This window comes from Coralloluteibacterium stylophorae (genome assembly GCF_018122625.2).
GTDB lineage: Bacteria > Pseudomonadota > Gammaproteobacteria > Xanthomonadales > Xanthomonadaceae > Coralloluteibacterium > Coralloluteibacterium stylophorae.
Genome location: NZ_JAGQFT020000004.1, coordinates 1 through 111,082, shown reverse-complemented (window position 1 = coordinate 111,082; position 111,082 = coordinate 1). Strand labels below are relative to the sequence as shown.

General features: G+C 71.6%; 104 protein-coding genes and 1 pseudogene (1 of these 105 cut by a window edge). 50 read left to right on the top strand and 55 right to left on the bottom strand.

Features of this window, described 5'->3' with window-relative positions:
- Positions 1-537 carry the 5' portion of a glycoside hydrolase family 75 protein gene (locus tag KB893_RS07250; protein ID WP_211925049.1) on the bottom strand. Its footprint begins 357 nt before the window's first position, so the window shows 537 of its 894 coding nt (coding positions 1-537); the start codon lies at positions 535-537; its stop codon lies beyond the left edge, outside the window.
- Between the two features lie 154 nt (positions 538-691).
- Here KB893_RS07250 and KB893_RS07245 point away from each other — a divergent pair, with 154 nt between their 5' ends.
- Together KB893_RS07245 and KB893_RS07240 are read left to right on the top strand one after the other, a co-directional pair.
- Positions 692-901 carry a hypervirulence associated TUDOR domain-containing protein gene (locus KB893_RS07245; protein ID WP_211925048.1) on the top strand — a complete coding sequence of 70 codons (210 nt, stop codon included), beginning with the start codon at positions 692-694 and terminating at the stop codon, positions 899-901.
- A 74-nt stretch (positions 902-975) separates the two neighbouring features.
- Positions 976-1,938, top strand: coding sequence for an SDR family NAD(P)-dependent oxidoreductase (locus KB893_RS07240; protein ID WP_211925047.1), 963 nt, complete (start codon positions 976-978; stop codon positions 1,936-1,938).
- 9 nt (positions 1,939-1,947) lie between these two features.
- On the opposite strand, the gene KB893_RS07235 is transcribed toward KB893_RS07240, so the two are convergent.
- Positions 1,948-2,685, bottom strand: a complete 738-nt coding sequence (locus KB893_RS07235) for a MauE/DoxX family redox-associated membrane protein (RefSeq protein WP_211925046.1) — start codon at positions 2,683-2,685, stop codon at positions 1,948-1,950.
- 104 nt (positions 2,686-2,789) lie between these two features.
- Complete coding sequence (locus KB893_RS07230) at positions 2,790-3,251, bottom strand: hypothetical protein (RefSeq protein WP_211925045.1); 462 nt, start codon at positions 3,249-3,251, stop codon at positions 2,790-2,792.
- Positions 3,252-3,544: 293 nt separating this feature from the next.
- Between KB893_RS07230 and putP the strand changes: the two genes are divergently transcribed.
- The 5 genes from putP (at position 3,545) to KB893_RS07205 (ending at position 8,271) form a co-directional block, all read left to right on the top strand.
- On the top strand, positions 3,545-5,038 hold the full coding sequence (putP, locus tag KB893_RS07225) for a sodium/proline symporter PutP (RefSeq protein ID WP_211925044.1): 1,494 nt from the start codon (positions 3,545-3,547) through the stop codon (positions 5,036-5,038).
- Between the two features lie 131 nt (positions 5,039-5,169).
- Complete coding sequence (locus KB893_RS07220; RefSeq protein WP_211925043.1) at positions 5,170-6,447, top strand: histidine kinase; 1,278 nt, start codon at positions 5,170-5,172, stop codon at positions 6,445-6,447.
- Positions 6,440-7,216: a LytR/AlgR family response regulator transcription factor gene (locus KB893_RS07215; protein WP_213173589.1), complete on the top strand. Its 777-nt coding sequence runs from the start codon at positions 6,440-6,442 to the stop codon at positions 7,214-7,216. Before KB893_RS07220 ends, KB893_RS07215 begins: the two co-directional genes overlap by 8 nt.
- Positions 7,217-7,224: 8 nt before the next feature.
- Positions 7,225-7,593: a hypothetical protein gene (locus tag KB893_RS07210; protein WP_211925041.1), complete on the top strand. Its 369-nt coding sequence runs from the start codon at positions 7,225-7,227 to the stop codon at positions 7,591-7,593.
- Positions 7,594-7,803: 210 nt separating this feature from the next.
- Positions 7,804-8,271, top strand: a complete 468-nt coding sequence (locus tag KB893_RS07205; protein ID WP_211925040.1) for an Hsp20 family protein — start codon at positions 7,804-7,806, stop codon at positions 8,269-8,271.
- A gap of 57 nt (positions 8,272-8,328) precedes the next feature.
- Here KB893_RS07205 and KB893_RS07200 read toward each other — a convergent pair whose 3' ends face one another.
- The 3 genes from KB893_RS07200 to KB893_RS07190 all read right to left on the bottom strand — a co-directional run bounded on the left by KB893_RS07200 (position 8,329) and on the right by KB893_RS07190 (position 9,930).
- Positions 8,329-9,426, bottom strand: a complete 1,098-nt coding sequence (locus KB893_RS07200; RefSeq protein ID WP_211925039.1) for a sulfite exporter TauE/SafE family protein — start codon at positions 9,424-9,426, stop codon at positions 8,329-8,331.
- A 112-nt stretch (positions 9,427-9,538) separates the two neighbouring features.
- Positions 9,539-9,739 (bottom strand): hypothetical protein, encoded by a 201-nt coding sequence (locus KB893_RS07195; protein ID WP_211925038.1) that lies wholly within the window; start codon positions 9,737-9,739, stop codon positions 9,539-9,541.
- Positions 9,736-9,930 carry a hypothetical protein gene (locus KB893_RS07190; RefSeq protein ID WP_211925037.1) on the bottom strand — a complete coding sequence of 65 codons (195 nt, stop codon included), beginning with the start codon at positions 9,928-9,930 and terminating at the stop codon, positions 9,736-9,738. The genes KB893_RS07195 and KB893_RS07190 overlap by 4 nt, the downstream gene beginning before the upstream one ends.
- Positions 9,931-10,062: 132 nt before the next feature.
- On the opposite strand from KB893_RS07190, the gene KB893_RS07185 reads away from it, so the two are divergent.
- Entirely contained in the window at positions 10,063-10,320 is a 258-nt protein-coding gene (locus KB893_RS07185; protein ID WP_211925036.1) for a hypothetical protein, read from the top strand.
- Positions 10,321-10,326: 6 nt separating this feature from the next.
- On the opposite strand, the gene KB893_RS07180 is transcribed toward KB893_RS07185, so the two are convergent.
- A complete protein-coding gene (locus tag KB893_RS07180) occupies positions 10,327-11,499 on the bottom strand; it encodes an MFS transporter (RefSeq protein ID WP_211925056.1) in 1,173 nt (390 codons plus the stop codon).
- Between the two features lie 158 nt (positions 11,500-11,657).
- On the opposite strand from KB893_RS07180, the gene KB893_RS07175 reads away from it, so the two are divergent.
- Both KB893_RS07175 and KB893_RS07170 read left to right on the top strand, forming a co-directional pair.
- Entirely contained in the window at positions 11,658-12,605 is a 948-nt protein-coding gene (locus tag KB893_RS07175) for a LysR family transcriptional regulator (RefSeq protein ID WP_211925035.1), read from the top strand.
- Positions 12,606-12,712: 107 nt separating this feature from the next.
- Positions 12,713-13,807 (top strand): sialidase family protein, encoded by a 1,095-nt coding sequence (locus KB893_RS07170; protein WP_211925034.1) that lies wholly within the window; start codon positions 12,713-12,715, stop codon positions 13,805-13,807.
- 10 nt (positions 13,808-13,817) lie between these two features.
- On the opposite strand, the gene KB893_RS07165 is transcribed toward KB893_RS07170, so the two are convergent.
- The 4 genes from KB893_RS07165 to KB893_RS07150 form a co-directional block, all read right to left on the bottom strand.
- A complete protein-coding gene (locus tag KB893_RS07165) occupies positions 13,818-14,180 on the bottom strand; it encodes a DUF1428 domain-containing protein (protein WP_211925033.1) in 363 nt (120 codons plus the stop codon).
- Positions 14,181-14,344: 164 nt separating this feature from the next.
- Positions 14,345-14,560, bottom strand: coding sequence for a tautomerase family protein (locus KB893_RS07160; protein WP_211925032.1), 216 nt, complete (start codon positions 14,558-14,560; stop codon positions 14,345-14,347).
- Between the two features lie 56 nt (positions 14,561-14,616).
- Positions 14,617-15,531 (bottom strand): SDR family NAD(P)-dependent oxidoreductase, encoded by a 915-nt coding sequence (locus KB893_RS07155; protein ID WP_211925031.1) that lies wholly within the window; start codon positions 15,529-15,531, stop codon positions 14,617-14,619.
- 85 nt (positions 15,532-15,616) lie between these two features.
- Positions 15,617-16,354: an SDR family oxidoreductase gene (locus tag KB893_RS07150; RefSeq protein ID WP_211925030.1), complete on the bottom strand. Its 738-nt coding sequence runs from the start codon at positions 16,352-16,354 to the stop codon at positions 15,617-15,619.
- A 118-nt stretch (positions 16,355-16,472) separates the two neighbouring features.
- On the opposite strand from KB893_RS07150, the gene KB893_RS07145 reads away from it, so the two are divergent.
- From KB893_RS07145 to KB893_RS07130, 4 genes are all read left to right on the top strand, one after another.
- Complete coding sequence (locus KB893_RS07145) at positions 16,473-17,381, top strand: LysR family transcriptional regulator (RefSeq protein ID WP_211925029.1); 909 nt, start codon at positions 16,473-16,475, stop codon at positions 17,379-17,381.
- Between the two features lie 281 nt (positions 17,382-17,662).
- The gene (bla, locus tag KB893_RS07140; protein WP_338026894.1) at positions 17,663-18,523 is read left to right on the top strand and encodes a subclass B3 metallo-beta-lactamase; all 861 of its coding nucleotides are present in this window, start codon (positions 17,663-17,665) and stop codon (positions 18,521-18,523) included.
- A gap of 67 nt (positions 18,524-18,590) precedes the next feature.
- Positions 18,591-19,598, top strand: coding sequence for an alpha/beta hydrolase (locus tag KB893_RS07135; RefSeq protein ID WP_211925028.1), 1,008 nt, complete (start codon positions 18,591-18,593; stop codon positions 19,596-19,598).
- Positions 19,599-19,692: 94 nt separating this feature from the next.
- Complete coding sequence (locus KB893_RS07130) at positions 19,693-20,115, top strand: YciI family protein (RefSeq protein ID WP_211925027.1); 423 nt, start codon at positions 19,693-19,695, stop codon at positions 20,113-20,115.
- Positions 20,116-20,119: 4 nt separating this feature from the next.
- On the opposite strand, the gene KB893_RS07125 is transcribed toward KB893_RS07130, so the two are convergent.
- Both KB893_RS07125 and KB893_RS07120 read right to left on the bottom strand, forming a co-directional pair.
- Positions 20,120-21,280, bottom strand: coding sequence for a lactonase family protein (locus KB893_RS07125; RefSeq protein WP_211925026.1), 1,161 nt, complete (start codon positions 21,278-21,280; stop codon positions 20,120-20,122).
- A gap of 39 nt (positions 21,281-21,319) precedes the next feature.
- Entirely contained in the window at positions 21,320-24,085 is a 2,766-nt protein-coding gene (locus KB893_RS07120) for a TonB-dependent receptor domain-containing protein (RefSeq protein ID WP_211925025.1), read from the bottom strand.
- A gap of 367 nt (positions 24,086-24,452) precedes the next feature.
- Between KB893_RS07120 and KB893_RS07115 the strand changes: the two genes are divergently transcribed.
- The 3 genes from KB893_RS07115 (at position 24,453) to KB893_RS07105 (ending at position 26,110) form a co-directional block, all read left to right on the top strand.
- Positions 24,453-25,067 (top strand): glutathione S-transferase, encoded by a 615-nt coding sequence (locus KB893_RS07115; RefSeq protein WP_211925024.1) that lies wholly within the window; start codon positions 24,453-24,455, stop codon positions 25,065-25,067.
- A 173-nt stretch (positions 25,068-25,240) separates the two neighbouring features.
- Positions 25,241-25,495, top strand: coding sequence for a hypothetical protein (locus KB893_RS07110; protein WP_211925023.1), 255 nt, complete (start codon positions 25,241-25,243; stop codon positions 25,493-25,495).
- A 159-nt stretch (positions 25,496-25,654) separates the two neighbouring features.
- Complete coding sequence (locus tag KB893_RS07105; protein WP_211925022.1) at positions 25,655-26,110, top strand: hypothetical protein; 456 nt, start codon at positions 25,655-25,657, stop codon at positions 26,108-26,110.
- A 12-nt stretch (positions 26,111-26,122) separates the two neighbouring features.
- Here KB893_RS07105 and KB893_RS07100 read toward each other — a convergent pair whose 3' ends face one another.
- Entirely contained in the window at positions 26,123-27,355 is a 1,233-nt protein-coding gene (locus KB893_RS07100) for an FAD-dependent oxidoreductase (protein ID WP_211925021.1), read from the bottom strand.
- Positions 27,356-27,591: 236 nt separating this feature from the next.
- Between KB893_RS07100 and KB893_RS07095 the strand changes: the two genes are divergently transcribed.
- The 3 genes from KB893_RS07095 to KB893_RS07085 all read left to right on the top strand — a co-directional run bounded on the left by KB893_RS07095 (position 27,592) and on the right by KB893_RS07085 (position 31,924).
- Positions 27,592-30,405, top strand: a complete 2,814-nt coding sequence (locus KB893_RS07095) for a TonB-dependent receptor (RefSeq protein ID WP_246505494.1) — start codon at positions 27,592-27,594, stop codon at positions 30,403-30,405.
- Positions 30,405-31,538, top strand: coding sequence for a phosphatidylinositol-specific phospholipase C1-like protein (locus tag KB893_RS07090; protein ID WP_211925019.1), 1,134 nt, complete (start codon positions 30,405-30,407; stop codon positions 31,536-31,538). The genes KB893_RS07095 and KB893_RS07090 overlap by 1 nt, the downstream gene beginning before the upstream one ends.
- Before the next feature lie 104 nt (positions 31,539-31,642).
- Positions 31,643-31,924, top strand: coding sequence for a hypothetical protein (locus KB893_RS07085; RefSeq protein WP_211925018.1), 282 nt, complete (start codon positions 31,643-31,645; stop codon positions 31,922-31,924).
- A gap of 49 nt (positions 31,925-31,973) precedes the next feature.
- On the opposite strand, the gene fhuE is transcribed toward KB893_RS07085, so the two are convergent.
- Entirely contained in the window at positions 31,974-34,127 is a 2,154-nt protein-coding gene (gene fhuE, locus KB893_RS07080; RefSeq protein ID WP_211925017.1) for a ferric-rhodotorulic acid/ferric-coprogen receptor FhuE, read from the bottom strand.
- Between the two features lie 318 nt (positions 34,128-34,445).
- Here fhuE and KB893_RS07075 point away from each other — a divergent pair, with 318 nt between their 5' ends.
- The 3 genes from KB893_RS07075 (at position 34,446) to KB893_RS07065 (ending at position 36,639) form a co-directional block, all read left to right on the top strand.
- A complete protein-coding gene (locus KB893_RS07075) occupies positions 34,446-34,907 on the top strand; it encodes a DUF4126 domain-containing protein (RefSeq protein ID WP_211925016.1) in 462 nt (153 codons plus the stop codon).
- A 179-nt stretch (positions 34,908-35,086) separates the two neighbouring features.
- Entirely contained in the window at positions 35,087-35,947 is an 861-nt protein-coding gene (locus tag KB893_RS07070; RefSeq protein WP_211925015.1) for a hypothetical protein, read from the top strand.
- A complete protein-coding gene (locus KB893_RS07065; protein ID WP_211925014.1) occupies positions 35,947-36,639 on the top strand; it encodes a hypothetical protein in 693 nt (230 codons plus the stop codon). Before KB893_RS07070 ends, KB893_RS07065 begins: the two co-directional genes overlap by 1 nt.
- Positions 36,640-36,669: 30 nt before the next feature.
- Here the strand turns inward: KB893_RS07065 and KB893_RS07060 are convergent, their stop codons facing one another.
- From KB893_RS07060 to KB893_RS07050, 3 genes are all read right to left on the bottom strand, one after another.
- Complete coding sequence (locus KB893_RS07060; RefSeq protein ID WP_213173587.1) at positions 36,670-38,472, bottom strand: DUF885 domain-containing protein; 1,803 nt, start codon at positions 38,470-38,472, stop codon at positions 36,670-36,672.
- A 124-nt stretch (positions 38,473-38,596) separates the two neighbouring features.
- Entirely contained in the window at positions 38,597-39,841 is a 1,245-nt protein-coding gene (locus KB893_RS07055; RefSeq protein WP_377730381.1) for a PQQ-dependent sugar dehydrogenase, read from the bottom strand.
- 41 nt (positions 39,842-39,882) lie between these two features.
- A complete protein-coding gene (locus tag KB893_RS07050; protein ID WP_211925011.1) occupies positions 39,883-40,311 on the bottom strand; it encodes a DUF2231 domain-containing protein in 429 nt (142 codons plus the stop codon).
- 146 nt (positions 40,312-40,457) lie between these two features.
- Here KB893_RS07050 and KB893_RS07045 point away from each other — a divergent pair, with 146 nt between their 5' ends.
- Positions 40,458-41,372, top strand: a complete 915-nt coding sequence (locus KB893_RS07045; RefSeq protein ID WP_211925010.1) for a hypothetical protein — start codon at positions 40,458-40,460, stop codon at positions 41,370-41,372.
- 88 nt (positions 41,373-41,460) lie between these two features.
- On the opposite strand, the gene KB893_RS07040 is transcribed toward KB893_RS07045, so the two are convergent.
- Positions 41,461-42,003 carry a DUF2058 domain-containing protein gene (locus tag KB893_RS07040; RefSeq protein ID WP_211925009.1) on the bottom strand — a complete coding sequence of 181 codons (543 nt, stop codon included), beginning with the start codon at positions 42,001-42,003 and terminating at the stop codon, positions 41,461-41,463.
- Between the two features lie 142 nt (positions 42,004-42,145).
- On the opposite strand from KB893_RS07040, the gene KB893_RS07035 reads away from it, so the two are divergent.
- Both KB893_RS07035 and KB893_RS07030 read left to right on the top strand, forming a co-directional pair.
- Positions 42,146-42,628, top strand: coding sequence for a carboxymuconolactone decarboxylase family protein (locus KB893_RS07035; RefSeq protein ID WP_211925008.1), 483 nt, complete (start codon positions 42,146-42,148; stop codon positions 42,626-42,628).
- Positions 42,629-42,747: 119 nt separating this feature from the next.
- A complete protein-coding gene (locus KB893_RS07030; protein ID WP_211925007.1) occupies positions 42,748-43,671 on the top strand; it encodes a GAF domain-containing protein in 924 nt (307 codons plus the stop codon).
- Between the two features lie 21 nt (positions 43,672-43,692).
- Here the strand turns inward: KB893_RS07030 and KB893_RS07025 are convergent, their stop codons facing one another.
- The gene (locus tag KB893_RS07025; protein ID WP_211925054.1) at positions 43,693-44,568 is read right to left on the bottom strand and encodes a LysR family transcriptional regulator; all 876 of its coding nucleotides are present in this window, start codon (positions 44,566-44,568) and stop codon (positions 43,693-43,695) included.
- A gap of 118 nt (positions 44,569-44,686) precedes the next feature.
- Here KB893_RS07025 and KB893_RS07020 point away from each other — a divergent pair, with 118 nt between their 5' ends.
- Positions 44,687-45,562, top strand: a complete 876-nt coding sequence (locus KB893_RS07020) for an aldo/keto reductase family oxidoreductase (protein WP_211925006.1) — start codon at positions 44,687-44,689, stop codon at positions 45,560-45,562.
- Between the two features lie 21 nt (positions 45,563-45,583).
- Here the strand turns inward: KB893_RS07020 and KB893_RS07015 are convergent, their stop codons facing one another.
- Positions 45,584-46,537, bottom strand: coding sequence for an AraC family transcriptional regulator (locus KB893_RS07015; protein ID WP_211925005.1), 954 nt, complete (start codon positions 46,535-46,537; stop codon positions 45,584-45,586).
- Positions 46,538-46,632: 95 nt separating this feature from the next.
- Between KB893_RS07015 and KB893_RS07010 the strand changes: the two genes are divergently transcribed.
- Positions 46,633-47,379, top strand: coding sequence for an SDR family oxidoreductase (locus KB893_RS07010; protein WP_211925004.1), 747 nt, complete (start codon positions 46,633-46,635; stop codon positions 47,377-47,379).
- A gap of 65 nt (positions 47,380-47,444) precedes the next feature.
- Here the strand turns inward: KB893_RS07010 and KB893_RS07005 are convergent, their stop codons facing one another.
- The 7 genes from KB893_RS07005 to KB893_RS06975 form a co-directional block, all read right to left on the bottom strand.
- Positions 47,445-48,188, bottom strand: coding sequence for an HvfC/BufC N-terminal domain-containing protein (locus tag KB893_RS07005; protein WP_211925003.1), 744 nt, complete (start codon positions 48,186-48,188; stop codon positions 47,445-47,447).
- Positions 48,185-49,027 (bottom strand): MNIO family bufferin maturase, encoded by an 843-nt coding sequence (bufB, locus tag KB893_RS07000; RefSeq protein ID WP_211925002.1) that lies wholly within the window; start codon positions 49,025-49,027, stop codon positions 48,185-48,187. Before bufB (KB893_RS07000) ends, KB893_RS07005 begins: the two co-directional genes overlap by 4 nt.
- Positions 49,028-49,080: 53 nt before the next feature.
- A complete protein-coding gene (gene bufA2, locus KB893_RS06995; protein WP_211925001.1) occupies positions 49,081-49,350 on the bottom strand; it encodes a BufA2 family periplasmic bufferin-type metallophore in 270 nt (89 codons plus the stop codon).
- Positions 49,351-49,458: 108 nt separating this feature from the next.
- Positions 49,459-49,929, bottom strand: a complete 471-nt coding sequence (locus KB893_RS06990) for a DoxX family protein (protein ID WP_211925000.1) — start codon at positions 49,927-49,929, stop codon at positions 49,459-49,461.
- A gap of 10 nt (positions 49,930-49,939) precedes the next feature.
- Positions 49,940-50,674, bottom strand: a complete 735-nt coding sequence (locus tag KB893_RS06985; protein WP_211924999.1) for an HvfC/BufC N-terminal domain-containing protein — start codon at positions 50,672-50,674, stop codon at positions 49,940-49,942.
- A complete protein-coding gene (gene bufB, locus KB893_RS06980) occupies positions 50,671-51,507 on the bottom strand; it encodes an MNIO family bufferin maturase (RefSeq protein ID WP_211924998.1) in 837 nt (278 codons plus the stop codon). The genes KB893_RS06985 and bufB (KB893_RS06980) overlap by 4 nt, the downstream gene beginning before the upstream one ends.
- Positions 51,508-51,512: 5 nt before the next feature.
- Entirely contained in the window at positions 51,513-51,794 is a 282-nt protein-coding gene (locus tag KB893_RS06975; protein ID WP_211924997.1) for a BufA1 family periplasmic bufferin-type metallophore, read from the bottom strand.
- A gap of 293 nt (positions 51,795-52,087) precedes the next feature.
- Here KB893_RS06975 and KB893_RS06970 point away from each other — a divergent pair, with 293 nt between their 5' ends.
- Both KB893_RS06970 and KB893_RS06965 read left to right on the top strand, forming a co-directional pair.
- Entirely contained in the window at positions 52,088-52,672 is a 585-nt protein-coding gene (locus KB893_RS06970) for a sigma-70 family RNA polymerase sigma factor (RefSeq protein WP_211924996.1), read from the top strand.
- Positions 52,669-53,310, top strand: a complete 642-nt coding sequence (locus KB893_RS06965; protein WP_211924995.1) for a DUF1109 domain-containing protein — start codon at positions 52,669-52,671, stop codon at positions 53,308-53,310. The genes KB893_RS06970 and KB893_RS06965 overlap by 4 nt, the downstream gene beginning before the upstream one ends.
- Before the next feature lie 67 nt (positions 53,311-53,377).
- On the opposite strand, the pseudogene KB893_RS06960 reads toward KB893_RS06965, so the two are convergent.
- The 3 genes and pseudogenes from KB893_RS06960 to KB893_RS06950 all read right to left on the bottom strand — a co-directional run bounded on the left by KB893_RS06960 (position 53,378) and on the right by KB893_RS06950 (position 58,358).
- Positions 53,378-53,927 (bottom strand): annotated as a pseudogene (locus KB893_RS06960) (YdeI/OmpD-associated family protein).
- 70 nt (positions 53,928-53,997) lie between these two features.
- Positions 53,998-57,045: a sensor histidine kinase gene (locus tag KB893_RS06955; RefSeq protein WP_211924994.1), complete on the bottom strand. Its 3,048-nt coding sequence runs from the start codon at positions 57,043-57,045 to the stop codon at positions 53,998-54,000.
- Positions 57,046-57,233: 188 nt separating this feature from the next.
- Entirely contained in the window at positions 57,234-58,358 is a 1,125-nt protein-coding gene (locus KB893_RS06950) for a hypothetical protein (protein ID WP_211924993.1), read from the bottom strand.
- 319 nt (positions 58,359-58,677) lie between these two features.
- On the opposite strand from KB893_RS06950, the gene KB893_RS06945 reads away from it, so the two are divergent.
- Positions 58,678-59,352 carry a DUF2306 domain-containing protein gene (locus KB893_RS06945; protein WP_213173586.1) on the top strand — a complete coding sequence of 225 codons (675 nt, stop codon included), beginning with the start codon at positions 58,678-58,680 and terminating at the stop codon, positions 59,350-59,352.
- Here KB893_RS06945 and KB893_RS06940 read toward each other — a convergent pair.
- Positions 59,243-60,397: a helix-turn-helix domain-containing protein gene (locus tag KB893_RS06940; protein WP_211924991.1), complete on the bottom strand. Its 1,155-nt coding sequence runs from the start codon at positions 60,395-60,397 to the stop codon at positions 59,243-59,245. The genes KB893_RS06945 and KB893_RS06940 overlap by 110 nt on opposite strands.
- Positions 60,398-60,472: 75 nt before the next feature.
- Entirely contained in the window at positions 60,473-62,335 is a 1,863-nt protein-coding gene (locus KB893_RS06935; RefSeq protein ID WP_211924990.1) for a DUF885 domain-containing protein, read from the bottom strand.
- A gap of 210 nt (positions 62,336-62,545) precedes the next feature.
- Between KB893_RS06935 and KB893_RS06930 the strand changes: the two genes are divergently transcribed.
- On the top strand, positions 62,546-63,685 hold the full coding sequence (locus KB893_RS06930) for a Gfo/Idh/MocA family protein (RefSeq protein ID WP_211924989.1): 1,140 nt from the start codon (positions 62,546-62,548) through the stop codon (positions 63,683-63,685).
- A 21-nt stretch (positions 63,686-63,706) separates the two neighbouring features.
- Here the strand turns inward: KB893_RS06930 and KB893_RS06925 are convergent, their stop codons facing one another.
- Complete coding sequence (locus KB893_RS06925) at positions 63,707-64,219, bottom strand: hypothetical protein (protein WP_211924988.1); 513 nt, start codon at positions 64,217-64,219, stop codon at positions 63,707-63,709.
- A 138-nt stretch (positions 64,220-64,357) separates the two neighbouring features.
- Between KB893_RS06925 and KB893_RS06920 the strand changes: the two genes are divergently transcribed.
- Positions 64,358-64,597, top strand: a complete 240-nt coding sequence (locus tag KB893_RS06920) for a hypothetical protein (RefSeq protein ID WP_211924987.1) — start codon at positions 64,358-64,360, stop codon at positions 64,595-64,597.
- A gap of 12 nt (positions 64,598-64,609) precedes the next feature.
- Here the strand turns inward: KB893_RS06920 and KB893_RS06915 are convergent, their stop codons facing one another.
- Entirely contained in the window at positions 64,610-65,062 is a 453-nt protein-coding gene (locus KB893_RS06915; RefSeq protein WP_211924986.1) for a cupin domain-containing protein, read from the bottom strand.
- Positions 65,063-65,476: 414 nt separating this feature from the next.
- Between KB893_RS06915 and KB893_RS06910 the strand changes: the two genes are divergently transcribed.
- The 3 genes from KB893_RS06910 (at position 65,477) to alaE (ending at position 69,309) form a co-directional block, all read left to right on the top strand.
- Positions 65,477-68,038: a glycoside hydrolase family 3 protein gene (locus KB893_RS06910; protein ID WP_211924985.1), complete on the top strand. Its 2,562-nt coding sequence runs from the start codon at positions 65,477-65,479 to the stop codon at positions 68,036-68,038.
- Positions 68,039-68,168: 130 nt separating this feature from the next.
- On the top strand, positions 68,169-68,819 hold the full coding sequence (locus tag KB893_RS06905) for an SDR family oxidoreductase (protein WP_211924984.1): 651 nt from the start codon (positions 68,169-68,171) through the stop codon (positions 68,817-68,819).
- The gene (gene alaE, locus KB893_RS06900) at positions 68,809-69,309 is read left to right on the top strand and encodes an L-alanine exporter AlaE (protein ID WP_211924983.1); all 501 of its coding nucleotides are present in this window, start codon (positions 68,809-68,811) and stop codon (positions 69,307-69,309) included. Before KB893_RS06905 ends, alaE begins: the two co-directional genes overlap by 11 nt.
- Positions 69,310-69,365: 56 nt before the next feature.
- Here alaE and KB893_RS06895 read toward each other — a convergent pair whose 3' ends face one another.
- Both KB893_RS06895 and KB893_RS06890 read right to left on the bottom strand, forming a co-directional pair.
- Complete coding sequence (locus KB893_RS06895) at positions 69,366-70,757, bottom strand: alpha/beta hydrolase (RefSeq protein WP_246505493.1); 1,392 nt, start codon at positions 70,755-70,757, stop codon at positions 69,366-69,368.
- A gap of 244 nt (positions 70,758-71,001) precedes the next feature.
- A complete protein-coding gene (locus KB893_RS06890; protein ID WP_211924981.1) occupies positions 71,002-72,021 on the bottom strand; it encodes an NADP-dependent oxidoreductase in 1,020 nt (339 codons plus the stop codon).
- Between the two features lie 120 nt (positions 72,022-72,141).
- On the opposite strand from KB893_RS06890, the gene KB893_RS06885 reads away from it, so the two are divergent.
- On the top strand, positions 72,142-73,080 hold the full coding sequence (locus KB893_RS06885; RefSeq protein ID WP_211924980.1) for a LysR family transcriptional regulator: 939 nt from the start codon (positions 72,142-72,144) through the stop codon (positions 73,078-73,080).
- Positions 73,081-73,110: 30 nt separating this feature from the next.
- Here the strand turns inward: KB893_RS06885 and KB893_RS06880 are convergent, their stop codons facing one another.
- Both KB893_RS06880 and KB893_RS06875 read right to left on the bottom strand, forming a co-directional pair.
- Positions 73,111-73,590, bottom strand: a complete 480-nt coding sequence (locus tag KB893_RS06880; protein ID WP_211924979.1) for a VOC family protein — start codon at positions 73,588-73,590, stop codon at positions 73,111-73,113.
- Positions 73,591-73,798: 208 nt separating this feature from the next.
- Positions 73,799-74,629 (bottom strand): oxidoreductase, encoded by an 831-nt coding sequence (locus KB893_RS06875; RefSeq protein ID WP_211924978.1) that lies wholly within the window; start codon positions 74,627-74,629, stop codon positions 73,799-73,801.
- A 160-nt stretch (positions 74,630-74,789) separates the two neighbouring features.
- Between KB893_RS06875 and KB893_RS06870 the strand changes: the two genes are divergently transcribed.
- Both KB893_RS06870 and trmY read left to right on the top strand, forming a co-directional pair.
- Complete coding sequence (locus tag KB893_RS06870; protein ID WP_246505492.1) at positions 74,790-75,701, top strand: AraC family transcriptional regulator; 912 nt, start codon at positions 74,790-74,792, stop codon at positions 75,699-75,701.
- A 108-nt stretch (positions 75,702-75,809) separates the two neighbouring features.
- Positions 75,810-76,403, top strand: coding sequence for a tRNA (pseudouridine(54)-N(1))-methyltransferase TrmY (trmY, locus tag KB893_RS06865; protein ID WP_211924976.1), 594 nt, complete (start codon positions 75,810-75,812; stop codon positions 76,401-76,403).
- Positions 76,404-76,971: 568 nt separating this feature from the next.
- Here trmY and KB893_RS06860 read toward each other — a convergent pair.
- Positions 76,972-77,880: a LysR family transcriptional regulator gene (locus KB893_RS06860; protein WP_211924975.1), complete on the bottom strand. Its 909-nt coding sequence runs from the start codon at positions 77,878-77,880 to the stop codon at positions 76,972-76,974.
- A 134-nt stretch (positions 77,881-78,014) separates the two neighbouring features.
- Between KB893_RS06860 and KB893_RS06855 the strand changes: the two genes are divergently transcribed.
- Entirely contained in the window at positions 78,015-78,407 is a 393-nt protein-coding gene (locus tag KB893_RS06855) for a RidA family protein (RefSeq protein WP_211924974.1), read from the top strand.
- A gap of 99 nt (positions 78,408-78,506) precedes the next feature.
- Here the strand turns inward: KB893_RS06855 and KB893_RS06850 are convergent, their stop codons facing one another.
- Positions 78,507-79,007 (bottom strand): hypothetical protein, encoded by a 501-nt coding sequence (locus KB893_RS06850; RefSeq protein ID WP_211924973.1) that lies wholly within the window; start codon positions 79,005-79,007, stop codon positions 78,507-78,509.
- A 479-nt stretch (positions 79,008-79,486) separates the two neighbouring features.
- Here KB893_RS06850 and KB893_RS06845 point away from each other — a divergent pair, with 479 nt between their 5' ends.
- Both KB893_RS06845 and KB893_RS06840 read left to right on the top strand, forming a co-directional pair.
- Positions 79,487-80,818 carry a DUF2254 domain-containing protein gene (locus KB893_RS06845; protein WP_211924972.1) on the top strand — a complete coding sequence of 444 codons (1,332 nt, stop codon included), beginning with the start codon at positions 79,487-79,489 and terminating at the stop codon, positions 80,816-80,818.
- Positions 80,819-80,936: 118 nt separating this feature from the next.
- Entirely contained in the window at positions 80,937-81,659 is a 723-nt protein-coding gene (locus tag KB893_RS06840) for an rRNA pseudouridine synthase (protein WP_211924971.1), read from the top strand.
- A 325-nt stretch (positions 81,660-81,984) separates the two neighbouring features.
- Here the strand turns inward: KB893_RS06840 and KB893_RS06835 are convergent, their stop codons facing one another.
- The 4 genes from KB893_RS06835 to KB893_RS06820 form a co-directional block, all read right to left on the bottom strand.
- The gene (locus KB893_RS06835; RefSeq protein ID WP_211924970.1) at positions 81,985-83,067 is read right to left on the bottom strand and encodes a peptidoglycan-binding protein; all 1,083 of its coding nucleotides are present in this window, start codon (positions 83,065-83,067) and stop codon (positions 81,985-81,987) included.
- Positions 83,068-83,171: 104 nt separating this feature from the next.
- Positions 83,172-83,666 carry a hypothetical protein gene (locus KB893_RS06830; RefSeq protein WP_213173585.1) on the bottom strand — a complete coding sequence of 165 codons (495 nt, stop codon included), beginning with the start codon at positions 83,664-83,666 and terminating at the stop codon, positions 83,172-83,174.
- A gap of 244 nt (positions 83,667-83,910) precedes the next feature.
- On the bottom strand, positions 83,911-84,303 hold the full coding sequence (locus KB893_RS06825) for a nuclear transport factor 2 family protein (protein WP_211924968.1): 393 nt from the start codon (positions 84,301-84,303) through the stop codon (positions 83,911-83,913).
- A 69-nt stretch (positions 84,304-84,372) separates the two neighbouring features.
- On the bottom strand, positions 84,373-85,092 hold the full coding sequence (locus tag KB893_RS06820; RefSeq protein WP_338026888.1) for an alpha/beta fold hydrolase: 720 nt from the start codon (positions 85,090-85,092) through the stop codon (positions 84,373-84,375).
- A gap of 289 nt (positions 85,093-85,381) precedes the next feature.
- Between KB893_RS06820 and KB893_RS18690 the strand changes: the two genes are divergently transcribed.
- Entirely contained in the window at positions 85,382-85,978 is a 597-nt protein-coding gene (locus KB893_RS18690; protein WP_211924967.1) for a CGNR zinc finger domain-containing protein, read from the top strand.
- A gap of 962 nt (positions 85,979-86,940) precedes the next feature.
- Entirely contained in the window at positions 86,941-88,806 is a 1,866-nt protein-coding gene (locus KB893_RS06810; RefSeq protein ID WP_211926429.1) for a pre-peptidase C-terminal domain-containing protein, read from the top strand.
- A gap of 1,382 nt (positions 88,807-90,188) precedes the next feature.
- Here the strand turns inward: KB893_RS06810 and KB893_RS06805 are convergent.
- The gene (locus KB893_RS06805; RefSeq protein ID WP_211926430.1) at positions 90,189-90,533 is read right to left on the bottom strand and encodes a helix-turn-helix domain-containing protein; all 345 of its coding nucleotides are present in this window, start codon (positions 90,531-90,533) and stop codon (positions 90,189-90,191) included.
- 323 nt (positions 90,534-90,856) lie between these two features.
- On the opposite strand from KB893_RS06805, the gene KB893_RS06800 reads away from it, so the two are divergent.
- From KB893_RS06800 to KB893_RS06785, 4 genes are all read left to right on the top strand, one after another.
- Entirely contained in the window at positions 90,857-91,486 is a 630-nt protein-coding gene (locus KB893_RS06800) for a GntR family transcriptional regulator (protein WP_211926431.1), read from the top strand.
- A gap of 163 nt (positions 91,487-91,649) precedes the next feature.
- Positions 91,650-91,790: a benenodin family lasso peptide gene (locus tag KB893_RS06795; RefSeq protein WP_211926432.1), complete on the top strand. Its 141-nt coding sequence runs from the start codon at positions 91,650-91,652 to the stop codon at positions 91,788-91,790.
- 52 nt (positions 91,791-91,842) lie between these two features.
- Positions 91,843-92,535 (top strand): lasso peptide biosynthesis B2 protein, encoded by a 693-nt coding sequence (locus tag KB893_RS06790; protein ID WP_211926433.1) that lies wholly within the window; start codon positions 91,843-91,845, stop codon positions 92,533-92,535.
- On the top strand, positions 92,535-94,274 hold the full coding sequence (locus KB893_RS06785) for an asparagine synthase-related protein (protein WP_211926434.1): 1,740 nt from the start codon (positions 92,535-92,537) through the stop codon (positions 94,272-94,274). The genes KB893_RS06790 and KB893_RS06785 overlap by 1 nt, the downstream gene beginning before the upstream one ends.
- Here KB893_RS06785 and KB893_RS06780 read toward each other — a convergent pair.
- Complete coding sequence (locus KB893_RS06780; RefSeq protein WP_211926435.1) at positions 94,271-96,352, bottom strand: Atxe2 family lasso peptide isopeptidase; 2,082 nt, start codon at positions 96,350-96,352, stop codon at positions 94,271-94,273. The two genes, KB893_RS06785 and KB893_RS06780, sit on opposite strands and share 4 nt — an antisense overlap.
- A gap of 46 nt (positions 96,353-96,398) precedes the next feature.
- Positions 96,399-98,657 carry a TonB-dependent receptor plug domain-containing protein gene (locus KB893_RS06775; RefSeq protein ID WP_338026885.1) on the bottom strand — a complete coding sequence of 753 codons (2,259 nt, stop codon included), beginning with the start codon at positions 98,655-98,657 and terminating at the stop codon, positions 96,399-96,401.
- A gap of 431 nt (positions 98,658-99,088) precedes the next feature.
- On the opposite strand from KB893_RS06775, the gene KB893_RS06770 reads away from it, so the two are divergent.
- A complete protein-coding gene (locus KB893_RS06770; protein ID WP_211926436.1) occupies positions 99,089-99,409 on the top strand; it encodes a helix-turn-helix domain-containing protein in 321 nt (106 codons plus the stop codon).
- Positions 99,410-99,456: 47 nt separating this feature from the next.
- Here the strand turns inward: KB893_RS06770 and KB893_RS06765 are convergent, their stop codons facing one another.
- The 6 genes from KB893_RS06765 to KB893_RS06740 form a co-directional block, all read right to left on the bottom strand.
- Positions 99,457-100,464: a hypothetical protein gene (locus KB893_RS06765; protein ID WP_211926437.1), complete on the bottom strand. Its 1,008-nt coding sequence runs from the start codon at positions 100,462-100,464 to the stop codon at positions 99,457-99,459.
- Complete coding sequence (locus KB893_RS06760; protein WP_211926438.1) at positions 100,461-101,096, bottom strand: hypothetical protein; 636 nt, start codon at positions 101,094-101,096, stop codon at positions 100,461-100,463. The genes KB893_RS06765 and KB893_RS06760 overlap by 4 nt, the downstream gene beginning before the upstream one ends.
- A gap of 364 nt (positions 101,097-101,460) precedes the next feature.
- A complete protein-coding gene (locus KB893_RS06755; protein WP_211926439.1) occupies positions 101,461-103,512 on the bottom strand; it encodes an AIPR family protein in 2,052 nt (683 codons plus the stop codon).
- 8 nt (positions 103,513-103,520) lie between these two features.
- A complete protein-coding gene (locus tag KB893_RS06750) occupies positions 103,521-104,486 on the bottom strand; it encodes a PD-(D/E)XK motif protein (protein ID WP_213173584.1) in 966 nt (321 codons plus the stop codon).
- On the bottom strand, positions 104,479-107,187 hold the full coding sequence (locus KB893_RS06745) for a Z1 domain-containing protein (protein ID WP_211927704.1): 2,709 nt from the start codon (positions 107,185-107,187) through the stop codon (positions 104,479-104,481). Before KB893_RS06745 ends, KB893_RS06750 begins: the two co-directional genes overlap by 8 nt.
- Positions 107,188-107,196: 9 nt before the next feature.
- Positions 107,197-108,699, bottom strand: coding sequence for an ATP-binding protein (locus KB893_RS06740; RefSeq protein ID WP_211927705.1), 1,503 nt, complete (start codon positions 108,697-108,699; stop codon positions 107,197-107,199).
- Positions 108,700-108,925: 226 nt separating this feature from the next.
- Here KB893_RS06740 and KB893_RS06735 point away from each other — a divergent pair, with 226 nt between their 5' ends.
- Entirely contained in the window at positions 108,926-110,413 is a 1,488-nt protein-coding gene (locus KB893_RS06735; RefSeq protein WP_211927706.1) for a DNA cytosine methyltransferase, read from the top strand.
- On the opposite strand, the gene KB893_RS06730 is transcribed toward KB893_RS06735, so the two are convergent.
- On the bottom strand, positions 110,414-110,860 hold the full coding sequence (locus tag KB893_RS06730; RefSeq protein WP_211927707.1) for a very short patch repair endonuclease: 447 nt from the start codon (positions 110,858-110,860) through the stop codon (positions 110,414-110,416).
- Positions 110,861-111,082 lie beyond the last annotated feature (222 nt).

Sequence of the window (111,082 nt, the reverse complement as noted above, 5' to 3'; positions counted from 1 at the left end):
GCGCGGCGCGCGCGGCCAGGTCGACGGGATCACCGCGAACGGCACCGTGTTGGAGTCGACGTAGCCGGAGGGGCGCATGCGGTCCGCGCCCGGCTGCGCGAGCGCGGTCGTAGAGACGAAATAGCCCGGCCGCGGGTCGTCCTCCCCCTGTACCACCGGCACGCCGTCGCGCCTGGCCATGGCGAAGAAGCAGATCGGGGTCGAAGGGGTGAAGCCGGCGGCGCGCGCGGCACGGTAGTCCGCCATGCACTGCGCCTTCCAGCTGGCGCCGCCGGCGCAGGTGCCGCCGACGCTCATGCCGTTGCACAGGTGCACGGTGCCGATGTCGTCGGGGTGGTAGGCGTCGGGCGCACCGTCGGGGTTGACGTGCATGATCGAGACGAACAGCAGCGCACCGCTGGCGCGGTGGCGGTGGATCTCCACGGGGCCGATCTCGGCGTGGGCGAAGGTCTCGATGCGCTCGCTGGCGCAGTCCTCCCCGCGCAGCGCGGCGGTCGCCAGTCCCAGCGCCGCGATGGGCAGCATCCATCCACGCATGACCGCCTCCGCCCGCGAAGACCGGCGCCATCATGCGGCGGCGGCGGGATCGCGGACAGGGCTGCGGACCGGCGCGCCGACCGGCGGCGCTCGCGGCCGCGTCACGTCGCAGCGCGTTGCATCGGCGGTTCGATCCCATGCACGGAGACCGGCCATGGCCGAGCGGCTGAAGAAGGGCGACAAGGTCGCCTGGCAGACCTCGCAGGGCACCACCCACGGCACGGTGGAGAAGACGCTGACCCGGCCGACGGACATCAAGTCGCACCACGTCGCGGCCTCGCCGGACAATCCCGAGTACCTGGTGGTGAGCGACAAGAGCGGCAAGCACGCCGCACACAAGCCGGACGCGCTGAAGAAGAAGTAGGGCGTGATGTCGCGGCGCACGCGCAGACGCGCCGCGCGCTGCATACTCCGCGGCCCTCGCCCCGCGGATCCACCATGGTTCTGGAGACACGACGCCGCCTCGTGCAGGGCGCACTGCTGGCGGCGCTCGCGCCGCGCCTGGCCCGGTCGCACGACGCTGCGCCGGCACGCGCGTCCGGCCCGGGCTCGACCGCGGAGGAAGTGACCCGCGGCCTCGACCTCGGCGGCAGGACCGCGGTGGTCACCGGCTGCAATTCGGGCATCGGCTACGAGACGATGCGCGTGCTGGCCCTGCGCGGCGCGCACGTCATCGGTACCGCGCGCAGCGCGGAGAAGGGCGCGGCGGCCTGCGCCAGCGTGGCCGGTCGCGCCACGCCCGTCGTGCTGGAACTGAGCGACTTCGACTCCGTCGTCGCCTGCGCCGAGCGGATCGAGGCCATGGACGTGCCGGTCGACATGCTGGTGTGCAACGCCGGCATCGTGCTCGGCGGCCTCGAGCAGGTGCGCGGCCTCGAGAAGCAGTTCGTCGTGAACCACCTCGGTCATTTCCTGCTGGTGCGGCGCCTCCTCGCGCGCGTGCTCGCGGCGCCGCAGGGGCGCGTGGTGGTCCTCGGCAGCGGCGACCACGCGCGCGCGCCCGAGGGCGGCATCCAGTTCGGTCGCCTCTCGGGCGAGGGCTGGGCCGACCGCGGCTACAGCCACTCCAAGCTCGCCAACGGGCTGTTCTCGCTCGAGCTCGCGCACCGGCTCGCGGGCACCGGCGCGACCTCGAACTGCGTCACGCCCGGGCACACCCGCACCGACATCCTGCGCAGCGTCGGCGACGGCTACCGCGCCGATGCGCAGACCCCGGCACAGGGGGCGGCGACGCCCTGCTACGTGGCCACGCATCCCGCCCTGGCGCGGGTCAGCGGCACGTACTTCCGCGACTGCGCGCCGGCGCAGCCGAGCGCCCTGCAGACCGACCGCGCGATGGCGGCGCGGCTGTGGCAGGTGTCCGAGGAGCTGGTGCGGGGTTTCCTCGGACCGGCTGCCTGAGGGCGGCGCTCACCACGCCAGCATCCACAGCGCCATCGCCACCATCATCAGGTCCTCGGTGAGCGAGACGAAGCCCAGCGGCACGTTCGAGCCGCCGCCGACGCAGGCGCACTTGAGCTCGCGCTTCTGCACGTACACCGCGTAGAACACCGACACCGCGCCGACGCTGCCGATGAAGAAGGCGACCGGGATCGCGACCCACAGCAGCGCGTCGGCGACCATCAGCACGCCGGCCAGCGCCTCCAGGAACGGAAACAGCGTGGCGTAGGGCACCCAGCGCCGGGCGAGCAGGTCGTAGTTGAGGAACATGGTCGAGAAGCTCTCCACGTCCTGCAGCTTCTGCACCGCGAGCAGGCACATGGAGAAGGCCACGAACCACTCGACCGTGCGCACCGCCCAGACCGTGCCCAGCGCCGCCCAGGCCGTCGCCAGCGCGATGAGGGCGGCCATGCCGAAGATCGCCACGACCGGGCGGTAGCTGGTCGCTTCCGGGTCCTGCACCGATCTGCCGAAGTAGCGCCGCAGGTCGTCGTAGCCGCCGACGCGGGCGCCGTCGATGAAGGCCTGCGGCGTGGCCGCGACGTGGTGCCGGTGCTTGAAGGCATCGGTCTCCTCGCGGCTCTCCAGCCACTGGTCGTCGACCGCATAGCCCTCGCTGCGCAGCAGGTGCCGCGCCTTCAGCCCGTAGGGACACACGTGCTCGGGCATCACCATCCGATACAGCGTCGCCCGCTTGTCGGTCTGCATGTCCATTGTCGTCACCCCGCCTCGCCCGGCTGTCGATGGCCCCCGATGCTGGGCTCCGCACGGCACAGGCCGGGTGAATGAAGCCGGGGCGAACGCCCGCTCCGTCAGCGTCGACCGCGGCCGGACAGCCGCTCGGCCACCAGCGCGGTCACCACCGACTGCAGCACGTGCAGGCCCAGGCGTTCGCCTGCCCTGCGCGGTCCGGCCGCGACCTCGCCCTCGGTGACGCCCAGCAGCGGCGCGATCCCGGCGATGTTCACCAGGTAGAGCCCGATGCCCCAGGCGGCGCCGAGCGCGGCCGGTGGCACCCCGGGCAGGCGCCGGCGCAGCGCCTCGTAGCCGAGCCCGAAGGCGGCGGAGGCGCCGAGGTGGTTCACGAACTCGACCGCGCTGGTTCCGGCCTCGCCGATCACCGCGCGCGAGCCGGTGGTGCGGTCGATCCAGTCGACCGCGTCGCGATCCAGGGTCCTGCCGAGCACGCCGCTGCGGCGACCGGCGACCATCGCCGCGGTGGTGGCCAGGCCGGCGGCCACGCCGGCGAGGAGGGCTGCGGCAGTGCGGTTCATGGCGTGCTCGCGGTCGGTCGGGCTCGGGGCGGAGGACTCATGGCGCAGGGCTCAAGGCATGGGGTTCGGTCTGCCCGTCATCCCGTGCCCAGTGCCCATGTGCCCACGTGTCCAGCCGATGCTCCGTCGCGCGCAGCGGCCCGCGCGTGAACACCCGCCATGACCTTCCGGCCTCGGGTTCGCCCGGCGATTCCGATAGGCTTGCCGCCTTCGCCGTGGACCGCCCCGCGCGGTGCACTCGGACCTTCCCCAACCGCGGGCGCCGGCCACCGGCGCTGCGCCGCTGGAGTGCAATGAACAACGGAATCCCGACCTACGTCTCCTTCGCCCTCTACATGCTCGCGCTGTGCGCGATCGGCGTCGTCGCCTGGCTGCGCACCACCGACTTCGACGACTACATCCTCGGCGGCCGCAAGCTCGGCCCCGGCGTCACCGCACTGTCGGCCGGCGCCTCGGACATGAGCGGCTGGGTGATGATGGGCCTGCCGGGTGCGATCTTCGCGACGGGCCTGTCGGAGTCGTGGATCGGCGTCGGCCTGGTCGCCGGTGCCTGGGTGAACTGGCTCCTGGTCGCCGGGCGCCTGCGCGTGTACACCGAGCGTGCGCACAACGCGCTGACCCTGCCGGACTACTTCACCCACCGCTTCGAGGACGGCAGCCGCCTGCTGCGGATCATCTCGGCGCTGGTGATCCTGGTGTTCTTCTCGCTGTACGTCGCCTCCGGCGTGGTCGCCGGCGGGCTGCTGATCCAGAGCGTGTTCGGCATCGACTACGCCTATGCGATCTGGATCGGCGCCGGCGTCACCATCGCCTACACCCTGGTCGGCGGCTTCCTCGCGGTGAGCTGGACCGACGCGATGCAGGGCATCCTGGTCCTGCTCGCGCTGCTGGTCCTGCCGGTGGTCGCGGCGGTGGCCAATGGCGGCATCGGCGAGTCGGTGGCGCTGGTCGAGCAGGTCGACCCGCAGCGCCTGGACTGGGTCGGGGCCGGCGGCTGGATCGCGGTGGTATCGGGCCTGGCCTGGGGCCTGGGCTACTTCGGCCAGCCGCACATCCTGGTGCGCTTCATGGCGCTGGACTCGCTCGCCTCGGTGCCGCTGGCGCGGCGCATCGGCATGAGCTGGATGATCCTGTGCCTGCTCGGCTCGCTGGCGATCGGCTTCTTCGGCATCGGCTGGTTCCAGACCCACCCGGAGGCCGCGGCGCCGGTGCGCGAGAACGCCGAGACCGTCTTCATCACCCTCACCGGCGTGATCCTCAACCCCTGGATCGGCGGCTTCGTGCTCGCGGCCATCCTCGCGGCGGTGATGTCGACGCTCAACAGCCAGCTGCTGGTCTCCTCCAGCGCGCTGACCGAGGACTTCTACCGGGCCTTCCTGCGCCGCGACGCCGGCCAGCGCGAGCTGGTCTGGGTCGGCCGCATCACCCTGCTGCTGGTCTCGCTGCTGGCGATCTGGATGGCGCGCGATCCGGAGGCCAGGGTGCTGGACCTGGTGTCCTACGCCTGGGCCGGCTTCGGCAGCGCCTTCGGACCGGTGGTGCTGATCTCGCTGCTGTGGAAGCGCATGACCCGCAACGGCGCGCTCGCCGGCATGCTGGTCGGCGGCCTGGTCGCCCTGGTCTGGGGCAGCCAGAAGTGGTTCGGCCTGTACGAGATGATCCCCGGCGCACTGTGCGCATCGCTGGCCATCGTGGCGGTCAGCCTCATGGGGCGCCCGCCGCAGGAGAGCGTGCGCCGCACCTTCGATGCGGTGCAGGCGGAGGTCGCCGCCGGCGGTCGCGGCTGACGCGCCGCGGCCCGGGTCCGTCGCCCCGGCGACGGGTTCCGTCGCCGTCGACCCGGGTTCCGTCGCGCGGCGGATGACAGCGGCGGAGCGCTGGCTATGCTCCGTCGCGTCACCCGGCGGAACGCCTGTCCGTGTTCAAGAGCATCGTCTTCCTGCTGCGCATCGCGATCGCCTGGCTGCTGGCCATCATCCTGGCCGCCGCGGTGTGGGCCGAGCTGCCGCTGATCGGGCGGATCGAATGGCCGATCGTGATCGCGGGCATGCTGACCATGGCGCTGGTGGTGGCCGGCGCGCTGTCGCACATCGGCCGCGTGCGCCTGATCGCCGGGCGCCTCGACAAGGGCGCGCTCGACAACCGCCAGCGCCGCCAGATCGAGATCCCGCTCGAGGCCGGCGAGGCCTTCGACCTGCTGGATGCCGCCATCCGCGAACTGCCGCGCATCGGCGACGTCGAGAGCGCGCGCGACAGCCTGCAGATCCGCGCCAAGGTGGCGCGTCCGAACAACTACGGCGAGCGTCCGCTCGGCCGCTGGAACCCGCTGGTGTGGTTCGGCGTGCCGCGCAACCAGATCCTGGCCACCGTCACCCCCGGCGCCGACAGCAGCAGCGTGCTGCTGATCTGCGAGCCGGAGAGCCCGGCCTGGAGCGACTGGTTCCTGGTCGACGACGGCAGCAACCTGGAGAACGCGGACGCGGTCAGCCGCGCGATCAGCCGCCGGGTCGGCCAGCGTCGCAGCACGGAGAAGGCGGCCGCCGTGCAGACCTCGGCGGAGAAGGAGCTGACCGTGGCCCGGCTGAGCCTGCTGCACGCCCAGGTCGAGCCGCATTTCCTCTACAACACCCTGGCCAGCGCGCAGCTGCTGACCCGCGGCGACCCGGCGCGCGCCGACGAGATGCTCGGTCATCTCATCCAGTACCTGCGCCATTCGCTGCCGCGCGACGGGCAGGACATGTCCAGCCTCGGCATCGAGCTGGAGCGGGCGCTGGCCTACCTGGAGATCCTGAAGATCCGCATGGGCCCACGGCTCGCGGTGCAGGTCGACGTGCCGGGCGCGCTGCGCGCCACCGCGCTGCCGCCGATGATGCTGCAGACCCTGGTCGAGAACGCGATCAAGCACGGGCTCGAGCCGCGCACCGGCGGCGGCACGGTGTGGATCCGCGCGCGCCGCGCGGAGGACGCGGTGACGATCACCGTCGCCGACGACGGCGTCGGCATCAACAGCCAGAACAGCGGCACCGGCATCGGTCTCGCCAACGTCCGCGAGCGCCTGCGCCTGCTCTACGGCGAGGCCGCGTCGCTGTCGGTGGTGGCCAACTTCCCGTCCGGGGTCGCGGCCACGCTGACGTTGCCGGACGTCGCGGGGGCCGGGCGGGGGCGGGAGGCGGACCGGGATGTGCAGCATGTCTGAGCACGCTCCCACCTGCGTCGTCGCCGAGGACGAGGCGCTGCTGCGCCGCGGCCTGCTCGAACAGCTCGCCCGCGCCTGGCCCGGGCTGCGCATCGTGGCCGAGTGCGAGGACGGCGCCGCGGCGCTGGAGGCCCTGGCCGAGCACCGCCCCGACGTCGCCTTCCTGGACATCCGCATGCCCGGCCTCAACGGCCTGGAGGTGGCCGCGGCCGCGATGGAGGCCACGCCGGACACGCAGGTGGTGTTCGTCACCGCCTACGACCAATACGCGATCGGGGCCTTCGAGCGCGGCGCCATCGACTACCTGCTGAAACCGGTCGCGCCCGAGCGCCTGGCCGCCACCGTGCGCCGCCTGCAGCAGCGTGCGGTGACCAGCGACGCGGCGGTGCTCGATGCGCTGCTGGAGCGCCTGGGCCGTGCGCCACCGCGCCCCGGGGCGCCGGAGCCGCTGACCTGGATCACCGCCAGCGCCGGGCGCGAGACGCGCCTGATCCTGGTCGACGACGTCGCCTACTTCCGCGCCGACAACAAGTACACGACGGTGGTGACCGCCGAGGGCGAGGCGCTGCTGCGCACGCCGATCCGCGAGTTGCTGGAACTGCTCGACGGCAGCCGCTTCAAGCAGATCCACCGCTCGACCATCGTCAACCTCCGGGCCGTCGCCGGCATCGTCCGCGACGAGGGCGGGCGCGGCACCGTGCGCCTGCGCACGCGCCCGGAAACCCTCGCCGTCAGCGCGCCGTTCATGGCGCTGTTCCGCCACATGTGAGGTTCGCCATGGACAAGTTCGTCGCCCTGCTGCAGTTCGTGCTCGCGCTGTTCGGTGTCGACGTCGCCGGCAGCACCTACGTCGCCCGCGCCACGGTCGACGGCGTGGACACGCTGCATGCGCGTGCGGTGGTCGAGGCCGGCGTCGCGCGCTTCGAGTGCCTGCGCAGCGCGAGCGGGCACTGCCACTACGTGGTGTGGCCGTCGCGCTGCGACGGCCCGGCGTCGTGCGACCGCGGACCGCTGCAGCGCTTCGTGCTGGCCAGCGGCGACAGCCGCCAGGTCGCTGGCCTGCATCGCTTCCGGCTGTGCGTCACCGCGGAGGACGCGGCCGCCGGCACCGCCTGCGCGCAGGTGGAGGACGCGTCCGCACCCTGACCGCGCCGCGCGGCGCCCGTCGGCAGCCCGGGCGCGCGCACGACGCAGGCTTCACCTAGCCAACGGCCGCTGAAGGCGGCGGGCGGCGTTCTTGAAAGGCCGGGGACGGACCCTATCAACGTGCCGCCAGCCGCTTCGGGGCTGGCGCCCGCGGACGGCCCTTCGGCCCGCGGCATACCCACTTCCATGTTGCTCGACGAGGATATGGTCATGCGTACTGCCTTCGATTTCGCCCCCCTGCATCGCGCCAGCATCGGCTTCGACCACGTGTTCGACCTGCTGGAGAACGCCGCCCGCGGCCAGGCGCCGGACAACTGGCCGCCCTTCGACACGGTCAGGCTCGACGACGACGCCTACCGCATCACCATGGCGGTCGCCGGCTTCCGCCGCGAGGAGATCGACGTCACCGTGGAGGGCAACCTCCTGGTCATCAGCGGCGAGCACGCCGACGCGCCGCAGGGCGAGTTCCTGCACCGCGGCATCGCCTACCGGCCCTTCAACCGCCGCTTCGAGCTGGCCGACCACGTGCGCGTCGTCAGCGCCACGCTCGCCGACGGCCTGCTGACGGTCGAGCTGAAGCGCGAGATCCCCGAGGCGATGAAGCCGCGACGGATCGCGATCGACGCGCCCGCGCCGCAGGCCGACAACGTCCGTCGGATCGAGGACCAGGCGGCCTGAGCCGGTCGCAGCGCCGCGCTGTCGCCGTACGCCCCGCTCGTCCGAGCGGGGCGTTTTTCATGCGCGGCGCCCGCGGGCGAGCGGAGGCGCGGGCGCCGCGACGCCGTCGGGCGCCCGCGCCGCGGCGTGCCGGTGTTCGACCCGTGCGCCGGCCGCGTCCCGCCCGGCGGCCAACAGCGCGCCCCAGCGGCGCAGCCGCTCGAAGCCGAGCAGGCACAGGCCGACCGCCGCCAGCGCCAGCAGCAGGCCGCCCCAGCCGAGCGCCGCCCATTCCGTGCGGCAGGTCCAGGCGAACTGGCCCACGCACAGCAGCGCGACGAACACCAGCGTCGGTCGGCGCCCGATCAGGTTCACCACCAGCGCGCCGAGCGGCGCGCCGAGCGCGACCACCGGCGCCGCCGCAAGCCAGTTTCCGAACACGCCCGGCGCGACGCCGGTCGACACCGACTTGATCGCGATGCCCAGCACCGAGGTCCAGGCCATGATCAGGACCGAGGTCGGGATCGCGATCCTGAGGTCGGCACGGCACAGCAGCACCAGTGCCGCGTAGAGCACCATGTCGATGCCGACGCCGGTGACCGCGGCCACCAGCGCCGCGGCGGCGAAGCCGATGACCACGCCGACCCGGAAATCCCAGCGTTCGTCGAAGTCGGTCATCCCGGCGCGCCCGGCGATCTCGCCGATGCGGTAGAGGTGCAGCACGCCGAAACTCGCCCAGATCACCGCGAACACCAGCTTGATCCACAGCTCCGGCACCAGCGGCGCGACCAGGAAGATCCCCAGCGGCAACCCGGCCGTCGCCCCGAGCAGGGCGCCCTTGAGCATGGCCCAGGCCAGCGGCTGGCGCCGGGCGAGGATGAAGATGCTGGCGCTGGTCATGCCGATCGACTGCACCGCGAAGCTGAAGTCGCGCCCCAGCGTCGCCGGCATGTCGAACAGCAGCACCAGGATCGGGAAGCCGACCGTGCCGCCCCCCATCGGCGTGGAGCCGGCGATGTAGCTGCCGAAGGTCATCGACAGCGCCATCGGCCAGTGCGCCACCGCCTCCGGCCACAGGCCTCGGCCGAACGCCAGCCAGCACCAGGTCGCGTAGAACGCGCCCAGCCACAGGAACCAGATCCACAGGAACGGCTTGCGCGGTGTCAGCAGGGTCATCGCGGGCGGGGTCGGGGCGGGCAGCGCATTAGACCCGCTCGTGCACCCGCGTGGGAGATCCGCAGGCGGCGGAGCGCCGGGTCGTGGCGCTCCGCGGGGCCCAGGCCGCGGCTCAGCGTTCCCCGGCCGACCAGCGCAGGATGCTGTCGACGCTGTTGCCGGCGGCGTCGGTGGCCTGCATGTCGGCGCCGCGCGAGCGCAGGTCCTCCAGGATCGCGGTGCGCTGGAACAGCGCCGCGTACATCGCCGGTGTCTGCCCGGCATGGTTGCGCTGGTCGGGGTCGCAGGGCGCCGCCATCAGCGTCTGCTTCAAGGCCCGGGTCCGCTGGATGCGCACATGCTGGGTACCGCCGGCAGCGGCAGGCTGCTGTAGGGCGCGGCGGTGTCCTGCAGGCGCGCCGTCATCGCGCTGGCCTCGCAGCTGGGCTCGCCGCTGCGGGCGCCGACGTTCGTCGTGACGTCGTGGCTGTTGTTGTCCACCCGCGGCCGGTTGGTCGGCAACATCTTGTGATCGACGCCGAGACGGTACCCCGGTGCCGCCGCTGCGCTTCGCGCCGGCACCACGCCACGGTCGCAGCCGGGTCACGGCGCGGACGCGACACTCTGCGCTCCCGATGGCAGCGACAGGAGTGCGCGATGAACGGCAAATCCTCCCTCGACCGGTCCAGCGGGACCGCCAGCGGCAGCGGCGAGCACATGTCCGGCCCGGCGGGCGACCGCGAGACCGAGAACCGCCTGCACGAGGTCGACACCGAGTCCCGCGGCGAATTCCTGGAAGACCACCAGCGCGACCGGCAGAGCAAGGGCGTGGCCGGCGGCTACGACGACTCGCTCGAGCGCCGCAAGGGCGACGACGAACACCGCGACCGCCGCGGCGTGACCCGCGGCGATTGAGGCGCATCACGCCGCCGGCGCTGCTCGGCGCGGCAGCGCCCGGTCGCGCAGCCGCACGGCGAGCGCGGCCGCGGCGCTGGTGGTGGCGACCAGGGCGACGCCGGCCCAGCCCCACTGCGCAAGCGCCAGGCTGCCCGCCGCCGCGCCGGTCGCCATGCCGATGAACATGCCGGTGAACAGCAGCGCGTTGAGGCGGCTGCGCGCGTCCGGCTCGAGTCCGTAGACGATGGTCTGGTGGGCGACCAGGGTGGCCTGGATGCCGAAGTCGAAGCCGATCGCGGCGGCCACGATCAGCCACAGCTGCTGCGTGCCGGGCAGGGCCGGGGACAGCGCCAGCACCGCGAACGAAGCCAGGGTCAGCCCCGCGCCGAGCCGGGTCACCCGCTCCGGACCGCCGCGGTCGGCGAGCCGTCCGGCCAGCGGCGCGGCCAGCGCGCCTGCCGCGCCGGCCAGGCCGAAGGCGCCGGCGGCCGCGCTGCCGAGGCCGAACGCGTCGTGCAGCATCACCGCCAGCGTCGACCAGAACGCGCTGAAGCCCAGCGCCAGCAGGCCCTGCGCCCAGGTCGCACGGCGCAGCGCGGGGTGCCGGCGCCAGAGCGAGCGCATCGAGCCGAGCAGGGCGCCGTAGCCGAGCGCGGTGGTCGGCGCGAAGCGCGGCAGCCCGTGCCAGGCGGCGAGGCCGACCAGCGCGATCGAGGCCGCCGCGAGCAGGTACATCGCGCGCCAGCCGGCCTGTCCGGCGACCACGCCGCTGACCACCCGCGACAGCAGGATGCCCAGCAGCAGGCCGGTCATGACGGTGCCGACGATGCGGCCGCGGTGTGCGGCCGGGGCGAGCGTGGCGGCCGCGGGCACGATGTCCTGCGCGAGCGTCGCGGTCAGGCCGATGGCGAAGCTGCCGGCGAGCAGCCAGCCGATGCCCGGGGCGAGTGCGCTGGCGAGCAGGGCGAGGGCGAGCAGCGCCGCCTTGGCCAGGATGATGCGGCGCCGGTCGAAGCGGTCGCCGAGCGGGGCCAGCAGCAGGATGCCCAGCGCGTAGCCGAGCTGGGTCAGGGTCGGGACGAGCCCGGCGCTGCCGGCGCCGGCGCCGATGTCGGCGGCGAGGACGCCGAGCATCGGCTGGCTGTAGTACAGCGAGGCGACGCCCAGGCCCGCGCCGGCGGCGAGCAGGAGGACCAGCCCGGAGGCCGGGGCGGCATCCGGCGCGGCGGCCGCATGCAGCGGATGAATGTGGGTCACGACGCGCACCTCCGGCTGGACGGGAAGGCCGCGCAGTCTCTGCCTGTCGCGATAGGCCGGTTACACCTGCGCCCGAACATCGGATATACGTACCGCGTATGGACGGGCCGATCTTCCCGGGCAACGACCGCCTCGAGCTGCTGCAGACCTTCGTCCGCATCGTCGAGGCCGGCAGCCTGTCGACGGCCGCCGATCAGCTCGGCACCAGCCAGCCCACGGTGAGCCGCCGGCTGCAGGCGCTCGAACGCGCGCTCGGCCTGCGCCTGCTGCAGCGCTCGACCCATGGCATCAAGCTCACCGACGACGGCGAGCGCTGCTACACCCGCGGCAAGGAACTCCTGGAAGGCTGGCAGGCGCTGCAGGCCGATCTCCGCGGCGCCCGCGACGAACCGCGCGGGGCGCTGCGCGTGGTCGTGCCGCACGCCTTCGGCCAGGAGCTGCTGGTCGCGCCCCTGGTCGACTATCTCCGCCGCCATCCGCAGGTGTCGGTCGACTGGCTGCTCAACGACCGCCGGCCCGACTTCATCGGCGACGACATCGACTGCGCGATCCGCGTCGGCGCGGTCGAGGACCCGGCGGTCGTGGCGCTGAAGCTGGCCGAGGTGGAGCGGATCGTGGTGGTCGCGCCCGCGTTGCTCGCCGGGCTGGGCGATGCCGACGACGTGCAGCTCCTGCACGCGCTGCCGTGGCTGGCGCTGCGCACCTTCTATCGCGACGAGGTGGTGCTCGCCCGCACCGGCGACGGCGCCACGCTGCGCATCCCGATCCGTCCGCGGATGGCCACCGACAGCCTCTACGCCCTGCGCAGCGCCGCCCTCGCCGGGCTCGGCGCCTGCATCGCCTCGGCCTGGGTCGTCGAGGACGACCTGGCCCGTGGCCGGCTGGTGCAGCTCGCCCCCGCCTGGGCCGCCGCGCCGCTGCCGATGTACCTGGTGTACCCGCCGGCGCGGGTGCAGCCGGCGCGGCTGCGCCGCTTCATCGACCTGGTCCGCGCCGGCATCCCGGGCCTGTCCGGAGCCGAGGCGATCGGGCCTGGTCCCGGCTGAGGCAGGCCGCGGCTCCGCGCAGGGCCGGATGCCGGCGCCGCGGGCGGGGCGCAATCGCGCCGCGCATCGGGCACCCTGCGGAGTCCCTCGTTCCCGCAGGAGTCGCCATGCCCGGTACCGCCGCCCGTGCCGTGGGTCGCATCCTGGTCACGATCGTCTCCGCGCTGGCCGGCACGCCGGCGGCGGCCGGCGATGCCGTACTGGTCAGGGAGTTCGTGTACGACGCGGCGCCCTATCCGGAAGCGCACGCGTCGACGATCGTGGAGACGCGCGACGGCAACCTGGCTGCGGCCTGGTTCGGCGGCACCAGGGAGCGCAATCCCGACGTCAGCATCTGGTTCGCCCGGCACGAGGGCGGGCGCTGGCAGACGCCCGTGCGGGTCGCCGACGGGGTGCAGGCCGACGGCACGCGGCAGCCGACCTGGAACCCGGTGCTGTTCCAGGATCCGGCGGGCGACCTGCTGCTGTTCTACAAGGTCGGCCCGACGCCGCGCGACTGGTGGGGCATGGTGATGCGGTCGGACGACGGCGGCCGCAGCTGGGGTCCGCCGCGGCGGCTGCCGGATGGGATCCTCGGGCCGATCAAGAACAAGCCGGTGATCCTCGCCGACGGCGCGTGGCTGGCGCCGTCGAGCGTGGAGCAGGTCGTCGGCGTGCTGGCGGGCGAGGGTGCGCCGAGCTGGCGCATCCACTTCGAGCGCAGCGCCGACCGCGGCCGCACCTGGTCACGCACGCCGCCGGTGGCGTCGCCGTTCCTGATCGACGCGATCCAGCCCAGCATCCTGTTCCACGGCGACGGCGTGCTGCAGGCGATCGCGCGCAGCCGCCAGGGTGCGATGGCGACCTCGTGGTCGTACGACGACGGCCGTACCTGGAGCGACATCGCCGCGCTGGCGCTGCCGGACCCGAACTCCGGCGCCGATGCGTTGACGCTGGCCGACGGTCGCCACCTGGTCGTCTACAACCACGCCGCGCACGACCCGCGCACGCCCGGCAAGGGGCCGCGCCATCCGCTGGTGGTGGCGCTGTCCGACGACGGCATCGCGTGGCGGCGCGCGCTCACGCTGGAGCAAGCGCCGCTCGAGCACGGCTACGCCTACCCGGCGGTGATCCAGGCCGGCGACGGGCGGGTGCATGTCACCTACACCCACGACCGCCACCGCATCCGCCACGTGGTGCTGGACCCGCGGCGGCTGGAGTGAGCGCGTGCGCTCAGCGCGTGCCGATCTCCACCACCGGGACGAAGCCGCCGAAGATCATGCGCTTGCCGTCGAAGGGCATGGGGGTGGTCTCGGGGTCGAGGCGCTCGTCGGCCATCATCTTCGCCATGCCCGCATCGCGCGTGGCCTTGTCCGGCCATTCGACCCAGGAGAAGGCCACCGTCTCGTCCTCCTTCGCGGCCACCGCGCGCTGGAAGTCGGTGTGGGTGCCGGCGGGAACGTCGTCGCCCCAGCACTCGAGCACGCGCGTGGCGCCGTACTCCAGGAACAGCGGGTCGAACTTCTCGGCGTGCTCGATGAACGCCTGTCGGTTGGCGGTGGGTACGGCGATCACGAAGCCGTCGACATAGGCCATGGCGGGTCTCCTGTTGGTCGTGGAAGGCGAGCATGCGCCGGCGCATCGGCCGGGGCTGCGTCTTCTGGACGAACGGGAGGGGAGGGGATCGACACGGTCACGGCACCGCCGCGGCAGGTCGTCCCCGCCCGGGAGCAGCCGGCCTGGGTCGCCGCGCCGGTGGCCTACGCCGACGCAGGAAGTCCCATCTTCTCGCGCGTCAGGGTCTCGTCGGCGCGGCCCCAGCCGCCGTCGGCGACCTCTTCCACCAGCACCATGGTGTACGGGCGGACCTCCTCGCCGAAGATCTCGACGAACAGTGTGGTGGTGCGGTGGATGATCTCCTCCTTGCGCGCAGCATCGATGCTGCCTTCGGGGAACTTGTAGTTGGCGAATGGCATGGGGCGGGTCCTCTGGTGCGGGCCGTGCGGCGCGGCGGGTGGAAAGGGTGGCCCGCTCAGGCGGGGCGGGCGGGATGCAGCAGGTCGCCGAGCCCCACGCGACGCAGGAACTCGGTGCGGATGCGGTCGGCCACGGCGTTGACCACGGCGGCGCCGTCGTCCGACGGATCCACATGCACGCGGAACGGGCGCCGGCCTGCGGGTGCGTCGACGATGTCGACCATGGCGCGCGCGACGTCGGCGACATCGGCGTCCGGCGGTTCGGCGGCGGCGAGCCCCTGCTCGACGCGCCGGGGCAGGTCGCCGCCCGGGCCTTCGGCGTACTCGGCGGCGCGCGCGACGTCGTCCGGAACGCCGCTGTGGGCGAAGTGGTTGGTGCCGCGAGTGAAGGCACCGGGCACCAGGATGCTGGTCTCGATGCCCCAGGGCGCGAGTTCGCCGGCATAGCCCACCGCCACCGCGTCCATCGCCGCCTTGGCGGCGAAATAGGGCGCGAGCAACGGCGGCGTGCCGCCGCGCGTGCTGCTGCTGCCGACCCAGAGCAGCAGGCCGCTGCGCCGCCGGCGCAGGTGCGGCAGGGCGGCGCGGTTGACGCGCTGGGTGCCGAGCACATTGATGTCGTAGAGCTGCGCGTACTGCTCGGGGGTGAAGGCTTCCGCGGGCCCCAGGACCATGTGCCCGGCGTTGTGCACCACGACGTCCAGCCGTCCCTGTTCGGCGACGATCCGCCCGACGGCGGCATCGGCCGAGGCCTGCGACTGCACGTCCAGCTCCAGCGTGCGCAGGTCGACGCCGTGCTCGCGCGCATGGCGCGCCACGGCCTCCACCTGCGGCGCGTTGCGGCCGGCGGTGTCGCGCATGCTGGCGTAGACGACGTGCCCGGCCGCGGCGAGCGCGCGGGCACCAAGGGCGCCGAAGCCGCTGGACGCACCGGTGATCAGGACGACGTACGGGGTGTGGCTGGACTGCATGGCATGACCTCCTCGTCGACGGCGCCCGCGGGCGCCGCCGTGCATGGCATCGGACCGTTGCGACCGCGCGCCCGGCGCGCGCCTCTCAGACGTAGCCGCCGTTGGCGCGCAGTACCTGGGCGTTGACCCAGCCGCCGTCGGCGCCGGCGAGGAAGCTCGCCACCGCGGCGATCTCCTCCGGCGTGCCCAGGCGCTCCATCGGCGCGAGCTTGGCGAGGTGCTCGACCTGCTCGGGACTCTTGCCGTCGAGGAAGAGCTCGGTGCCGACCGGGCCGGGGGCGATGGCGTTGACGGTGATGCCGCGCCCGCGCAGCTCCTGGGCCAGCACCCGCACCAGGCCCTCGGTGCCGGCCTTGGAGGCGATGTAGGGTCCGTAGGCGGGGAAGTTCATCGCCACCACGCTGCTGGAGACGGCGACGATCCGCCCGCCCTCGCCGAGCCGGCGCGCGGCTTCGGCCAGCACCAGGAAGGTGCCGCGCAGGTTGGTGGCGATGGTGCGGTCGAAGGCCTCGACCTGGTCCGGCTCGATCCGGGTCATGGTCATGATCCCGGCGCAGTTGACCACGACCTCCAGCCGGCCGAAGGCTTCTGCGGCGCGGCCGAACAGCGCGGCCACGGCGCCGGCGTCGGCCACGTCGGCCTGCACCGCGACGGCGCGGCCGCCGGCGTCGACGATCGCGGCGACGGTCTCCTCGGCCTTGGCCGCGTTGCCGGCGTAGCCGACGACGACGTCGAAGCCGTCGCGGGCGAGCCGCTCGGCCACGGCGCGGCCGATGCCGCGGGATGCGCCGGTCACCAGGGCGGTTCTCGAAGACGTGGACATGCGGGCTCCTCATCGTGGGCCGGCGCTGCCGGCGGGGAGGACGAGCGTGGCTGTTGATCGGTGCTGGATAAAGCCGCTGCGATTGCAAAGACCATTCAATCATGGCTAACAATTGCGCATGGACCGTCTCGACGCCCTGCGCCTGTTCACCCGCATCGTCGAACTCGGCAGCTTCACCCGCGCCGCCGGCGAACTCGGCCTGCCGCGCGCCACCGCCACCCACGCGATCAAGCAGCTCGAGGCACGGCTGCAGACGCGCCTGCTGGAGCGCACCACGCGCCAGGTGCGCACCACCGCCGACGGGCAGCTCTACTACGAGCGCTGCGTGCACGTGCTCGCCGAGCTGGAGGAGGCCGAAGGCGCGCTGCGCGAGGTCGCGGCGCGGCCGCGCGGCACGCTGCGGGTGGAGATGCACGGCAACCACGCCGCCTGCGTGGTGCTGCCGCGCCTGGGCGAGTTCCACGCGCGCTATCCCGACATTGAGGTGGTGATCAGCTCCGGCGACCGCCTCGTCGACCTGGTCCGCGAAGGCGTGGACTGCGCGATCCGCAGCGGCCATCCGCGCGACTCCAGTCTCGTCGCGCGGCCGCTGGCGACGCTGCGCGAGGTCGTCTGCGCCAGCCCCGGCTACCTTGCCGAGTTCGGCACCCCCGCGCATCCGGACGAGCTCGCGCGGCACCGTGCGGTCGGCTTCTTCGCGCCGGGGCACGACATCGACTATCCGTTCGAGTTCGTGGTCGACGGCCGTCGCCGCACGGTCGACGTCGGCGGCTGGCTCAAGGTCAACGACGCGCGGAGCTACGTCGCCGCCGCGCTGCACGGGCACGGCCTGATCCAGATCCCGCCGATCGGCGTGGAGAAGTACCTGCAGGACGGACGCCTGGTCGAGGTGCTGGAAGCCTTCCCCGCGCCGGGCGTGCCGGTCTCGGTGCTGACGCCGCGCCACCGCCAGCCGGCGCCGCGCGTGCGCCTGTTCGTAGACTGGGTGGCCGGGGTCTACGCCGAACGCTTCGGTCGCCCGGCCTGAAGGTGGCCGCGGTGCGCCGCGCGCCCCGATTCCCGTCTCCACGCACGAGCGCGCCAGACGCAGGCATGCCGCATCGCCGCCCCGCCGCCCCGCCGCCCGGACCCCGGTACTCCGGTACTCCGGTACTCCGGAGCCCGGGTCTGCGGCATGGCACCTGAGGGCATCAGTCATGAGCCGGCCTCATGGCTCCGAGCAGAAGTTCTCGCTGGTCGCCGGGGCCCGGCACGCCAAGACTCGCCCGGCCATCCAGGAGCCCGTCATGACCGTGTTCGATCGATCCCGTGCCGCCGGCCTCGCCGGCGCCCCTGCTCGCAGCGGCCGCCCCCGGCGCCTCCGCCGCGCCGCCCCTGCCCCAGCTCGAGGCCTACACCGTGGACGCGGCCTGGCTCGCGCCGGTCGCGCCGGTGCGGATCAGCGACCATGTCTGGCAGATCGGCACCGCGCGGCTCAGCGCGCTGCTGGTGGAGACCGACGCCGGTGCGGTGCTGGTCGACGGCGGCATGCCGCAGGAGGCCGACCTCCTCCTCGCCAACATGGCGAAGCTGGGCGTCGCACCCGGCGACCTGCGCCTGATCCTGCACAGCCATGCGCACGCCGACCACGCCGGCCCGCTCGCGGCGATCCGGCGCGCCACCGGCGCGCAGCTGGTGAGCAATGCGGAATCGGCGGCGCTGCTGGCGCGCGGCGGCAGCGGCGACCTCCACTTCGGCGACGACCTGCTGTTCCCGCCGGTGCACGCCGACCGCCTGGTCCAGGACGGCGAGACGGTGCGGCTCGGCGCCACCGCCTTCACCGCCCACTTCACGCCCGGGCACACCCCGGGCAGCATGAGCTGGACCTGGGCCGACACCCGCGACGGCGCGCCGCTGCGGATCGCCTACGTCGACAGCCTCACGGCACCGGGCTATCCGCTCGCGCACAACCCGCGCCACCCGCGCATCCTCGCCGACTTCCGCGCCACCTTCGCCACGGTGCGGGCGCTGCCCTGCGATCTGCTCCTGACCCCGCACGCCGACGCCAGCGGCTGGGATTACGCCGACCCGACGGGCTCGCGGCCGATCGGCTGCGCCGCCTACGCCGATGCGGCGGAGGCGCGCCTGCAGGCGCAGTACGCGAAGGAGACGGGGCCGGCATCGCCATGACCGCCGGGGGCTTGCGGCCGCGCCGCGGCCTGCCGAAGCTGGGGCGCGACCCGTCCGGAGGAACGCGATGCCACGCTCGACCCCGCCCCGCGCCGCCGCGGGGCTGCTGGCCTGCCTGGGCATGATCGGCGCGCCCGTGCACGCGCAGGAGCGCCCCGCCCACGAGACCGCCGCAGAACGGGCCAGCCGCATCGAGCTCTGGCCCGGCGGCCTCGCCCCGGGCGACGTGGCCCTGGCCGACGCGCCGCGCATCGTCGAGCGCAGCGCCGATCCCGCGCTGCCCGACCGCGCCATCACCCGGGTCGGCGAGCCCTATCTGGTGGTGTACCGGCCGCAGCGGCCGGACGGCAGCGCACTGCTGGTGACGCCCGGTGGCGGCTATGCGCGGGTGGTGCTGGACAAGGAGGGCAGTGCGCTGGTGCCGGACTTCGTCGAGGAGGCCGGCGTGACGCTGTTCGTGCTGCGCTACCGCCTGCCGGGTGAGGGCCACCCCGATCGCCGCGATGTGCCGCTGGCCGATGCGCAGCGCGCGATGCGGCTGATCCGCGCCCGCGCTGCGGACTACGGCGTCGATCCGCGGCGGGTCGGGGTGATGGGTTTCTCCGCGGGCGGCCATGTCGCCGCCAGCCTCGCCACGCGTTTCGATGCGCAGGTGTACCCGCAGGTCGATGCCGCGGATGCGCAGTCGGCCCGGCCCGACCTGCAGATCCTGGTCTATCCGGTGATCGACATGGGTCCGGAGATCGCCCACCCCGGCTCGCGGGACAACCTCCTCGACGCATCGCCGTCGCCGTCGATCGTGCACGCGTATTCGGCGCAGAACGGCGTCCGTGCCGACGCGCCGCCGGCGTTCCTGCTGCACGCCCAGGACGACGAGGTGGTGCCGGCGGCCAACAGTCTGGTCTACGCGCAGGCGCTGCTCGCGGAGGACGTCTCCACCGAGCTGCACCTGTTCCCGCGCGGCGGCCACGGCTTCGGCGTGCGCGGTACCGATGGCCTCACCGTCGCCGCCTGGCCGCGGCTGGCGGTCGCCTGGATGCGCTGGCAGTACGCGCACCGTCGGGGCGGGGACTAGGCGCAGGTCCGCCGTTGCGTGGTCGACCGTCGATCGCGCGCGCCTCCGTTCGTCCAGTCATCGGGAGCGGGCGGTCCGCTCGAGGAGAACGGCGATGCGGGTGATGGTGCTGGTCAAGGCGACGGCGGACAGCGAGGCGGGCGCGATGCCGGCGCCGGAGCTGTTCGAGGCGATGGGCCGCTACAACGAGGCGCTGGCGCAGGCCGGCATCCTGCTCGCCGGCGAAGGGCTGCATCCTTCGGCGCGTGGCCGGCGCGTCGCCTTCGACGGCGCCGCGCGCCGGGTGAGCGACGGGCCGTTCGCCGCCACCGGCGAGCTGGTCGCCGGCTTCTGGCTGTGGCGGGTGCGCGACATGGACGAGGCGGTGGAGTGGGTGAAGCGCTGCCCCAACCCCATGCCCGGACCCAGCGAGATCGAGATCCGGCCGCTGTTCGAGGCGGAGGACTTCGGCGATGCCCTGCCGCCCGAGGTGGCCGAACGCGAGGCCCGCCTGCGCGCGCAGGCAGGAGGCGGCTGAGGCCTCAGGGCAGGAACTTGAGGTCCGACGGAGCGTCCACCTCGAGCACCTGCACGGTCTCGCCGATCAGGCCGGTCTGCGGGTCGCGGCGCATGACCACGATCGCGTCGCTGCGCTGGTTGGCGACGAGCACGTGGCGGCCGTCCGGCGCCAGCGCGAACTCGCGCGGTTCCTCGCCCTCGGTCGAGCGCCGGGCGAGGAGCTCGAGCCGGCCGTCGTCGCCCACGGCGAAGCTGACCAGCTCGTTGGCGGTGCCGCGGTTGCTGACGTAGAGGAAGCGACCGTCGGCGGACAGGTGCAGCGCCGCCGCCCCGTTCTTCCCGCTGAAGCCCGGCGCCGCCAGCGGCACGCGCTGGACCGCCTCGAGCCTGCCGTCGCGCCGCGCGAACGCCACCACCTCGCCGCTCATCTCCAGGGTCAGCCAGGCGTGGCGCCCGTCGGCGGCGAACACGAGGTGGCGCGGCCCCGAGCCCGGCGGCAGCTCGATCTCGGGCTGCTCCGGATCGCGCGACAGCGGAAGCTCCGGCCGTGCGGCGTCGTAGCGGTAGACGTAGATGCGGTCGGAGCCCAGGTCCTGCGCATAGACGCGCGCCCCGTCCGGCGACACCACCGCCGAATGCACGTGCGGCGACTGCTGGCGTTCCGGGTCGACCCGACTGGCGCGGTGGGTCTTGACCTGGACCGGCGGCTGCAGCGCGGTCGCGTCCGCCACCGGCACGACCGCGAGCGTGCCGCCGGGATCGGGCGCGACCGAGTAGTTGGCGACGAAGAGGAAGCGGCCGTCGCGGCTGAGCCCGGCATGGGTCGGCTCCGCGCCGAGCGAGCGCACCTGGCTGGCCAGCGCGAGGGTGTGGTCGGCCGGATCGACGCGGAACGCGCTCACCCGCCCGACCGGATCGGCCTGGCCGGGGCCGTTCTCGTTGACCGCATACACCACGCGCCCGTCGGGCGACGGCACCAGCCAGGAAGGATTCTCCGCCGCCACCACCTGGCGCGGCGCCGGCGCGATGCGGCCGCGCTGCGGATCGAAGTCGTAGACGTGGATGCCTTCGCTGTCGCCGGCGGTGTAGGTGCCGACCAGCAGCGTCTGCGTCGCGGCGGGCGTCGCCGCCGACAGCGCCGTCGCCGCGCCGAGGATCATCGAACCGATCACGTGCTTCTCCATCGCAGGGGCCGTCCAGTATGGCCCCTGCGCCTTCGCCCGCTACTCGAAGTCGAAGCCGACCTCGACCATCACCGAGCGGCCGAGCGCGTTGTAGAGGGTGGTGTCGTAGTAGGGCCAGCCGCCGTTGTCGCCGTCGGTGGGCGGGCGGCGGTCGAAGACGTTGTTGACGGTGAGCAGGGTCGAGATGGTCGGGTGCACCTGCCAGCGGACGCTGCCGTTCCAGGTGATCCACGGGCCGACCGTGCGGCTGGTGCCGAGGGCATTCCAGCTCGAGCTGTTGCGCTGGCCGTAGATCGTCGAGCTCCAGTCGCCGATGTTCCAGGTGAGGCTGGCGCCGGTGCGGTTGCGCAGTTCGTTGGAATCGGCGCAGCACAGCAGGTCGACGGTCGGGTCGCCTTCCTTGGCCTGGCGGTCGTGGCTCAGCACGCGGTAGTAGCTGGCGTCGACGACGAAGTCGCCCCATGCGCCCGCGCTCCAGCGGTAGTCGAGGCTGGACTGGATGCCGGTCTGGCGCTGGTGGGCGATGTTGATCGGGTAGGACGACACCTCGCGCACGCCGTTGGGGTCGACCGGGTCGCCGTCGGGGCGGCGGTCGACCTGGCCGAGCACCTGTTGGCAGGTCGGCGAGTCGATGTCGAACAGGGTCTGGCCGTTCTCGCTCGCGCCGAGGCGGCAGTTGGCCTCGGTCGCGAGGATCTCGTCGGTGCCGAGGATGGCGACCTCGTTGTCGATCTCGATCGAGTTGTAGTCGACGCTCCAGGTCAGGGCGTTGTCGAAGGCCGACCATACGAAGCCGTAGGTGAAGGTGCGCGCGGTGATCGGTTCGAGGTCGGTGTTGCCGGTGCTGACCGAGCGGATGGACAGGCCGGCGTCCGCGCAGTCGCCGTAGTTGCTCGAGTCGTAGCCGGCCTGGCGGCATGCGTAGTAGTCGGTCGCACCGGCGAAGCCGCTGATCTCGTCGGAGAACAGGTAGAACATGTCCGGCGCGCGGAAGGCGGTGGCGTAGCTGCCGCGCAGCAGCAGGGTGTCGATGGGACGGAACTCGATGCCCGCCTTCCAGGTGAGCTTGCTGCTGCCGCCGCCTTCGTAGTCGTAGTCGTCGTGGCGCGCCGAGAGGTTGGCATCGAGGCGTTCGAGCACCGGGACCTGGAACTCCAGGCCCACCGCCTGCTGCTTGCGCGTGCCGCGGGCCTCGGTGCCGCCGCCGTTGCCGCGGAACAGCTCGGCCGCGTTCTCCGCCTGCGAGGCGTTGGCGAAGTGCTCGCGTCCGGCCTGCACGATGGCGGCGAAGCCGACCGCGCCGGCCGGCAGCTCGAACAGCCCGGTGTTGGTGACGACCGCGGTGAGGTTCTGGTTCCAGGAGATGGAGCGCGCGCGGTTGATCGCGGTGAAGTCGTCGTACAGCGCCGCATCGATCGGCTGGTACAGGCGGTCGGGGTCGGGGGCATGGATCGGATAGCCGGCGGCGTCGGTGCCGAGCTGCGGGCCCAGGTAATAGGCGTCGATGCCGTCGGCGGCGAGCATGTCGATCGCCTTGCGGGTGACCTCGCTCTGCGAGCGGTTGAAGTAGACGTCGTAGTCGAAGCCGCTGGCGCCCAGCGGACCGCGCACGCCCAGTGCGGCGTTGTAGGAGCGGGTGTAGACGCGCTGGTCCTTGGCGTGCAGCCCGACCTCCTCCGGCGCATAGATGCGCTGCCAGAGTTCGTACTGGCCGGTGGTCTGGTTGTAGAACTGCTGGTTCCAGAACGGCAGCCCGCCGCTGTAGGTCGGGTTGCTGTAGCTGGCCAGGATGTCGGAGTAGATCTCCGTCTCCGGGGTCAGGTGGTAGCGCAGGAACAGGGTGCCGTTGACGTTGGTGGACTCGTTGGCGAGCGTGGCGTAGCCGGCGTTGTAGGCGCTGCCGCAGTAGCTGCCGGTGCCCGCGGCGTCGCGGGTCGAATAGCGGTTGGTGCCGTCGAACAGGTAGTCGAGCGGCGCGCAGGTGGCCTCGCCCGGATCGATGTAGGCGGTCTGGCCGGTGGTGGTGTTCTGGCGCAGGAAGGTGCGCGAGGGGTCGACGTCGCCGGTCGGCGAGTCGTAGTAGGAGTCGATGTAGTCGCGCTGGTAGGCGTAGACCGGGTTGTCGCGGCTGACGTCGAGGCCGTAGCTGACGTCGAGGTCGCCGATCGCGGCGCCGCTGCTGAATTGCAGGCGCAGACTGTCGCCGCCGCCGTCGGTGTAGCCGCCGCCCCGCACGCGCACGTGCGCGCCCTCGATGTGGTCCTTCAGCACGATGTTGACCACGCCGGCGATGGCCGAGGAGCCGTATACCGAGGACTGGCCGCCGGTCAGCACGTCGATGCGCTCGATCATGTGCATCGGGATGTTTGCGATGTCGACGATGTTGTTGCTGCCGTTGTAGGCGAGCGGATAGCTCGTCATCGGACGGCCGTTGAGCAGGGTCAGCGTGTAGCTCGGCGGCAGGCCGAACAGGCTGATGGTCTTGGCCGCCGGGGTGTAGCCGCCGGTGAGCTGCGGGTCCTGCACCGAGCCGTTGGCCTGGGGCAGGGCGCGCAGCGCCTCGAACACGTTGTTGAAGCCGCGCGCCTGGATGTCCTCCGCGGTGATCGTTGTCACCGGCGTCGGCCCCTCGATCTGCGGGCGCGGGATCAGCGATCCGGTGACCTGGACCGCATCCAGCCGCGTCGCCGCGGCGACGGAATCGGCTGCGTCCGCGGCGGTTCCCGGATCCTGGTCCTGGCCGTGGGCCAGTGCGGCGGGGGCGAGTGTGGCGGTGATCAGCAGGCTCAGCAGCTTCGGCTTCATCTCGTTGCTCTCCCAGAACGAACGACGCAGCGCATACCGCCGGGCCCGGCGCTGCCTCTCCCGTGACTGGCGCGGCCCGCGCCCGAGGTCTGGCGTTGGCGTGAAGCCGCGCGCGCCCGCACCCGCCGGTCGCCCGGTTGGCATGTCGCGACGTACGGCATCCGCCGGCGGCCCCTGATCCGCCTGAAGCTGAGTTGAATCGATTTAAAGTGGATTTGTCAAAGCCCCGTCATGTGCGTGTGCAGCAGCGGCAGTACCTACCGACACGCGCGCCGAGGGCTAGCTGGATCGATCCAAGGGGAAGGCGGGAGGTCCCGCTGCGCTGGCCCTATGCTGGCGGCCTCGCGCCCACCCGGAGACCGCCGCCATGCAGCTCATCGGAATGCTGGACTCGCCCTACGTCCGCCGCGTCGCGATCTCGCTGCGGCTGCTCGGGCTCGACTTCGAACATCGCCCGCTGTCGGTATTCCGCGATTTCGATGCGTTCCGCGGGATCAATCCCGTGGTCAAGGCGCCGACGCTGGTCTGCGACGAGGGCGAGGTGCTGATGGATTCGACCCTGATCCTCGCCTACGCCGAGGCGCGCGCGCGCCCGCGCAGCCTGATGCCGACCGACGTGTGCGAGCTGCGCCGGGCGCTGCGCGTGATCGGGCTGGCGCTCGCGGTGTCGGAGAAGGCGGTGCAGGTCGTGTACGAGCACCGCCTGCGGCCTGCGGAGAAGGCGCATGCACCCTGGCTCGAGCGGGTCGGCGGGCAGCTTCTGGCGGGGCTCTCGGCGCTGGAGGACGCGCTCGAACACGGCCCGCTGGCCGCCGATGGCGCCACCATCGACCAGGCCGGCATCACCGCCGCCGTCGCCTGGCGGTTCGCCGTCCACGAGGTGCCGGATCGGGTCGTGGCGGAGCGCTTCCCGCGACTCGCCGCATACGCCGCCGCAGCCGAATCGCTCCCGGAATTCCGGGCGTTCCCGTATCCGGAGTGAGACGGCGCCAAGGGCGCCTCGGCCCTGCGGTGGCCGCCGGCGGGCGGCCCGGGAGGTCGGGCGCCGCAGCGATGCCGGCGTTGCGATAGCGCAGCGGCTTTCTCTGGCACGCGACTTGCTCCATCCCGGCACGCCCGGACGCGCTCTCGCGCCGGTGCCACCGGAGATCCCCGATGAGCAGGACCCCGTACCTCCAGTCGCTGCAGGACGCACCGAAGCCCGCCGCGGACGACGATGCCAAGGCGCGGCGCGAGGACGCCCTGATCCTGGCGACGCTCGCGCTGGCGGCGCTGCTGCCGGTCTGCCTGCTGGGCCTGTTCCTGGCGCAGGGCAAGCTGCTCCTCGCCGGGGCGCTGGCCTGCGCCTATCTGCTGGCCGGCGTCGGCGGCGCCCTGTTCTGCCGCGGCGCGGCCGCGGGTCGCAGTTGAGGATCGGTCCCGCGCCGCGTGGCGCGGGGCAGGAGCAAGGAGGCGGGGCCGGGGCCTCGGCACGCGATCCGAGCGTGCGCCGGTGCGGTGGACGTCCGCCAGCGTCGGCATTGTCGGCAGGCGCCGGCGCATGCCAGCCTCCGCCGCGGGGCCGCCGTCGTGGCCGCGGCGCAGGGGAATCGAACGATGCGGGTACTGGGCCTGCTGTTGCTGCTCGGCGCTGCCGGCGGCGCGCATCACTGGTGGGGAATGCGCGCAGAGGCGGCCGCGCAGGCGCGCCTGGCGTCGGGGCCGAACGGTTTCGTCGAGGTCATGATGCCGCCGGGCACGCGGCCCGGCACCGTGGTGGTCCTCGCGCCGGTGAACTGCCCGTCGGAGGCGGCGCGGCGCGCCGATGCGCTGGCTGCGGCGCTGTCGCGGCAAGGCATCCCGACCGTCCGCAGCAGCCGCTACGAGGTCGACCTGGTCGATCCGACGCCGGCGCAGATCGCGGCCGTGCAGCAGGCGGCGACGGTGATGCGGGGCGAGATCCCGGCCGTGTTCCTGGATGGTGCTGGCGCCGCGAATCCGACGCTCGCCGAGGTGGTGGCGGAATACCGGCGCACCCGCCGCTGAGCCGCTGCGCCCTCAGGCCGGCGCCTCGGCCAGCGCGCGCAGGAAGCCTTCCGGCAGCGCGAGCCGGCCGAACATGCCGCGCTGGGTGCCGCTGAGCACGCGCAGCATCTGCCCGCGCGCCACCGGCATGCGGCCCATCGGCAGGAAGGCGAGATCGCGCAGGCGTGCGATCCGGTCGCGGTCGGACTGGAACACCGGCGTCAGCCAGCGGCTCCAGAACTGGTAGATGCCCACGTGCGCGCGGCGCACGTGCTGGTAGCGGGCGATGGCGCGGTCGGGATCGTCCTCGGCGCGCAGCGCGTCGCGCAGGGCGAGCGCGTCGAGCAGCGCCATGTTGACGCCCTGGCCGAGCTGCGGGCTCATCGCGTGCGCGGCGTCGCCGGCCAGCACCAGGCGGCCGCGGTGCCAGCGCGGCAGCACCGCGTCGCGGTAGCGTGCGCGGGCGAGCAGGCTGCAGTGGTCCAGCCCCGCCAGCAGCGGCGCGGCCTCGGGCCACAGCGCCGCCAGCTCGGCGTGCCAGGCGTCCATGCCGGCCTCCGCCCAGGCCTCGAAGGCGTCCGCGCGCAGGCTCCAGAAGAAGCTCAGCCGCGGCAGCGGGTCGTCCGGCCGCGTGCCGACCGGCAGCAGGCCGACCATGCGCCGCGCGCCGACGTAGCGTTGCCGCAGCTCGCCCAGGTGCGGCCAGCCGGCGGCCGGCACCAGGCACCACAGAGCGCCCCAGGGATAGGGCCGGTCCAGGCGCGCGCCGCCGACCGCGTCGCGCAGTCGCGAGGCGCTGCCGTCGGCGGCGACGACCAGGTCGAACGGCCCGTGCTCGCGCCCCTGGGTGTCGCGGATGCGGCGCCCGTCCTCGCTCGCGGCGACGATCCCGCAGCCGCGGCGCACCGTCGCCGCATCCGGCCACGCCGCGCACAGCAGGCGGAACAACGCGCCGCGCTGCATGCCGAGGCCATGGAAGCGCGCATCCAGCGCGGGATAGCGCATGTCCATGACGGCGCGCCCGCGGGCGGTCTCGCCGTGAAGGCGGTCGATGCGGGCGCCGTGCGCGCGTGCCGCCTCGAGCAGGCCGAGCTCCCACAGTACCGCCTGGCCCGCCGGCTGCAGCAGGAAGCCCGCGCCGACCGGCCCCAGCTCCGCCGCCCGCTCGAACACGTGCAGGCGGTGGCCGTCGCGCGAGAGCGCGATGGCGGCGGCCTGGCCGGCGGTGCCGTAGCCGACGATGGCGATGTCGAGGGAGCGGGGCATCCGCCCATTCTCGATCACGCGACGCGTCGCAGGGAGGTCCAGCGTCGCTTTCCGCAGCGCGCGCGGGGAGCGCCCGCCGGGCCGTGCGGCGCGAAACGCGTCGTGCGATGCAACAAAACCACAACCTCGCGCCTCTAGTCTCCGCGCGGCCTGACGAAGGCCGCGTCGCCGCGCGACTCCACCCGTCGCGCGCGCCGTCGACAACGCACCGCACATCGACCGTAGGGGACATCGGCATGAACCACCACATTCCCGGACGCCAGGCGTCCGGGCTGCGCACGCGCACCCTCAGCCGGAGCATCCATCTGCTGCTCGCCGGCGCCATGGCGACCGCGCCCGTGCAGCTGCTGGCGCAGGACTCCGCGCCGGCGCAGGAGCCGGCGACCACGCCCGATGCGCGCCAGCTCGATGCCATCCAGGTCACCGGCAGCTACAGCCTGAGCCTCGAGCGCGCGGTCGACCTCAAGCGCGACAACGTCGGCTTCTCCGACTCCATCGTCGCCACCGACGTCGCCGACTTTCCCGAGCAGAACCTCGCCGAGGCGCTGCAGCGCATGCCGGGCGTGACCATCGAGCGCAACAAGGGCCTGGGCAGCCGGGTCAACGTGCGCGGCCTGCCGACCGAGTTCACCTTCGTCTCGATCAACAACCTCGCCACCGCCTCGGGCAGCGGCGGGCGCGACGTCGAGTTCGACATGTTCGCCTCGGAGATCATCCAGAGCGTCACCGTGCAGAAGTCCCCGACCGCGGCCGACGAGGAAGGCGGCATCGCCGGTTCGGTGCTGATCCGCACCGCGCGGCCCTTCGACTATCCCAGCCGCAAGGTGGCGGCCTCGGCCGAAGGCGCGCACAACTCGATCTCCGAGGAGGTCGACCCGCGCTTCTCGTTCCTGGCCAGCGACACCTGGGGCGACTTCGGCGCCCTGGTCTCGTTCTCCAAGGCCGAGCGCACCAACCGCACCGACTCCAACTCCGGCATCAACTTCCGGCCGCTGAGCCGCTTCCTCGATGCGACCGGGGAGCGCTCCGACCAGGCCGCGGCGGTGCTGGCGCGGGACGCCGGCATCGTGCTGGAGGACCCGACCGACCACGACGTCACCAACCGCATCATCTTCCAGGACAAGGTCGGCGACCGCGTCTACCTCAACGAGCAGGACAAGACCGGCGCCACGCTGTCGCTGCAGTACAAGCCGAGCAACGACTTCAGCCTGACCTTCGACACCCTGCACGGCAGCTTCGACACCACCGAGGACGAGTACGACGCCGCCGCGTATTCCGCCTCCAGCCGCAGCACCCTCGACACCATCCACGAGTACGACAGCACCACGCTGGCCGACTACGGCATCACCGTGCTGCGCGACGTTTCCTACACCGCGACCCAGCACGAGTTCCTGAGCAAGGAGCGGATCAACGAGACCGACTACCAGCAGTACAGCCTGGCCATGGACTGGACGCCCGGCGACTGGGAGGTCAACGGCCTCGTAGGCTTCTCCGGCGCCGAGAAGACCTACGACTACGCCAACCTCAAGCACGTCGCCTACGCGCCGTCGCGCACGCGCTGGACCGAGGACGGCGGCGAGACCATCCCGAGCGCGGCCTCGGCCGGCTTCGACATGTACGACTCGCCCGAAAGCTACCTGTTCGAGGCCTACGAGACCCAGCTCGAGCACGTCGACGACGACAAGTACGCCGCCCAGCTCGACGCGACCCGCCACCTGCAGCTCGACGTCCTGCCGGCGCTGAGCAGCATCCAGGTCGGCGCGCGCTTCACCGACAAGTCCAAGGAGCGCGAGTACGGCGAGACCAAGATCCAGGGCCCTGGCGAGGGCGACATCTCCTGGCTCAACACCCGCACACTCGCCGACAGCCCGCTGCAGTGGGTGACCGACATCGTTCCGGGCGGCGGCTACGTGCCGCGCGACCTCGCCTGGATGCAGGTGTCCAACGACTACGCGCGCGACTTCTTCCGCTACGCAGGCTTCGAGGTGCCGATCGACGACGCGCAGTACTACCGCGTCGACGAGGAGGTGACCAGCCTCTACGCGATGCTGAACTTCGACTTCGACCTCGGTCGCGTGCCGGTGTTCGTCAACGCCGGCGCGCGCGCGGTGGACACCGACGTGATGTCCTACGGCTACCACCAGGTGCAGAACCCCGACGGTTCGGACGGCCTGACCGCCGAGCCGGTCTCCAGCGACGGCAACTACCGCGAGGTCCTGCCCAGCCTCAACGTCCAGGCCGGCCTGACCGACAACCTGGTGCTGCGCGGCGCGGCCTCGGAGACGCTGATGCGCCCGGCGCTGACCGACATCGCCTACCGCCGCTCGGTGAGCTGGAACGAGTTCCGCTTCATGGACGGCAACCCGGACCTGAAGCCGACCATGGCCGACCAGTGGGAGGCCGGCCTGGAGTACTACCTCGACAACGGCGGCCTGCTCGCCGCGTCCTACTTCTGGAAGGAGATCGAGGGCGTGGTGCGGCAGGAGCTGACCGGCATCGTCGAGGACGTGGAGAAGCTCAACGCCAACGGCACCCTCGACGGCTACTACGACTTCGAGGTCTACCAGCCGGTCAACGCCGAGGGCGCCTACGAGGTCAGCGGCATCGAACTGATCGCGCAGATGCCGCTCGGCATGCTGCACCCGGTGCTGGAGGGTTTCGGCTTCAATGCCAACTACACCGTGCTCGACAGCACCCTCACCGGCGCCTCCGACCTCGACATCCCGACCGCGCCGGAGGGGCTCGCCGAGAAGGCCTACAACGTGACCCTGTACTACGAGAACGACCGCTTCGACGCGCGCGTGTCCTACAACTACAAGGACGAGTACGTCGAGTACATCCACCTCAACAGCTATCCCGTGTACCGCGACGCCTACGGCCAGACCGACATCTCGATCGGCTACCGCATCAACGACGTGCTCAAGGTGACCCTGGAGGGCATCAACGTCACCGACGAGGCGACCACCGGCTACACCCTGGATCCGTCGTTCCCGCTGATGAACGAGTACTCCGGCCGTCGCGTCGCGCTCGGCGTGCGCGCGGACTTCTGATGCGTGCGTCGGCCCGCCGGCGACGCCGGCGGGCCGCACCGATCGACCGCCAGGGCATCGCCATGCGCCTCCGCTTCGTCCTCGTTCCTCTCGTGCTGGCGTGCTGCGGCGCGCGCGCCGACGGGCCGCCGCTGCGCATGAACGACATCGTCGCCGCCGGCACCCACAACAGCTACAAGCGTCCGGTGCCCGGGCCCGCGATGGCGCGGCTGCGGGCGACGGAGCCCGCACTCGCCGAGGCGCTGGACTACGCGCACCGCCCGTTCGCCGCCCAGCTCGAGCGCGGCGCGCGCCAGCTCGAGCTCGACATCCACGTCGATCCCGACGGCGGGCACTACGCCGCCGGACGCACGGATCCCGGTCTCGCCGTGCCTGGCTTCAAGGTGCTGCACATGCCCGGCATCGACGACGCCAGCCATTGCCTGCGCCTGGTCGACTGCCTGCGCGCGATCCGTGCCTGGTCGGACGCGCATCCGCGGCACGTGCCGATCCTCGTCATGGTCAACGCCAAGGAGGCGCGCGATGCCGTGCGCGGCGGCATCGACGGGCTACCGTTCACCGCGGCCGCGTTCGATGCGCTCGACGCCGAGATCCGTTCGGTCCTGCCGCCGGAGAAGCTGCTCGTGCCCGACGACGTGCAGGGCGCGTTCCCGACCCTCCGCGAGGCCGTGCTGGCCGGCAACTGGCCGACCCTGGACGCCGTGCGCGGGCGCATCCTGTTCGCCCTCGACGAGGGTCCGCGCAAGGTCGCGCTCTACCGCGGGGGGCGTCGTTCCCTCGAGGGACGGGTGCTGTTCGTCAACACCGACGAGGGCTCGCCGGCCGCCGCCTACCTCACCCTCAACGACCCGGTCGCAGAGCGCGACCGCATCGCGCGCGCGGTGGCGGCGGGCTTCATCGTCCGCACCCGCGCCGACGCCGACACCCGCGAGGCGCGCGCGGACGACACGACCCGCCGCGACGCCGCGCTCGCCAGCGGCGCGCAGTACGTCTCCACCGATTACCTGTGGCCGGACCCGCGCCTGTCCACGCGCTACCGGGTCGGCCTGCCGGGCGCTGCCGCCGCGCGCTGCAATCGGGTGCGCCGGCCGCAGGGCTGCGGCGGCGCCGACCTCGAGGACGCGGGTCGCTGAGGCGGGCTCCCGTAGACTCGGTCATCCGACGCGCATGCCCTCGCCCGACCATGGCAGACCGATCCGCTCCGTCCACATCTCCTGCCGCACCGCGATCGGGCCCGATGGCGCGGGTGCTGTACTTCGTGCTGACGGTGCCGGCCGCCGCGGCGCTCGCCATCTGCGCCGCGCAGCTCACCGCCGCCGGCGGCAGCGCGTTCGAGGGTGCGCGCGGCTATGGCGTGCTGCTGAGCATCCCGCCGTTCTTCGTGGTGGCGTGGGCGGTGCTGTGCATCGCCTATCTCGGCGTGCGTCGCAGCGCCCGCGGCCTGACCATCGCCAATGTGGTGATGGCGGCGGCAGCGCCCCTGCTGTTGCTCGCGTTCACCGCGGCCGGCGTCCTGTAGGCCGCGACCGTCGCGCGGCCTGGGCGCCTGCCCCGGCCGCGCATGGCGGTCAGAAGGCCCAGGTCAGCGTGGCCATGCCGCCGCGCGGCGCGCCCCAGGCGCCGTAGCCGGAATTGAACTGCGAGTAGTACTCCTCGTCGAACAGGTTGTCGACGTTGATCTGCGCGCTGAGCTGCGGAGTGATGCGGTAGCGCGCGAACAGGCTGGCCAGGGCATAGGGGTCCTGCTCGAACTCGCCGTACACCGCATCCACGTAGTAGGTGCGGTTCTGCCAGTTGACGCCGCCGCCGACCGTCAGCGCCGGCAGCGCCTGCGGGGTGTAGCTGGTGAACAGCTTGACCGTGCTGCGCGGCAGCTGGGTGTTGATCGAGGCGCCGCCGGCGTCGCGTGCGGTGTAGTGCGACACGCCGAAGGTCGCGTCCCAGCCGGCGGCGAGGCGGCCGGTGAGTTCGAAGTCGTAGCCTTCGCTCACCGTGCCCTCGGCCGCGCGGTACACCGCCTCGCCATTGGGCAGCAGCTCGCCGGTGGCCTGCGCGACGTTGTCCTGCTCGATGCGGAACACCGCCAGCGAGGCGTTCAGGCGGTCGTCGAACCAGGCCGCCTTGACGCCGGCCTCGTAGCTCATGCCCTCGACCGGGTCGAGGAACGCGCCGCTGGCGTAGCGCAGGCTCTGCGGCTGGAAGATGTCGGTGTAGCTGAGGTAGGTCGACCAGGTGCCGTCGATGTCCCAGACCAGGCCGGCATAGGGCGTGGTCACGTCGTGCGAGCGGTCGGCGCCTTCGTCCTCGCTCTCCCAGTCGGTGTGGCGCGCGCCCAGGATCAGCGACAGCGGATCGGCCAGCGAGAAGCGCGCGGCCGCATAGGCGGCGTTCTGGGTGATGGTGCCGCGGCTCTGCTCGGGCAGCTCGCCCCAGGCCGGCTGCGGGTACGCGCCGGTCCAGTCGAGATAGGTCGGCAGCGGGCCGGGGAAGTCGAAGGCGCCGTTGTTGACGTAGTCGCGCTGGTTGCGGCTCAGGCCCAGCATCAGTTCGTGCTCGCGACCGAAGGCCTGGAAGGGCCCTTCCGCGTAGGCATCGAGGCCATCGACCTCGCGCTGGGTGTTGTAGCGGCCGGAGTAGGGCACGACGCCGCCGCCGGTGTCCGGGTCGAAGCCGTAGATCGTGTAGAACGGGTAGAACAGCGCGTTGTCCGCCTCGCTCTCGTCGTGGGTGGCGTTGGCGCGCAGCGACCAGCCGCTGGCGAAGCCGTGCTCGAGGCTGGCGAAGCTGCGCCGCACGGTGGTGTCCCAGAAGGTCCAGTCGGCGGCGGGGTTGAACGACTCGCCGTAGTCGGTGCGCGTGCCGTCGGCGTACCAGATCGGGAAGCCGCCCCAGGTGACGTCGTCGGACTCCTTCTTCTGGTAGTCGTGGCCAATGCTGAGCACGGTGTCCGCGCCGAGGTCGGCGTCGATCACCGCGTAGGCGAGCTTCTTGCGCAGGGCGTAGCGGTCCATGTGCGACTCGCCGTCCTGGTAGGAGGCGACCACGCGGCTGCGCACGCTGCCGTCGGCGTTGAGCGGCACGCTGACGTCGGCGACGCCGCGGCTGCGGCTCCAGTTGCCGATGCCTAGCGACACGCTGCCGGTGAACACGCGGCTGTCGGCGTGCTTGCGGATGAGGTTGACCGAGGCCGACGGATTGCCCGCGCCGGTCAGCAGGCCGGTGGCGCCGCGCACGATCTCCACGCGCTCGTACAGCGCGAGGTCGAGTGCGGAATCGCCGTAGCTCCAGGCCTGGTCCATCGTGGTCGGGATGCCGTCGAACTGGAAGTTGTCGATGTAGAAGCCGCGCGCGTAGAACTCGAGCCGCTCGCTGTCGCTGTAGGTCCCGGACACGCCGGTGACGTTGGAGAGCACCTCGCCGATGCTCAGCAGATTCTGGTCGTCCATGCGCTGGCGGGTGACCACGGTGACCGACTGCGGGATCTCGCGCAGCTCGAGGTCGAAGCGCGTGCCGGCGCGGGTCTGGTCGACGGTGTAGCCGTCGTCGACGCGCTCGCCCTCGACGTCCAGGCGCTGCAGGGTGACAGCGGCCTCGTCCTCGACGGTGGTCTGCTGGGCCCAGGCGGGGGCGGCGCCGAGACAGAGTGCGACGAGCAGGGCGGGGTGCAGGGGAGCGCGGCGGAGTGCACGTGCGGTGCGGCGGCGGGCGGCGGTGTGGGTCATCGGGACTCGTCCGGAGTGGATACGACCCGGCCTCCGCCGATGCGTCGGGGCGGCCGGGAGGGGCGGTGCCGGCGCTCGTCTGGTGCGAGCTCGCGTTCCGGTCGTCGGCGTCCGCACATCCGGTCGCCGACGACGGTCGCGGATCGTAATGGAAACGATTCCCATTTGCCAGTTGTCGGCGCTTGGTCGAGCCAGCGCCCGCCTTCTCGCCGGGACCACCCTGCTTCGCGTCCACTCGCGGTGTCCGCGGAGCGCGACTGGTCGGCCCTCGACCTGCGGCCGCCGCCGCTTTCTCATCCCCTTGCGAAGGTGCAGAACATGGCCCTGATCCACTCCATCCTCATGGGTGCCGTCGCCGGCATGCGTTCGATGACGCCACTCGCCACCGTCGCCAATGCCGCGCGCATGGGCGCGCTGCCGGCCGACAGCGGCGCGCCGCGCCTGCTCGCCGGCCCGCTCGCCTCCGCGGGCGCACTCGCCGTCGCCGCCGGCGAACTGGCCGGCGACAAGATGAAGTCCGCGCCCGACCGCATCGTCCCCGCCGGCATGGTCGCGCGCGTGGCCACCGGCGCACTCGCCGGCATGGCGCTGGCGCCCCGCCACCAGAGGGGCGTCGCCGCGTTGCTGGGCGCGGGTGCCGCCGTCGGTGCGGCCTACCTGACCTTCAACCTGCGCATGCGCGCGATCGACCGCTACGGCCAGACCGCCACCGGCGCGGTCGAGGACGCGGTCGCGGTCGGCAGCGCGGCGCTGATCGCACGCAGCGCCGCGGAGGACTGAACACCGGCATCCGGCACGAACATCGCGGCGTCTCCCGCCGGGCGACGGCGTGCAGGCGGCGGCGCCGTGTCCCGCCGCGGATGCCGCGGCTAGACTCTGCGCCCCTCCAGCCGACCGGCGCGCCGCGCACCATGCCATCCCCTCTGTTCCGCCGCCCGCGCGCGGCGGCGTGCGCCTGCGTGGCGCTCCTGCTCCTGGGCACGGTGCCGGCGACGCATGCCCTGCCGGACGTGATCACCCATTACCGGGGGCACGTCGGCGCCGATCGCATCGACCTGGTCCTCGCCCACGATGCGGCCTGGAATGCCATGGGCGGCTTCCTGCTCGCTGCCGACCACCGCCGCATCGCGCTGGAGCGCACGCCGTATGCCGAGGATGCGCCGCTGGTGATCAGCACCGAAGGCGTGGGCGGCGATCTGCCCGAGGCCGCGCTCGCGCTGCGGCCCTTCGGCGCCTCCGCATCCCAGCTCCACGGCCGCTGGGTCGACCTGCGCACGCGCGAGGCGCGGCCCCTTGACCTGCAGCGGGTGACGCGGTTCGAGACCGGTCCGGATACGCCGGCGTTCGCGGGCGACCTGTTGCAGGACACACCCGGCGGCGACCGAACCTTCAGCGTGCACGCGAGCAAGCCGGCCGGAGCGCCGACGGGCCGGGTCGACCGCATCGAGGTGCGCGACGCCACGACCGGCGCCCTGCTGCAGGCACTCGACGGGCTGGACCTGTGGTTCGGCGGCACCGGGACGCTGGAGGTGCTGCAGATCGACGGCGACGGCATCGGCGACGTGCGCGCCACCGGCTTCGGCGACGGCAATCGCGCCGGCCCCGTGCAGTACTTCCTGTCGCAGGGCGGCGGCTACCGCCGTGCGCCGGCGCTGGAGGCGCTCGCCGCGCGTGGGGCGCTGCGCTTCGAGGATGGCGAGGCGTCCCTGCGCCTGTCCGAGACCATCGACTGGGACGACCGCACCTGCCTGTGGGAGGTTCACCGCTTCAGCGGTCCGCTCACGCTCGAGCACGTCGATTCGCGCCGGGAGGCCTGCTGATGACGCGGGCGCGCATGTTCCCGCGGATGGCCGTCGCGCTGCTGGCGGCGGCGGGCGCCGTGGGTGCGCAGGCGGCGGTGATGCAGTACGCCGGAACGCTCGGCGGCGCCCGCGTCACCGTGCAGATCGAGGTCGAGAACCAGGTCGCCGCCGGGCTCTACTTCTACGACCGCTATCGCACGCCCATCGGCTTCAAGCCGACCATGCAGCGCAACGGGCCGAGGATGCTGGACGAGGTCGATGCCGGCGGCCTGCCCACGGCGCGGCTGCGCTTCGACCAGCACGACTTCTTCGCCTCGACCCGGGCGCTCACCGGCACCTGGACCGATTACCGCAGCCGCCGGCAATTGCCGTTCCGCCTCGACCTGGCTGCGTATTCGGACTGGCAGGCCACCGTCGCCGGGGCGCCCTTCGCGATCCTGCAGCTCGCCTCCACCGAGCGCTTCTACTTCCGCGTCCCCGGGGACGAGGGCGCGCCGGTCGCGCGGATCGAGGTGCTGGCCAAGGCCGACGGCGCGCTCGTGCAGACGCTGGTGCTGCCGGCGCCCACCTGCAACCGCGGCATGCGCACGGTCGAGGTCGCGGTCGAGCAGGCGCGCACCGTGCTGCGCCTGCCCGAAAGCGCCCGCTGCCCGGGCGCGGTGTTCGCGCTCGACCCGCGCGGCGGTAGGTTCGAACGGCTGTCGCCGTGACCGGCCGCCCCGCGGGGCGGCCGGATGCATTCAGGCCGCAGCGGCGATCTCGCCGTCGGCCGCGTCCTTCTGCTCGCGGATGAAGGCGCGGATACGGTCCTCGAGCACCGGCAGCGGCACCGAGCCGAGCCGCAGCACCGCGTCGTGAAAGGCCTTGATGTCGAACTCCGCGCCCAGCGCGGCCTCGGCCTCGCCGCGCAGGCGCACGATGGCGAGCTCGCCCAGCTTGTAGCTCAGCGCCTGCGCCGGCCACGAGATGTAGCGGTCGACCTCGGTCGTGACCTCGTGCTCCGAGAGTGCGGTGTTGTCGCGCAGATAGGCCAGCGCCTGCTCGCGGCTCCAGCCGTCGTGGTGCACGCCGGTGTCGATCACCAGGCGGCAGGCGCGCCACATCTCGTAGGTGAGCCGGCCGAAGTCCTCGTACGGCGTCTCGTAGATGCCCATCTCCTTGCCCAGCTTCTCCACGTACAGCGCCCAGCCCTCGCCATAGGCGGAGATGTAGCTGTTGCGCCGGAAGTCCGGCTGTTCGCCCTGCTCCAGCGCCAGCGCGGCCTGGAACGAGTGGCCCGGCGCCGATTCGTGCAGGGTCAGCGCCGGCAGGTTGTAGTACGGCCGCGAGGGCAGGTCGTAGGTGTTGACCCAGTAGGTGCCCAGGCCGCCGCGGCCGGCGGTCCAGAACGGCGCGATGTCGTCGGGCACCGGCTCGATGGTGAAGCGGTGCCGCGGCAGCGGTTCGAAGAAATCGCCGAGCCTGCCGTCCACGCGCTTGGCGATCCACGCCGCGCGCTCGAGCAGGTCGCGCGGGGTCTCGGGGTAGAACTGCGGATCGGTGCGCAGGAAGGCGATGAAGTCCTGGAAGTCGCCCTCGAACCCGAGCCCGTCGATGATCGCCTCCATCTCGCCGCGGATGCGCGCGACCTCGGCCAGGCCGATCCCGTGGATCTCCTGCGGCGACAGGTCGAGCGTGGTGTATTCGCGGATCTGCGCGCGGTAGAAGCGCTCGCCGTCGGGCATCGCCTCGGCGGCGAGGGTGGTGCGCGCCTGCGGCACGTACTCCTCGCGGAAGAAGGCGAGCAGCGTCCGGAACGCCGGGACCACCGCCTCGCGGATCGCCGCGCGGCCCTCCTCGCGCAGGCGCTCCTGCTCACCGGCCGGAATGGTCGCGGGCATGCGCGCATACGGCGCCCAGAAGCTCGCGGCCTCCGGGTCGTCGAGGTCGGCCACGGCGGCGATCGAGCCGTCGCGGCCCTCCAGCACCGCACGCGGCACGCTGAAGCCGCGCGCGAGCCCTGCGCGCATGTTGTCGATGTGCTGGCCGAACACCCGCGGCACGTCGCGCAGCCGCGCCGCGTAGGCCTCGTAGTCCTCGACGCTGCCGAAGTCGCCGCGCGCCATGAAGGCGAGGTTCGACCAGAACGAGCTGTCGGAGTTGAACGGCATCTCGTAGGCGCGCACGCGGATGTTCTCCGCCATCGCCTCGATCTGCGGGCGATAGACCGCGAGGTTGATGCGGTTGTCCTCGCTCAGGGCCGCGGCGTCGATGCCGTCGAGCCGGCGCAGCACGTCCTCCCATTTCGCCAGGCGCCGCGCCTGGGCCTGCGCGTCGACGTCGGCCAGCGTCCGCGACGGCGGCGCATCCTCGTCGTCGTCGCGGCCGAACTCGGCCTGGCGCCAGTCCCACTCCTGTTCGTAGACCGCCTCGAAGGCATCGTCCGCGGCGGAGGCGTGCGCCCGCGGGGCGGGCAGGGCGAGGCACAGCGCGAGCGCGCCGCAGGCAAGCAGGGATTTCACGTCATGCGCGTCCGTCGGCCGGGGAAGCGCCGATGGTCGCATCTCATCGCCGGCGGCTGCAGGTCCGGAGGTCACGGTCGCGGCCATGGGACACGGCCGCGTCCGTCCTCCGCCGTCCCGCGCCCGGGCCGCGCGGGCCCCGGGTCGGCCGCGCGGCCTTCCGCGCCTAGCGCACCGGCGCCACCCGCCAGATCGTGTTCGACAGGTCGTCGGCGACGATGAGGGCGCCGCGGGGGTCGACGGTGACGCCGACCGGACGGCCGCGGGTGGTGTCGTCGTCCATGAAGCCGGTGACGAAGTCGACCGGTTCGCCGCTCGGGCGGCCGTTGCGGAACGGCACGAACACGACCCTGTAGCCCGCCGGCTCCTCGCGGTTCCAGCTGCCGTGCTCGCCGACGAAGGCGCCCTCGGCGAACTGCGCACCCATCGCCGGCGAGGAGAAGTCCACGCCGAGCGCGGCCACGTGCGCGCCGAGCGCGTAGTCCGGTGCGATTGCCGAGGCGACCCTGTCCGGATCCTGCGGGCGCACGCGCGGATCCACGTGCTGGCCCCAGTAGCTGTAGGGCCAGCCGTAGAAGCCGCCCTCGCGCACCGAGGTGAGGTAGTCGGGCACCAGGTTCTCGCCGAGCTCGTCGCGCTCGTTGACCACCGCCCAGAGCTCGCCGCTTTCCGGGCGAATGGTGAGCGCCGTCGGATTGCGCAGGCCGGTGGCGTAGGGACGATGGCGCCCGCTTTCGGCGTCGACCTCCCAGATCATGGCGCGATCGACCTCGGCGGCCATGCCGCGTTCGGTGATGTTGCTGTTGGAGCCGATGCCGACGTAGAGGAAGCGGCCGTCCTCGCTCGCGGTCAGCGCCTTGGTCCAGTGGTGGTTGATCTCCGACGGCAGCCGGGTGACGGTCTCCGGCTCGCCGCTCGCACGCGTCTGCCCCTCGCGGTAGTCGAAGCGCACCAGCGCGTCCTGGTTGGCGACGTAGAGGTCATCGCCGACGAGGGCGAGGCCGTAGGGCGCGTTGAGGTTCTCGGCGAACACGTGCCGGCCTTCGTAGGTGCCGTCGCCGTCGGCGTCGCGCAGCAGGGTCAGACGGTCGCCCCCCTGCACCGAGGTGGTGCCCTTGGCCTTGATGTAGCCGGCGATGACGTCCTTCGGCCTCTCCTTCGGCGCATCGCCGCCGCCCTTGCCCTCGGCCACGAGGATGTCGCCGTTGGGCAGCACCAGGGTCTGCCGCGGCACCTCGAGGTCGGTGGCGATCGCGGTGATTTCGTAGCCGTCCGGCACGGTCGGCCGCGCATCGCCCCATTCGCCGGGATCGGCGATCGTCATGCTCGGCAGCAGGCCGCGTTCACGCTCGGGCAGCGTGGGGTCGGAGCCGTAGGTCGCGGGGCCCGCGTCACTGCCGCAGGCGGACATGCCGGCCGTCACCGCGGCCAGTACCAGGAGATGCGAACGCGTCATGCCGTCCTCCGTACGCGGTAGCCCGCGAATCCGATCCAGGTGGCCGCCGCCGCCAGCACGGTGACGATCGCCGACAGCACCGGCGCGCTCGGCATCACCGCCCAGGCGTCCCGGGCATGGACCAGCGAATCGATGAAGCCCAGCACCCAGGTCGCCAGCAGCAGCACGAAGACCAGCAGCGCGTGGCCGCGACGCGGTGCGGCGCGGACCAGTCCGATCAGCGCGAGCAGCAGCGCGACCCCGGCGCACACTAACCCGCCGGCGAGCAGCCACGACGCGAAGTGGCTCCAGGTGACCTGGTAGCTGCGCGCGTAGGCGATGTCGGCGAGCAGCGCGCCCAGGAACAGCGGCACGCTCGCCGCCAGCAGGAACGCGTGGAAGGGGTGGAGCGCCCTCGCGGGCGCCGTGTCGTAGGTGACAGCCATGGTGCGATGCTCCGCGGATCCCGTGATGCAGGCGGAGAGGGCAACACGGCGCGGGTGCACGCGAGGCGAACGCGGCAGCCGTCGCAAGCACCCGCCGCGGAACGCGCGCCCGGTAGCATCGGGCGCTCGTCCCGATGGAGCGGATCATGAGGTCATGGAGTCAGGCGGTCATCGCGTTCGCCATCGGCGGGCTGCTCGCGGCGTGCCAGGCGGAGACGGCGCCGGAGGATGCGGACGCCGATCCGGCGACTGCGGAGGGCGGGCACGCGGAGGCGTTCGATGCGGCCTGCGCCACCATCGACGCCGACACCGGCGAGCTGCTGCCTGGCGGCCGCCTCGCACAGCTGGACATCGAGTTCCGCTACCGCGCCGCGCGCACCGGCGACATGCGCAGCGGCGACGTGCAGATGCGCCTGGACGCCGAGTCGCAGGTGGAGGGCACGGCGAGCCAGCTGGTCTGCCTGTGGGAGCGCTACGGCTACACGCAGTTCGAGTTCGAAGGGACCAACGGGCAGGGGCCGGTCGGGCTGCCGGCGCAGTCCCGCGGCACCGCCTTCCTCAGGGGCGAGCGGCTCATCCGGGCTGCGGACTCGCGCGTCCACGAACAGGTCAGCGTCGGCGGTCCGCTGGAGCTGCTGCGCGTGGGCGGCATCACCGAGCGCGACGGCACCGGGCCAGACGACATCTGCGTGATCCTCGAGTACGACGCAGCACTCGGCGGCGAAGGCCAGCGCACGATCACCGCGCCCGGCATCCACCGCCAGGAGGCGATGCCACCGGGGGAACTCGTTGGCGACAGCCATTCGGCGATGGCGGCGCGCAGCTTCGGCGAGAGCGAGCACCACCTCATGAGCCGGAGCTTCTCGATCTGCGCCGGCGAGGAGCCCTCCGGCCCCACGGCGACCGGCGATGCCCCGCGCGGCCTGCGCATCAGCGACGACGATCGCACCTGGACGCGCAGCGGCAGCTGGGTCGGGCACCTTTCCGCTCCGGCGGAAACGCGCACCGTCGACTTCACCATGCACGTGGTGCCGCCGACGCTCGCGCTCGACGGCTCCTGAAGAAGCGGGGCATCCAGCGGGCGGCGCAGCGGAGGCGCGCGCCGCGACGGGATCGCGTCGCGGGCGCAGGGCGCCCGGCGTCCCTCGGCTACCAGACCAGGTCGTCGGGCACCTGGAAGCGGGCGTAGTAGGCATCGTCGTCGGATCCGGCGGGCGCCGGCTCCGCGGCGCCGCCGTGGTCGAGCACGATCATCGTGGCATCGCGCGCGCGCACCTTCTCCGCGGCCGCACGCGGCAGCAGGGCATGACCGTCGCCGTGGCGCGCGATCACCAGCGCGCCGCTCGCCAGCTGCGTGCGCAGCGCGGCGTCGACCAGGAGCGAACGGATGACCTTGCCGTCGACGAAGCGGTACTCGATCTCGCCCGTCGCGCGGACCCGCTGCGTCTCGATGATCTGGCGCGCCTGCGCACGCTGTTCCTGGACGCGGGCGTGCGCATTGCGCTCGGCGGCCAGCGCGCGGTCGCGCTCGACCCGCTCGGCGCGCAGCCGCTCGGCCTCCCGCTGCGGCGCGTCGGGAGCGGGCGCGGCCTTGCCCTGGCGCTGCTTCGCCTGTTCGCGCGCGGCCTGGGCGACCTGGGACTTCTTGGCCAGCCCGGCCTTGAGCAACTGGTCCTGGAGGGCGTTCTTCATGGCGCCAGTCTAGTCGAGGGATGCGGCGGCGACGGCAGCGCGCGAACCGATGTCACAGCCCCGCGTGCCGGATCGTCGGAGGAATGCGAACCGTCGCGACGGCGCCCGTCCGGGGCCGTTCCCCCAGCAGAGGACAATCACCATGACCGCACGACTCGATACCACCACCCAGTCGCCGCAGCTGTTCCGGAAGTTCGGCGAGATCTCCATGGCGCTGAAGAAGTCGAGCCTGGAGCATCCGCTGCAGGCGCTCGTCGAGATCCGCGCCTCGCAGATCAACGGCTGCACCTTCTGCCTGGACATGCACGTCAAGCAGGCGACCCTGCAGGGCGAGAAGCCGCTGCGCCTGCACCACGTCGCCGGCTGGCGCGAATCGACCCTGTTCTCGCCGCGCGAGCGGGCGGCGCTGGCCTGGACCGAGGCGCTGACCACGCTGTCGCCGCAGGGCGTGTCCGACGAGCTGTACCGGCAGGTGCGTGGGGAATTCTCCGAGCAGGAGATCACCGAGCTCACCTACGCGGTGATGGTCATCAACGGCTGGAACCGCCTCAACGTGGCCTTCCGCACCCCGCCCGGCGTGCTGGACCAGGCCTACGGCCTCGACAAGGCCGGCCTCGCCGTCTGACGCCGTCGGGCGGAGGGCGGAGGGCGAAGAGGGAGGGCGAAGAGGGGCGACGGGCACGCGCCCGTGCCCCGAGCCACCTACACATCCCGTTCCGGTTCCGCCGTCCAGAGTCGGCGGCCATGCCCACGACGACCCACGACGAAGCCGCGCGACAGCGCGCGCTGGACCGCTACCACGTGCTCGACAGCCTGCCCGAGGGCGCATTCGACGATGTGGTGCAGCTCGCCTCCACGCTGTGCGGAACGCCCACCGCGCTGATCTCGCTGGTCGACCGCGATCGGCAGTGGTTCAAGGCGCGCACCGGTTTCGACCCGTCGCAGACCGAGCGCAGCGCCGCGGTCTGCGACCACGCCATCCGCGCGCCCGGCCAGCTCATGGAGATCCCGGACCTGAGCCAGGACGCGCGCTTCGCCTCCAACCCCTACGTCAACGGCGAACGTGGCGACGCCCGTTTCTATGCCGGCATGCCGCTGGTGACGCCGGAGGGCGCGGCGATCGGGACGGTCTGCGTGCTGGATGCCGCGCCGCGCGAGCTCGACGAGGAGCAGCGCGCCGCGCTGCGGGCGTTGGCGCGGCTGACGGTGACCCTGCTGGAGGCGCGTGCGCGCGAGCGCACCCTGGAGCACGAGGCCTTCGTCGCCACCGTCGCGCCTGCGTCGCCCCCGGCCGCCGAGGCGCCGGCCTATCTGTTGGCCCTGATGGAACTGCAGGACTTCGCCGGCGCGGTCGGCCGCCTCGGCGAGCGTGGCACCGAGAAACTGCTGCAGCAGCTCGACGCGGCGCTCGAACAGGTCCTGCCGCCGGGTGGGGCGGACGCGGTGAACCGCAGCATCGGCAGTGGCGAGTACGTCGCGGTGCTGCACGGCGCAGAGGCCGATGCCGCGCTCGACCGCATCCACGCGGTCATCGCGCGCGAGACCGCCGCGCACGGCCTGCGCTTCGTCACCGGCACCGCCCGCGGCAGTGCGGCGGAGAGCGCCGGTGCGGTGTTCATGCGCGCCGAGACGGATCTCCTCGACCGCAGGGCCGACGCCACCGCCTGACCCGTCGCAGGCCGCGACGCGTCACACGCCGCGGACGAAGTCGATGAAGGCGCGCAGCGGCGAGGGCGGCAGCCGGCGGCCGGAGTAGTAGAGCCAGGGCCCGTCGAAGGTCTGGCACCACGGCTCGAGAACGGCCTCGAGCGCGCCGCTGTCCAGATGCGGACGCAGCCAATCCTCGAACAGATGGATGATGCCGAGCCCGGCGACGGCCACCTGCACGGCGAGATCGAACGCCGCGCCGGTGCGCACCAGCAGCGGGCCCTGCGGATCGACGAACACCACCTCGCCGTCGCGCTCGAATTCCCAGGGCGGGGTGGCGCCGCCGGAAAACTGCCCGCGCAGGCAGGCGTGCTGCAGCAGGTCGCGCGGGTGCTTCGGACGCCCGCGCGCATCCAGGTAGGCAGGCGCGGCGGCGGTGACCAGGCGCTGCGTCCTCGGGCCCACGGGCAGCGCGATCATGTCCTGCGCCAGGCGCTCGCCATAGCGGATGCCGGCATCGCAGCCGGCGGCGAGCAGGTCGACCAGACTGTCCTCGACGACCACTTCGAGCCGGATCTCCGGATAGCGGGCGAGGAAGGGGCCGACGATCGGCGGCAGCACCGTGCGCGCGACGTTGGCCGGCACGTTGAGGCGCAGCGTGCCGGCGGGGCGGTCGCGGAAGAGATTGACCACGTCGAGCGCGGCATGGACCTCGGCCATGGCCGGGGCCAGGCGTTCGGCCAGCCGCGCACCCGCCTCGGTCGGCGAGACGCTGCGCGTGCTGCGGTGGAGCAGGCGGGTGCCGAGCCGCGCCTCCAGGCGCTTCACCGCGTCGCTCAGGTTCGAAGCCGAGCCGCGGCCGGTCCGCGCCGCTTCGCGAAAGCCGCTGGCCTGCACGACGGCCAGGAAGGCCTCCAGATCCTGCATGTCGCTGTTCACTGTCCGGCCTCCCGTACGCCCCGTGCGGACTGGCCCGGATTATCGAACATGGACGCGGCGCCTATCGTCGCGGTCACCCATCCAGCAGGAGCACGTCATGAGCAACCTCAGCCAGGCCGGTACCTTCACCCTCGGCGACCGCCGCGTCGCCCGCATGGGCTACGGCGCGATGCAGCTCGCCGGCCCGGGCGTGTTCGGGCCGCCCAGGGATCACGCGGCCGCGGTGGCGGTCCTGCGCGAGGCCATCGCCGCGGGCGTGAACCACATCGACACCAGCGACTTCTACGGCCCGCACGTCACCAACCGCATCATCCACGAGGCGCTGCACCCCTACGCCGACGACCTGGTGATCGTCACCAAGGTCGGCGCGCGCCGCGGCGACGACGCCTCCTGGATCCCGGCCCTGGCGCCGGAGGAACTGGTCGCCGCCGTCCACGACAACCTGCGCAACCTCGGCGTCGACGCGCTCGAGGTGGTCAACCTGCGCCTGGCCGGCGATCCGCAGACCCTCAGCACGCCGCGCGAAGGCAGCATCGCGCCGCAGTTCGAGACGCTCGCGCGGCTGCGCGAGCAGGGCCTGATCCGCCATCTCGGGCTCAGCAACGCCACCGCGGGCCAGATCGCCGAGGCGCAGGGCATCGCCCCGGTCGCCTGCGTGCAGAACCTCTACAACCTCGCCCACCGCGACGACGATGCGCTCGTCGATGCGCTGGCCGCGCAGGGCATCGCCTACGTGCCGTTCTTCCCGCTGGGCGGGTTCTCGCCGCTGCAGTCGGATCGTCTCGACGCGGTCGCCGCGCGGCTGGCGGCCACGCCGATGCAGGTCGCGCTCGCCTGGCTGCTGCGCCGCGCATCCAACGTGCTGCTGATCCCCGGCACCTCCTCGCCGGCGCACCTGCGCGAGAACCTTGCGGCGACCGGCCTGGAGCTCGACGCCCAGGCGCTGGCGGAGCTGGACGCCATCGGCCGGTGAGGCCGAAGGCGGGACGGCGGCCTAGGCCGGCACCGCGGATCCGGCCGGCACCGTCGTCGCATCGGGCGCTTCGCTCCGCTCCCGTTGCGCCCGGGCGTAGCGCATCGGCGAAATGCCGGCGTGCCGCGAGAAGGCGACGCTGAACGTGCTGGCCGACGCGTAGCCGACGTGCTCGGCGATGCCGGCGACGCTCCACCCGCCGCGCCGCAGCAGGTTCCTGGCGATGGCCATGCGCCATGCGAGCAGGTATTCCATCGGCGCGACGCCGACGCTGCGGCTGAAGCGCTCGAAGAAGGCCGAGCGCGACAGCGCCGCCTCGCCGGCCAGTGCCGCCACCGTCCACGCCTGCGCAGGATGCGCATGGATCGCGCGGATCGCGGGCGCGAGCCGGACGTCCGTTAGGCCCCGCACCAGGCTCGGCGACGCGGCCGTTCCCGCCGTCGAGCGCAGCGCCTCGATCAGCAGCACCTCGAGCAGGCGCGCCAGCACGACCTCGCGCGCAGGCCGCTGCGCGCGCGTCTCGTCGCCGACCAGCTGGACGAGGGATGCCAGCCGTCGCTCGTCGCGCACGTGCACCACCTGCGGCAGCAGCGAGACCAGCAGGGCGGCGTCGGGCGAGCCGAAGCAGCAGTTGCCCGCCAGCATGCGCAGGTCCACCGGGCCATCGGCGCGGCCGACGCGGAAGCGCCCGGGGGCGAGCTCGCTCGGAATGGTGGCGGCGCCCGGCGGCGGCGGCTCCAGGCTGGTCATGGTGACCCCGTATGCGGCGGTGACGAGGGCGAAGTCGCCCTCGCGCAGCTCGACCGCCGCATGCGCATCGACCTCCAGCCGGCACGCGCCCTCCAGGAGCACGCAGTAGAACGGCTCCTCCAGGTTGGAGCGGCGGACCGCCCAGGCCCCGGCCCCGACCACCGCTTTCGCGTGCGGCGCGTTCGGCTGCAGCAGGGTGACGACTTCGGCGAGCGGATCCGCCATCCAGGACTCCTGCAAAAGAAACGCGGACTGGGAATCGTAGTGGGTACGGACCGTGGGGCCTATCGTCTCGCACTCCCATCCTGCGAGGACCATCCATGCATACCGTCCTGATCACCGGCTGCTCGTCCGGCTTCGGCCTGGAGACCGCCCGGCTCTTCCTCGACCGCGGCTGGCGCGTCGTGGCGACCATGCGCACTCCGCGCACGGATCTGCTCCCGCCCTCCGGGCGCCTGCGCGTGCTCGCCCTCGACGTCACCGACGAGGCCAGCATCCGCGCCGCCGTCGAGGCGGCGGGGCCGGTCGACGTGCTGGTGAACAACGCCGGCTTCGGCGGCGCCTCCCCGCTGGAGTGCACCCCGCTCGCGATGGTGCGGAGCCTGTTCGAGACCAACACCGTCGGCCTGCTGGCCCTGACCCAGGCGCTGCTTCCGCAGTTCCGCCAGCGCGGCAGCGGCGTCGTGGTCAACGTCACTTCCAGCGTGACCCTCAAGCCGCTGCCGCTGGTCGGTGCCTACCGCGCGAGCAAGGCCGCGGCGAATGCGCTGACCGAGTCGCTGGCCGCGGAAATGGCGCCCTTTGGCGTGCGCGCGCGCCTGGTGCTGCCCGGCCGCGCGCCCGACACCCGCTTCGTCGACAACGCCCGCGGCAACATGGCCGGACTCGAGCACGAGGCCTACGCCGACTTCGCCCGGTCCTTCATCGCCAGCATGCAGCAGGACAGCACGATCACCCACGCCCGCGACGTGGCCGAGGCGGTGTGGCGCGCAGCCACCGACCCGTCCTGCCCGATGCGCATCCCGGCGGGTGCCGATGCCGAGGCCTGGGCCGCCGAGGCGGCCTGACCACGTCGCCTGGGACGCGGATGCCGGTGGCGCGGGCGCACGCCGTCCGCGCCGCCCAGCGCGTATCACGCATCGCCCTCGCGCAGCGCTACGACCAGTCCGTCGTCGACCCACGTGCGCAGCAGGAGCCCGGCCTCGCGCGCGGCGTCGTCGACCTCCAGCTGCCGGTCCAGCCACTGGCAGATCTCGCCGAAGCTCGCGCCTGCGAGCGCGAGGTCGAGGCAGGCGCACTCCCGTGGCGACATGGTGGCGAAGCGCGGATCGAGACCGGCGCGCCAGATCCGCACGCCCGATCCCGTCGGCAGCCGCGCGGCGGGTGGAACCGGACGGCCTGCGGCGAGCGCGCTCCAGATCGCTGGTGCGTTGCTGCGCAGGCGGGTGAAGCCCAGCGTCGGCAGGAACGCGAATCCGACGGTCTCCCAGTCCTCGGCGGCCAGCCGGTCGAGCTGCAGCGGCGTCGCGTCGCGTCCGGCGAAGGCGCGGCGGAGGCCGGCGTCGAGCCAGGCCAGCTCCGCGACCACCGGCTCGCCCGGCAAGGCCGCATCGAGGTGGTCCGGAAAGCCCGCCCCGTAGTCCGAGAGCGTCCAGGATGCCGGCGCATGCGCGGCGATGTAGCTCCCGGCGTGGCGCGCGAAATCCGCGTCGCCGAGCATGAGTGCGGTCCTGGCGTAGGTGTCGCGCAGGGCCTCGGACAGTCGTTCCCGACGGTTGTTGGCATGCACGCGCAGGCCGCGGGCGGCGATGCCCTGTGGCAGGGGGGCGCCATCCAGCGCCGCAAGGAAGCTGCGCTGCAGATCCTGCAGCCTCATGCGGCGCGACGACCGGCAGCGGCTGCAATGGCGCGGGCGCGGTCGAGTTCCGCGAGGAGTTCGCGCAGCGGCGGGATGTGGTCGTCGCGCTCGATCATGGTGGCGACGTCGCCGAGGCGCGGCATGAACCTCGCGTACAGCGCCCACACCGGATCGGGCACGGGCGCATCGTGCGTGTCCACCAGGATGTCCGCGCCGCGACTGTGGCCGGCCAGGTGGATCTGCCGCACGTGGCGCAGGGGCAGCTGGTCGAGCCAGTTCCCGGGATCGTGGCCATGGTTGCCCGCGCTGACCACGATGTTGTTCACGTCCAGCAGCAGCTGGCAGCCGCTGCGCTCGCAGAGAGCCGCGAGGAAGGCCGGCTCCGTCAGCGTCGCGCCGGGGAAGGCGACGTAGGTGGAGGGGTTCTCCAGGACCAGGGCGCGTCCCAGCACGTCCTGGGCGATGCCGACGTTCCTGGCCAGGGCGTCGAGCGCCTCCTCCGTGTAGGGCAGCGGCAGGAGGTCGTGCGACGTGCGGCCGTCGACGCCGGTCCAGGAGACATGGTCCGACACCCACAGCGGGTCGATGCGGTCGGCAAGCGCGCGCAGGCGGCGCAGGTAGCCCGCGTCCACCTCGTCGGCGGAACCGAGGTTCATCGATACGCCGTGCAGGGCCACCTCGTACCGCGCCCGCACGCGGTCGAGCACGTGCAGCGGCCGCCCGCCATCGACCATGAAGTTTTCCGAGATGACCTCCACGAAATCCAGCGGCTGCTGCGCCTCGATCGCCGCGGCGTAGTGGGGTGGGCGCAGGCCCAGGCCGAAGCCGTGGAAGGGCGTGGGTGCGGTGACGGTCATGCGGGGCAAGGCTGCGAAGGGCCCGGCCGCCGCTGCGGCCGGGCGGGGAAGGCTCAGGCGGCCGGTGCGGTGGTGCTGCCGCCCTCGGCCTCGCACTGCTGCAGGGTCACGGCCTTGAAGCCCTGGCCCTTGCATTCGTTCTGGCCCTTGCATTCGTGATTGCCCGACTTGCAGTCGGAGGTGCCCTTGCAGCTGTTGATGCCGTAGCAGTGCACGGTCCGGCCGGTCGCTTCCTCGGCGGCCTGCGCGGGAGCGGAGACGGCGGCGGCCGAGACGGCGAAGACGGCGGCGGCGGTGGCGAGGCTTTGGGTCGCAGTGAGCATGGCGATGGGGTTCCTTCGTATGAGGGGGTGCCGGAATGGCACGGAGTCATTCGCGGCCACGGGTGCTGCGGTTACAGCCGGGCGGAGGGGATCGGGGCGAAGGCGCGTTCAGCGCAGGCCGAGCGCGTGATCGAGCGCCACGCGGCCGCCGCCGCGGGCGATCAGGTACAGCAGGATCGCGGCCCACGACAGATGGGTAGGCCAGGCCGCGGGATAGACGAAGATCTCGATCACCGCGGTCATGCCCAGCAGCGCGAACGCGGACAGGCGCGTGGCGAGGCCGAGGACGAGCGCGATCGGCAGGAAGGTTTCCGCATAGACGGCCAGGTGCGCCGCTGTCTCCGGCGCCAGCAGCGGCAGCGCGTATTCGCTGCGGAACAGCTCGTAGCTGCCTTCGGTCACGGTCAGCAGCCCATCGACCTTGGTCCGCCCGGACTGGAAGAAGATCGCGGCGATGGCGACCCGTCCGACCAGGGCCAGGAACGAGTGGCCCAGCAGTCCGGTGGCGCGTTCGGCCAGCGCGTTCCAGCGCGAGCGGAGCGTGGCGCGGGCGGCGTGCACGGGGGCGGTGGGTGTCATGAGGACTCCTTCAGGTCGTGGTGAATGCGCCAGCGCCCAGGAGGGCGGCGAGGATGAGGTCGACACGCGCGTCCGCGGACTGCCCGCATGCCGCTTCGGCCGCCTCGGCAAGCGTGTCTCCGCGCGCGCAGGCGTCGAGGAAGTGCAGCGCCGGTGTCGACACCGCCGCGACGCGTACCTCGGGCCCCACCCGTGCCACCAGCGCGTGCTCGGCCTGCCAGGCGAGATCGCCGGCGGGGGACAGGCCGGCGCGACTGGCCTTCCAGATCGAGAAGGCCGGCAGCGCCGAGGCGAAGAGGCGCGTGGCCGGATGCAGGCGCAGGCGCAGCCTGGCCAGGCGCCGCGGGGACAGGCCGCGCAGCGCGGCCGCGTCCAGCGTGCCGCCGTCGGCGGCGACCAGGCTCTCGGTCCACAGCCGATCGAGCCGCGCCACGTCGGCGAGGTAGGTCAGGTCGCGCGCCGGTTCGAAGCGCGACAGGAACGAGGCGAAGTCCTCGCCGTACCCGAACAGCCGTCCATCGCGCGGCGGTCGTGCCGTCGCGTACTCGGCCGCGGCGGCACGGAACCAGTCGCGCCCGACCAGGCAGACGATCGCGGGATAGTTGGCTTCCAGCGCATCCAGGCAGCCGCGCATCACCGTGTTGCGATACACGGCGAACGCCCGGTGCCGCGTCGGCCCGCTGTCCGGGGATGCGTTGCCGAGCGCTTCGGCGAAGTTCCGCTGGAACCGGGCGAGCGCGCTCATGCCGCGATCGCCTGCGCGGCCAGCAGCCGCTGCGCCCGCTCGCGCTCGGCCAGCAGGACGGCGAACGCGGGCACGTTGCCGTCGCGTTCGATCAGGGTGGGCCGCGGTCCCCCGCGCGCGATCGCATGACGGTAGAGCGCCCAGGCCTCCTCCGACACCGCGGCATCGTGCGAGTCGATCCACAGCGCGTCGCCGAGCCCGGCGTCGACCGTGTGGCCGGCGAGATGGATCTCGGTCACCGCCTCCAGAGGGAAGGCGTCGACGTAGCGGCGCGCGTCGCCGCCGAGGTTGTGCGCGCTGACGAGGACGTTGTTGATGTCGAGCAGCAGCCCGCAACCGCTACGGCGCACGAGCTCGGCCAGGAAGTCGGTCTCGCTCCAGTCGTGGCCGTCCAGGGGCAGGTAGTGCGCCGGGTTCTCCAGCGCGATCCGGCGGCCGAGGACGTCCTGCGTGCGCGACACGTTCGCCACTACGCGCGCGAGCGCCTCGTGGCTCCGCGGGAAGGGCAGCAGGTCCGGCAGGTGGCGTCCGTCCCAGGACGACCAGGCCAGGTGTTCGGACACCAGTACCGGCTGCACGCGATCGATCAGGCGCCTGAGGCGCGCCAGGTGCGTCGCATCGGGCGGCGCGGCGGCCGCCAGCGACAGCGACACGCCGTGCAGCGAGAGCGGAAAGCGCGCCGCCAGCGCATCGAGCAGGGCCAGGCGGGGCCCGCCGTCCACCAGGTAGTTCTCCGGGTGGACCTCGAGCCACAGCGCCTCGGCCCTGCAGCGCAGGGCGTCGTCGGCGTGCTGTGGCTTGAAGCCGATGCCGGCGGCGGGCGCGCTCGCCATGACGCTCAGGCGGGCTCGGTCAGCGAGCCGCGGCCGTGCGGGGTCACGATGCTGGTGCACGTCCCGGCCGGGACGTTCTTCCACGCGTTCTTCTGGTAGTCGGCCTTGGCGGTGCCGGCGCAGGTGGTGCCGGGGCCGGCGGCGCAGTCGTTCTCGCCGGCCTTGGCGACGCCCCAGCACTTCTCGACGGCGGGCTTCCTGTCGTTGCCCGCGTCCTGGCCGTGGGCGACGCCGGCCGCCAGTGCGGCGAGGGTGAGGGCGAGGGGGGCGATGCGGCGATGCTTCATGGAGGATGCTCCCGGTGGCGCCGGACGGGATGCCCGGCTTCGCTGGAGCAGTTCGCCGCGCGGCCGCTGCCGGTTACAGCGCGCTTGCCGTCGCCAACGGCTGTAACCGAGGGCCGCCCCCGGACGAACAAGGCGGCATGGACGTCCTGGACATGCAGGCGCGAGTGCGCACCGCGGCCGGCCGGCGCAGCCGGCCTACACTCGCGCCCGCCTCATGCCCGGCGGAGCGAGGTGGAACCGATGTGTCGACATCACCCGGCGCGACCCGCGTCCGGCGGAACGGAATCGCACTGATGGGCGGACTGCCCGCGCAAGCGTCCGCGGCCGACGATGCGCACGCGGTCGAACGCGAGCTGCACGCCTGCATGGTCCTCGCCCTGGCCGGCGACGCCGCGCAGTACCGGCGCTTCCTCGATCGCCTCGCGGCGCACCTGCGCGCCTACCTGCGGCGGCGGCTGCCCCGTGCGCAGGCGGACGTCGAGGACGTCCTGCAGGAAACCCTGCTGGCCGTGCACAACGCGCGGCACACCTGGCGCCAGGACCAGCCGCTGACCGCCTGGGTGCACGCGATCGCCCGCTACAAGCTCATGGACTTCTTCCGTGCCCACGCGCGACGCGAGGCGCTGCACGATCCGCTCGACGACGACGGCCGCATCTTCGCCAGGTCGGATGTCGAGCCCGCCGAGGCCCGGCGCGACGTGGGAGAATTGCTCGACACGCTGCCGGACCGCCACCGCCTGCCGATCCTCCTGGTCAAGCTGGACGGCCTGTCCATCGCCGAGGCGGCGCGGCACAGCGGGCTGTCGGAATCGGCGGTGAAGGTCGGCATCCACCGCGGCCTGAAGGCGCTCGCGGCCCGCATCCGAGGCAGTGCATGAAGACCGACGACCTCATCCAGGTGCTCGCAGGTGGAACCGCGGCGGTCGACCGCCACGTTCCCACCCGCAGGTTCTCTCTGGCCCTGCTGCTGGGGGTGGTGTCGGCGACGGTCCTGGTGGCGCTGCTGCTCGGCGTGCGCTCCGATCTCGGGGATGTCGCCCGGCTGCCGGCGTTCTGGCTGCGCCAGGCTTTCATCATCGCGGTCGGCGCGGCCGCGCTGTGGGTGACCCTGCGGCTGTCGCGCCCAGGGGTGCGGGTGGCGGGCGGCTGGACGATGCTCGCCGTCCCCGTCGCCGCAGCCTGGATCGGCGCGGCCCTGGTGCTGCTGGACGCGCCGTCGGAGGCGCGCATGCCGCTGCTGCTCGGACAGACCTGGAAGGTCTGCTCGGCGCTCATTGCGATGCTGTCGCTGCCGGCGTTGGCCGCCATCCTCTGGGCGGTGCGGGGCATGGCGCCGGTGCGCCTGCGTCTGGCCGGCGCCGCGGCCGGGCTCCTGGCCGGTGCCACGGCCGCCTTCGCCTACTGCCTGCACTGCCCGGAGATGGCGCCGCCGTTCTGGTCGACCTGGTACCTGCTGGGCATGCTCGTGCCCAGTGCGCTGGGTGCCCTGCTCGGGCCGCGGGCCCTGCGCTGGTGAGCTGCATCTTGGCGACGTCCGCTCGAGCCACGACACAGGGGTCGGGGCTGCGCCGGTGCCCGATCCTTCAGCCTGCCGCCTCGGGTGCCGCCAGCACCTTGCTGTAGATGCCCGAGCGGTCGAAGCAGCAGGCGCGGCGCTTGCTGGAGGCGAGCATGTCGCAGGCGGTGGCGATGCGCCTGCCCCGGGTCTCCGCCTTCTTCCCGGAGGCGATCCAGTGGGTCCAGTCGCGTCGCGCCGCCGGGGTCAGGCTCGCCCACTGCGTGCGTGCGGCCGGCGCCGCCGCCAGCGCCCGGCGCAGGTCGGCCGGCACGCGGCGGCTTGGGTTCCTGCGCGGCCGGCGCGATCGCGAGCGCGACGGTATCGCCCGCCGCCACACCGGCGGCCTCGCGCAGCGCGCGCGGCACCTTGAGCCAGTGGCTGCCCCGGCCGTCGGGCTCGAGCGTAGCCTGGAATGGCTGACCGCAGAGGCTGCCGTCGACGCTCGCCATGCTGCGCGTCGGCAGCCTGGCGCTGGCCTCCGCAGGCAGCACGAGGAAGCACCAGGTCGCGCCCTTCGGCGCCGCCGGGCGCTGCAGCGTGGCCTCGAAGCGGATGGTCGCAGACGACCTGGGCATGCCGGGTCGGCCTCCGGATTCCCGTTCCCATGTTCGACCGTTCCGCCGGTGCGATGGTGGCCGCCCGTCGTCACGTGCGCCGTCGCAGCAGGCCTGCGACGGCCGCACGCAGGCCGCGCCGGCGCGGGCGGTAGGCCGCGGCGGCCGGGAGACGGACGGCGACGGTCGTGCCCGCACCCGGCTGCGAGTCCAGGCGCAGCTGCCCGCCGATGCGCGCGGCCCGTTCGCGCATGCCGTCCAGGCCCCAGTGTCCCGGCCGGCCCGGTTCGCGCACAGGCATGCCGATGCCGTCGTCGCGCACGCGCAGGCGCAGCTCGCGCCGCGCATAGCCCAGTTCGATCGTCACCATGCCGGCGCGCGCGTGCCGCAGCGCGTTCAGGACCGCCTCGCGCCCGATCAGGTAGAGCTCCTCGGCGACGCCCCCGCACAGCGCGCGCGGCGTTCCCTCCACGACCAGGCGCACCTCGGGCGGCGGCTGCCATCCCGCCTCCTCCGCGACCTGCAGCAGGGCCTCGCCGAGGTCGCGGCCGTGGCGGACGCCGCCGCGCAGGCCGCTGACTCGGTCGCGTCCCTCGGCCATCGCCTGCTCGGCCAGGTCCATGGTCGTCTCGAGCTCGTCGCGCAGCGGATCGTCCGCGCGCAGGCGCTGCGCGGCGGCGTGCAGGCGCAGGATGAGGCCGTGCATGCCCTGCAGCAGGGTGTCGTGCAGTTCGCGCGCGATGCGCTCGCGCTCCATGTGGCGCTCCTGCATGCGCACCCGGACCTGCGCGGCGACGCGGCGCAGCCGCGACAGGTAGGCGATCCACAGCAGGGCCAGCGCCAGCAGCGCGCACAGCACCCGGAACCAGGCCGTCTGCCAGTAGAGCGGGGCGATCACCAGCGGCAGTCCGGCGCCGACCTCGTTCCACACCCCGTCGTTGTTGGCGGCGATGACGCGGAAGGTGTAGCTGCCCGGGCCGGGGTCGTTGTAGAAGGCCACGCGCCGCGTGCCGGCGTCCTGCCATTCGCGGTCGTAGCCCTCCAGCAGGTAGCGGAAGCGCACCCGTTCGGGGATGGCCAGGCTCAGCGCGGTGTAGGCGATCTGCAGGTTCTGGATGCCAGCCGGCAGCTGCAGCGCGTCGCGGCCGGCCGGATAGCTGCGGCCGTCGGCCTGCACCGCGCGCACGTGCACCGGCGGCGGCACCGGGTTGCGCCGCAGCGCGCCCGGGTCGATCGAGACCACGCCGCTGGTGGTGGCGAACCACAGCCTGCCGTCGCCGGTGCGCGCGGCGGTGGGGATCGGGCGGAACTGCGCGGGGATGCCCGGCACGCCGTCGAGGAAGTCGAACCGGGCGTAGGCGGGCCTGCGTCCCTGCGCATCGAACAGGTATGGGCGCTCCGCCGCCGGCAGGTGCAGGATGCCGCGCGCGCCGTTGAGCCAGAGGTCGCCTCCCGGTGTGGCGACGATGCCCGAGATGCCGCTGAAGGCGTCGCCACCGTGCGCGCTGCGTACCCTGCCGTCCTCGACCCGCGCGAGCCCGCGGTCGCCACCGACCCACATGCCCGTCGCGTCCTCGGCCAGGGCGCTGACGTTGCCGACCTCCAGCCCCTGCTCGGCGCCGATCGGCGTCGGGCGTCCGTCCTGCAGGAGCAGGATCGCGTTGCGTGCGAAACCCATCCACAGCCGGTCCCGCGCATCGCACAGCAGGCTCAGCGGCGAGGAGCCCTCGGGCATGCCCGGCAGGTCGGCGAGGTGGCTCCAGCGGCCGTCGGCGAGACGGTAGACGCCCGGCGTGTTCAGCGACACCCACAGCGTGCCGTCGCCGCATGTGGCGATCGCCTGCACGCCGGAGTAGTCGTCGAGGGGCAGGGGCAGGGTCTCGGCGAGGTGGCCGTCCCGCAGCGTCCACAACCCGTCGGGGCCGCCGAGCCATACCGTGTTCCGGCGGTCGCGATGGCCGGCGGTCAGCGGTACCGCCAGGTCGAGGAAGTCGAGCTCGCGGTCCTGCAGGCGCATCAGCGGCTGGTTGCGGCTGCCGACCAGCAGCGCACCGTCGCCGTCCGCAACGATGGCGAAATCCTGCGCGCCGTCGGGCAGCCGGGCCGGCACCACGTTGGCGTGCCGGAAGCGGTCCAGCCCGCGGCTGCTGCCGACCCAGATCGTGCCCTCGTGGTCCTCGAGCAGCGGCTGCAGGTAGTCCGAGCCGAGTCCGTCGATCCGGCGGAAGCGCTCGAAGCCGGCGTCGGCGGCGGCAGGATGCGGCAGCCGCAGCAGGCCTTCGCCGAGCGTGGTCGCCCACAGCGCACCGTCGCGGTCGAACAGGAGGCCGGCCGAGGGCAGCGCGATGGACGGCGTGGCGACGGTGCGGCCATCGATGGACACCTCGCGCACCGCGCCGTCGGCCTCGGCGATCCAGATCCCGCCGTCCGGCGCCTGCGCGATGCCGCTGACCCGCCCGACCGCAGCCGGTACGCGCTGGAAACGCGTCGTGCCCCGGCGCAGGAAGGCGAGGCCCTGATCGGTCGCCACCCACAGCGTGCCGGCGGCGTCGACGAACGCGGTTCGCGCCTGCCGCCCTGGGAACGCCCACTCCGGCCCGAGCCGATGCCAGCGCCCGTCGCGCAGGTAGACCAGGCCGGTGAAGGTGGCCGCCCACAGCCGGCCCTCGCGGTCCTGGGCGAAGCGGAAGACGGTGCTGCTCGGCAGGCCCTCGGCCTCGCCGTAATGGGTGGCCGCGCCGTCCCGGAGAACGCTCACCGCGCCGTAGCGGAAGCCGATCCAGAGACCGCCATCCGCGCTTGCATGCAGGGCCGAGATGCTCGCCGCGGGGAAGGCGTCGGCACCCGTCGGCGCTACACGTTCGAACTCGACCCCGTCGAAGCGGAACAGGCCGAACTGGGTGCCGAGCCAGAGGTAGCCGTCGGCGGTCTGCGCCAGCGCAGTGACCTGCCCCGGGGCGCCGTCGGCGACCGTCCAGGCGGTGTGGTGGAACTGGGCGACGTGGCGCCCCGGGTCCAGCGCCTGCCCGGGGCCCGGCAGCAACGACAGCAGCACGCACAGGACGCCGGCGCACCATGCGCGCAGGCGCCCGGATACCGCCCGCGCATCGCGGTCTGCCCGCTCCGAACCGCTGCTCAACGCCGCTCCCCTTCGTGTGCGCTGTCGTGGTCGGCGTACCCGCCCGCGCCGGCGCCGGTCGCGCCCGGCGAGGTGCCGACTTGGTGCCGCGTGGTGCCCCGCGGTGCCGCCGCCGCGGCGCGATTCTAGCCAGCGTCACGGACCCGTGGGTCCCGCAGGTCGTCCGCCGCACCGGCCGCCCGGCGCCGCTAGTCCTCCTCCGGCGGCACCTCGACCCAGTCGTCCGCCGCCTGCCACGGCACGAAACGCGCGATGTCCTCGACCTCGACGCCGTCGACCGCGTCGCCCAGCGCCGGCAGGTCCTGGCGCACGGCTGCCTGCGTCCACGCCGGATCGAGCCGTTCCAGCAGGCGCCTGCCGCAATCGGCCCCGACGGCGTCGAACCCGCTCGGCGCGAGCGAGAACGCCATGTGGATGCGGGTCCGGTCCTCCGGCCACTCTTTGACCATGCGCCCGCGCTCGCCGCGGACCAGGTGCATCGCCACCACCTCGAAGCGGCGCTCGCGCAGCGCGTCCGGTGGCGTGCGCAGCACCAGGTGGCGGCGGCTGCCGGCACCCGCCTGCGGGCGCTCGTCGGCGAAGTGCAGCAGGTCGGCGGAAACCAAGCCCTGGATGTCCAGCATGCAGCGCTCGCTGCGGCGGCCGCTGGCGGCGGAGCGGGTCGCGCTCGCGGTCAGCTGGACCGTCGCCGGCAGCAGGGCGGTCGCGAAGTCGTGCTGCCCGTCGACGTCGACATCCGCCCACAGCTGCTCCGGCAGCGCGGTGTCGCTCTCCGTGTCCGCGGCGGCGCGCAGGACGTGCAGCAGCAGCGGGTTCCCGTCGCGGTCGAGGGGGCGGCCGGTGACGATCTCCAGGTATTCGCCGTCGAAGCGGTAGCGGCTGGGCAGGTCGGCGCGCGCGACGTGGCTGGAATGCGAACGCAGGTTGTGGATGCGATAGGCGAAGCGGCGGCGCTGGGCCTGCATCATCGGGGTGAGGGTCTCGACCAGGGCCGCGCGCGCGGCGGGATCGACGTCGGCAAGCCGCAGCGAGATCCGCGTCGCCGGATAGCCGAAGAGCCGGGCCAGCCAGACCCGCGTCTCGGCACGGTCGGGCATGACCACGGCGAGGCCGATGGCGCCGACGGTGAAGGCGACGAGTCCGGCGAGCGTCAGCCCGACCTGGATGCGCCCGGCGGTGTCCGACTCCGCCGCCACGCCGCAGGCCCTCAACAGCGGGCGGAGCAGGGCCCAGGCCAGAGCGCCGACGGTCAGCGTCGCGGCGATCAGCGCGACGAAGGCGGCCGCGAACAGCAGGAAGTGAAGAAGACCCAAGAGCATGCCACGGCGAAACAGGCGCGCCACTCTACCGGCGTGCGCGCAGCGATCGCGATCCGGGCGTACTGGGACCGGCCCGACCCCGGCCCGCGGGCCGGGGTCTGCGCGGCGCTGTACGCGGGCGGCCGCGTCCGGCGATGGCGAACCTGGCAGCGCGGCGACGGGCGGCCAGGTCTCGCGAAACGGGCGCGTACGGCAGCCGAGAGTGCGAGACGGCGGATCCGGACCTCGGCGACGACCGGGTCCGCCGGCGGGGACGATCCGCCCCGGACATCCGCGACAGGCTCCCCCGCGTCCATTGTCCGGGAGCGCAAGCATGTACGAGTGGCTGGGTAGGTCGGCATGGTGGGTCGTGCGTGTGCTGTTCTCCCTGGCATGTCTGGCGGTCGCCGGCTATGCCTTCGCGTACCTGTACATGGAGGTCCGCGGCGACGATCCGTTCGGCGCGCAGTTCGCGGTCTCCGGCTGGGATGTGCCGGCGCACTTCTTCGGCGCGGGCCTGGCCCTGCTGCTGGTACCGCTGCAACTCAGCGCGTCCGTACGCCGCCGCCTGCCCAGGTTGCACCGGCTGGGCGGATGGCTCTACGTGGCGGCGGTCGCCATCGGCGCTGTCTCAGGGCTGTCGCTGGCGGCGAACGCCCAGGGCGGAGCCGTGGCCCGTGCCGGATTCGCGGTGCTGTCGTTGCTCTGGCCGCTGGTCACCGCGGTTGCGATCGCCGCGGCGATCCGGACCGACACGGTCGCCCACCGTCGCTGGATGACCCGCAGCGTCGCGCTGACGACCGGCGCGATCACCCTGCGCCTGATGCTTGCGGCGGCGCTGCTGCTGCAGTGGCCGATGATGCAGGTCTACGTGGTAGCCGCCTGGCTGTCGTGGCTGATCAACCTTGTGGTGGGCGAGCTGATCCTGCGCCGGCAGACGGTCGCGCCCCGGGCCGTTCGGCGCAGCTTCGCCGGTAGGCGCTCGGCGTCAGTCCCAGGCGACGCTTGAACGCCGCGTTGAAGGTCGACTTCGACGTGAACCCGCATCCGTAGGCAATGTCGATGATGGTGCGCGCGTCCTCCTGATCCGCGAGCGCGGCACGGGCTGCATCGATACGCTGGCGGTTGATGTAGTCCCAGAAGGTCCCGCCGAAGCGCCGATTGATGACGGCCGAGACCAGGTATTCCGGATAGCCGCTGCACTTGGCGAGCTGGCCGATGGTCAGCGCCGGCTCGCGGTACAGCTGCCGGTCGCGCATCAGCCGAGACAGCCGTGCCTGGACCTCGTCGAAGCGCGGGTCGTCCTCGCGCGCGGGCTGTTCGTCCCCGCCCGCGGCCGGGGCCGCCTGTTCCAGCACCCCGGGGGGCGACTGCGCCAGGCTCGAATAGCCCACGACGCACACCCACGCCGCCACGGCGGCATAGATCAGGTCGTAGTCGATCCAGGGGACCGGTGCGGCCGACTGCACAGCTGCGATCGTCCAGATCACGAGCTGGCCGATGGCTATCATCGTGATCCACCCCAGCGACTGCCGGGCGCCGGCGGAGTGGCCGGCACGAAGCGCGCGGTGGTAGCGGCGCACCAGACGCAGGGCCGCCGCGATATAGGCGAAGGCGTAGCCGTACAGCAACGGGTCGAACCACGTCGGCAGCCACGTCGCGTGCCCCGACTGGGCGCGGGCGAAGCGGAGCGCCGTGTCTTCGGCGCCCAGCAGGAACAGCGGTGTCGTCCATGCCAGAGCGAACGCGAACCCGGCGCCGTGCACCAGGTCACGCAGGCGCACGCCCAGGCCCATCGTCAGCGCCCGCACGTAGAGGTAGAACAGGCTCGCGTACAGGAATGGCAGCAGCGTGACGAGCCGGGCCGGCTTGAACAGCCATACCACCGGCTCTGCCATGTACAGCGCCTTGATCGCCAGGTCGGCCCCGACGCTGGCGAGCCATGCGGCCAGGATCCGGTCGGCGTGCCGGTTCGCCCGGCGTCGCCACAGCGCGAGCGCAAGCAGCATCGCCTGCGCCGCGCCGATCGCGTAGATGACGACCCAGTGGCCCATGCTGCCCCGCTGCGGTTCCCCGCCTGCAATGGTGCCGGGAACGGCTGGGGTGTCAAAACGCGTCCTGCGTCGGAGTCAGCCTCGCTTCTTCTCCTCCGCGATCCACTGCTCGATGCGGCGCTCCAGCAGGGTCAGCGGCAGGGCGCCGCCGCCGAGCACGGCATCGTGGAAGCGGCGGATGTCGAAGTCGTTGCCGAGTTCGGCCTCGGCCTTCGCGCGCAGCTCCTGGATCCTGATCATGCCGATCTTGTAGGCGGTGGCCTGGCCGGGCCAGGTGATGTAGCGACGCACCTCGGCCTCGATCGCCTCGCGCGGCACCGAGCTGTTCTCCTCGAAGTAGGCGACCGCCTGATCCTGCGTCCAGCCCTTGGCGTGCAGGCCGGTGTCGACCACCAGGCGGATCGCGCGCCACATCTCCGAGGTCAGGCGCCCGAACTCGGAGTAGGGATCGGTGTAGGTGCCAGGCATCTCGCGGGCCAGCCATTCCGAGTACAGCGCCCACCCTTCCGCGTAGGCGGTGAAGCCGGCCTGCTTGCGGAATTCCGGCACGCCCTCCAGCTCCTGAGCGATCGCGATCTGCATGTGATGCCCGGGCAGGCCCTCGTGGTAGGCGATGACCTCGAGCTCGGTCTTGGGCATCGCGTCCATGTCGGACAGGTGGGCGTAGTAGATGCCGGGGCGCGAGCCGTCCGGGGTGCTCGGGTAGTAGTGCTGCGCGGCGCCGTCGACCTCGCGGAAGGCCTCGACGCGCTTGACCACCAGGTCGGCCTTCGGCAGCAGGCCGAAGTACTCGGGCAGATGCTGCTCGATGGTGTCGAGCGCCTTGGTCGCATCGTCGAGATAGGCCTGCCGGCCGGCGTCGGTGTTCGGGTACTTGAAGCGCGGGTCGCTGCGCATGAACTGGAAGAAGGCCTGCAGGTCGCCCTCGAAGCCGACCTTGTCCTTCAGCGCCTCCATCTCGCCGCGGATGCGCGCCACCTCGTCGAGGCCGATCCGGTGCACCTGCTCGGCGGTGAGGTCGGTGGTGGTCGAGGCGCGCAGGCGCTGCGCGTAATAGGCGGCGCCGTCCGGATGGGTGGTGCCGACGCCCGACGGATTCTCCAGCGCGTTCGGCAGGTCGGCGCGGAACCAGCCGATGACCTCGTCGTAGGCCGGCTTCACCGCCTCCACCAGCGCGGCGCGCGCCTGCGCCTTCAGCTCGGCCGCGCGTGCCGCGTCGATCGTGCCGGCCTCGACCAGCGCATCGGCCTTGGCCTGCGCGTCGGCCCACAGCGCGCTGTCCTCGCCCTCGGTGAACGGAGCGCCGTCGATCACCTTGCCGCCCTGCTCGATCACGCCCTCGTGGGCGAAGCGCGGCGGGCGGATGCCCTTCTCCGCCGAGCGCCGCGCCTGGTCCATGAGCTGGCCGAAGGCGCGCGGCACCTCGCGCAGGCGCGCGACGTAGGCCTCGTAGTCCGCCTCGGTCTCGACCTTGTGGAAGCCGATCATGAAGGTCGGCAGCTGCGCCTGCATGCCGCCCATCTGCTCGAACGGATAGGCGTGGTCGGCGAAGCGGTGCGCCGCGCGGGCCTCCTGCACCTGGTACTCGAACAGGTCCCACGACAGCCTGGTGGCGTCGCTGAGCGCGTCGTAGTCGAAGGTGGACGTCATCTCCTCCAGCGCCGCGACCTGCCAGGCCAGCTGGCGATCGGCGGCGGCGCGCGACATGTCGTCGAGCTCGCCGTAGCGGTCCTTGCGCCCGAGGAAGGTCATCTGGATCGGGCTGAACTGCAGCTGCTCCTCGTACTTGCGCTCGAACCACGCGTTGAGGCGCGCGTCCTCGCTGGCCGCCTGCGCGGTGGCCGGCGCGGCCGGCGCCGCGGCCTGTGCGGACACGGACGACGACCAGGCGGCGGAGAGGGCGAGGGTCAGGGCGGAGACGACGAGGACGCGGCGCATGGGAACTCCGGGTGGTGGCTGGGAGCGTGGCTCCCGGAAGCGCGATCATGCCGGATGGGATGGCCGGGGCGCGGAGTGCCGAAAGCCCCGGTGCGCCTTCGCGGCAGCGGAAGACGCTGGCCGAGGCCCGCGGCCGGCTGTAGCCCGCACGGGGCGAGGGGGCATCGACGGCCTGCTAGCATCCGAAGTCCCGTCACGAAAGGCGCGGCCATGGACCCGAACGACCGGTCGGCCGGCATCTCCCGCCGGCGCCTGCTGCAGTCGCTGGCGATGGCAGGCGCAGCGGCGGCCCTGCCCCGCGCCTTCGCCGCGCCCGCGCCATCGTCTTCGCCGCCGCGCCGGCTCGGCGTGGCGCTCGCCGGCCTCGGTGGCTACAGCCGCGACCTGCTCGCGCCCGCGCTGCAGCTGACCCGGCACTGCCGGCTCGCCGGCATCGTGACGGGGTCGCCGCACAAGGTGCCCGAGTGGCAGGCGCGCCACGGCATTCCGGACGCCAACGTCTACGGCTACGACGACCTCCACCGCATCGCCGACAACCCCGCCATCGACGTGGTCTACGTGGTCACGCCCAACCACCTGCACATGCCCCTGACGCGCACGGTGGCGAACGCGGGCAAGCATGTCTGGTGCGAGAAGCCGATGGCGATGGATGCGGCCGAGGGCGAGGCGATGGTGAGGGCCTGCCGCGACAACCGGGTGCGGCTCGCGATCGGCTACCGCATGCAGCACGAGCCGAACACGCGGCGCTTCATGGCGATGGCACAGGAACGGCCGTTCGGCCGGATCGTGAAGCTGCGGGCCGATGCGGGCTGGTTCGGCTGGCGCCAGGGCGCCGACGATGCCTGGCGGCTGGATCCGGCGCGCGGCGGCGGCGCGATGTACGACATGGGCGTGTACTGCGTGAATGCGGCGCGCTACGGCACCGGGCTGGAGCCGGTCGCGGTGCGTGCCTGGGACGAGACCGCGCGCCGCGACATCTTCCGCGGCGTCGATGAAACCATGCGTTTCCGCCTCGAGTTCCCCGGCGACATCGTCGCCGAATGCGTCACCAGCTTCGGCCGCAACCTCAACACCCTGCAGGTCGACTGCGAGCGCGGCTGGTACGCGCTGTCGCCCTTCCAGGCCTACGACGGCAACGTCGGCCGCGCCAGCGACGGCACCGTGTTCCCGGCGACGCTCGGCGAGAAACCGCGCATGCAGGCCGAACAGATGGACCAGGACGCGCTGGCGATCCTCGGCGGCACGCCGCTGCGTGCGCCGGGCGAGGAGGGCGTGCGCGACATGCGCGTGCTCGACGCCGTGTTCGCGTCGGCGCGCAGCGGCAACGTCGTCGTGCGCATCCCGGACTGAGACGGGGCCTCGGCGCCCGGGTCAGCGCGGGCCCGGAGTCGCCGTGCCGGTCACGAGCAGGGCAAGCTGCTCGCGACGTCGCAGCACCGCCTCCCGGTCGCCCTGGTAGACGGTGAAGCCTTCGCCATCGTCGAGCTGCACGTGGACGGTGTGGATCCATGTGCTGAAGGCGCTCTCCTGCACGGTGCTGCCACGGCTCATCCGCACCTCGACGGCGCGGACCGCGTCGAACGGCACGGTCCGCACGCGCTCGCGGCGGCCCAGGCGCAGGCGCGCCACGATCTCCCGGCGGCGGACGTCGAAGCGCCACGTCCTGTCGCGCAGCAGGATGCGGCGGCTCCAGGCCAGCAGCGCGATCCCGACGGCGCAGGCGAACCAGGCCGCGGCGCCGTCCGCGCGCAGCGGCGCGATCGCGAACATGCCGCCGATGACCAGCACCAGCACCCCCGGGCCCTTCAGCGGACGCGAGCGGACCAGCAGCCCGGTGTCGTCGCTCACCCACTGATAGAGCACGTCTTCGCGCGCCACGGCCATGCCGGCTCCCGGACAAGAGGGCGCGCGAGTGTAAGCGGCGACGCGGCCGCTGGCGCGCCGTCCGGTGCGGCCACGCCGTGCCGACGCGGGCGCTGCCACGCTCGGGATTTCCAAGCCTGCGCCCACGGGAGGGCGACGATGGCCCCGACCACATCCACGCCGTCCGCGCCGGCATCGCCGGTCCAGCCGCACGTCCTGTCGCTGCGCGCGCAGGCCGGGCGCGCATCGCTGCACGCCGACCTGTCGATCTCGACCTCCGGCCTGTGGGCCGTCGCCGGCCTCGTCTCCGGCATCCTGCTGTCGACCGCCGTCATCGTCGCCGTGGCGACCCGCAAGCTGCCCGACGACACCCTGCCGCCGCGACTGCGGCGGGGCTAGGCGCTCTGCGTCTCAGTACGGCCGCCCGTCCTTGTGGCGATAGCCGCCGCCCTCGGGCAGGTGCATGTCGACGTCGGGGTAGTGGCAGACGCGCGTGGTCGGCTGGCCGATGGCGAGGAAGAGGCAGTCGGCGTCGCCGTCGTTGCGCAGGCAGTGGCCGTTGCCGTCGCCCTTCGGGAACACCGCGACGTCGCCCGCCCGCAGCGGCGTCTCGCCGCCGTCGTCGACCAGCACCGCCTCGCCGGCGAGCATCACCACGAGCTCGTCCTCGTCCTCGTCCTCGTGCCAGTGCCGCTGCGACGACCAGGCGCCGGGTTTCAGGGTGACGTGGCTGGCGCCGAAGTCGCGCAGGCCCGCCGCCGGCGCCAGGCGTCGGTACCAGCGCCCGGCCACGGCGTCGGAGAAGGGGGCGGGGTAGCCGGTCGCGTTCGTGGCCGGGATGGCGTCGAGGTCGAGCTTGGGCATGGGCGCTCCGGTCGGGTGTGGCGGCATGGGGCTGCGCCGCGCATCTTGCGCTGCATCGCGGCGGGCGGCATCGCGTCCGGGCGTGCGGCGTCCAAGCGTCCGGTTTCCGCAACGGCAGCGGCATGCGGCGAGCCTGCGTCAGGACGCAGGCCGGCGCAGGCCGGCGCAGGCCGGTCGGGCGGTGCTGGACGGTCCTGCCGGCATGAACGCAAGGCACGGCGGCGCCGCGAGCCCTGCGTCGTTCGGTATGGTTCGGCTGCCCGGGCGCCGCCGCTGCCTCGAGCGCCTGCGGTGCCTGAAGGGCGGCGATGCCTGCGACGCACACATCGGAAACCTTCGTCGTCTCGTCATGTGTCCTGGGAGGGACCGCCCATGCCAACGCATCGCCTCTGCGACGCCCATCGCGCACCGCGCATGACCGCAACGACGCCGTCGCCGCATCGCAGGCGGATGCTGCTGCGTGGAGCGCTGGTCCTGTCCCTCGCCGGCATCGGCATCGCCGCGACGTGCGGCGCGCAGACGCAGCCGACGCCCGCGGCGCACGACGCGACGTTGTGGCCGCAGCCGGAGTGGCCGTTCGGGGCGGAGCCCGAGCTGGAGGCGCGCATCACCGCGCTGATGGCCGGCATGTCGGTGGAGGACAAGGTCGGCCAGCTGATCCAGGGCGACATCGCCAGCCTCACGCCGGAGGACGTGCGCCGCTATCGCCTGGGTTCGGTGCTGGCCGGCGGCAACTCCGATCCCGGCGGCCGCTACGACGCCAGCCCGGCGCAATGGCTGGCGCTGGCCGATGCGTTCTACGAGGCCTCGATGGACACCTCGACGGGCGGGCACGGCATCCCGATCCTGTTCGGCATCGATGCGGTGCACGGGCAGAGCAACGTCGTCGGCGCGACCCTGTTCCCGCACAACATCGGCCTGGGCGCCACGCGCGATGCCGACCTGATGCGCCGCATCGGCGAGATCACCGCGGTGGAGACCCGCGTCACCGGCATGGAGTGGACCTTCGCCCCCACCGTGGCGGTGCCGCGCGACGACCGCTGGGGCCGCACCTACGAGGGCTATTCGGAAGCGCCGGAGGTGGTGGCCAGCTTCTCCGCGGCGATGGTCGAGGGCCTGCAGGGTGAGGTCGGCAGCGAAGCGTTCCTGGACGGCCGGCACGTGGCGAGCTCGGTCAAGCATTTCCTGGGCGACGGCGGCACCCGCAACGGCATCGACCAGGGCGACACCCAGGTCGACGAGGCCACGCTGGTGCGCATTCACAACGCCGGTTACCCGCCGGCGCTGGAGGCCGGCGCGCAGATCGTGATGGCCTCCTTCAACAGCTGGAACGGGGTCAAGACCACGGGCAACCGGCATCTGCTGACCGACGTGCTGAAGGCGCGGATGAACTTCGGCGGCTTCGTGGTCAGCGACTGGAACGGCCACGGCCAGATCCCGGGCTGCAGCAACGAGCGCTGCCCGCAGGCGTTCAACGCCGGGCTGGACATGGCCATGGCGCCGGACAGCTGGAAGGGCATGTACGACAGCACCGTGGCCGCGGTGCGCGCCGGCACGATCCCGATGGCGCGCATCGACGACGCGGTGCGACGCGTGCTGCGGGTCAAGCTCCGGCTCGGCCTGTTCGAGGCCGGCAGGCCGTCGCAGCGTCCGCTCGGCGGCGACTACGACCTGCTGGGCTCGCCCGCGCATCGCGCCGTGGCGCGCGAAGCGGTGCGCAAGTCGCTGGTGCTGCTCAAGAACCAGGGCGGCGTGCTGCCGCTGGATCCGCGCCGGCACGTCCTGGTCGCCGGCGACGGCGCGGACGACGTCGGCAAGCAGTCGGGCGGCTGGACGCTCAACTGGCAGGGCCGCGGCACCAGGCGTGCGGACTTCCCCAACGCCGACAGCATCTTCGAGGGCATCGAGCGGCAGGTGGAGGCCGCCGGCGGCACCGCCACGCTGGCGGTCGACGGCACCTACGAGGCCAGGCCCGACGTGGCGGTGGTCGTGTTCGGCGAGGATCCGTACGCGGAGTTCCAGGGCGACGTGCCCACGCTGGCCTACAAGCCCGGCGACGACGCCGACCTCGAACTGATCCGCCGGTTCGAGGCCGACGGCATCCCGGTGGTGGCGGTGTTCCTCAGCGGCCGGCCGCTGTGGGTCAACCGCGAGATCAACGCCGCCGATGCCTTCGTGGCGGCCTGGCTGCCGGGTTCGGAAGGCGCCGGCGTCGCCGACGTCCTGCTGCGCGATGCGCAGGGCCGGGTGCAGCACGACTTCCAGGGCAGGCTGAGCTTCTCCTGGCCGCGCACCGCGGTGCAGTTCGAGAACAACGTCGGCCAGCCCGGCTACGACCCGCAGTTCGCGTTCGGCTACGGGCTGACCTATGCCGACGACGGCGACCTCGCGCCGCTGCCGGAATCCCCGGGCATCACCGGCCCGCTGGCGGCGCCGGGCGTGTATTTCGCCCGCGGCCGCGCCTCCGGCGGCTTCTCGATGCGGCTGCTCGCCGGCGACGGCGCGCAGCCGGTGACCAGCCTGCCCGCGGCGAGCGGCGACGGCCACCTGCGCATCGAGGGCATGGACCACGAGGCGCAGGAGGACGCCTGGCGGATGCGCTGGAGCGGCGAGGCCGGCGTCGCGCTGGTGGCGGACGAACCGCTCGACCTGACCCGTGAGGCCAACGGCGACGTGATGCTGGTGCTGCACGCGCGCCGCGGCGGCGACGCGGTTCCGCTGTCGCTGACTGCCGGCTGCGGTGAGGGCTGCGGCGGCACGGTCGAGATGCAGCCGCTGCTGGCGCGGATGCCGGCCGGGACCTGGACGCGCATCGGGGTGCCGCTGAAGTGCCTGGTCCGGGCCGGCCTGGACGTGGCCCGGGTGCGGGTTCCGATGCAGCTCGAGACCGCCGGCCCGCTGGACCTGGCACTGTCGCGCGTGGCGCTCGGTACGCAGGGCGAGGCCGAGCAGGTGCTAGACTGCAGCGCGGACTGACGCTGCGGCGCGATGCGACGCAGCGTTGCGCCGGCGCTGCCCGCCTGCTGACCGTGCGTTCGCGCCGCAGTGGCGACGGTGGGCGGCGGCGCGGTAACGCGCCGCCCGTTCCCCACTGTCAGGAGTTCCCATGTCGCGCGTCTTCATCATCGGCGGCCATGGCAAGGTCGCGCGCCTGCTCACCCCGCTGCTGGTCGCAGGCGGCCACCGGGTCACCGCGGCGATCCGCAACCCCGCGCACGCCGACGAGGTCGCCGGCGACGGCGCCACGCCGCTGCTGTTCGACATCGAGCAGGCCGGCACCGAGGCCATCGCCGCGCGCCTGGCCGATCACGATGCGGTGGTGTGGGCGGCCGGCGCCGGCGGCGGCGACGCTGCGCGCACCCATGCGGTCGACCGCGACGCCGCGATCCGCTCGATCGATGCGGCGCGGCGCACCGGCGTGCGCCGCTACGTGATGCTGTCCTACATCACCTCCGGCCGCGACCAGGGCCTGGCCCCGGACGATCCCTTCCACCCGTACGCCACGGCCAAGGCCGCGGCCGACACGCACCTGCGCGGCAGCGGGCTCGACTGGACCATCATCGGCCCCGGGCGCCTGACCATGGATGCGCCGAGCGGCCGCATCGCGCTGGACCCCGGCGCGGCCCACGGCGCCACCGCGCGCGGCAACGTCGCCATGGTGATCGCCACCGCGCTGGCGACGCCGGCCACCGTCGGCCGCACCCTTGACTTCGTCGACGGCGACACCCCGATCGCACAGGCGCTGGATGGGCGCTGAGCCCGGGCGCGAACGGCGCCGCCGGGCGACGGAGGCCGCCACGCGCCGCCCGCGGTCGCTGCGTGCCTTCGTCGCCGACACCACCGCCCTGGTCCTGTTCTTCACCGCCACCGGGGTGCTGAACGAGCGCTTCGTCTCCGGGATGAGCTGGGACGAAGTGCTGCACGCGCGCCTGCTCGGCGCCGCGCTCATGCTGCCGGTCGCGCGCCCCTACGGACTGTGGCGCGACCGGCTGATGCGCCATGCCCGGCCGACCCGGCGCTCGCGCATCCTCTGGGACAGCCTCGCCCTGGTGAGCTTCCAGGTGCCGATCTACGCCGCGATCATCGCGGTCAGCGGCGCGACCGGCCGCGGGCTGGTGCTCGGCATCCTCGGCGCGACCGCGCTGATGCTGGTGTCGGGGCGGCCCTACGGCGCCTTCCTCAACTGGATCCGGCGCCTGTTCGGCCTGCCGCCCGGCGGCGAGAAGCCGATGAGCCTGCAGGAGTAGGTGCCCGGCCGCCGTACCTGCGGCAGCCTCGGTCGCCACCCCGCAGGGGCGAAGCGCTACGCGGGGTCCTCCGCCGTCGCGACGTCGCCCGCGGCGACCGCCTCGCTGCACCGCTCGGACACGGACGCGTTGCGGACGAACGCCGAGACGGTCCCGACGAAGCAGGCCGGTGCCACGTAGGCGAGCAGGTGCGCGCCGTCCTCGACGGTGGCGAAGGTGACCGGCCCCGCCTTCGCAAGCAGCGCCGCATGCGCCCGGGCTCCGGCATAGGGTGTGTTCGGATCCAGCGTCCCGTGGATCACCAGGGTCCGCGGCAGCGCATCCGGGGATCGGCCGTACCAGGCGTCGCGTTGGTAGGCCGGTACCGGGGCATCGACCAGAAGGCCGGGGATGGCGCTGGTGAACAGCGCGTCCCCGGCCTCGGCCTCCACCGTCTCCTTCGTCAGCTGCGGGCGCGCGTTGTTCTCGGACGCGGAGATCAGCATGACCAGGGGCAGCGACGGCGGCGACAGCGGATACGGCGTCATCGCCGCGGTGGTCGTCCGCAGGTCGGCCACGACCTCCTGCAGCGGCGCGACGTCGTCCGCGGCGAGCGCGTCGATCACCTGCGGGATGCGCGCGCGCAGCGCCGGGAAGTTGAGCAGCGTGCCCATGAGCCGGGGGAGGTCGCCGCCGGGCGCCGCCTCGCGCCACAGCTCGGGGTCGGCCGTCGCGAGCAGGCGTTCGTAGGCGTCGACACCCGCGGCGCCCAGCAGGTCGCGGCCGACCTCGTCGACCACGGCGGTGCGGTGGCTGAGGTCCCAGTGCGACGCGCGCTCGGGCGGCACCAGGCCGTCGAGGATCACGCCGTCCAGGGGCTGCGGCGCGACCTGCAGCATCCGCAGCACCAGCTGCGTGCCGTAGGACACGCCGTAGACGAGGACCTCGCCTTCGCCGCGATGGCGCGCGATCAGCGTCGACAGGTCCTGCGCCGCCTCGGTCACGTTGAACGCGGCGGCGCGCGCGGGCTCCGCATACATCGCACCGATGCAGGGCCCCCATTCCTCGCCGGCCAGGGCGACGCCGTCGGCGCTGTCCACCGCCTCCTGCGCCGGGCACAGCCGCGTCGAGGCACCGGTGCCTCGATGGTCGGGGATCACCAGGTCGTAGCCGGGGAACGCGCGGCGGTAGGTGGCGACCATCGGGTAGAGCGAGGCGCCGGCCTCGCCCGGGCCGCCGGCGACGAGCCAGACCTCGCCGCGATGCGCGCCGTCGTCGTGCGCAGGGAAGCGCCTGAGTGCGATGGTGATCGCTTCGTCGCCCTGCGTTCCATGCCGCAACGGCATCGCGTCGCGCAGACACCGGCTCCCGGCCAGGCCGGGCTGATCGTCGTCCGCGCAGGCGGCGAAGGAGGATGCGGTCGCGGCCGCCCCCGCGGGGGCGGCCAGGGCGGACAGCAGGACGAGCATGGATGCGGATCGGAGCATGGCGGTGCCGGTGACAAGGAGCCCCCAGCATGCACCGTCGGGTGCGGGCGCCGTCACCTCCGGAAGTCACGGCAGGCGCCCGGGCTCGTTGGGGGCACATGCCTTCGCTTCCCGGCGCCCGGCCCGCGCCCGCGTCCCATCCGGGCTGCGCTCGTCTCGCGTGCTCCCGGCTGGGACCGACCCGGCACGCGGCGAGGTGCTGGAGGGCTCCGGGACGATGCAGCGCTCACTCGACGACCAGCACCATCTTGCCCTGGAGATGTCCCTCGCGGGCCCGCTCGTGGGCCTTTCCCGCCTCCGCCAGCGGCCAGGTGCTGTCGATGGCGACCCGGATGGTGCCGTCGTCGAGCAGGCGCGTGGCCCGCTGCAGCTGCGCTCCGTTCGAGCGCACCTGCGTGGCGGAGACCGTGACGCCGCGTCGCGCGGCTTCCTCCGCGCCGGAGAAGCCGAGCGGAAAGATGGGAAACAGCGCGCCGCCCCGCCTGAGCGTGCGCAGGAACCTGCCGCTCGTGGGGCCGCCCACCGCATCGACCACGAGGTCGGCGTCGCGGACGAGGTCCTCGGGCCTGGCGTCGGCATAGTCGATGAACTCGTCCGCCCCGAGCGCGCGCACGAGCGCGGCGTGCCTGCCCGACGCCACGGCGATGACCCGCGCGCCCTTCCATCTCGCGATCTGCAGGGCCAGGTGGCCGACCCCGCCCGCGGCGCCGTTGACCAGCACGGTCCTGCCTTCCAGCGGCACCGGCTCGTGCCGCGTCGGCTGGACCGGATTCGGTTCGTCATGGCCGAGTTCGACCAGGAACTGCCACGCGGTGAGCAGCGACATCGGTGCCGCGGCAGCCTCGACGTGCTCGATGCCGCGCGGCTTGAGCGCGAGGTGGCGCGCCGGCACGCTCACGTACTGCGCATAGGCCCGGCTGCCGCCGAAGACGCCCTCGGGGAAGCGGACCATTGCGTGGACCTCGTCGCCGGTGGCGAAACCTTCGACGTCGTCGGCCTGCGCTTCGACGACTCCCGAGATGTCGGTGCCCGGAACGATCGGGAAGTCCGCCGGCGGCCGCCATTCCGGCGGCAGGGTCCGGTAGCCCTCGCGCAGGTACCAGTCGGGCGGGTTGATGCCGATCGCGCGCACCCGGACCAGCACCTCGCCCGGCCCCGGCGCGGGCCGTGGCGCGTCTTCGTAGACCAGCACCTCGGGACCGCCGAAGCGGTGCATGCGGACGGCCTTCATGGATTCGTTCGACATCGCGTCTCTCCTCGACAGGGCCGCGTTCCGATTGAAGGAAGCGACGGGCGTGCGGAGGAGGGACGGTAGAATCCAGGGTCGCAGGTTGACAATCTGGTTCTGGGTTCATTGAATGATTCCATGAAGGAACAGATCGGCCTGGATCGGCTGACGGGCCTGATCGCGTTCGCCCGCGCCGGTTCGATGGGCAGCTACTCGGCCGCGGCCCGCTCGCTCGGCGTTTCGCCGTCGGCGGTCAGCAAGAGCGTGAGCCGGCTCGAGCAGCGCCTCCGCGTCGCGTTGTTCACCCGCACGACGCGCTCGCTGACGCTGACGCCCGAGGGCCGCGAGCTGCACGAGCGCGCCCTCCGGCTGCTGCGCGAGGCGGAGGAGATCGAGCAGGCGGCGATCTCCGCACGCGCCGAGCCGTCGGGAAGCCTGCGGGTCGCCGCGTCGTTGCCGATCGGTCTCCATGTGATCGCGCCGGTGCTGCCGGCCTTCCGCAGGCGGCATCCCAAGGTGGCGGTCGACCTGCGGCTCAGCGATCACCTGGTCGACATCGTCGAGCACGGCATCGATGTGGCGGTGCGCATCGGCGACCTGCCCGATTCGCGACTGCTGTCGCGCCGGCTCGCGCCCCACCGGCTGTGCGCGTTCGCGTCGCCGGCGTATCTGGCGGCGCGCGGCACGCCGCGGCATCCGCACGAGCTGTCGGGGCACGACACCGTCAACCTCCGCTACCAGAGCACCGGCCAGGCGTTCCGCTGGCCGTTCCGGGTCGGCGGGCGCGAGCTGGAGATCGCGCCACCGCCGGGCATCGTCGTCGACGCGAGCGAGGCCGTGGTCGTCGCGCTTGCGGCGGGCGGGGGCATCGGCATCAGCGCCTGGTTCATCGCGGCGCCCTACGTCGCCCGCGGCGAGCTGGTGCCGATCCTCGCCGAGTTCGCCGTGGAGCGGCACAACATCACCGCGCTCTGGCCCGAGAGCCGTCGTGCGAACCCGGCCGTGCGCGCCTTCCTGGACCTGCTGCAGGAGACGTTCCGGGATCGCGTGACCGCGCCCGCCACTGCCGCCGACTGACCGGGGCCCGGCGGTTCCGCCGTTCTCGCGTCAACCCCGCCGCGCGGCCTCGATCGCGGCGATGTCGATCCGGCCCATCGTCATCATCGCCTCGAAGGCGCGTCCGGCTGCCGCGCGGTCGGGGTCGGCGATGGCCTCGGTCAGGGCGCGCGGGGTGATCTGCCAGGACAGGCCCCAGCGGTCCTTGCACCAGCCGCAGGCGCTCGCCTGGCCGCCGTTGCCGACGATGGCGTCCCACAGGCGGTCGGTCTCGGCCTGGTCGTCGGTGGCGATCTGGAACGAGAACGCCTCGCTGTGGACGAAGGCCGGCCCGCCGTTGAGGCCGAGGCAGGGAATGCCGCAGACGGTGAACTCCACCGTGAGCACGTCGCCCTCCCTGCCGGACGGATAGTCGCCCGGCGCGTGGTGGACGGCGGTCACGGCGCTGTCGGGGAAGGTCGCGGCGTAGAACCGGGCCGCGTCGAGCGCGGTGCCGTCGAACCACAGGCAGATGGTGTTCTTCGGGGTCATCGTTCGTCGTCCTTCGGGTGGCTGGGGCGTGGGTGCGGCGGTCGCGAGCCGATGGTCGCGGCGACGATACCCGCGTCGCCCGCCGGCGCAGCGGGGGCCGCGCGACCTGCACTCCTGGACGAACGGCGGAGGCACGGATCGACAGGCCGCCGTGGCCCGTGTGCCTGCGCCGCACCCCGCACCGTCCCCACGGCCCTGCGGCGCGTCCTCAGCCGTCGGTCGACCGCGTCACCGCCTCCCAGGCATCGATCTCGGTGGCGAGCGCGGCGAGCTTGGCGCGGACCAGGTCGAGCGCATCGCTGCCCAGGAGCAGGTGCGCCGGCGGCGCGTCGCTGTCGATCGCCGCCAGCATCGCGCGCGCGGCCCTGGCCGGGTCGCCCGGCTGCCTGCCGCTCTTCGCCTCCCGTGCGGCGCGGATCGGGTCGAACAGCGCGTCGTAGTCGGCGATCGAGCGGGGCGCGCGGACCATCGAGCGCCCGGCCCAGTCGGTCCGGAACGAGCCCGGCGCCACCGCCGTCACCGCGATGCCGAGGGGCGCGACCTCCTTGCCCAGCGCCTCGCTGATGCCCTCGAGCGCGAATTTGCTGCCGCAGTAGTAGGTGATGCCGGGCAGGGTGATGAAACCGCCCATCGAGGTGATGTTGAGGATGTGGCCGCGACGCCGGGCGCGCATGTGCGGCAGCACCGCCTTCATCATCGCCACCGCACCGAACACGTTGACGTCGAACTGCCGGCGCATGTCCTCCAGCGGCGATTCCTCCATCACCCCTTCGTGGCCGTAGCCGGCGTTGTTGACCAGCACGTCGATCGGGCCAATGCCGGCTTCGACCGCGTCGACGACGCCGGGAATCGCATCGACGTCGGTCACGTCGAGAACGCGCCCGAAGGCGCGCTCGGCGTGCGAGGCCTCGAAGGCTTCCCTCGCCTCCGCGCTGCGCACGGTTCCGACCACGCGATGGCCGCAGGCCAGCGCCTCCCGGGCGAGTGCGCGGCCGAAGCCGCTGCTGACGCCGGTGATGAGCAGGGTTCTGGTGGACATGGCGATGGCCTCTGCTGGAGAAGGCCCGCATGCTAGGGAACCGGTCCGCGGCTTCCACGCCGGACCGTCTGCTTTCCTTGCCTGATCCTATGAGATGCCGAAGTCAGCGATGAAGGGCGCGGTACCGGCCGCCTCGGCTGCAGGGCCGGACCAGCGACGCATGGTCGACCTGCTGCGGGCGCTCGCGCCGCGCGAGGGCTACACCCTGACGGCGCTGCCGGACGTGCGCCTGCTGCGGTCCGACCGTCCGCTGCCGCGCACCCCCGTCCTCTACGACCCCGGCATCGTCATCGTGTGCCAGGGGCGCAAGCGCGGCTTCTTCATGGACCGGGTGTACCGCTACGACGCGCAGCACTACCTCGCGGTCTCCGTGCCGGTGCCCTTCGTCATGGAGACCGACGCCTCTCCCGCGCGGCCGCTGCTGGCGATCTACATGCACCTGGACTTCCGCGTCGCCGCGGAGCTGATGGTCCAGATCGAACACCAGGGCGGCGCCGCATCCGTCGCCGCGCCGCAGAGCATGATGTCGAGCCCGATGGATCCGGCCCTGCAGGCGAGCGTGCTGCGTCTCCTCGAGGCGCTGTGTTCGCCGCTCGACGCGGTCGTGCTGGGCCCGGCGCTGGTGCGCGAGATCTATTTCCGCGTGCTGACTGGTCCCCAGGGGCAGGTGATGCGGGCGGCGCTGGCGATGCAGGGGCGATTCGGCAGCATCGGCAAGGCGCTGCGGCGGATCCACGCGGAGTACACGGAGCCGCTGAGCGTCGCCCAGCTCGCGCGCGAGGCGGACATGAGCGGCCCGACGTTCCACAGCCACTTCAAGGCCATCACCGGCCTGTCGCCGATGCGGTACGTGAAGTCCGCGCGGCTGCACCAGGCGCGGCTCCTGATGGTCCGCGAGGGCATGACGGCGACCGCCGCGAGCTACGCCGTCGGCTACGAAAGCCCCTCGCAGTTCAACCGCGAGTTCAAGCGCCTGTTCGCGCTGCCGCCCAGGGAAGAGGCCCGGCGCCTGCGCGACAGCTTCGCCCTGCCGCCGCCGCAGCCGGGCGCGCACTACGTCTCGTCGCACTAGGCGGAACCCGACGCCGGCCTGGGTGAGCACACGAACACGCGCGCATGCTTTGCAGGGACAATCGCCACGTCGCGCCGAGGCCATCGGCAGAACAGGAACAGGAGCAGGATGCGCACCTTCGTACTCAGAGCACGCGCCGCGCCCACCGACAGCCGCAGGCTGCTCGCCTCGGTCGGTGGCGACGCGCACACCGAGATCCTCGCGCACACGCTGATGAACGCCATCTTCGTGGCGCAGTCGCACCGCGCCGACGTCGTCGTCCACCTGGTGCTGGAGAGCACGCAGGACTTCTCCCGCACCATCCGCTTCGACGCCGGCGCCATGCACGACATCGGCGGCTTCGACGAGGCCGCGCTGCTGGGCAAGGTGGCGAAGGCGCTGGACGCCTCGCACGGCATGGGCAAGGACGAGACGCGCCCGGTGGAGTCGGGCGTCACCGTGCGGACGACGGGCTTCGAACGCCTGGTGCAGGCGCTGGCCGCCGACCACCCGCTCTACGTCATGGACCGCAAGGGCGCGCCGATCCGCGGAGAGGCCTTCGAAGGCGATCCCTGCTTCCTGCTGACCGACCACATCCCGATGCCGAAGAAGACCTTCAACGGCCTCGAGCGCCTTGGCGCGAGGAAGATCTCGCTGGGCCCCACGATGCTGTTCGCCTCGCAGTGCGTGGTGGTGATCCACCACGAGCTCGACCAGCGCTGACGGCCAAAGCGCACCCACGGAGCGGGCCCTGCTCCTGTAGGAGCGGCTTCAGCCGCGACCAGCGCGGCACCGGAGCGCCCGCGCCCGCATCCCCGCTCCCCGCCTCACCGATCACGTCGGGGCTGAAGCCCTCCCACACCATCAGACCCACCCGGTCGAGGCCGAAGCCCCTCCCACACCATCAGATCCATCCGGTCGGGGCTGAAGCCCCTCCCACACCATCAGGCCCACCCGGTCGAGGCTGAAGCCCCTCCCACAACACCAGACCCAGTTGGTTGAGGCTGAAGCCCTCCCACAACGCCCGGCCCGCTCCTGTGGGAGCGGCTTCAGCCGCGACAGGCGCAGCCTCTGCAACATGGCTCGTCCGCGCCCATAGCCGACCATTCCCGCTTCCCGCTTCCCGCTTCCCGCTTCCCGCTTCCCGTCTCCCGTCTCCCGCCTCCCGCCTCCCGCCCCACCCACCCCGTCGAAGCTGAAGCCCCTCCCACAACGCCAGCTTGCTCCTGTAGGAGCGGCTTCAGCCGCGACAGGCGTCGCCGGAACGTAGCCCACCCGCGTCGGCTCCGTATCAGCGCACGTCCGGATGGGCGGCCATCAGGGCCGTCACCCAGTCGATGAAGGCGCGCAGGCGTTCGCTGACGTGACGATTCGGCGGGAACATCAGGTGCATCGGCATCGCCGCCTGCCATCCCTCCAGGAGCGCGACCAGCTCGCCGCGCGCGACGTGCGGGGCGGCCATGTAGTCGGGCACGCAGACGATCCCCAGGCCCGCCACGCCGGCGGCGAGGTAGGCGTCGCCGTCGTCGATGGCGACGACGTGGCGGCCCTGCACCTCGATCTCTTCGTCGCCGCGGCGCAGCGCGAGCGTGCGCGTGCGGCCGGTGCGCGGGCGCAGGAATCCGACGGTGCGGTGATCGCCGTCTTCCAGGTCGCGCGGATGCAGCGGCACGCCGTGCCGCTGCAGGTAGGACGGCGCCGCATGTACGCCGAAGGGCAGGACGCCGAGCGGGCGCGCCACCAGCGACAGCGCGCTGGGCTCGCCGCCGCGGATCACGCAGTCGACGTTGTCGCCGATCAGGTCGACCTCGCGATCGCTGACCCCGATGTGCAGCTCGATCTCCGGATGCAGCGCATGGAAGCCCGGCAGCGCCGGGACCAGCAGCAGCCGCGCGAACGGGCTGGGCACGTCGATGCGCAGGCGGCCGCGCAGCGCCGACGTGGCCCGGTGCAGGCTGCCTTCGGCGTCCTCGAGGTCGGCGAGCAGGCGCACCGCCCGTTCGTAGTAGGCCCGGCCCTCGGCGGTCACGTTCATCCGCCGCGTGGTGCGGTTGAGCAGGCGCACGCGCAGGTGGGCTTCCAGTTGCTGCACGAGTTCGGTGACCCGCGTGCGGCCGAGCTGCAGCGTGTGCGCGGCACGGGTGAAGCTGCCGGTCTCGACCACCCGGACGTAGACGCGCATCGCCTCGAAACGATCCATGGTCTTCCGATGCGGATCAGTCGGTATCGGCGAACAATCTAGGCGGCGAAGGGATGTTTATCCAGACAAGGCGGCGGGTCCAGGATCGCCATCCTGCCGGTGCAGCCCGTATCGGCCCTTGCGGAGCCCCTCCCATGTCCAAGCGTGACGTCGTCTTCCCCAGCGGCCGCCGGGCGCTGTACGAGCGCAACCGCTATTCGCCCGCCGTGCGCGCCAACGGCTTCCTGTTCGTGTCCGGCCAGGTCGGCAGCCGCGAGGACGGCTCGCCCGAGCCGGACCTCGAGGCGCAGGTGCGCCTGGCGTTCGACAACCTCGATGCCGTGCTCGCCGCGGCCGGCTGCACCTTCGACGACGTGGTCGATGCCACCGTCTTCATGGTCGACCCGGAGAAGAACTTCGAGACGGCCTGGGCCGCCGCCGCCGGGCACTGGGGCGAGGCGCCGCATCCCACGGCGACCGTCGTCGGCGTGAGCTGGCTCTACGGCTTCCACTTCGAGATCAAGGTCGTGGCCAGGCTGCCCGGTTGACGGGCGGCCCCTGCGGGGAGGGCACGCAGCACCGAGGGCCGTGCCTCGCCATCCCCGCCGCCACCGCACGGCGCGCGCCCGGCGCCGTGCGGCGAGCGCTCAGTTGAACTGGTAGGAACGCACCACGTCGTGGTCGTCGAACTGCACGCGGAGCGTGCGCGGCGCGGCGTTCGTCGCGTCCATGCCGTCCATGTTCGACGCCACCCGGCCGACCTCGTAGTTGGCGTCGTTGATCGCCGCGCGGGTCTCGCTGTTGCCCGGCAGGAAGGCCGCGGCCGAGCGCAGGAAGCCGCGCGCGCGCGAGGTCCTGGCCTGCATGCTCTCGTTGCGCTGGTAGTAGGTCCAGTCGGCGCGCACCACGCCGTCGACGATGCCGCCCTGGCTCTGGTGCGGCTCGCCGAACGCCGCCCGCACCTGCTCGCGCGTGGTGGTGCCGATCACGATGTGCGAGAGCACGTACTGCTGGCTGTACTTCTCGGCGGCCGGAACGTCGGCGGCCATGGCCTGCGGCATCGTCATCAGCGTGACGACCAGCAGCATCGTCGCCATCGCGTCGCGGACCGGCGCGAATGCGTCGCGCACCTTGGTGTGTGTGGTCATGGGTCTCTTCCCTGAGTTGGAGATCGCAGTCGGTGGCGGACCTTGGGATCCGCATCCGGCGGATGCCGCGGCGAGCGGCGCGGTGGACTATAGGAAACCGGGCCGTCGAGGAGGCTCCTGTCGCGCCCGCAATCGGCAGATCGGGTCGTTTTCCTACCCCGCGACGCGGTCGGCAGACGGGCCGTGCGAGCCCGGCGAGGTGGAGCCGTGTCGATGAGTGACCACCTTCCGGCCTGCGCTTTTGACCACTTCCCCCTTGAGGGAGGTCGAGATGGGGGCGCGAAGCGCCGCTACCGCACACGAGCAAGCAACAGCACGCGGCTGTCGCCGCGCCCCTCTCCCCAACCCTCCCCAGCGAGGGGGGGCGCTGGGTGCGGTTCGATCCCGGCCCAGCGGGCGCACCATCCCATCTGCCGTTCGCTTCGCACCGCCACGACCCGGCTGCAAACACCATCCGCCCACTCACCGGGGGGCGTCACATGGGCAGGCGGCTGTCGAGCGGGGCGTCGAGCAAGCTGGCCATCGACCTGCGCGCCAGCTTCTGGTTCCTGCCGATGCTCTCGGTGGTCGCGGCGGTCGCGCTGGCGGTCGGCATGGTGGCGCTCGATCGCTGGCTCGGCGACGGCCTGGCGCGGCGGTGGCCGATCCTGCTCGCGGCGGATGCCGACGGCGCCCGCGAACTCATGTCGACCGTCGCCGGCTCCATGATCACCGTGGCCGGCGTGGTGTTCTCCATCACCATCGTCGCCCTGGTTCAGGCCTCGACGCAGTACACCTCGCGCGTGCTGCGCAACTTCATGCGCGACCGCCGCAACCAGGTGGTGCTCGGCCTGTTCCTCGGGGTGTTCGCCTACTGCCTGGGCGTCATGCGGGCGATCACCACCAACGGCGACGGCGGCTTCGTGCCGCATCTGGCGGTCCTGGCAGGCGAGGTGCTGGTGCTGGTCGCCATCGCGGTACTGGCCACCTTCATCCACCACGTCGCCGCGTCGATCCAGTCGGGTGCGGTCGCCCGCAGCATCGCGAACGACACCCTGCACACCATCGAGGCCATGTTCCCCGATGCGCTCGAAGGCGACGACGTCGCCCCGGGCGGGCAGGGCGATGCAGGACTGCGCTGGTATCCGGTCCCGGCGCCCGGGCTCGGCTACATCGAGAGCGTCGACCTCGACAGGCTGCTCGACTTCGCGCGCGCACACGATGTGGTGGTGCGCATGGAGCGCAGCGTCGGCGACTTCGCCAGTCCCGACCGGCCCATCGCCAGCATCGGCACCGCGCACGCGCCCGACCCGGATGCGATGCGCGGGCTGGCGCAGCTGTTCGCGATCGGCTCCTACCGCACCATCGAACAGGACGTGGGCTTCGGCATCCGGCAGCTGGTCGATGTCGCGCTGAAGGGGCTGTCGCCGGCCATCAACGACACCACCACCGCGGTGACCAGCCTCGACTACCTGTCGGTGATCCTCCGGCGCCTGGCCGGCCGGCGCATCGAGCCGCGGCCGCTCCACGATGGCGGCGCGCTGCGCGTCGTGCCGATGGGGCCGGGCTTCGAGCGCCTGCTGGCGCTGGGGCTCGACCAGATCCGCGAGAACGCGCACGGCAACACCGCCGTGCTGCTGCGCCTGCTGCAGGCGATCGAGCAGATCCGCAGCGGCACCCGCTCGCCGGAGCGGCTGCGGATGCTCGATGCCAAGCGCGAGGTCGTGGCCGAAGTGGCGCGGCGCACCGCCTCCTGCAGCGAAGCCCTCCGCCTGATCGAGCAGCAGCTCGCGGGCGCGACCGCCGCCTGCGACGAGACGACCGGAGCCTGAGGAGCTCGACCCGCGGCTTGCCTGCCGCACGGCAGGCCACGGCCATCGCCACCACGCCGGAGGGCCCCGTGCCGACCGGCCGCTACACTGCCCGGCCCTGACGTACCGGCAGCAGCCCATGTCCGATCCCGTCCGACTGGCGAAACGCGTCGCCGGCCTGGCCCAGTGCTCGCGCGCGGAAGCCGAGCAGTACATCAAGAACGGCTGGGTGACCGTCGCCGGCACCGTCGTCGAGGACCCGGCGCACCGGGTGACGGACGAAGAGGTGGCCGTCGATCCCGCGGCGACGACCCAGGCGATCGAGCCGGCCACGGTGCTGCTGCACAAGCCGGTCGGTGTCGACGCCATCGTCGGTGCGAATCCAGCCACCGCGCTGGTGGACCCCGGCACACGCTGGTCCGAGGATCCATCGGGCGTCCGCCTGCTGCAGCGCCACTTCCATCGCCTGACCCCGCTGGTGCCGCTCGACACCGAGGCGAGCGGGCTGATGGTGCTGACCCAGGACGGCCGCGTGTGGCGCCGCCTGACCGAGGACCACGACGAGATCGAACAGGAGTTCGTGGTCGAGGTGCGCGGCGAGATCGCGCCCTGGGGCCTGGCGCGGCTCAACCACGGCCTGTCGTACGGCGGCCGCGCGCTGCCGCCGTGCAAGGTGAGCTGGCAGAACGAGTTCCGCCTGCGCTTCGCGCTCAAGGGCGTGCAGGGCGGGCAGCTGCGCCACATGTGCGCCCAGGTGGGCCTGGAGGCGGTGGCCATCCGCCGCCTGCGCATCGGCAGGATCGCGCTGGCGAAGATGCCGGCCGGCGCGTGGCGCTACCTGCCGGTCGGCGAGCGGTTCTGAGGGCGGAGCGCCCCTCCATCGGCCACATGAACCTCGTTCGCGCGGGCAGCTCCCGCGGCAAAGGTCGCGGACGTCAGCGCCTCGTCATGGGCTGACGAGATATCGGTGCCGCCGCCCCTGCGGATGGCGTCCGACTCCGTTCAGTGCGAACGGTCTCCAGGCCAACCTGCGCGGACCAGCGCGATCGCGCCAGCTCTGTCGCGCCCGACCACGGCACCGCGAGATCGCCCAACGCACTCCCGCGATCCCTTCCGAGCGACGGCGTGATCGACGTCATGCGCGATTCCTGCGGGCAGTCCTGACCTGCTGCCAGCGTGCCACCGTTCTATCGCTCGCCGCGCGCCAGGTCCTGCGTCTGCGGCGCGTCGCACTGCACCGGCACATCCGTGCGCAGGTGTGCTTCATCGAGCTGTTGGCGCCATCGCTCACCGAGGGACGACCGCGCCAGTCGCTCCATCGCCTCCCGGACCGCATCTTCGCCACGCTCTGCGGCATCGAGGAGCCCGGTGGCACCCGCGCGCAATGTTTCCGCACCGCGGCTTGGGATCTGCTCCCTGACGGCCGCACGCGTCTCCGGGCCGACGATGCCGTCCACGGTCAGTCCGTTGTCGCGCTGGTAGGCACGCACCGCCTGCTCCGTGCGGGCGCCGAAGACGCCGTCCGCCGTCAGCGCCCGACCGGCTGCGTCGGTGTAGCCCAGCTGGTCGAGCTGCTCCTGCAGCGTCCGCACTGCGTCGCCCCTGTCGTCTCGCCGCAGGCTACCTTCGGGCGGTGCATGACCCTTCTCATGCCAAGCCTGTTTGATCGGCTGCGCATCGACGGCCGCTGCCGCGTGCCAAGCGTCGTCGGACGAGGCGCCGCGGGCAGTCGCATCGGCGTACGCTGCGCGCATCGTCATCAGCGCCGCGGCGCTTTCTGCCAGGCTGATATGGGCGCGATTGGCGCCGCCGTAGTAGCTGCGCCCGTCCTTGTACGGGTCGCCAAAACTCGCCCATTCCCGCGCGAGCCCGTTCTGCGCTTCTTCCAGATTCACGCCGGGCACGCCCATGATGTAGTCGCGCACGGCGTGCTGCTTTTCGCGCAGGAGGTAGTCGGTAAAGATCCGGTCCTGAAGCTCGGGCGTGAACGGTTCGCTTCGGTCCAGGCCGAGGCGGGCCACGGCAACATCCATCGTCGATGGGATGATCTGGTACTTCCCGACCGCGAAAACGCGCTCCGGATCCTCGCGCGGCAGGTGCTGTAGATCCTGCACCTGGCCGAGGGTGAGCCGAGAGAAGTCCATCGGCGGCTCGCCGGATCGGATGCGTTCGCGGCCGTTCCCGTCCGTAAAGGTGCCCCGATTGAAGGCGTTGTAGCCGGCCGCGCCGGATTCGCCGCGATACATCAGATCGTAGATCGGATTGTTCATCACAACGCTCCCTATCGTGAAGAATGCGACCCCAGCCGGGGCACGGTGCTCCGCGTGCATGCCGCTGCCGCTCCGGGGCATGCCGCGGTGAATGTGGCGCGCGGTCACCGCTCCGAAGTAGAGAACGTCCAGTCGCTGACCTGGAGCCCGGCGTCCGCTCCGCGCTCGTCCCAATGCTGGAACTCGCCGTAGGCGCGGGCCTCGAGCACGCGCTGTCCGTCGGCACTGCGGAAGCGCAGCATGCAGCGCGCGTCGGCGCTGCAGGCCTGCAGTTCGGGCAGTTCATCGCAGATCGTGCAGCCCGCGAGCTGCGGGTTCGCGGCGCACAGCGCGTCCGCATCGTCGCCGACCAGGTTCGTCCGGCACTCGGCACTGGCCATCGGCGTCCAGCCGTCTGCGAGCACCTGCTGCCGGAAGTCGCCGTAGGCCATGCCCTTGCGCAGCCCGGAGGCGATGTCGGCGACTGCGTGCCGGGCCGGCGCAGGCGGCTCGTCTGCCGCCGTCGCGCTGTCGACGGCGCGCGGTGTGGGGCCGCAGGCAACGGTCAGCAGGCAGGCCAGCGCGGATGCGAGGCGGAGCGAACGAGGAATGGGCAGCATCGTCACGAACATCCATGCCGGTGGTCGGGCGGATACTGTCGGCGGTAGCGGGCGGCGGCAACCCGAGCACGCGGCTGTCGCCGCGCCCCCACCCCAACCCTCCCCCGCGGGCGGGGGAGGGCGCCGGTCGTGCGAAGCGCCTTCGCCACTCGCCACTCGCCGACCGCCCATCCCCCGTAGGAGCGGCTTCAGCCGCGACCGCTTCCGGCGGGATGCCGGCGGTGACGCGACGCGACACGACGCCTCAGAACATCCCGTTCCCGTTCGCCGACGTGGCGGGAACCGGCTGCAGCACGTCCCAGTGCTCGACGATGCGGCCGTCGGCATCGAGCCGGAAGATGTCGATGCCGGCCCAGTCGGGATTCGCGTCGCCCGGCCATTCCTGGTGGCAGTGCAGGACGACGAGGTCGCCCTCGGCCAGTGCGCGCCGCACGTGCACGCGCTTGCCCGGGTAGTCGAGCGCCATACGCTCGAAGTAGGCGACGAAGGCCTCCTTGCCGTCGCCCACCTGCGGGTTGTGCTGGATGTAGGTCGCGCCGGCGTAGCGTTCGATCGCCTCCGCCGGGCGGCACTGGTTGAACATCAGGTCGTAGAAGGCGATGACGCTGCGCTTGTTGCGTTCCAGTCGCTCATCCATGGCGGTGGCTCCCGAGGGGTGAGGGCAGGCCCGATCATGCGGCCTGCCGGCGGCGATGCGCGTACGGCGTCACCGCGTCGTGGCGGGGGCGCCGAGGTGACGGTCGAGGAACGCGCCGATCACAGGGACGATCTCGTCTCCGTGCGTCTCCAGCGCGAAGTGGCCGGTGTCGTAGAAGCGGATGTCGGCGTCCGGGATGTCGCGCCTCCAGGCCTCGGCGCCCGCCGGCAGGAAGAACGGGTCGTTCCGGCCCCACACCGCCAGCAGCGGCGGCCGGTGCGTGCGGAAGTAGGCCTGGAACTCGGGGTACTTCGCGACGTTGGTGGCGTAGTCCAGCAGCAGGTCGAGCTGGATCTCGGCATTGCCCGGCCGCGCGACCTGCGCGCCCTCCAGCGTGTAGCCGTCGGGTGCGACCAGGCTGGTGTCGGGCACGCCTTCCAGGTACTGCCAGCGGATCGACCCCGGGGTGGGGAAGTCGCGCAGCGCGTCGCGGTGCTCCCGCGTCGGGCTGTGCCAGTAGGTCCTGATCGGATCCCAGCCTGCGCCGAGGCCCTCCTCGTAGGCGTTCCCGTTCTGCGACACGATCGCGGTTATCCGCGCGGGCTGCGCCGCGGCCAGGCGCCAGCCGACCGGCGCGCCGTAGTCGTGCACCACCAGCGCGAAACGCTCGATGCGCAGCCGGGCCAGGAAGCGGTCGATCGTCCGCGCCAGGTTGTCGAAGGTGTAGGCGTAGGCCTCGCGACCCGGCGCCTCGGTGAACCCGAACGCCGGCAGGTCCGGCGCGACCACGTGGTAGCGTCGGCGAGCGCCGCGATGAGGTCGCGGTACATGTACGACGATGCCGCGAAGCCGTGCAGCAGCAGGACGGTCGGCGCGGCCGGGTCGCCGGCCTCGCGGTAGAAGATCCGCACGTCGTCGACCTGCGCGTGCCGATGGCGGACGCGCGCGGTGGGCGTGGCGACGGTGGGCGTGCTCCCGGTTTCCATGGCGCTCTCCTGCGTAACCAGTAAGTTGACTGATTGCAGGTTATGGATGCGCAGCGTAACCTGTCAAACGATAACTTCGAGGTTATTCAGCAGTGGGCGACGTATCCGCTGGCGAGCCGTACTTCATCGCCGGCCACCTCGGGCTCGACTTCCTCAACACGGCGTACGGCGTCGGTGGCGAAGCCCGCGACTGCCTCGTCGACGACCGCAGCGTGCTCGCTTGGCTCGAGCGGGCAGGCGAGCTGCCGGCCCGCACCACCGCGGCGCCCCGCGGCATCGCACGCCTGGCGCGGTCGCTGCGGAGCGAGGCGCGCGACCTGCTGGCCGCCGTTCGCGCGGGTTCGCCCGCCGAGGCCGACGTCCTCAACCAGGTGCTGCAGGCCGGCCAGCCGGTCTCGAGGATGGAATGGGATGCCGCATCCGCGCGGTACGCGCGCGTCGAGGTGCGGCGTGCGGCCACTGCCGCCAGCCTGCTGTACCCCATCGCCGCATCCATCGCGGACCTGCTCGCCGAGGCCGACCTCCAGCACGTGCGCGCCTGCGAGGCGCACGACTGCACGCTGCTCTTCCAGGACACCACCAGGTCGCATCGCCGACGCTGGTGCAGCATGGCGGCCTGCGGCAACCGCATGAAGGCCGCGGCCTTCCGCGCCCGGAGCAGGGACGGGAGCGGTCGTCCGGGCGGGTAGCGAGAAAGCGCGACGGTTCGCTCCTGCCTTCGGCCCCTTCCCCCCTTGCGGGGGGAAGGCTGGGATGGGGGGGGGGCGCGCAGCGCGCCGACCGTACCCGGAAGAAAAGAGCACGCGGCTATCGCCGCGCCCCCTCACCCCAACCCTCTCCCGCAAGGGGAGAGGGGGGTCGCGACGCTTCTGCTTTGGCCCCTTCCCCCCTTGCGGGGGAAGGTTGGGATGGGGGGAGCGCGTAGCGCGCCGACCGCATCCGGCAAGAAAACAGCACGCGGCTGCCGCCGCGCCCCCCTCTCCCCAACCCTCTCCCGCGAGGGGGGAGGGAGTTGTCTGCGCTTCGCTCCCGGCCCCTTCCCCCCTTGCGGGGGAAGGTTGGGATGGGGGGAGGCGCTCAGCGCGCCGACCGTACCCGGAAGAAAAGAGCACGCGGCTATCGCCGCGCCCCCTCACCCCAACCCTCTCCCGCAAGGGGAGAGGGGGCAGGTCGCGCTGTGCTGGAGGCCGTCACCTTCCGGCCTTCTGCTTCGGCCCCTTCCCCCCTTGCGGGGGAAGGCTGGGATGGGGGGGCGGCGCGAAGCGCACCGAGCCGCGCACGCAACAGCACGCGGCTGCCGCCGCGCCTCCCCACCCCAACCCTCTCCCGCGAGGGGAGAGGGGGCGGTCGCGATGTGCTGGAGGCGCGTCACCTTCCGGCCTTCTGCTTTGGCCCCTTCCCCCCTTGCGGGGGAAGGTTGGGATGGGGGGCGGCGCGAAGCGCACTCGACTTCGCACGAGCAAACAACAGCACCCAGCTGGCGCCGCCCCCTGCCTGCGAGCGAGCCGGTGCCTTGCTTGCATCTGCGTGTCACGCCGCACCGTGCCTGCGGCGCACGCTGACAAGCCGGTCGCTCCCGGTCCCGCGTCCGCTCATAGGATCGGGCGCGGCTCGCCGCCGTCCATGCCCCCCTTCATTCCCAGGACACCCGATGCGCACTTCCCGTCTCTGCGCCGCGATCGCGCTCGGCCTCGTGGCCGGCACCCTGCACGCCGCCTCGCTGCACCCGATCGAGGTCGGCAATGGCTACGTCACCGGGCTCACCAAGAAGGGGCGCATCGCCTCGGTGACCCAGCCCACCGGCAGCGGCAACGCGCCTTCCTTCCGCTGGGACGCGGAGCGCGGCCTGCAGCCCATGGACGGCTTCGGCGACGCCACCGCCGGCAACTGGGCGCAGCCGATCGCCGGCTCCGTGGTCGATGCCGAGGGCTTCCAGGTCGCCGCCCTGCACTACAGCAACAGCGAGCTGGTCGGCGGCCCGGTGGTGATCGGCGCCTATCCCGGCAGCCAGCCGCTCGACGGCCTGCGCAGCCTGGCCTACGGCGTCTCCGCCAACGGCGTCGCGGTCGGCCTGGCCTTCGACGAGACCGGCAACGCGATCGCCTTCCGCTGGACCGCCGAAGAAGGCATGGAGCGGCTGGCGGTCAACCGCCCGGATGCCTACTCGCGCGCCAACGCGGTCAGCGGCGACGGCCGCGTCATCGTCGGCTGGAACGACCAGGACGACGGCTACCGCAGCGGCGTGGTCTGGATCGACGGCGTGCCGCTCGACCTCACCACCGCCGACGGGCAGCCGGTCGGCGAGGCGCAGGCGGTCAACCACGACGGCAGCGTGGTGGTGGGCGGCGGCTATCCCGGCCCGGACGGCGGCGAGGCTTGGCGCTGGACCGCCGAAACCGGCGTGCAGCCGCTCGGCATGATCCCGGTGGCCGGCTGGCTCGACAGCGCCACCGCCTTCGGCGTCAGCGACGACGGCGACGTGGTCGCCGGCGCGACCGGCTTCGGCTTCGACCGCGAGGCCTTCGTGTGGACGCCCGACGACGGCATGCAGCTGATCTCGCAGTACGCCGCGCAGGAAGGTCTGCCGCTGCCCGCGGACACGCGGCTGGCGATCGCGGTGGTCTCCGCCGACGGCAGGACCTTCGGCGGCAACGGCGTGATCGAGGGCGTCAACCAGGCGTACGTGCTGGACCTCAACGACGACACCCCGCGCGACGTCTTCTTCGAGGCGCAGGGCACGGTGGCCTACAACGACCTCGCCACCGGCCCCTTCGCCGGCGCGACGGTGGGCGCGCCGGTGCGCCTGACGTTCACGCTCTCGCCGAGCGGGACGACCATCGAGCCGGCCCAGGCCTCGGCCTATCCGATCCGCATGGACACGGCCGGGTTCATCGTCGGCGACGCGGTCGAGACGCTGCCGTCGGCCCCGCCCGCCGAGGTCGTCATCGCCAACGACTATCCGAAGTCCGACGGCATCCATCTCTTCGCCACGCCGACCGCGTCGGGCCAGACGCTGGAGTTCGAGGCTTTCAATCCCGGCGGCGACCTGTTCGACTCCGACGACGTCGACCGCATCGACCGCACGTTCGGGCCGGAGCACTTCGAGGCGGTGGACTGGAACGTGCTGGACGGCGACGGGGTGCTGTCGGTCCAGCTCGTCTCCGTCTCCCTGTTCGACGACAGCGCCGAGCCGCTGCCGGGCATCCCGCTCGAGAACGGCGCCCTGGTGCGGGAACTCGGCGGCGCCGCGGGCACCACGCTGCTCTACCGGATCGAGGTGCCCGAGGGCGCCCGCAACCTGCGCTTCCTGACCGCCGCCGGCAGCGGCGACGTCACCCTGTACGCGCGGCTCGACGCACCGGCGGATGCGGTCGAATACGACCTCGTCTCGGGCCGGCGCCCCGGCAACAACGAGACGATCAGGATCACCAACCCCGCCGCCGGCGTCTGGTACGTGGCCGTCGTCGGCGAAACCCCCTTCGCCCGCACCACGCTGCGCGCCAGCTACACGCCCTGAGCCTCGACGCGCCGTCGTAAGCATCTGCTCCTGGCCCCAAGAGAAGAGCACGCGGCTGTCGCCGCGCCCCCTCACCCCAACCCTCTCCCGCAAGGGGAGAGGGGGCGGTCGCGATGTGCTGGAGGCGCGCACCTTCCGGCCTTCTGCTTTGGCCCCTTCCCCCCTTGCGGGGGAAGGCTGGGATGGGGGGAGCGCGCAGCGCACCGACCGCACCCGGCAAGAAAACAGCACGCGGCTGTCGCCGCGCCCCCTCACCCCAACCCTCTCCCGCAAGGGGAGAGGGAGTTCGCGACGCTTCTGCTTTGGCCCCTTTCCCCCTTGCGGGGGAAGGCTGGGATGGGGGGAGGCGCGAAGCGCGCCGACCGCCCCGGCAGGAAACGAGCACGCGGCTGTCGCCGCGCCCCCTCACCCCGACCCTCTCCCGCGAGGGGAGAGGGAGTTCGCGACGCTTCTGCTTCTGGCTCCTTCCCCCCTCTGCGGGGGAAGGTTGGGATGGGGGGAGCGCGCAGCGCGCCGGCCGTGCCCAGAAGAAAACAGCACGCGGCTGTCGCCGCGCCCCCTCACCCCAACCCTCTCCCGCGAGGGGAGAGGGGGCAGGTCGCGCTGTGCTGGAGGCGCGTCACCTTCCGGCCTTCTGCTTTGGCCCCTTCCCCCCTTGCGGGGGAGGGTTGGGATGGGGGGAGGCGCGAAGCGCGCCGACCTCACCCGGACAACGAAAGAGCACGCGGCTGTCGCCGCGCCCCCTCACCCCAACCCTCTCCCGCAGGCGGGAGAGGGGGCCGGTCGCGCTGTGCTGGAGGCCGTCACCTTCCGGCCTTCTGCTTTGGCCGCTTCCCCCCTTGCGGCGGAAGGCTGGGATGGGGGGAGCGCGCAGCGCGCCAACCGCATCCGGCAAGAAAACAGCACGCGGCTGTCGCCGCGCCCCCTCACCCCAACCCTCTCCCGCAAGGGGAGAGGGGGCGGTCGCGATGTGCTGGAGGCGCGTCACCTTCCGGCCTTCTGCTTTGGCCCCTTCCCCCCTTGCGGGGGAAGGTTGGGATGGGGGGAGGCGCGCAGCGCGCCGACCGTACCCGGAAGAAAACAGCACGCGGCTGTCGCCGCGCCCCCTCACCCCGACCCTCTCCCGCAAGGGGAGAGGGAGTTCGCGACGCTTCTGCTTCTGGCCCCTTCCCCCCTTGCGGGGGAAGGCTGGGATGGGGGGAGCGCGTAGCGCGCCGACCGCAGCCGGAAGAGAAGAGCACGCGGCTGTCGCCGCGCCCCCTCACCCCAACCCTCTCCCGCAAGGGGAGAGGGGGCAGGTCGCGCTGTGCTGGAGGCGCGCCACCGGGGAGAGGGGGGCTGGCTGGTCGCCGCGTCCCCCGCGAGGTAGGCAGGGCGCTGCGCTAGCGTCGCCTCGCGAACGCCAGGATCAGCTTCGCCAGGTCGTCGTCCTCGGCGTAGAAATAGGCCAGCGGACAGCCCAGCACCGCAGCCAGTTTCTGCATCGTCTGCAGGTCCGGCTGGTGCGCGCCCTTCTCGTAGCGATTGATGCGGGTGCTCGCCACGGCCTCGGGCAGCCCGGCATCGGAGCCCAGGTGGCGCTGCGAGAGTCCGCGCGCGAGGCGCGCCTCGCGCAGCCTGCGGCTGTAGACCGGCACCGCCCCGCGCGTGGGTGGTGCCCAATCGCGACGCTCCCGCGTCGGGCGCAGCGGGCGGGCGGGGACGGGGTAGTGCTCCTGCTCTGTCATGGCGACTCCTTCCTGGATCTGCATGAACGGCGATGTCCGGATCAACGCCCGGCCGTTGCTACGTTAAACGTAGCAAACCGAGCCTGCAACAGCGGCGCCCGGTAGGCCATGCGCAGACGCCCAGGGCGCGTCGCGGACCGTGCCTCCACCCCAGGTGCAGGAAGGAGCGGTGGACGGCCCCCAACGCACGGCAGCCGTCCGGGCCTCGCGGCGGTCCCGCCGCCGGCCCGCATCCCGCCCTCACATCCGTCCCGTCCCATCGCCGCCGCCGCTTTGTAACATTCCGGTCAAACACGATCCGGATGCAGAAACGGAGTTCTGCGATGGCGGCGAACCACTCCAAGAGCGTGCTGGTCTATCGCCAGCTGCGGCGGGCCCTGCAGGCGGGGCGCTACGTGCCGGGCGAGCGGGTCGATCCGGCGGCGCTGGCCGCGGAGTTCCACATCAGCCCGACGCCGGTGCGCTTCGCGCTGTACCGCCTGGTGGGCGAGGGGTTGCTCGTCGACCGTGCGCGCGAGGGCCTCTACGTCCCGCTGCTCACCGAGCTCGCCATGCACGACCTCTACGACTGGATGCAGCGCCTGTTGCTGATGGCGCTCGATATCGGCACGCCGGCGCCGCGGCGCACCGCCGTCGAGCTCCGCCCTCGATCGGCCAGCGACGACCTGGTCAAGCTGACCTGGAAGCTCTTCGACACCATCGCCGGTGCCACGGGCCACCGATCCCTGCACCGCGCCGTCCGCCAGGCCAACGACCGGCTGGCGCCGATCCGCCGTGCCAAGCAGGGCCTGCTCGAGAGCACCTTCGACGAACTCGCGCAGCTGCACATTCGCTGGCAGCAGCGCGACATCCCCGCGCTGGCAGCGGAGCTGCGCGGCTACCACGAGCGCCGCAAGCGCCTGGTGCCGGAGATCGTGGCGCTGCTCAACGAGCGCAGCGAACGCTTCCACTGAAACGCCGCCTTTCCCCGCCACGCCACTCATGCGCGCGGGCGCGCGTCACGGTCCCAATCAATCATCCGACTACAGACGAATAATCACTGGAGAATCAGAAACCTGCGCGCCTAGCGTGTGTGCGTCATGGATCGGCCATGACGCAACCGTAAGGAGAACTGGGATGAACGCGAACGACAACGCACGGGAGCAGGTGCCGCAGGACGTGATCGAGCTCGGTGTCGCCAGCATCGAGACCAAGGGAATGGCGGGGATCACCGAGAACTTCGGTGTCCTCCCGCTCGAGGGCATCTCCGAAGCATGACCGACCGGGGCGCGCCGCAAGGCGCGCCCCATCCGTTCGGAGGCGCACCCACATGACCCGGCTGGGCCTGCATCACGACCTCTCGTTCTGTCGCGCCGACGGGCGCCTGATCTTTCTGGACATCCGGAACGACCGCTACTTCCGCCTGGCGGACGATCTGCAGACCGCCTTCCTCGAACACATGGATGGACGCCAGGCGCCGGACGGCCAGCTTCGCCGGCTGGTCCAGCAGAACATCCTCGTGGAGGGCCCTGACCGCCCCGGTCATCCCACCGAGGTGTCAGTGACGCGACCGACCCGCAGCGCCATCGAAGGCCCGGGCGCCGAGAGCGGGCAGCGCAGGAGCACGTCCGACCCGGTCGCCGTGCTCGACACCTTCGCGGCCGTCTGCTCGACGCAACTGCAGCTCAGGACACGTCCGCTGCAGGGCATCCTCGCCCGGCTCGTCTCGCTGCGGATCCGACGCGCAGCGCACGCAATCACCTCGGACGCCGACGCATCGCGCGCCCTCGATGCCGCCGCCACATTCCGCGCAGCGCGGCCCTTCGTCCCGGTGCAGACGTGCTGCCTCGTCGACTCGATCGCGATGGTCCGCTTCCTGGCGAAGCGGGGCATCCATGCCGACCTCGTCTTCGGCGTCGCCGGCCAGCCGTTCGCGGCGCACTGCTGGGTGCAGCACCGCGACATCGTCCTCAACGACAGCGTCGGGCACGTGTCGGCACATACGCCGATACGCGTGGTCTGATGGCCGGCGCCTACCTCGCCGTCCTCGGCCGCCCTGGCGACGAGCTCGCCGCGCGCGCCGCAGACGTCACCCGAAGGCTCGAATCCGCCGGCATGCGCGAGCACCACGCCGGTGCCTGCGTCTCGCTCCTCGGCTCGGCCGACCTCAGGAGGTGGCGGCTGCCCGGCGGCGCGGTGCTCATCGGCGACCTGTTCACGCGCGACGGGCAGGTCGCCGATCCCGTCGCTGCCCTCCGATGCGCAGTGCCCGCAGACGTCCGCCGCCGCATCCTGCGCGACTTCTGGGGCTCGTATCTCCTGATCCAGCCCGAGGCCGATGCGCTCATCGTCACCCTTTCGCCGACGGCTACCGGGCACATCCCCTGCGTCTACGCCATCGCCGACGGCTGCGGCTTCCTCACCTCCGACATTTCCCTGGCCGCTCGCGCGGGCCTCCACGAACGGCGGGTCGACTGGGACTCCATCGCGCACCGCCTGGCCTATCCGGGCATCAAGACGCAGCGCACCGGGCTGCGCGACGTGCTCGAACTGCTGCCCGGCACCTCGCTGCGGGTCGAGCCGTCGCGCGTCTCGGTCGATCAAGCGTGGTCGCCGTGGGCGTTCGTCGCACCCGCAGTCCGCCACACCGATCCCCATGAGGCGGCCTGCGACGTGCGCCGCGCAGTCGCGGCCACAGTGGGTGCGTGGGCCAGCATGGACGGCACCGTCCTGCTGGAGCTGTCCGGCGGCCTCGACTCCTCCATCGTCGCGGCCTGCCTCGCCGACAGCCCCGCCCGCGTCGTCTGCGTGAACCTGGTCACGCCGGTCCCCGGCGTGGACGAACGGCACTACGCCCAGCTGATGGCCGATGCCCTCGGCGTGCCGCTGCACACCGAAACGCTGCCCTTCGAGCGCGCACGACTTGAGTTCGTGCCTGCGCCCGAATCCGTGTCGCCGGGAATGGGCCCGCTCCAGCACGCCATCGACGGGATCATGGAGGAGGCGGCGGAGCGCCACGGCGCGACGAGCTTCTACTCCGGCGGTGGCGGCGACTCGGTGTTCTGCTACCTGCGCACCGCGGCGCCGGCCGCGGACGCGTTCGCGGCGCAGGGGCCCGGGGCGGGCCTTGCCGCGGTGCGCGACCTGGCCGCGCTGCACCAGTGCACGTTCTGGAAGGCCGGCCGGCTGACGCTGTCGAAGCTGCGCCGAGCGCCGAGCTCGCCGACGCATCGCGCCGCCGCCTTCCTCGCACCGGCTGCGGCCGACATCGCACCGCTCGAGCATCCGTGGTCGGCCGCACCCGACGGCGCGCTGCCCGGCGACCGCGAGCGCATCGTCGACCTCGCCGGCAACCAGCTGTTCCAGGGCCAGGCCGCACGCGGCGCCAGGCGGCCGTTCCGCTTCCCGCTGCTCTCGCAGCCGGCCATGGAAGCCTGCCTGCGCACGCCGAGCTGGATGTGGATCGCCGGCGGACGCAACCGCGCCGTCGCCCGCGATGCCTTCGCCGACAGGCTGCCGGCCGACGTCCTGCACCGCCAGAGCAAGGCGACGTACATGAGCTACCTCGGCGTCGTGTACCAGCAGAACAGACGCACGATGCGGGACTTCCTGCTCTCCGGCCGCCTCGCGGGACAGGGCCTCCTCGACACGCGCGCGATCGCGCAGTTCCTCGCCGCGGACGACCTGCCGGCGCGGGACCAGACGTTCCTGCGCCTGTTCGAGCTGTGCATGGTCGAGAACTGGGTGCGCCACCAGCCCTAGCGCGCGGCGAGGTCCTCGCCCAGGCGCTCGCGCATCGCCCGCCACTGCGCGTACTGCGCTGCCTTGGCCGGTGCCGCGTCCTCCTCGCCCAGCAGCCAGAAGCGGAACCAGTCCAGGTTCCTCTCGTACACCGCCAGCTTGTGCCGGGGCTGGAACTTGTTGTGCGGCGCATGCGGGAACACGTAGATGTCCGCGCGTCCGTCGCGCATCAGCGGGATCATGTAGTCCAGCCCGTGCATGGTCTCCTGCTCGGCCAGCTGCATCAGGACCGGCGCGCGGATGCGGTCGAGGTTCGCCGTCGGCGAGATCCGCTGCCAGTCGGCGGGCGTCTCCTCCGGCGCGCCGAGCTGCCAGTTGCTCCGCAGGATCGAGAGGAACTCCTCGCCGATGTTGCTGCCCAGCAGGTAGTACATCGGCGAGGTCGTCGGCGATGCCAGCGAGGCCGCGGCGAGCAGGTCGGAGTGGATCAGCGTCCACATGGTCACCTCGCTGCCGAAGCTGAGCCCGCCCATGCCGACGCGGGTGCGGTCGATCCTGTCTTCGGCGGCCAGCAGGTCGACCGCGCTCTCGACCGCCGACAGGCCCACGCCGTAGCGCTCCGCGGCGTCGGCCGAGAAGGACGGCGCGTTGATGCACAGCGTCGCAATGCCGTGCTCCGCCAGCACGGCGAGCGGCCATTCGTCGCCGGCGCCGCCGCGCACGAAACCCATGCACCGGTAGTAGGTGACGAACAGCGGCGGCGGCCTGCCGTCGATGCGGCGCGCGGGATAAAGCTGGCCGGAGAAGACCTGGCCGTCCGCATCCGACCACCGGAGCAGTTCCGCGTCGAGCGCGCCAAGGTCGCGCGCCAGCACCTCGTTCGGATCGAACAGCACCTGCCGCGCGCCCGTGGCGAGGTCGATCCGCTCCAGCCGCGGCGGGCGGTTCGCCTCGGCGGTGACGCAGGCGAGCGCCGCCGCCGACACGCCGCAGGTTCCCGGGCCCCAGCGGCCCTCGCCGGCGAACATGCCGTTGCTGGCTGCCACCGGATGCACGGCGCCGCTCGCCACGTCCCAGCGATGGATCGACTGCGCAAAGCCCGCCGTGTACCGCGTGACGGTGAACAGCACCTCCTCGCTGCCGGGCCGCCACTGGATGCCGCTGATCTCCGCGCCCGTGCAGGCCGCCGCCCGGCACATCACCACGTCGCGCGCGCCCGGCCCGCGCGCGACGCCCAGCTCGACCCGCCGCTGCGCCGTGCGTTCGCCGCTGCGGGTGAGGAAGGCAACGCGGTCGCCGCCCGGCTCGTCCGCGGTTTGCCAGAGATCGGGAAGGTCCTGCAGCACGGCCGGCAGCGATGGCGCCGCCGGCGCATCGGCGGGCACGGCGTCGCGCGTGCCCGCATCCAGCCCGACGGCCTTCCACTGCGTCGCCGTCGCCGCGGTCAGCGGCACCCGGTTGAAGACCTGGCCCAGGCGTTGCGTGGCCAGGCGCCCCTCGGTGAGGCCGGAGCGGAACAGGCCCTGGCCCAGCGGCGCGGCCCGGTCGATGCGGATGCCGCGGTCGTACTCCGCCTCTTCCGCGTCGCGCACCGCCTCGCGCGGCAGGCCGACGCGGTAGGTGAGCCGCGTGCCGGCCGCATCCAGCGCGAACTCCTCCACGTCCGCCGCATCGTCGGTGACCGGCTCTGCCACGGCGCCGTCGGCGGAGACGCGCCACACCGCGACCCGGCCGTCGAGCCGCGCCCGATAGAAGACCCAGCGGCTGTCAGGTGACCACGCCATCTCCGCCGGCACCGGGATGCCGGCCGAATCGCGCAGCGGCACGCCGCCGTCGGCCACCCGGCGCGGCGGCGCCGTCCCGTCCATCCGCTGCACGTACCAGACCGTGTCGTCCGTATTGCGCTCGATCGACGCCTGGGACACGCGATACGCCACCAGTCTCCCGTCCGGAGACACCACCGGGCTGCCGAAGTCGGCGATCTCCACCAGCTGCCGGGACGACACCGCGCCCGCCTGCCCGGGCGGCACGAGCAGCCAGGGCCACGCGCCCAGCACCAGGGCCCACTTCCACGCCTTGCGACCACCGACCTCGACCATGCTTCCGCTCCTGTCCGATTCGAACCCCGACGACTGCGCGCAGGCGTCACCAGCGCTTGGAGACGGAGACGGCAGCGAAGCGGCCGATGGCCGAGTAGTTCGTGGAGTCGTAGGGCGCGAAGGTCGGCGAGGCCACCGCATACAGCGGCGGCGCGCGGTCGAGGAGGTTCTGGACGGTGAGCTCCAGCGCCACGTCGGAGAGCGCACCGGCGTGCATGCCGGTGTCGTAGCGGAGCGTGGCATCGAAGGTGGTGAACGAGGCCCCGTCCTCGCCGTCCACCGGATTGCGCACGCCGCTGCGGTAGTTGCCGAACAGCGAGCCGGTGAAGCCGCTGCGGTTCCACACCGCGCCGACGCGCGCGTTGAGGTCGGCCGGATAGAACAGCTCGCCCGCCATGTCGAGCTCCGGCTGGCCCGACGAGACCTGGCGCGTGCTGTCGAGCCAGGTGAGCGCACCGCGCAGCGTCAGCGCGCCCTCGGCCAGGTCGAACCGGTAGCGGCCGGAGACGTCCGCGCCGCGCACGCGCTGCCGCGCGCTGTTGACGTAGAGGTTGGGCACCACCACTGCGATCGTCGCCGCATCCAGCGGCTGGCCCGTCGCGTTGGTGAAGCGGAAGGTCCGCAGCAGGGCATCCAGCTCCTCCGCGCTGGGCCCGGGCTCGAGGAACTCCGCGAAGGCCGGGTTCGACAGCGCCTGCGCGGGGACGAGCGGCTGCACCACCCGGTCGCTGTAGTCGACATCGAACCAGGTGACCTCCGACTCGAAGCCGGGCAGGGCGGCCGGATGGAAGGCCAGCGAGGCGCTCCAGGTGCGCGCCCGCTCCGGGTCGAGGTCCGGGTTGCCGCCGACGAGGTAGAGCGCCGTCGCCCCGGGCGGATAGGCCGTGCCGCCCAGCGCGATCGCGGGGAACAGGATCGCGTCGCGCTGCAGGTACTGCTGGGAGAGCGTGGGCACCTTGAACGAGCGGCCCCACGAGGCCTTGACCGTGACGTCGCGGCTGGGCCCCCAGACCACGCCGAGCTTGGGCGTGGTGACGTCGCCGAAGCGGTCGTAGTCCTCGCTGCGGACGGCGCCGGTGAGCGCCAGCCGGTACGCGCCGGCGACGCCCTGGTCCGGCGCGACCAGGGGCACCTCGACCTCGGCATAGGCGAAGCGGCTGCGCACGTCGCCGCTGGCCTGGGTGTAGCCGCTGTCGGGGTAGCGGGTCTCGAAGTCGTTGTAGCGATAGCCCACCCCGGCGGCCAGCCGCGCGTCGCCGCCCGGCGCCCTGGCCACGGGCCCTTCCACGCCCAGCTCGTGGCTGCGGCTGGTGTTGCGGTACTCGGTGCGCGTCACCGTCGTGGTGCCGGCCGCGGGCGTCACCACGGCATTGGCACCGTCAGTGCGCTCGCGGCCAAAGGTGCTGCCCAGCTCCAGCGTCCAGCCGCCCGGCAGGTAGAGCTCGACGCTGGGCGACAGCAGCGAGGCGCTCGTCTCCGGCGTGCTGCGCTCGTAGTTGGTGGCGTAGGCCATCTCGGTGAGGATCGAGCGCTCCGATCCCAGTGCGTCGAGCCGCAGCTCGCCCACGTCGCCCAGCTCCTGCCAGCCACTGAGCACGCCGCTGCGAAGGTCGCCCTCCTGGTAGAGCGTGGTCGGTGCGTACATGCCGTCCGTGTAGTCGCGCTGGTCGGCGCGGATCGGGTCGTTGCTGCTCTTCTTCCAGGTGGCGATCAGGCCGCCGCTCTGCCAGGCCGCGCCGCCGGTGGCGGTGGCCTCGCGGGTGGCGAGCCCGCCGTCGGTGGCCGCGCCGTAGCGCGCGCCCAACGCCACGCCGTCGAAATCGCGCCGCAGGATCACGTTGCCCACGCCGCCCACCGCATCGGAGCCGTAGATGGCCGAGGCGCCGTCGGCGACGATCTCGATCCGCTCCACCGCCTCCACCGGGATGGCGCTGATGTCCACCATCTGCACGAAGCCGCCGTAGGACATGCGGCGCCCGTTGAGCAGGGTGAGCGTCGCGTCCTGCCCCAGCCCGCGCAGGTTGAGGCCGGCGCCGCCGGTGATGTTCTGGTTGCCCTGGCCGCCGCCGGTCGCGCCCGGCGCGATGCCGGGCCCCTGCCCGCCGGAGAAGTTCTGCGGAAGGCTGCGCACCACCTCGCCCAGGTCGGCGAAGTCCTCCTGCTCGATCCGCGCCGCATCGATGGTGACCACCGGCGAGGGCACCGTGCCGCCGCGGATGCGGGTGCCGGTGACTTCGATGGTGTCGAGGTGGACGGGGTTCGACTCCGGCGTGGTCGAGCCATCGGGCGGAAGGGTGTCGTCCACGTCGCTGTCCCTCGCCGCCTGAGCGGCAGCACCGCCCGAAGCGAGCAGCAACGCGAGCGCCACGGCCAGGGCAGTACGTGCGGGAGGCCTCGCGCCGCCCCTTCCGTTGCTCCTGTCGGTCTTCGAGAAGCCCTCTTCGTGGATCCCACCAATGCGCCCGGCGCAGCCGGGCATAACAACAGCCTTGTCGTTCAGCATGTAATGCCTCCGATCAAACGGCCGGCGCGTCCCGGCCGGCCAGTGGCGGATGTCACCAACGAGCCTTGCGGGGTCGATTGCCCGGGCTGGGTGGCGCAACCGAGTTAGAGAACGCGGGATGGAAGGCGCGACCGTTGATGCTCCCCAAGCGCCTGTGTTACTTATACAGTAACAGACGAAACGGGCGCAAGGCGGCATGCTGACGGGCAACCTCCTATTCGTGCGGCAAGGAATTGGAAGACGCCCGCCTCATCTTCGCGAACCGTCTGCGTGCTGCCCGAAAGGCGGCCGACCTGACACAGGAAGCGCTGGGCGTCGCGGCCGGGATCGTCGCTGACGTGGCCCGCACGCGGATCAACCGCTACGAGCGGGGCGTCAACGAGTGCGACCTGCGTACGGCGAAGAAGCTCGCGGACGCGCTGGGCATGCCGCTGGCAGCGCTGTACGCAGAGACGGACGAGATTGCGGAAGCGATCGTCGCCATCGCGCGGCTCCCCCTCACGGAGCAGCGGAAGCTAGTGAAACAGCTGAAGGCGCGGGTCAAGAAGGACTAGGCCCGGTAGCTCCGCCGTGGGAGGCGTGCGGGGAGCCGGACCGCCAGCTAAGCCACTTGGCGCGCAGCATCCGCCGCTTCGAGCAGAGACGATCGGTGCTCACGGAAATAGGCGATGAGCCGGGAAGCAGCTTCGAAGCCGGCAGTGATTGCGTCTTTGCAGCACTCCCACCCCTCGGTGATCACGAACTCGGGCACCGTGATTCGGATCGAGGCGCTTTTGCCGGTCTGGTGCAGCGTCATGTCGTCGGGTAGCGGACTGCTGAGTAGCTCGTGCATCCGGTGTGCGGTCGTGCTGCTGAAAGCGAGGTCGACGAAGCCCCAGCCGCCCTTGTAGGCCACCTCGACCCTCCGCGGCATGGTCGGGAAATCGTGCGGTCGAAATGACACCCAGGTCTGGCCCTTGGTGAAGCTCTTCTTCCGCATCTCGAGGATGGGGTAGTGCCGTGACGCGAGGTCGTAGGCCGACATCCAGAAGGCGTCGGTCTCCTCGTCGACCTGCTTCTGCCACTGGCTCTTCGGCTTCGCGAGTGCCTCGCGCAGGAAGCTTGCGCGGTAGCGGGCACGGGGCGAAGTGCCGTCGGACTCGATGGCGGTCGCCAGCTCCTCGTAGGTCACGCGTACCCGGAACGCCGCGATCGCTTCTGGCGAACACACTTCGATGTACGAGCTCGGGGCGCACAGGACGAAGTCGGCGCCGTCGATGTAGCCGCTGCCCGCCATCCGCGCCGCCCGCGCCACATATCGATCTGCCTGGCTCGGCTGCAGGAGAGCACCGATCTTGTCTTCGATGAAGATCGCGAAGCGGGAACCGTCTGGCCGCTGGTAGTACACGATGAGATCGGACTCGCCCTCAGCCGTGGCCTTGGACACGTCCACATCGACGACCTGCGCCGTCGACTCCGCAGCGAAGCGCGTGCGGGAGCGGAACCACGAGGCGAAGTCTGGATTGACCAGGAACTCCTCTGCCAGAAGCAGGTCGATGTCGCGCTCGAACTTTCTAGTAATGGCCATGTTGCGGAAGAGGCTTTGATTGATCGATAGCGGCTGCTTCAATTGATACGGGCGAGCGGGGGGCTACTTGCAGCCTCGCCGAGCCGATCTTCCGCCAGCTTCAGGACGAAGGCCAAGCGGGCGAGCTTGGGCTTGGCTAGTGAGAAAACTACAACGCCCACGCCAGCGCCGACTGCCATCGATGCTGCGATATGTTGCAAGCTCAGGCTGCCCAAGGAGGTCTGCTCAGAGAAGATCGGGAAGGCCTTGGGAAGAAGGCCCAGGACAGACACGATGGCCGCAACTGCGGTCGCGCGCTGCGCGATGTTGCCGATCTGATACTCGATCCTCGCGCGGCACTCCCGGAGTTTCTGTGCTGGGATAGACGCCAATTTACCGATGAACTGGTCATCTTCTTTGGCCTGTGCTTCGATACGCTCAGATATGGTCTCGATCGGCCTCATCAGATGGCGGCGATCTAAATGAAGAAGCTGAACAACCTCGACAGCGAGCCAAGACAGGGATAACAGAAGGATCCCTATGTAGCATATGGTCGCGGGCGTACGCAGGCTCTCTTTATCGATCATGCCAAGCAACGCCAGCAGCACCATAAGCGCCACAAGTCCGGCTGCGACTACGGCAGCTCGGATCAGCCAGTCGCCCACGCGGGAGTAAATGATTCTGGCGCGGTGCATGGCGTCAGGTATCTTAAGAGCATCGAGAGCTCTAATCATCCCTGCTACAGGCGGAAGTTGCGTCCACTTGCCGGGTTCGACGTTGGATTGTGAGCTCAAGATTTTCCTCATCTCACCAAGCGATTGACGTCGGGGTAACGCGAACCTCGGACGACGGGGTTGAGCTTTTCGTCCCGGCGAGTGCTGCTCACCCAGCGATTACTTTTTCAGCAGTGAAATTTGCAGGTGCCTCAATCGCGTCGTCTTCGATTGGAATGCACGAGCATAGTGGCCAATTTGCCTTAGACGCCATGAAGCTCAGCTGCGGAAAGCCCTTGGCTGAAGGCTGGTGCACGAGCTGCCAAGTCCTCAAGAGCTCCCTCGGTCAGACGAAGCCCTCCTGCGTGGCGTGCTTCATCGCCTCTTCCAGCTTGAGAAGCCGGAAGCCCTTCGGAGCGAAACTGGACGCGACTGCGGCCCACTCGACAATCTCCGCCTCGCCAGCTGTCAATCGCGTTTCCAGCCGGTTCCAGTCGTGAAGTCGCTTCCAAGTGCCGTCCCGCCATAGCTGTTGTGCGCGGTCCTTCCACGCTACAGGGCGACGGCGTGTGCCCGCGGCGGCAGGCATGGTTGTAGCCAGGAAGTCTTGGGTCAGTTCAAGGTCGCTGCCCTCGACGCGAAGCCAGCAGGCCTCCTTCTTGACCCACTCGGTCACAAGACGATTTCGAACCTGCTCCTCGGGGATGTCCATGAGCAGGGGCAGGACAAGCCGGGCAACGCGCATGGCCTCTTCCATGAAAGCTGCGGGTGCTCGCTGCGTACGCCAGATTTCGTCGTAATCCGGCTGCAGACCGGCGGACTGCAGCCGCGAGCTCATCAATGCAAGCGTGTAGCTGGATAGGGGGCGCACGATGGAGCCGGGGTACCAGCTCTGCGCAGGTATCGCGCCGTCCACAGCACGCGTGATGATGGCCCGCCCGACCAACCTCCGGAAGTAGGTGACGTCAAACATGGCCGGATCGATTCCCCACGCCTGGGTGATCAGCTTTCCGAATGCGGCGACGTTCTTCTGGGCTCCGGAGCTGACGATGTGGGGCAGCCCCTCGAAGGTGGTGTCGTAGCGGGCGACATCGGTCTTGGTGAGGAGCTGCTTCTTCGGGTTGACCAGCTGCCATGTCTTGGCTGCCAGCCCAACCTTGCGCTTGAGCTCTACCTTGTAGCTGCCTGTCGTGCGCTCGAAGTACCAGAAGCCCCCGACTTCCCCCGGCCTCGCAGGAGGCGCGATGGTCTGTCGGGAGATCGCCTCGAGCCGCTTGAAGTAGGGATGCCCTGCGAAGAGATCCGAAGCGGAGACGGCATTCTGGGCGTTCGCGAATCGCGCGATGTCGTGGACCGCGTCTTCGAAACCCTCCTCGGGAAGGCGGGACAGCTTCATCTGCACGTACACCTGGGAGAGGTCGACCCCGGCCTTCTTTGCCCAATACAGGGACGCCGTGGTCTGACCGCCATTGACGATCTGCAGTCCCTTCGCCCTGATGATCTCGGTGTGCCCGAACTCGTGGATGTTCGTGTTCAGGTCGGAAACCGTCACGGTGAGACCGTTGTTGAAGGCGAAGAACATCTCGGGCTGCGAGCGCAGTGTGTCCCGGATCCCCTTGTTGACCTTCCGGTTGTCGCCAAGGAACGCACGAACGTTCTGCTCAAGAATGCGGCCGCCGAACCGGTCATACAGACTGGCGAGGATGCTGCCGGGCATGACGCACATGTAGGAGTCGTACCTTGCGGCGCCGTCGAGCCCGGCAGGGAGTGCAGGGATGCCGCATCCGTACTCGCCCAGGAAATTGATGATGATGTCCTCGCGGCCCTTGGTGGATGCCTCGACGCGCGCAAGACGGGCGACGTCCCACAGATGAAGCTCCACGTCCTTCGTGCCCAGGGAGAACTCCGGCATCCTGCCAAGTGTCGCCCCCGCCAGGCGATCGGAAATGACGTATATGCAGGCCTTCGTCATCTCGTCCGAGGACGCGATCGAGAAGACTTCGCGGGAAAGCGCATGCACAGGATGGCTCTCGTCCCAGAGGTCTGCTATGGCGTCATGTACGCTTCCCTCCAGAAAGCGGAAGCCACCTTGGGCGACGCGGCGGACTTCGTCGGTGGCCAAAGGCCGCGGTGCCGCTTCGCCCGAGAAGTCGCAGACGATCAGGTTCAGGACGCCGTCGTTGGGCGAGAAGCTGTAGGCGTCGATCTGGATGTGGCCGCCTCGCCGGCTGGTGGTATGGCCGCGACACACGTGGTACTCGACGAACTCTTCGCCTGCCTCGAGCACCTGACAGACCCGGTCGATGAACCGCGTGCTCAGGTAGTCGCCGCCCGCCTGGGCGTCCGCCTGTATCTCGCTGAGCAGAGCGTCCCGGTACTGCGCAATCTCCTCATCCATGATGTTGACTACGCTCCCTGCTGCGGAAGAACGGTGTTGAGCGGGCACTCGAACGGATCAAGTGCAGTGAGATCCAGCGTGTACTGCGCGGCGTGGATGCGACGGTCGGTGCGGGATCTCGTCAGGCGCGGGAAGGTGCCGTCAACCCGGAACAACCGCGCGCCGGAGGTGGTGTATCTATCCACATCGTAGGCGTCCTTCTCGACGTGTCCTCGACGGAGGAGCGCCAGTGCAGCGGCGTCGCGCGTGTCCGGGCCATATTCCTCCGCGACATCGAGAACGCGCTGCGCGATCTCGTTCAGGGAGAAGGCCGAGGGGTTGCTGCCTGGTGCCAGTTCCACCACAAGGAGATGAAGCGGCAGTGCGCTCTCTTCCAGCTGCTCAAGCGAGGAGATGCGGGCATGCGGTCTTGAGCCGGCCAGTCGGGTCTTGACCTCGACGACGCCACCGCCCGTGGCGAAATCCTGCGGATGGTCGTCGGGTGCAACCCACGATTGCAGGGCAGCTGCCATGCCTATCGCGTCCGAGAGGCGAAGCAGCACCCAGAGTTCGCCGATCAGGCCGCGGACTTCCTGAGGCCCCATCTCCTCGGGCGCGCGCCGGTTGAGGAGCGAATGCCAGTGCTCGATCCGGCGAAAAGCGAGCGACGTCGCTCCGCGAGGTGTTGCGTCTTTCGACGAGTAGGAGATGACGTCCCTGCAAAGGGCTACGAAGACTTCCTGTTCCGCCCGGGATTGCAGATAGAGCCCTGCTTCCGCCGGCTGCTCGCCGGGAGCGCTGACCGCGATCGCGAGCCCTCGAGGGCGCGGAAGCGCAGACGGAACCGCACCTCGGTCGATGCCGCGCAGCAGAAGTCCGGGCGAGCCATCCGGGCTGCGGACCCAGTAGATCGAGAGGGCATGCTGTCCGCCGACCCGGTTCCCGATGATCTGCTGCGGCGTGGGACCTAGTCCCGCCCAGGGATCGTCACGCATTGGCCGCTGCGTCCTCATCGTCCTCTTCATCTTCCCTCGTACCGTAGAGCTCCCGATACGCGATGAGATTGGCGGTATAGAGCACCAGCTTTTCCTTCTCTCCGGCTGAAAGTCCCGGGAAACTCAGGCCGTAGGCTGCATGGACGTTACCAGGTGCACCCTTGTCATCTTTCGTCCTAAGGAGATGGAGCATCAGAAGAGGGCGGCTCCGCTGCTCCCGGAACAGATGATCCGGAATGTTCTTCTTTGACTCGCCGTGCGCGGCGCGTGCTGCGTGGATCTCCTCTTCCGACAGGCCGATCTTCTCCACACCGCGGGATGCAACGCGGCGCTTCGTCCCGGATACGAGCAGGGCGTTCTCGAAGCGTCCACTGGGCCTTACCTCGACAACCCGCTCCTGTAGCCCGACTGCCAGCCCGTGGACATCCATGACGTCACCGGTCTCGGCCTTGGCGCGTGAGCTGGACACGAGCACCACATCCCACTGCCCAAGGCCGCGATCACGGATGTAGTTGCTCAGAGGCGTCGGCTGCATCTCAAGCTGACCTGGATGTGTCCCGAACGAGGCGATGAGGTCGAGTACGTTATCGGCGCTTACATTCCGGAACAGGTGATTCGTAAGGATGGCGGTGGGCTCGACCGCTTCCGGTGGCCCGTGCTCACCGAGCATCCGCTCAACAAGATGCTCAAGAGCGCCGATGTTCCGAACCCGTGCCGCTTCCGAAGCGATGAGTACGGACGTCTCGACAAGCTTCCCGGCGAGCCCCACCTCGCGAACGATCTGCTCCGTGTTCCGCATCTTGTCGCGGGCGGTGACCATCAGTGCCCCTGGATGGCTCCGCACGGCCAGCCCGAAGTCCATCGGAGTAAGCCCGCTCAATTCCATCCTTCGTATCTCGTCGCGAAGCTCTTCGGTTGCTTCGGCAATGAATCCGTACCAGTCGCTTGCGTCGGGATGCAGAAAGAGACGGCAGAGATCCTTGAAGCCATCCCGATATCCGAACCAGCGCCCCATCTGAAGGAGCGTGTCGTACATCTGCGTGTTCCGGAGGAAGTAGCTGACCGTCAGCCCCTCCAGGGTGAAGCCGCGTGAGAGCGAGTTGCCGCCCACTGCGATGACATTGAGGCCCGTGTCGGCATGGGCTCGGTAGTCGAGCTTACCCGAGCCTCTCGAAGCATTTATCTCAACGACCGACATGCTGGCTGCAGCGCGGTGCAGCTCGCGCTGGATGTCGACCCATTGTTCCTTGCCGCCGGCGTAGTGTTTCTGCCATGTGTCGTAGAGCGACCGCAGGAAGGGATCGCGCAGGGCCGCCTCCGTCTGCATCGCGTGTCGGTTCTGGATCGCGGCCTGCATCCCGACGAGGTGCTGGGATATCTCTCGCGCAACATCGCCCTGCACGCGCGTGAAGCGGGAGACATTGACCAGCATGGAGTGATGCCGGTTGCCCTGTCCCCGCAGGATCCGGATCGCCTTGGAGACGACAAAGCAGTCGATGGCTTCAATGAGGCTTGGGTGCAGGCCGTCCACGCGCCAGTCGATCTTGTGCTTGACGGGCAACCACTTCTCGGTGTCCGTCAGGTCAACCGTAAGCTGTTCCGCATCATCTGAGAGAAAGAACTCGTGCGCGCCGACGTAGTTCGAAGGTGCATCCAGACCGACGATGAAGTCCCGCGGGAAGAGGTCCTTCCCCTGGTCTGTGTTCTCCGTTTCCGGATCGATGAAGATGTTGGCAAAGGGGGTGGCGGTGTAGCCGATGTAGGCGTTTCGGGTCGAGAGACTCAGAAGCGCACGGATCAGCCGGTTGATGGTGCGGGGTGCTTCGGGGTCCTTGGAGGTGTCGACGGACGCATTGTCGGCCTCGTCGTCGATCACGAGCATCGGAAGCGTAAGTCCCCCCTGCGACGCGCTCGTGCCACGGATCCAGTCGATCAGGTTGTTGAGGATCGATGGGTTCTTCTTGATGACGAGGATGACCGGTTCGGCGCTGTTCTGAAGCGGGTTGCCGAGGCTCTCCGCCTTTGCACGGCTGAAATCGTGGGCGCGACTCGTGTAGGCGGTGGCGGTGAAGCCGGGATTGATAAGGCCGACGCCGACACGATCCACATTGGCCTGACGGCTCAGGATCTGGTCGCTGTCACGGCCCACGAAGCCTTGATCGACACGCTCCTGCGTCTGGGAGCGCAGGTTGTTGTGCACACCTGCGATCAGGATGACCACACGGTATCCGGCATCCGCGGCCTTGTTGATGACGCCGAGGTAGTTCGCCGTCTTGCCGCTCTGGACGTGGCCGACGACCAGCCCGCGGCGCGACCACTTGCCCTCTGTCGTCGGATCGCCGGCAAGATCGACGATGGTGTCGGTAACGTCGGCGACGGTGTTGATGACACGTTCGGCCATGCCGCCCGCGATGAGGAAGTGGCGGTAGCGCTGCCAGTAGCGGAACTTGATTTCGTGCGCGCGGCCGCGCAGCCATGGTCGATGCCCGCTCGCTTGGATGGTGTGCGCGGGCCCCAGCATGACCTCGAACTCACGTTCGAGTTGCTGAGCTGCTTCGGCGATGTCGTCTTCCGCTGGCGCAGGATCCATGAAGGGAAGTGCGGCGAGAGTTCGCACCACCTCGAGGATCTCGGCTGGAGTCTGGGCGGCGCGTCCCACCATGGCCGTGCGAGCAAGACCCAGCAGTTGCTGATGCGTCATCAACAGTCCTCAGTTTTCGATGTGGCGCAGGCCGGCGAGTACGGCGCGTGCGGATGGTTGGCCCGCGAAGACGGGAGTGGCGAGGATGGCCTCCGCAATGGACGACGGCAGTGTGTCCTTGCCAGGCGCCATCGCTTCGACGAATGCGGCGAGGAGCTTCTGGAGTTCGTCATGGGCCATCGCGCTCTGACGCAGCGCCTGCGGCGTGCCGGCGACATCCGAGAAGAGTGATTCGAGCGGAAGCGTGGACTCGATTGCGAGCAGCACGGCGTCGACACTCGTCTGCGCTCCTGCGGCCTTCTGCAGTGCCTCGATCATCGGATGATCGCGGCGCACCTCGTAGCGCAGCGTGCCACGCTCCTCGACACGCTCCCAGAGGGGAAGCCCCGACGCCGCTGCCTGCCTGGTGCCGCGGTAGGTATAGGGCCGGCGCGCGGTCTCGGTCATCCTCTCGACCAGTGGCCGTAGCTTTGCCCTTACGGCAGCAGGCGGTCGGACGCGTGACTTCCTGACGTCGACGCTCCATTCGGCGTCGAGTGAAGTCGGCACGTCCACGCGCACGCGCAGCAGCTTGGTAAGCTCCGCCCGTCGTGCGAGCCCTAGCCAGGTGCCGCCGGCGATCAGCCGTCTCGCGCGATAGACATACAGCCCCTGCGTTTCCACAAGGCTGGATCCAAGTTCCAGCGCCTGCAGCTGCGCGGTCTTCAGCCGCTGGTGGTGCGGGAGGGTGAACGCCTGGACGACGATGTCGCCTTGGTCCATGCGAACCACTTCCACTGCATGCGCGTCAGAGCGCGGAGTCATCAGGCGGGCGAAGGGGTCAAGGGCTTCCACCTGCGCGCCATTGATCGTCATGGTGACCGCCCGGCTGCCTTCTCCCGGCTCCGGTGCGATGAAGCGGTGGAAGGTCAGGGCGAGATGGGGTCGCGCCAGACCGAACATCTGGTTCAGCGCGGCGTAGAGCTGGTCGTCCTGATCTCCCAGCGCGTCGAGGCGGTCCAGTTTCTGCCACAGCACGAGTGTCCCGCAGGCGCCGATCCGGTCCACGAGTGGCAGCTTGCCGATTTCCCCATCGTCCAGGACCCGCAGGATCCAGTCGTCCTTCTCGACGACCAGGTCAAGATCCCAGCACCGTGCTGCGAGGCGACCTCCGGAACGGGATACGACAGTCACCCGTCGGCACTGTGAGAACGAGGCCGTCTTCATGCCGAGGCCAAACCGGCCAAGGTCTCCCGCCTCACGTGTCTCCCGGGGGCTTCTGCTGCCGTGCTGCATGGCAGCCGTGAGGGCGTCGGTCGTCATCCCCCGCCCGTTGTCGAGCACGGCCAGGTACGGTCCGGCATCGGCGTGGACATCGTTTGCGATCTCTATCCGTGTGGCTCCGGCGGAGATGCTGTTGTCGACGATGTCGGCCAGCGCGCTCTCGAACGAGTAGCCGATATCGCGCATTGACTCCAGCAGACGCGCTGCGCTCGGCCGCAACGTCAGCTGCCCCTGTACTTCTTCCGTCATCCCTTCCCCCTGCCGCAGTCATCCGCGGTCCACGTCCTGAGATCTCGAAGCGTGGATCCAGCGTGGCTGCGCTGCTCGTCGGCCACCATGCCCACGGTGCCCCATGATCCGTAGTTCTGTCGCGGCCCGTGAGACGACGACCTTTGACAGTGGGCTCACCGCCTGCGATCCTGGCGCCCCTCGACGCTGTGTACAACCCGTGAAGCCCGATCACCCGATTCCTGTTGTGGACATCTTCGCGGGAGCGGGAGGGCTGGGAGAAGGCTTCGAGGCTTACCGGGGTGGTGGGCGCTTCCACGTTGCGCTCTCGGCCGAGATGGACCGGCACGCAGTGCAGACGCTGCGTACGCGCGCGTTTTTCCGGAGCTTTCCCTCCGGCGAGGCGCCGGCCAGCTACTACGACTACGTGCAAGGCGCGCGCGCCGCCCCTTGGTGCGGAAAAACCGAGCACCTGTGGAAGGCGGCTGATCAGCGCGTATGTCAGGTTGAACTGGGGCGGCCGGATCACGACCGCTACCTCGACCAGCGCATCGAGCATGTGGCGCGGCAAGCTGCACGCCAGGGGCAGCCGTGGGTGCTTGTCGGGGGGCCGCCATGTCAGGCGTTCTCATTGGTGGGGCGGGCCCGCAACCGCGGTATTGCTGGATACCTGCCTGAAACCGATGGCCGACACTTCCTGTACCAGCATTACCTGCACATCCTCGCAAGGCACAGGCCAGCAGCCTTCGTCCTCGAGAATGTGAAAGGCATCCTGTCCTCCCGAGTGGGAGGGGCACACATCTTCCGGGAAATCTTTGAGCAGCTGGAGCGGCCGGGCGGCGCGGATGGACCGCGCTACCGCATCGAGCCTATCGTCCAGCGGCCAAACCACGCGTGGCAGCCAAGCGACTTCATCGTCCGCAGCGAGCTGCTGGGGATGCCGCAGAAGCGTCACCGTGTGATCCTGCTTGGCGTTCTTGAGGATGTCGGCAAATCCCTGGTACCTCTCGAGGAGGGGCTGCCTGATGTTGCGCTGCGCGATGTGGTTGCTGCTCTGCCGAAGGTCAGAAGCTCCCTGACCGGTGACATCATTTCCTCCTGGAGAGACTTTTCCGTTCGCAGTCTCGATGAATGCGTCAGCATCGCCGAAAAGGTAGACAGCGGCACGGCCGCATGTCTGCGCGAATCGGCCGCAGCAGCTTGGACCGGCGGCGAGCTGACAACGGGCGCTCGCTGGCTCCCCTGTGCGAAGGCGACCAACCTCCCGGCCCATCTCCGACAGTTAATGGAAGACCCGCGGATGGATGGGATCCTCCAGCACGAGACGCGGGCGCATATGGCGAGTGACCTCCTGCGCTATGCTTACGTGTCTGCCTTCGCGGCGGCGCACGACCGCTCCCCTAGAGGCGCCCTAGAGTTCCCGGAAAGGCTGTACCCGAACCACAAGAACTGGTCCGCGAGCAACCATTTCATTGACCGCTTCAAGGCGCAGAGGTGGAACGCGCCCTCGTCCACGATCACCAGTCATCTGGCGAAGGACGGACACTACTTCATCCATCCGGATCCATCGCAGATGCGCAGCCTCACAGTCCGTGAGGCCGCGCGGCTACAGACCTTCCCCGACAACTTCTTCTTCGAAGGGCCTGGAGGCGCTCAACGCAGGCAGGTGGGCAATGCGGTGCCGCCTTGGCTCGGGCATCAGATCGCCGGCATCGTGCACAGGCTTCTGAACTGACTATTTCAGCTCACGGATCTCGATGTAGCTCCGATCTGATCTGATGAACCCTGCCAGCTCAGCAAGGGTCTGTTCTGGGGCTTGGCGCAGCGCGCATTCCCACACGACTGCAATCCGCCATTTGAGCGCGTGCAGCGCTTGTATGGCCATCTCGTCGCGTCTCGCGTTGGCCGCGATCTTCTCGGTCCAGAACTCGGTCCGCGTCTTGGGGATGCGGAAATAGCCGCAGCCCTTGTGTCCGTGCCAGAAGCACCCGTGGGCGAACACCGCAACCCGCCACCGTGGCAGCACCAAGTCAGGCCTGCCTGGCAACGCACGAGCATGCAGTCGGAAGCGGAAGCCTGCAGCATGCAATCCGGATCTGATCAGGAGCTCGGGCTTCGTGTTGGAGCCTCGAATTCCTGACATCATTCGAGATCGCGTTTCGGGGTTAATCTTTTCGGGCATTTGTTTCCGAGCTGCTCATTCTCTCGGATTCGAGGCGTTCATTAAAAGATGATCTGATTGCAGGTGTGTGGTTCGGAATCTGATCTGATTCCGGCTGACCTGCCCCCACTGAGCCGTACCAGCCGAAGCTAGGTAGAGTCCGTCATCCAAGAGGACGGACATGCGCAAGAGTCGCTTCACCACCGAACAGATCATCGGCTTCATCAAGCAGGCGGAAGCCGG

What these genes read in the sequence shown, in the direction of transcription:
- KB893_RS06790 (WP_211926433.1), top strand. Translation starts at nt 91,843, where the DNA reads ATGACCCGGCTGGGCCTGCATCACGACCTCTCGTTCTGTCGCGCCGAC.
- KB893_RS06785 (WP_211926434.1), top strand. Translation starts at nt 92,535, where the DNA reads ATGGCCGGCGCCTACCTCGCCGTCCTCGGCCGCCCTGGCGACGAGCTC.
- KB893_RS06890 (WP_211924981.1), bottom strand. Translation starts at nt 72,021, where the DNA reads ATGTCGAACGAATCCATGAAGGCCGTCCGCATGCACCGCTTCGGCGGT.
- KB893_RS07145 (WP_211925029.1), top strand. Translation starts at nt 16,473, where the DNA reads ATGGACCGTCTCGACGCCCTGCGCCTGTTCACCCGCATCGTCGAACTC.
- KB893_RS06910 (WP_211924985.1), top strand. Translation starts at nt 65,477, where the DNA reads ATGACCGCAACGACGCCGTCGCCGCATCGCAGGCGGATGCTGCTGCGT.
- KB893_RS07060 (WP_213173587.1), bottom strand. Translation starts at nt 38,472, where the DNA reads ATGCGACCATCGGCGCTTCCCCGGCCGACGGACGCGCATGACGTGAAA.
- KB893_RS06780 (WP_211926435.1), bottom strand. Translation starts at nt 96,352, where the DNA reads ATGGTCGAGGTCGGTGGTCGCAAGGCGTGGAAGTGGGCCCTGGTGCTG.
- KB893_RS07215 (WP_213173589.1), top strand. Translation starts at nt 6,440, where the DNA reads ATGTCTGAGCACGCTCCCACCTGCGTCGTCGCCGAGGACGAGGCGCTG.
- KB893_RS06840 (WP_211924971.1), top strand. Translation starts at nt 80,937, where the DNA reads ATGTCCGATCCCGTCCGACTGGCGAAACGCGTCGCCGGCCTGGCCCAG.
- KB893_RS07160 (WP_211925032.1), bottom strand. Translation starts at nt 14,560, where the DNA reads ATGCCATTCGCCAACTACAAGTTCCCCGAAGGCAGCATCGATGCTGCG.
- KB893_RS07015 (WP_211925005.1), bottom strand. Translation starts at nt 46,537, where the DNA reads ATGGCGGATCCGCTCGCCGAAGTCGTCACCCTGCTGCAGCCGAACGCG.
- bufB (WP_211924998.1), bottom strand. Translation starts at nt 51,507, where the DNA reads ATGGCGAGCGCGCCCGCCGCCGGCATCGGCTTCAAGCCACAGCACGCC.
- KB893_RS07035 (WP_211925008.1), top strand. Translation starts at nt 42,146, where the DNA reads ATGACCGCACGACTCGATACCACCACCCAGTCGCCGCAGCTGTTCCGG.
- KB893_RS06875 (WP_211924978.1), bottom strand. Translation starts at nt 74,629, where the DNA reads ATGTCCACCAGAACCCTGCTCATCACCGGCGTCAGCAGCGGCTTCGGC.
- KB893_RS06750 (WP_213173584.1), bottom strand. Translation starts at nt 104,486, where the DNA reads ATGCGTGACGATCCCTGGGCGGGACTAGGTCCCACGCCGCAGCAGATC.
- KB893_RS06810 (WP_211926429.1), top strand. Translation starts at nt 86,941, where the DNA reads ATGCGCACTTCCCGTCTCTGCGCCGCGATCGCGCTCGGCCTCGTGGCC.
- KB893_RS06895 (WP_246505493.1), bottom strand. Translation starts at nt 70,757, where the DNA reads ATGCTCGTCCTGCTGTCCGCCCTGGCCGCCCCCGCGGGGGCGGCCGCG.
- KB893_RS07110 (WP_211925023.1), top strand. Translation starts at nt 25,241, where the DNA reads ATGAGCAGGACCCCGTACCTCCAGTCGCTGCAGGACGCACCGAAGCCC.
- KB893_RS06825 (WP_211924968.1), bottom strand. Translation starts at nt 84,303, where the DNA reads ATGGATGAGCGACTGGAACGCAACAAGCGCAGCGTCATCGCCTTCTAC.
- KB893_RS06860 (WP_211924975.1), bottom strand. Translation starts at nt 77,880, where the DNA reads ATGGATCGTTTCGAGGCGATGCGCGTCTACGTCCGGGTGGTCGAGACC.
- KB893_RS07130 (WP_211925027.1), top strand. Translation starts at nt 19,693, where the DNA reads ATGCGGGTGATGGTGCTGGTCAAGGCGACGGCGGACAGCGAGGCGGGC.
- KB893_RS06990 (WP_211925000.1), bottom strand. Translation starts at nt 49,929, where the DNA reads ATGACACCCACCGCCCCCGTGCACGCCGCCCGCGCCACGCTCCGCTCG.
- KB893_RS07090 (WP_211925019.1), top strand. Translation starts at nt 30,405, where the DNA reads ATGCGTGCGTCGGCCCGCCGGCGACGCCGGCGGGCCGCACCGATCGAC.
- KB893_RS06855 (WP_211924974.1), top strand. Translation starts at nt 78,015, where the DNA reads ATGTCCAAGCGTGACGTCGTCTTCCCCAGCGGCCGCCGGGCGCTGTAC.
- KB893_RS07200 (WP_211925039.1), bottom strand. Translation starts at nt 9,426, where the DNA reads ATGACCCTGCTGACACCGCGCAAGCCGTTCCTGTGGATCTGGTTCCTG.
- KB893_RS07115 (WP_211925024.1), top strand. Translation starts at nt 24,453, where the DNA reads ATGCAGCTCATCGGAATGCTGGACTCGCCCTACGTCCGCCGCGTCGCG.
- KB893_RS07230 (WP_211925045.1), bottom strand. Translation starts at nt 3,251, where the DNA reads ATGAACCGCACTGCCGCAGCCCTCCTCGCCGGCGTGGCCGCCGGCCTG.
- KB893_RS07050 (WP_211925011.1), bottom strand. Translation starts at nt 40,311, where the DNA reads ATGGCTGTCACCTACGACACGGCGCCCGCGAGGGCGCTCCACCCCTTC.
- KB893_RS06870 (WP_246505492.1), top strand. Translation starts at nt 74,790, where the DNA reads ATGGTCGACCTGCTGCGGGCGCTCGCGCCGCGCGAGGGCTACACCCTG.
- KB893_RS06905 (WP_211924984.1), top strand. Translation starts at nt 68,169, where the DNA reads ATGTCGCGCGTCTTCATCATCGGCGGCCATGGCAAGGTCGCGCGCCTG.
- KB893_RS07100 (WP_211925021.1), bottom strand. Translation starts at nt 27,355, where the DNA reads ATGCCCCGCTCCCTCGACATCGCCATCGTCGGCTACGGCACCGCCGGC.
- KB893_RS07020 (WP_211925006.1), top strand. Translation starts at nt 44,687, where the DNA reads ATGAGCAACCTCAGCCAGGCCGGTACCTTCACCCTCGGCGACCGCCGC.
- KB893_RS06805 (WP_211926430.1), bottom strand. Translation starts at nt 90,533, where the DNA reads ATGACAGAGCAGGAGCACTACCCCGTCCCCGCCCGCCCGCTGCGCCCG.
- KB893_RS07205 (WP_211925040.1), top strand. Translation starts at nt 7,804, where the DNA reads ATGCGTACTGCCTTCGATTTCGCCCCCCTGCATCGCGCCAGCATCGGC.
- KB893_RS06845 (WP_211924972.1), top strand. Translation starts at nt 79,487, where the DNA reads ATGGGCAGGCGGCTGTCGAGCGGGGCGTCGAGCAAGCTGGCCATCGAC.
- KB893_RS07075 (WP_211925016.1), top strand. Translation starts at nt 34,446, where the DNA reads ATGGCCCTGATCCACTCCATCCTCATGGGTGCCGTCGCCGGCATGCGT.
- KB893_RS06760 (WP_211926438.1), bottom strand. Translation starts at nt 101,096, where the DNA reads ATGCACCGCGCCAGAATCATTTACTCCCGCGTGGGCGACTGGCTGATC.
- KB893_RS06850 (WP_211924973.1), bottom strand. Translation starts at nt 79,007, where the DNA reads ATGACCACACACACCAAGGTGCGCGACGCATTCGCGCCGGTCCGCGAC.
- KB893_RS07030 (WP_211925007.1), top strand. Translation starts at nt 42,748, where the DNA reads ATGCCCACGACGACCCACGACGAAGCCGCGCGACAGCGCGCGCTGGAC.
- KB893_RS06975 (WP_211924997.1), bottom strand. Translation starts at nt 51,794, where the DNA reads ATGAAGCATCGCCGCATCGCCCCCCTCGCCCTCACCCTCGCCGCACTG.
- KB893_RS07065 (WP_211925014.1), top strand. Translation starts at nt 35,947, where the DNA reads ATGACGCGGGCGCGCATGTTCCCGCGGATGGCCGTCGCGCTGCTGGCG.
- KB893_RS06835 (WP_211924970.1), bottom strand. Translation starts at nt 83,067, where the DNA reads ATGAACAATCCGATCTACGATCTGATGTATCGCGGCGAATCCGGCGCG.
- KB893_RS07135 (WP_211925028.1), top strand. Translation starts at nt 18,591, where the DNA reads ATGCCACGCTCGACCCCGCCCCGCGCCGCCGCGGGGCTGCTGGCCTGC.
- KB893_RS07085 (WP_211925018.1), top strand. Translation starts at nt 31,643, where the DNA reads ATGGCGCGGGTGCTGTACTTCGTGCTGACGGTGCCGGCCGCCGCGGCG.
- KB893_RS07055 (WP_377730381.1), bottom strand. Translation starts at nt 39,841, where the DNA reads ATGTCCGCCTGCGGCAGTGACGCGGGCCCCGCGACCTACGGCTCCGAC.
- KB893_RS06755 (WP_211926439.1), bottom strand. Translation starts at nt 103,512, where the DNA reads ATGGATGAGGAGATTGCGCAGTACCGGGACGCTCTGCTCAGCGAGATA.
- KB893_RS06935 (WP_211924990.1), bottom strand. Translation starts at nt 62,335, where the DNA reads ATGCGCCGCGTCCTCGTCGTCTCCGCCCTGACCCTCGCCCTCTCCGCC.
- bufB (WP_211925002.1), bottom strand. Translation starts at nt 49,027, where the DNA reads ATGACCGTCACCGCACCCACGCCCTTCCACGGCTTCGGCCTGGGCCTG.
- KB893_RS06740 (WP_211927705.1), bottom strand. Translation starts at nt 108,699, where the DNA reads ATGACGGAAGAAGTACAGGGGCAGCTGACGTTGCGGCCGAGCGCAGCG.
- KB893_RS06730 (WP_211927707.1), bottom strand. Translation starts at nt 110,860, where the DNA reads ATGCCCGAAAAGATTAACCCCGAAACGCGATCTCGAATGATGTCAGGA.
- KB893_RS07240 (WP_211925047.1), top strand. Translation starts at nt 976, where the DNA reads ATGGTTCTGGAGACACGACGCCGCCTCGTGCAGGGCGCACTGCTGGCG.
- KB893_RS07155 (WP_211925031.1), bottom strand. Translation starts at nt 15,531, where the DNA reads ATGCAGTCCAGCCACACCCCGTACGTCGTCCTGATCACCGGTGCGTCC.
- KB893_RS06920 (WP_211924987.1), top strand. Translation starts at nt 64,358, where the DNA reads ATGGCCCCGACCACATCCACGCCGTCCGCGCCGGCATCGCCGGTCCAG.
- fhuE (WP_211925017.1), bottom strand. Translation starts at nt 34,127, where the DNA reads ATGACCCACACCGCCGCCCGCCGCCGCACCGCACGTGCACTCCGCCGC.
- KB893_RS06800 (WP_211926431.1), top strand. Translation starts at nt 90,857, where the DNA reads ATGGCGGCGAACCACTCCAAGAGCGTGCTGGTCTATCGCCAGCTGCGG.
- alaE (WP_211924983.1), top strand. Translation starts at nt 68,809, where the DNA reads ATGGGCGCTGAGCCCGGGCGCGAACGGCGCCGCCGGGCGACGGAGGCC.
- KB893_RS06985 (WP_211924999.1), bottom strand. Translation starts at nt 50,674, where the DNA reads ATGAGCGCGCTCGCCCGGTTCCAGCGGAACTTCGCCGAAGCGCTCGGC.
- putP (WP_211925044.1), top strand. Translation starts at nt 3,545, where the DNA reads ATGAACAACGGAATCCCGACCTACGTCTCCTTCGCCCTCTACATGCTC.
- KB893_RS06830 (WP_213173585.1), bottom strand. Translation starts at nt 83,666, where the DNA reads ATGCTGCCCATTCCTCGTTCGCTCCGCCTCGCATCCGCGCTGGCCTGC.
- KB893_RS07245 (WP_211925048.1), top strand. Translation starts at nt 692, where the DNA reads ATGGCCGAGCGGCTGAAGAAGGGCGACAAGGTCGCCTGGCAGACCTCG.
- KB893_RS06970 (WP_211924996.1), top strand. Translation starts at nt 52,088, where the DNA reads ATGGGCGGACTGCCCGCGCAAGCGTCCGCGGCCGACGATGCGCACGCG.
- KB893_RS07165 (WP_211925033.1), bottom strand. Translation starts at nt 14,180, where the DNA reads ATGGCCTATGTCGACGGCTTCGTGATCGCCGTACCCACCGCCAACCGA.
- bufA2 (WP_211925001.1), bottom strand. Translation starts at nt 49,350, where the DNA reads ATGCTCACTGCGACCCAAAGCCTCGCCACCGCCGCCGCCGTCTTCGCC.
- KB893_RS07235 (WP_211925046.1), bottom strand. Translation starts at nt 2,685, where the DNA reads ATGCAGACCGACAAGCGGGCGACGCTGTATCGGATGGTGATGCCCGAG.
- KB893_RS07185 (WP_211925036.1), top strand. Translation starts at nt 10,063, where the DNA reads ATGAACGGCAAATCCTCCCTCGACCGGTCCAGCGGGACCGCCAGCGGC.
- KB893_RS06940 (WP_211924991.1), bottom strand. Translation starts at nt 60,397, where the DNA reads ATGGGCCACTGGGTCGTCATCTACGCGATCGGCGCGGCGCAGGCGATG.
- KB893_RS07120 (WP_211925025.1), bottom strand. Translation starts at nt 24,085, where the DNA reads ATGAAGCCGAAGCTGCTGAGCCTGCTGATCACCGCCACACTCGCCCCC.
- KB893_RS06795 (WP_211926432.1), top strand. Translation starts at nt 91,650, where the DNA reads ATGAACGCGAACGACAACGCACGGGAGCAGGTGCCGCAGGACGTGATC.
- KB893_RS06945 (WP_213173586.1), top strand. Translation starts at nt 58,678, where the DNA reads ATGTACGAGTGGCTGGGTAGGTCGGCATGGTGGGTCGTGCGTGTGCTG.
- KB893_RS07125 (WP_211925026.1), bottom strand. Translation starts at nt 21,280, where the DNA reads ATGGAGAAGCACGTGATCGGTTCGATGATCCTCGGCGCGGCGACGGCG.
- KB893_RS06965 (WP_211924995.1), top strand. Translation starts at nt 52,669, where the DNA reads ATGAAGACCGACGACCTCATCCAGGTGCTCGCAGGTGGAACCGCGGCG.
- KB893_RS07210 (WP_211925041.1), top strand. Translation starts at nt 7,225, where the DNA reads ATGGACAAGTTCGTCGCCCTGCTGCAGTTCGTGCTCGCGCTGTTCGGT.
- KB893_RS06925 (WP_211924988.1), bottom strand. Translation starts at nt 64,219, where the DNA reads ATGGCCGTGGCGCGCGAAGACGTGCTCTATCAGTGGGTGAGCGACGAC.
- KB893_RS07150 (WP_211925030.1), bottom strand. Translation starts at nt 16,354, where the DNA reads ATGTCCACGTCTTCGAGAACCGCCCTGGTGACCGGCGCATCCCGCGGC.
- KB893_RS07190 (WP_211925037.1), bottom strand. Translation starts at nt 9,930, where the DNA reads ATGTTGCCGACCAACCGGCCGCGGGTGGACAACAACAGCCACGACGTC.
- KB893_RS06885 (WP_211924980.1), top strand. Translation starts at nt 72,142, where the DNA reads ATGAAGGAACAGATCGGCCTGGATCGGCTGACGGGCCTGATCGCGTTC.
- KB893_RS07010 (WP_211925004.1), top strand. Translation starts at nt 46,633, where the DNA reads ATGCATACCGTCCTGATCACCGGCTGCTCGTCCGGCTTCGGCCTGGAG.
- KB893_RS06930 (WP_211924989.1), top strand. Translation starts at nt 62,546, where the DNA reads ATGGACCCGAACGACCGGTCGGCCGGCATCTCCCGCCGGCGCCTGCTG.
- KB893_RS07005 (WP_211925003.1), bottom strand. Translation starts at nt 48,188, where the DNA reads ATGAGGCTGCAGGATCTGCAGCGCAGCTTCCTTGCGGCGCTGGATGGC.
- KB893_RS06745 (WP_211927704.1), bottom strand. Translation starts at nt 107,187, where the DNA reads ATGACGCATCAGCAACTGCTGGGTCTTGCTCGCACGGCCATGGTGGGA.
- KB893_RS06915 (WP_211924986.1), bottom strand. Translation starts at nt 65,062, where the DNA reads ATGCCCAAGCTCGACCTCGACGCCATCCCGGCCACGAACGCGACCGGC.
- KB893_RS06880 (WP_211924979.1), bottom strand. Translation starts at nt 73,590, where the DNA reads ATGACCCCGAAGAACACCATCTGCCTGTGGTTCGACGGCACCGCGCTC.
- trmY (WP_211924976.1), top strand. Translation starts at nt 75,810, where the DNA reads ATGCGCACCTTCGTACTCAGAGCACGCGCCGCGCCCACCGACAGCCGC.
- KB893_RS07040 (WP_211925009.1), bottom strand. Translation starts at nt 42,003, where the DNA reads ATGAAGAACGCCCTCCAGGACCAGTTGCTCAAGGCCGGGCTGGCCAAG.
- KB893_RS07175 (WP_211925035.1), top strand. Translation starts at nt 11,658, where the DNA reads ATGGACGGGCCGATCTTCCCGGGCAACGACCGCCTCGAGCTGCTGCAG.
- KB893_RS07095 (WP_246505494.1), top strand. Translation starts at nt 27,592, where the DNA reads ATGAACCACCACATTCCCGGACGCCAGGCGTCCGGGCTGCGCACGCGC.
- KB893_RS07045 (WP_211925010.1), top strand. Translation starts at nt 40,458, where the DNA reads ATGAGGTCATGGAGTCAGGCGGTCATCGCGTTCGCCATCGGCGGGCTG.
- KB893_RS07170 (WP_211925034.1), top strand. Translation starts at nt 12,713, where the DNA reads ATGCCCGGTACCGCCGCCCGTGCCGTGGGTCGCATCCTGGTCACGATC.